Genomic DNA, 115,343 nt, shown 5'->3' with positions numbered 1-115,343 from the left:
TACACTGATTTTAGATACAGGGAATAATAATATTATGCTTATAGCTGGAGTGGATGAAGTAGGGCGAGGTCCTTTAGCTGGTGCGGTTGTAACCGCAGCCGTGATCTTAAGAGCACCTATAGAGGGTCTTGCAGATTCAAAAAAATTAAGTGCAAAAAAACGTGAATTGTTATCTATACAAATAAAGGAACAGGCTATTGCTTATGCTTATGGAAGGGCGGAAGTAGATGAAATCGATAGCCTGAATATTCATCATGCCACTTTGCTGGCCATGCAACGCGCAATTGATGCTTTGCCAATCAAACCGGATCAAGTTTTGGTAGATGGCATACATATACCCAAGTTAAGTATCCCTTGTAAGGCAATTGTGCAAGGAGACAATTTGATTCCCGAAATTAGTGCCGCATCAATTCTTGCTAAGGTGTTGCGAGATGCAGAGATGGTAGCGTTTGATGCGATCTATCCTGGGTATGGGTTTGCAGAGCATAAAGGGTACGCCACAGCTGCTCATCGAGAAGCATTAGATCGACTCGGCCCTTGTATGATCCATCGTCGAAGCTACGAACGAGTAGCCGCCTTGCTTTAATTTATATCGTTTTAGCGCATTAAGTTTTCTTTGACAACCACTGAACCCTGCGTGCTACGAATTGATCGTAACATCCAGGAAAAAGCGAGCTTAGTGCCTCAATACCACGATCCCACGGACAAGCTTCGGGAGGTGGGTACCAAGTCAAATAAAACTTAAGGTGAATTGGAAGGACTTCGTTGGGGTTGACTCAACTATCGGATCCAGCGGCTATTTACAATCACCTTAAACTATTAAATAAAATTTTATGTGAGCTGATAGACATTAATATCCCAAAGCTTGCTAAAAAGGTCACCATTGCGGTGCCTCCATAGCTGACTAAAGGCAAGGGAATGCCAACAACAGGAATAATCCCCATAACCATTCCTATATTTACAAAACCAGACATGAAGAACGACATTGCAAGACTTGCGGCTAAGAGGCGAGTATATGTAGTTTGCGCATTGGATGCGATATTCAAGCTTCTCAGTGAAACCAAAACGATGAGTGCGATAATGGCAAATCCTCCTGCAAAGCCGAATTCTTCGCTGGTTACTGCAAAGATGAAATCTGTAGCATGTTCAGGCAAGAAGTTAAGATGAGATTGGCTACCTTGTAACCAACCTTTACCAGCTAAACCACCAGAGCCAATGGCAATTTTGGACTGAATAATATGATAACCAGCTCCGAGTGGATCTTGTTCCGGATCAAGAAGCGTATACACTCGTTGCTTTTGATAATCATGCATTAGATGCCAGACAACTGGAATAGCAGACCCAACAAGGAGTATCAGCAACAGAATAACTTTAAATCGAATTCCAGCTAAAAATACTACACAAAGTCCTGCTGCAGCAACCATAATTGCAGTACCTAAATCAGGTTGCTTTGCAATAAGGAGCGCAGGGACGCAAATAATAAGTCCCGCTATAGCAAGAGATTTAAAACTACTAGGACGCGTTTGTCGATCAAAGTACCATGCAGCCATCATGGGGACAGCTAATTTCATGATTTCAGAAGGTTGAAAGCGAAATAAGCCCAATTCAAGCCAACGTTGAGCACCTTTTCCAATTTTTCCCATAAGCATCACGGCAATTAATAAAGTTAATCCAATGCTATATATCCATGGAGTCCATATTTTATATTTATGGGGAGGGATAAAACCGAGCACAACCATAATGAGTGATGCAAAAATAAGTCGCATTGATTGACGTAAAATCATCCCTGAGTTGGCATTCGATGCACTATACAAAATTAAAAGACCAAAGCAAATTAATAAAAGCAATAGTCCCAATAAGGGAAAATCCAAATGGAGTGATTTTGCGGTGAAGCGATAAACCGGTTTACTGTGTCGTCTGTTCATGAGTTTTCATCGGATAAAGTTGATAGTAAGTATCAAGTACTTTGCGTGCAACCATTGAAGCCGCGACATCATTCTCTACAACAACGGCAAGAGCAATTTCAGGCTCTTCAACCGGAGTAAATGCAATGAACAATGAGTTGTCGCGTAATGCTTCGGGAATATCTTCATATTTTGTTTTTTCATATTGTCTGCCGCTAAATACCTGTGCTGTCCCTGTTTTGCCAGCAACAGGGTACGGTGGATTTCGTCCAAATCGATAACCTGTACCTTCATTGCTGATCAAAACGTTGTGCATGGCATCAGCAACGATATCCCAATTTGCTTCATCTTTAAGGTAAATTGGATATTCTTCGACAGGTTTATATCGCTCTGTCTCACCACTGTCACTATTTACTGTTTTTGTTAATAAATGAGGTCTGAATCGTTGTCCATGTTGACTCAACGAAGCAGTTGCATTTGCCATTTGTAATGGTGTAGCGAGCATAAAGCCCTGGCCTATTGAAGTAATTAAGGTGTCTCCTGGATACCACGGAACGCCTTTGGTTTGTTTTTTCCATCGTAAGCTTGGAACGATACCTGAGGCTTCTTCATAGAGATCAATATGACTTAAATGGCCCAGACCAAATTTTACGAGCATATCCTCAATATTAGAAATACCCATTTTATTACCTAGCTGATAAAAGTAGGTATCACAAGAAACGGTGATCGCTCTTTTAAAATTAATCATCCCATGCCCTGTTTTTTTCCAATCTCTATAAATATGACTTGCAGTAGGAAGCTTATATTTACCAGGATCATAAATTGTTGTTGCAGTAGTAACAAATCCTTTATCCAGGCCTGCTAAACCAACAAATGGTTTAATTGTAGATGCAGGTGGATATACTCCCCGTACAGCTCTATTAAATAAAGGTCTTTGTAAGGTATTTGACAGTTTCTTATATTCTTTAGAACTTACGCCACCCACAAAAATATTCGGGTCAAAGCTTGGCGAGCTCGCCATGGCTAGAACTTCGCCATTTTTAGAATTAATCATGACCACAGCACCTCTTTTATCCTTGAGTGCTTCGTAAGCCGCTTGTTGGAGTCTGACATCAATACTCAAGTAGAGTTTTGATCCTGAATGAGGATTAATTTTATTGACAACTCTTAATGTGCGTCCACTTACGTCAGTTTCTACCATTTGGTATCCCACTTTACCGTGGAGTACATCTTCGTAATATTTTTCGACACCTGCTTTACCAATAAAGTTTGTAGCACGATAATTCGTTGGATCGACCGATCTTAATTCTTCAACGTTGATTCTACCGACATATCCCAATACATGGGCTGTAATTTCACCCAAGGGGTAGTGGCGCATCAGACGTGCTTTAATGCTAACTCCTGGAAAATGATATTGATTGATGGCAAAAATCGCGACTTCCTCTTGAGTTAATTTCAATTTAACAGGTATAGGGACAAAAGAACGGTTTTGTTTTCGTATTCGTTTGAAATTTTGTACGTCTTCTTCCGTGATCGAAGGAATCAGTTTTTGTAATTCGGCTAAGGTTTGCTCCATGTTCTTAACATGTTCAGGGATTATCTCAAGAACGTAAACGGGAATGTTTTCTGCGAGCAGGACCCCATTTCTATCAAGGATTACGCCTCTTGGTGGAGCAATAGGGATAATGCTCATTTGATTTTTTAGAGATAAGGTTTGATATTTTTTGAATTCAGAAATTTGTAAAAACGCCAGTCTTAGAACAAGAATTAAAGATAAAATAATAAGAAAAGCAACCAACAAATTAATTCTAAAAAGTTGATGCTGAGATTCCATCCTATAATTTTTAAAAGATTGATTTCGACTCATTGACGCACAGTCAGTTAAGCTGGACTTAAAGACCCGCATAGTAACTTAAAATTGAATTGTTTACTATAGGTTTCTGTCCCTTGTAGTCTAGATGAAATGCAGTAATGATTTGGTGTTGGTCCTTTGTTGTTACACTTGGTGGCAGTGAATACAATTGCCATAAAAGCTACTTATGATAAGGATGATTATTAATAATAGACCATGCTCTATATAGAGTTTCTAACAAAATAATACGTACTAAGGGATGGGGAAGGGTGAGTTTTGATAAAGACCAACGTTCATCACATAATCTAAGTATTTCCTGAGAGAGACCTTCTGGACCACCAATGATAAAACAAAGATGACTCGTTGTTTGTTGTAATTGAGATATCTTAAGTGCTAATTCTTCACTGCTAAATGTCTTGCCTTCAATTTCTAAGGCAATAATTCGTGCATTACTGGGTAATGCATCTTTAATAAGAGCAGATTCTTTCTCTAATATTCGTGATAAGTCTGATGATTTACTGCGGCGAATTAAAGGTATTTCAATTATTTTGAGTTGAACACCATCATTTAGTCGTTTGGCATACTCATTTGAACCTTGGGTAACCCAATTTGGCATTTTATTGCCTAAAGTAATGATGGTGATTTTTAACATAACGGTTTAAAAAATATTAATTCTCGGGGTGTTCTTCCCAAAGACCTTCTAGATTATAGTATTGTCGGTATTCAGGTTGCATGACATGGATAATAAAGTCACCAAAGTCGATAAGAACCCAATCACCGGTTTCTAGACCAGTACAATTTATCGCTGGAGTCCCGGAAGTTTTCATATCCTCCATGACTTTTTGTGCAATGGCTTTGACATGCCGAGAGGCGCGCCCTGAAGCAATAATCATATAGTCTGTAATGGTTGTTTGTTTTTTAACATCAATTACTTTTACATCGATGGCCTGATTATCATCAAGCAGGTGCAATAGTTTCGTTAATATTGGGTTTTTATCTAACATATATAAGCTAACAATTATAAAAGGCGCTGAATCATAACAGTATTTTGCCTATATAAAAAGAGCTATAGCAAATACACTCAATTCATTTAAAGACAAAATATCAGGTTAATAAAAAATACAAATTACTTTTCATCGATTTGCATGCGGAGCATAGGCTCTACCATTGAATCTGAATAATCATTTACACAAACATTAGTTAATAAAAATTTAATTACTGCATATAAAACCAGACAGCATAAAGCCGCGATAAATAATATTCCTAATTGTTGAGTAAATGCCACAGCATATAGATTTTTTAATACAACAATATTGGTTTCACCGGATGGAATCGCTGTTAATGAAGCCAGCTTGCCTGATAAAAATCCACCTATTCCCAGAGATACAAAAAAGATACCCATTAAGGTACTTACTTTGTTTTTATCTGCAAGAAGGGTGATCGCAGATAATCCAACTGGAGATAAAAGGAGTTCTGCTAAGGAAAACATTAAATAAGCCGGAATAATTAAAAGTGGCGTGAGCAAAGTACTTTTATCAGTGAAATTACTGACAAAAGCAATAACAGCATAAGCTGCAGTGGTAATAAATATTGCGAGTAGAAATTTTTTCCCAATACTTAATCCGCGTTCGACTATGTTAAGTTTTGGATTTTTCTTTGCTAAGAAAAATCCGATAATTAACATTCCCACGCTTTGAATCGTTACATAATAAGGGGCTGGAAATTGAATGCCGCAAAATGTTGGTTCAACAACGCGTGAAATAAATAGGGTAAGGGACATAAACATTTGGAAGTAAAAAGACCAAAACACTACTGAAATGATACACAACAAGCCAATTACTAGAGTTTGTCGTGATTGATTGGCATTTTCTCGACTGACAGAGTATAAAATATATCCAGCTGAAAATAACACAACAAGCCCAAATATAATATTAGCTAATTCAGGAGAATTTAAAATATAGAACGATAAGGACCATAGAAATATCATTAAGAAAAGAGCTGCAACAATCTTTTTATATTGAAAAACAAATGGATTATAGTCTTTAATATTGTATTTCCTGATGCCATATAAAAAGACGCTAAAGGCGACAATCATACCCATTGCAGCGCTTGTGAATGAGGAAACCCAGCCCAAGTACTCATTCAAAATACTTGGTAGTGTGGTCCCTAAAATAATACCTGTGGTAATTCCCATATAAAAAATGGTAAAGCCACTCTCGCGACGCGCGGAACCCATAAGGTATTCATTCCCTAATAGAGATGAGATATTTGGCTTTAATAATCCTGTTCCCACGGCAATTGCCGCAAGAGATGCGGTAAGAACAGTTGTGTTATCTACTAATGATAGAACACAGTAGCTTGCAAAGAGTACAACTGCACCGAGCAAAACAGCTCGTTTTTGTCCTATTAATTTATCCGCAATCCATCCTCCTACTACAGGGGAAAGATAAGTCAATGCAGTAAATGATCCAACCAAAGCATAAACTTGTTTGTCTGGCCATTTGAAATGCAAGGCTAAATAGAGTGCTAAAAGTGACTGTACTACATAAAAACCATATCGTTCCCACATCTCAGTTGCGAAAAAAATACGGAGTGACTTTGGGTGTTTTTCAGATTTAGTGTGCACTTTATTTAGATCGATAGGTTAACATGGGCCAATTATAACATAGTAATGTTATCCAGCATAGACAGAGTGCCTGCTTATTGGGCATGTTGATTTAAATTTGATGTTTTCGAAAGTAAACTGTGCGGATATTATAAAATATCATAATGAATTAAAGAACTTATCTCATTTAGTTATTAAAATTGATATCTATGCTCTGAAATAGCTCTAGTGTATTATGCTTTTATTTTAGTTCGCTATGGAGCACTGTTAATGGAAGAATTTAAAACAAACCGTGTCATTAGAGCAAATCAAGGCAGCGAAAAACAAGCTAAAAGTTGGCTTACAGAAGCAGCACTTCGTATGTTATGTAATAATCTTGACCCCAATGTAGCAGAAGATCCAGATGCTCTGATCGTTTATGGTGGCTTGGGTAAGGCCGCTCGTAATTGGGAATGTTTCAATAAAATTGTAGAAGTGCTAAAGACATTAAATGATCAGCAAACACTATTAATTCAATCAGGAAAACCTGTAGGTGTTTTTACTACTCATGAGGATGCTCCTCGTGTGCTTATTGCCAATTCCAATCTAGTTCCACGCTGGGCGACTTGGGAACATTTTAATGAGTTAGATAAAAAAGGTTTGATGATGTATGGTCAGATGACTGCAGGAAGCTGGATTTATATTGGCTCGCAAGGCATTGTACAAGGGACTTATGAAACTTTTGTTGCTGCAGCTCAGAAACACTACGCTGGGAGTTTGGAGGGGCGTTGGATATTAACAGGTGGCTTAGGAGGAATGGGGGGAGCGCAAACTTTAGCGGGTACAATGGCAGGAGCAAGTGTTTTAGCGGTTGAATGTGATATTTCAAGGATAGAAAAACGCATTAAAACCAAGTACTTAGATCGTTATACACCAGATTTAGATGAAGCTTTAGCCTGGATAAATGAATCTTGTCAAAAGAAAATCCCTCTATCAGTTGCCGTTTTAGGAAATGCCGCTGAAATTTTTCCACAGTTGATTCAACGAGGAGCTTCTCCTGCGTTAGTTACTGACCAAACCAGTGCTCATGATCCGTTAAATGGTTATCTACCTGCTGGATGGACATTAGAACAAGCGTCAAAAATGCGTAAAACTGCCCCTGAAGAGGTAGTTGTTGCAGCGAAAAAATCTATGGCGCTACAGGTTCATGCAATGCTTGAATTTCAAAAAAGAGGAATCCCCGTTTTTGATTATGGGAATAATATAAGACAAATGGCATTTGAAGCAGGAGAAAAAGACGCTTTTAAATTTGAAGGTTTTGTTCCTGCGTACATTAGACCTTTATTTTGTGAAGGAATTGGACCGTTCAGGTGGGTTGCTTTATCAGGAGATCCTGAAGATATTTATGCTACTGATGAAATGGTTAAAAAATTAATCCCGGACAATAAGCATCTGCATAATTGGTTGGATATGGCGAAGAAGAAAATTGCATTCCAGGGGTTACCTGCACGAATATGTTGGGTTGGATTAAAAGATCGAGCACGTTTAGCATTGGCCTTTAATGAAATGGTTCGTAATGGTGATGTTAAAGCTCCTATTGTAATAGGTCGTGATCATTTAGATTCTGGCTCAGTAGCAAGTCCAAATCGCGAAACAGAAGGTATGATTGATGGTAGTGATGCTGTATCGGACTGGCCATTACTTAATGCGTTATTAAATTGTGCTAGCGGTGCCACTTGGGTTAGCATCCACCATGGTGGTGGGGTAGGCATGGGATTTTCACAACACGCGGGTGTTGTGATTGTCGCTGATGGAACAGAAAAAGCGGCACAACGTCTGGCAAGAGTACTCCATAATGATCCCGCAACTGGAGTTATGCGGCATGCTGATGCAGGGTATGACCTTGCAAAGAAATGCGCTAAGGAAAACTCACTTTGGTTGCCTATGGAAACCTAAAATAGATTTTGTAGTTTGGGTTTTACCCAATAAAAGATCTTAATTCGAGTTTGATCTCAGGTTGGGTCAAAGACCCAACCTATTTTTAAGGAGGTAAATTAATGCAAGAGTCTTTTATTCTTCAACCAGGTGAGTTGAACTTGCATTCAATCAAAGAGATTTTAGCAAAACAATTAACTTGCGTTCTTGCTAAAGAGGCATTTGAGCGGATTCATGCATCACATCAAACAGTTAAAAAAGTAATTCTAAACAAAAAAACAGTATATGGTATCAATACTGGTTTTGGATCTTTAGCAAATCAGACCATTTCCGAGGAAAATCTGAAACAATTACAACGAAATATCGTACTTTCTCATGCGTGTGGTACAGGCGAACTACTATCTGATGAAATTGTTGCTTTAATTTTATTGCTTAAAATAAATAATCTAGCTCAAGGATATTCCGGCGTTCGTTTAGAGCTAATTGAGGCATTAATCTCTTTATTTAACCATAAAGTATATCCTTGTATTCCAGCGAAAGGATCCGTAGGTGCTTCTGGAGATTTGGCTCCTTTAGCCCATTTGTCTTTACCTTTACTGGGTGTTGGGGATGTTAGGCATCAAGGAAAAGTAATCAGTGCCCTTGAGGGATTGAATATTGCGGGTTTAAAACCAATTGAATTAGAGGCTAAAGAGGGTCTTGCTTTACTCAATGGACTGCAGACTTCTACTGCAATTGCTTTAAATGCTTTATTTACTACAGAAAAACTATTTGAAACAGCCCTTATTGCTGGAGCTTTATCTGTTGATGCGGCTAATGGGAGTGATGTGCCATTCGATGATCGAATTCAAAAAGTACGAGGACATGAGGCGCAGAGGAATGTAGCAGCATACTATAGGGAGCTGTTAGCTGGAAGTGAGATTCGCGAGGCTCATCGACATTGTTCTCGAGTTCAAGATCCTTATTCTTTAAGATGCCAACCTCAAATTATGGGCGCCATACTGCATCAAATACGATTTGTAAGAGAAACGTTACATATTGAGGTTAATGCGATTTCAGATAACCCACTTGTGTTCAGCGAGCAAGAGCAAATTATTTCAGGAGGTAATTTCCATGGAGAAATAGTTGCCATGGCGGCTGATAATCTTGCTTTGGCTATAGCTGAGATAGGAGCGAGCTCTGAACGACGCATTGCTTTGTTAATTGATAAAAATTTCAGTGGATTGCCTGCTTTTTTAATTAAAGAAAGTGGTTTAAATTCCGGATTTATGATTGCCCATGTTACGGCCGCTGCCTGTGCAAGTGAGAATAAGGCTTTAGCTCACCCGCACTCAGTAGATAGTCTTCCGACCTCCGCGAATCAAGAAGATCATGTTTCCATGGCAACCAGTGCTGCGCGACGTTTACATGAAATGAATGATAACACAGCAACAATTTTAGCTATTGAGTTATTAGCAGCGGGGCAGGGACTCGAATTTCGTAAGCCATTAAAATCATCTACCTTATTAGAGAAAATTTATCAGCTGATTCGTTCTGATGTTGCAGCTTATGATACCGATCGGTATTTTGCACCTGACATTGCGATAATCAAGCAAAAGATTTTAAATGAGGAATTTGTTACTCCATTTTTCCATTTATGGGATAAAGATTAGGAATTAAAGTGACTATTGAAATTTATACCGATGGCGCATGTAAAGGAAACCCAGGTCCTGGTGGTTGGGGTGTTTTGCTTCGTTATAAAGGACAAGAAAAGACCTTATATGGTGGGGAAGCGCATACTACGAATAATCGTATGGAGCTTATGGCCGCAATTAAAGGCTTGGAAGCTTTAAAGCGTCCTTGTTCCGTTGATTTGTATACTGATTCGCAATACCTTAGGCAAGGAATGACCGAGTGGCTATCTAACTGGAAAATAAAAGGTTGGCGTAACTCTAAAAAGGAGCCTGTTAAAAACGCAGATCTTTGGCAAATATTAGATGTATTGGCTTCTCGTCATCAAATAAAATGGCATTGGGTAAAAGGGCATTCTGGTCATGTAGAAAATGATTTGGTAGATGCCTTGGCAAATCAGGCGATTGAAGAATTAAGTGAGTAAATGATGCGTCAGATTATTTTAGATACAGAAACTACAGGTATAGGACCGGAGCAAGGACATCGGGTCATTGAAATAGGCTGTGTGGAATTAGTAGAAAGAAAATTAACTGGGAAACATTTTCATGTTTATCTCAATCCTCAACGCCAGGTTGATGAGGGGGCTTTTCGTGTTCATGGAATAAGTGATGAGTTTTTGCAAGACAAACCACTATTTGAAGAAAAAGCGGAGGAATTTTGGCAGTTTATAGTTGGGGCTGAATTAATAATTCATAATGCTCCTTTCGATGTTGGATTTTTAAATTCCGAGCTAAAGTTAATTAAATGGAGCAAAAAGCTTGAAGATTATTGCAATATTGTTGATACGTTAGTTTTGGCGCGTGAAAAATATCCAGGACAGCGAAATAGTTTAGATGCTTTATGCAAACGATTTGGCATAGATCACTTTAACCGTGAACTTCATGGCGCTTTACTCGATGCTGAGATCTTAGCATACGTATATCTGGCAATGACTGGGGGACAAACCAGCTTGTTTGCAGAAGTTGAAGAAACATCCATTCATGCCAAGGTCAAAACCCAAGAAATTGCTGCCCTTCAATTAGCAAACCCTATTGTATTACCTGCAGCGCATGAGGAACTTGATTTACATCAGGCTTTTGTTGAGTTTCTGAGTAAGAAGTCAGGAATTAATCATTGGGAAGAAAATTGATATCCTGAGAACGTCTTTTTTTGATTTCTTATAGTAAAAACTGATGGATGAGGTCCAATTAGGACCTGGTATCCATCGTCATTCATTAATTTTAACTTCTATGGGCTTTTGGGAATTAGGAATTTTATCGCAAAATCTTTACCAATACATTCTCCAAGCGCTTTTCCCCAGATACCTGCGTTATCACTGTTGATTTTATCAGGAATACTGCCATAAAGTTCTTGCTGACATTTACTGACGCTATCTGGAATCTTAGCAGCGCACTGATCGTAAGTCATTTTAATTTCATCAAGTCGCTTTTTTAGCTGAGGATCATTTTCAAATCCTTTGCATATGAGATCAGGCAATAAGGGGGTAACTGATTTAAGCCAACTGTCTTTAGTTATATCAACTGGGTTATTAGAAGTAGCATTAGAAGAGGCATTATTAGTAGAAGAAGTGCCACCAGCACTGCTGGATGTATCTTCAGCATTTATTGAGAATGAAATAAATGTACAACCTAACAAAATGTACAACCTTGTAAGCAAATGTTTAGTCATGATTGAGTACCTTTTAATATCCTTCCATTAAATAGTAGGACAAATATTTCTATTTTGCGTAAAAACAATTTGTGTTGGTCAAAAAATATACTAATATTAAGGTGAAGATGGATAAATCATTAGGAAATATTATGGAAAAACAAAGTTCTATTTTATTATCATTAAATTATTTTTTATTTATTCCTCTATTCTTTTTTCTTTTTTCTTCCTCCACAGCGTTAGCAAACACCTTTGTCTTCAATCCAAATTCCTTGACATGGAAGGCTATTGATTCAAATGGCAAAGTTGTGCGAATAGGGAAAGGATCGGGCGGCAAAAAATATTGCCCCGATATCCATAGAGGATGTAAAACACCAAGTGGTGTTTTTACTATATGGAGTAAGGGGGGGCCTGGATGTGTATCCAGTCGTTATCCTGTAGGACGTGGCGGATCACCTATGCCATATTGCATGTTTTTTTCAAAGTATTATGCGATACACGGTTCTTATGATGTCCCAAATTATAATGCGAGCCATGGTTGTATTAGAGTACATCCGGGTGATGCGAAATGGTTAAGCAAAAATTTTATTAGGATAGGGACTAAGGTTATTGTTAAACCATATTAATTCTGCAAGATCGGGAGTAACGAAGCAAAATAAATTGCTTCGTTACACTAAAATCATATTGAGTATTAATACTCATCCTCATCATCAATGCTAAATGACGAGCCACATCCGCAAGTAGTTTTGGCGTTTGGATTACGAATGACAAATTGTTCGCCTTGTATCCCTTGGACATAATCAATTTCAGCATCATGTAAGTACTGATAACTCATTGAGTCAACAAGAAGTTTTACTGAAGAGACACCATCTGAACATTGCTGAACGACTACAGTATCATCTTCATTGATTTCTTCATCAAAACTAAATCCATACTGAAATCCAGAACAACCGCCACCTGTAATGGAGACACGGAGATTCAAGTTTAAATTATCTTCTTCTTTTATTAGCTCTGCCACTTTATCTGCTGCACTGACAGAAAAGTGGATGTCGCTGGTAGTAGGGGATATATCAATAGCAGCCATGTTAACTCCCGTTGTATCATATAAATTATAACGCAATTATCGAATAATTTGTTCAATAGTAGCACCGCCTAGACATTGGTTTTTATCATAAAAAACTACATATTGTCCTGGGGTAACTGCTCTTTGTAGATTAGAAAACATCACATAATGCTGATTCTCATTCTGAGGTGAAATGATGCAGCCTTGTTCCGCTTGCCGGTATCGTGTTTTGGCGTAACAGGTAAGAGGTAAATTCTCCTTACAATCAGCTAACCAATGAATTGGACCACAAATTAGTCCTTGTGCATAGAGCATAGGATGTTGACTGCCTTGAGCTACATATAAAGTGTTAGTAGATACTTCTTTATCGACAACATACCAAGGATCATCGGTTGAATTTTGTAAACCACCAATGCCCAAACCCTGCCGTTGGCCTAAAGTGTAAAACATTAATCCATCATGCCTTCCTAGAACATTACCATCAGTGCTTTTTATTTCACCAGGTCGGGCTAGAATGAATTCTTGTAGAAAAGATTTAAAACGTTTTTCACCAATAAAACAAATACCCGTCGAATCTTTTTTTGCTTGAGTAACCAAACCCAATTTCTTAGCGAACTCTCTAATTTCTGGTTTTGTATAATCGCCAATTGGAAAAAGGGTTTTTGCTAGAGCTTTAGGCTCGACTGCATGTAAAAAATAGGTTTGATCTTTATCCCGATCTTTTGCTTTGTATAAGAGTCCAACGTCTCCTGCTATTTTATTTTTAGCATAATGTCCTGTTGCAATATAATCTGCTCCAAGTGTTAATGCATGATTTAAAAAAGCATTAAATTTGATTTCTTTATTGCACAACACGTCAGGATTAGGTGTTCTTCCTTTTTCATATTCACTTAAAAAATGCGTGAATACTCTTTGCCAATATTCTTCAGAAAAATTAACAGTATGCAGCGGAATATGTAATTGATTACATACGGCCTGAGCATCAGCAAGATCTTGGGCTGCGGGACAGAATCCGTCTTTATCGTCTTGTTCCCAGTTTTTCATGAACAGGCCTTCAACTTGATAACCTGCTTCTTGTAGTAACCACGCTGCAACTGATGAGTCAACTCCACCAGACATTCCAACTATAACTTTAGCTTTCATAAAATTAAGATACCGCTTAATATCCTATGTTTTTAGAACCGTAGCTTGAGAAGATAAAAATAGATCACAAACTGCTGTTCTATAATAGTATTGTTCAAAAATATAACCCTTTAGGATACGACAATAATGCTGCACTTACAAGAAATGGTTAAACAAGGCCAACAAACTAAAAAGGTGACACTCAGTGAGCGTTTACCTAATTTCATTACTTCACCCTGTCAGTTGGATATTACTTATCATGTTGAAGCTAAAGAAGATTTTTATTTAATGCATCTTCATGTTAAAGGTGATTTACCCATTCAATGTCAGCGTTGTCTGGACGAATTTCCTTTTCCATATGATAATATGACTGTAATTGCTGTATGTCGAAATGATGAAAGGGCAGAACAGATATTAGAACATTACGAATGTATTGTTTCCGAAAATTTGCAGGTGAGCTTGGAAGATGTACTAATTGATGAGTTACATCTCTATGCGCCACAATTTCATCCAAAAATTGAAGATTGCAGCAGTGAAATAAATCAAATTTTAATGGGAAAAAATGAATTTTATTGAAATTTTATCGAATTAACACTAATATTCCCGCTTTATGAATGCAATTTGTTTAGGAGTAATACAATGGCTGTACAACAAAATAAAAAGTCACGCTCACGTCGTGACATGCGTCGTTCGCATGATGCTTTGACCAAGCCAACACTGTCTGTCGATGAAACTACTGGTGAAACTCATCTTCGTCATCATATGACTCCCGATGGTTATTATCGTGGTAAAAAAATTATTGACACTGATACAGTTTACGAACAAGAGTAATTTTCTTGAAAAATATCACCATTGCAATTGATGCGATGGGTGGGGATCATGGTTTAAATGTTGTGATTCCTGCCTGTATTCGTGCAGCAAAGAATGATCCTGATTTGAAACTTATTCTTGTCGGCGTTCACGACAAGATTAATGCTGCTCTAAAAAAACAGGGTGTAGCGTCTTCAAATCAATTTTCCATAGTTCATGCTTCTGAAGTAGTGGCTATGGATGAATTGCCTTCACATGCTTTGCGAAATAAAAAAGATTCTTCCATGCGAGTAGCCATTAATTTGGTGAAAGAAGGTATGGCCCAGGCTTGTGTTAGTGCTGGGAATACTGGTGCTTTAATGGCTACAGCACGTTATGTTTTAAAAACATTACCAGGAATTGATAGGCCCGCAATTGTTTCTGAGCTACCCACAATGAAAGGTAGAACATGGGTCATTGATTTGGGTGCTAATGTGGATTCCTGTGCAGAGCATTTATTTCAGTTCGCAGTTATGGGCTCTGCATTAGTACAAGCGGTAGCGAATAAGCCTAAACCTAAAATCGCCTTATTGAACATTGGCGTGGAAGAAATGAAGGGAAATGATCAAGTGAAACGCACAGCTCATATGCTTGCTGAATGCGAGATTATGAACTATGTAGGCTATGTAGAAGGTGATCATTTTTATTCCGGAGAGGTAGATCTGGTAGTTTGTGATGGTTTTGTGGGTAATGTAGCTTTAAAAGCGAGTGAAGGACTTGCAAAGTTATTTGTGAGTTTACTCATGGAGGCATTCAACAGAAACTGGTATACCAAACTTTCTGCTTTAATTGCCCGGCCGGCATTAAGGCATCTTAAGAAGCGCTTTGATCCTTCTCGTTATAATGGCGCAAGTATGCTTGGTTTGAATGGTATTGTAGTTAAAAGCCATGGTGGTGCTAATGAACTAGGGTTTCAACATGCTATTGAGCAAGCAGTTCTTGAGGTTAAAAATAACGTAGTAGATTTAGTACGTGTCCAAATAAATGATTTTATAAATCAGGGATTGCTGTTATGAAAAATGCTGTAATACGTGGTACTGGAAGTTATATTCCTGAAAAACAACTTACTAATCTTGAACTTGAGTCAATGTTAGACACTACTGATGAGTGGATTGTTACCAGAACCGGCATTAGTAGCCGCAGTGTCGCGCAACCTTACGAAACAACCTCGTATATGGCTTCCAAAGCTGCCGAGCAAGCGTTGATTGCCTCAGATTTGAATGCGGATGAAATCGATTTGATACTGGTTGCTACGTGTACTCCTGACCATTTTTTTCCAGGCGTGGCTTGCTATGTTCAACATGCGTTAAAAATTAAACGACCTATACCTGCTTTTGATGTCGGGGCTGCATGTAGTGGTTTTGTTTACGTAATGGATATTGCAAAACAGTATATTTCATCCGGTGCAGCAAAAAATGTGCTCGTCATTGGTAGTGAAAGCATGTCCCGAGCAGTAGATTGGACTGACCGCTCAACTTGCGTTTTATTTGGTGATGGTGCCGGAGCAGTGGTTTTAAGTGCGAGTGATAAACAAGGTATTATGGGAAGTGTGTTACATGCTTCTTATGATGCTGAAAAATTATTGAATCTTAGTAATGCAACATTTGATAATCAACGTGCTACGATTAGTATGCGTGGTAATGAAGTTTTTAAAATTGCCGTCAAAATTATGGGCGATGTTGTTGATGAAGTTCTAGAGGTGAGCCATCTGAAAAAATCTGATATTCAATGGTTAATTCCTCATCAAGCAAATATGCGTATCATTCAGGCCATTGCTAAAAAACTTGACCTGCCTATGTCACAAGTGATTGTTACCATCGGTAGCCAGGGTAATACTTCGGCTGCATCTATTCCCTTGGCTCTGGATCATTCTATTCGGACCAATCAGATTAAAAGAGATGAGTTGTTATTGATTGAGTCTTTCGGTGGTGGAATGACTTGGGGAGCAATGGTAATTCGTTATTAATAATTTATTTGAGTCAACTTTTTGAATTAAATTTTTAGTTCGGAGCTATTTTTAAATGGTAAAAACAGCATTTGTATTTCCTGGGCAAGGTTCACAATCAGTAGGTATGTTGGCTGATTTTGAGTTGCAGTATCCTATTGTTGTAAAAACTTTTGCGGAGGCATCAGAAGCAGTAGGTTATGATTTATGGAAACTTGTGCAACATGGACCGGAAGAAAAACTAAATCAAACAGAACATACACAAGTCGCAATGCTTACTGCTGATGTGGCTGTATATAGAGTATTGATGCAACATGGTATTGCTCAGCCCATGATAATGGCTGGCCACAGTCTTGGTGAATATGCTGCATTGGTTTGTGCTGATGCACTGTCATTATTTGATGCGGCATGTTTAGTTGCCCGTCGGGGACAGGTTATGCAAAATGCAGTGCCTTTGGGTTTAGGTGCTATGGCTGCGATTGTTGGCTTAACTGATGAGCAAGTAAAAACTTTATGTGAGCAAGCGAGTCAAGGGCATGAGGTTGTGACACCAGCCAATTATAACGCAATCGGACAAGTTGTTGTTGCGGGACATACCCCTGCTGTGATGCGAATATTAGGATTAGCTGAAGAAGCTGGTGCTCGTTTGGCTAAAGTAATTCCAGTAAGCGTCCCATGTCATTGTCCTTTATTGTCTGAAGCGGCGGCATCCTTTGCTGAATATCTGGCTAAAATTGAATTTAAAAACACGAAGACAGATGTAGTAAGTAACGTTGATTTAAGCATTTATCATTCTGTACAACACATACGTGAAAAGCTAAAAGAGCAATTATATAGTCCAGTTCGTTGGGTTGAAACAATCCAGCTCTTTAAAAATAATGGCATAGAACTTATTTTAGAATGTGGCCCAGGAAAAGTGTTGAGCGGATTAACTAAAAGAATAGACAGAAGCTTAAATACTATTAGTGTTTACGATACTATTAGTCTGGATCAGGTTGAAGAGCAATTTGCATAATTTGTCCAAAGGTACAACCTAAAAAATAAACATTTTCTATTGAGGAATACATGATGAGTCTAGAGGGAAAAATTGCCTTAGTTACTGGGGCAAGCCGAGGAATAGGTCAGGCTATAGCCCTTAAATTAGCGCAGCAAGGTGCTTTTGTATTTGGTACAGCGACTACAGAACAAGGTGCTCAATCGATTAATGCCTATTTTGAAAAAGAAAAACTATCTGGAAAAGGATTGGTTCTGGATGTTACCAATTCGGAACAAATAGAGCACGTAATTGGCGAACTGACTCATGAGAATCAATCTCCTTCAATATTAGTGAACAATGCAGGAATAACATCAGATAATTTATTACTGCGTATGGATGATGATGAGTGGTATAAGGTAATTGAAACGAATTTGAATTCAATATACAAAGTGTCTAAAATTTGTATTAAACCTATGTTTAGAGCACGATGGGGACGTATTATTTCTATTGGATCAGTAGTTGGTTCAAGCGGAAACTCAGGGCAGGTAAACTATACCGCAGCAAAAGCGGGTATTGTTGGTTTCAGTAAATCCTTAGCACAAGAAGTTGGTAGCCGAGGAATCACTGTTAATGTTGTTGCACCTGGTTTTATTGATACAGACATGACAGCTGCTTTACCTGATATGGTAAAGGAAGAAATGTTAAAGAGAATTCCTATGCGCAAGCTAGGAGAGCCTAAGGATATAGCTGAAGCAGTAGCATTTTTGGCATCAGATAGTGCGAAATATATCACAGGTGAAACAATTCATGTCAATGGCGGCATGTATATGGACTAAATGCACTTGCGTTATCTGTATAAATGAATAAACTATACCACTTCCATTTAACTTTGGTTGTTTGGGATTACTTAATATAAGTAATTGATTAAGTTACAAATGTATTTTGGTTCATTGACCAAGCAAGCAAAGTTAAGTGGAAGTAGTATGGTAATAACCCGAAATTTTTTTAAATTTCTATCAACCGAAAGAGGAAAATCAAGTTATGAGTACAGTTGAAGAGCGTGTTCGCAAAATTGTTGTTGAACAACTAGGCGTTAAAGAAGAAGAGCTAAAGAATGATGCATCATTTGTTGATGACTTAGGTGCTGATTCTTTAGATACTGTGGAATTGGTTATGGCTCTTGAAGAAGAATTTGAAACAGAAATTCCTGATGAGAAAGCTGAAAAAATTACCACGATTCAAGAAGCGATTGATTATATTGAATCTAATTTAAATAAAGAAGAAGCATAATATTTGCTTTTATCTCTTCCTCTCCTTCATCTGGGAGAGGAACGGGTATGTTTTACGAGGAGCTTTCATTGAATAAGCGGCGTATAGTGATTACTGGTATGGGTATGGTTACCCCTGTCGGTCTTAATGTAGAAGAAACTTGGCAAAATATATTAGCGGGTGTAAGTGGTGTTGTTTTGGCAGATGAATTTGATGTCAACGAATACAGCACACGCATATGGGCTAAAGTTAAGAATTTTAATATTGAGAACTATGTCCCACTTAAAGATGCGCGTAAAATGGATGCATTTACCCAATATGGTATTGCTGCGGCTGATGAAGCAATGCGTGATTCGGGCTTGAAGATTGACGCAGATTTATCAAATCGTATTGGTGTTGCTGTGGGTGCAGGTATTGGTGGCATCCAAACAATTACCAATAATCAGGATAAACTAATGGCGGGTGGTCCCCGAAAAGTTTCTCCTTTTTTTATTCCGGCAGGTATCATAAATATGGTTGCTGGACAGATTTCAATTAGACATCAGCTTAAAGGTCCCAATATTGCTGTTGTTACTGCATGCACTACTGGAACACATAATATTGGCCTTGCTGCGCGAATGATTGCTTATGGCGATGCTGATGTTATGGTATGCGGTGGGGCTGAAATGACCTTAACTCCACTGTGCTTGGCAGGATTTTCTGCAGTGCGATCTCTATCTAAACGTAATGATGAGCCTGAAAAAGCATCAAGACCTTTTGATAAAGATAGGGATGGTTTTGTTATGGGCGAAGGGGCAGGTATTCTTGTATTAGAAGAATATGAACATGCAAAAGCACGTGGTGCAAAAATTTATGCTGAACTTGTAGGGTTTGGTATGTCTGGAGATGCTTTCCATATCACTGCTCCTGACGATGATGCTGATGGTGCTGCTCGCGCAATGGAAGCTGCCATACATGATGCAGGTATCGATCCTGAGCAAGTTGATTATATTAACGCACATGGTACCTCAACGTATCTTAATGATTTAAATGAAACAAAAGCGATTAAACGTGTATTTAAACAACACGCTTATGAGTTAGCTGTGAGTTCTACAAAGTCAATGACAGGTCATTTACTTGGTGCGGCAGGGGCTGTTGAAGCTATATTTAGTATTTTAGCAATTAGAGATCAAATCGCTCCACCAACTATTAATTTGGATAATCCAGATGAGGGCTGTGATTTGAATTATGTGCCCTATACAGCTCAAAAACGAGCTATTAATTATGTTCTGAGTAACTCACTTGGTTTTGGCGGAACAAATGGTAGCTTACTATTTAAGCGTGTATAAATGACGTTTCCAAGACATAAAAAACTGACACTCCTTGTTGTACTGTTTTTTATGTCTTTTTTTATGTTCTTTTTGATTACTTATATTCAAATTACTAAACCTATTGTTCCTAAGCAGAGTTCTCCGGTTGTTATTACCCTTGATCGAACCGCTACTGCCTCACAATTTGTAAAAATATTAAAAGATAAAAATTTAATACGTTCCAGTTCAATGCTTCTAATGATAATTCGTTTTTCAGGCGTGTCTTCTCAGCTCAAAGCTGGTGTATATCAAGTAAAACCAGGCGAAACTGCAATGCAGTTACTGCATCGAGTGGTAGCGGGAGATGTCTTAACGCAAAATTTTACAATTATTGCAGGGACAACCCAGCAAAAAATTTCTCAAGATTTACTAAAAGCGGCTTATTTGAATTATCATCCAGAGGATTGGAGTTCCATCAAAGAGAATCATCCTAATGCTGAAGGATTATTGCTTGCTGACACCTATCAATATCTCGGTGGAAGTACTGGTAAAAGTTTGTTAGAGCATGCACATCGTAATTTAATTAATTATTTGACTACAAGTTGGGTCAATAGAGCACCAAATTTGCCCTATAAAAATCCATATGAATTACTAATAGCGGCCTCAATTATTGAAAAAGAAACAGCTGTTCCACAAGAGCGTAAGCTGATTTCTGGTGTCATGCTCAACCGCTTAAATAAGAACATGCCTTTACAGATGGACCCGACTGTTATTTACGGTTTAGGGGCGGCCTATACAGGAAAACTCTCGCATAATGATTTACTAATCGATTCGCCTTATAACTCATACCATTATCGAGGATTGCCTCCAACACCTATTGCCATGGTAGGTAAAGAGTCATTAGATGCTGCGGCCCACCCTCAATTATCCAATTATTTATATTTTGTTGCTAAAGGTGATGGAACACACCAGTTCTCAGAAACTTATCAGCAACAAAAGCAAGCAATTAATCAATATAAACGCAAGGATTTCTAATGGCGTCTTCAACCGGGAAGTTAATTGTTATTGAAGGATTGGAGGGGGCAGGTAAGTCCACTGCAATAAATACAGTTATAGAACTGTTAGCAAAAAGACATATCAAAACTATAACAACTCGAGAGCCTGGTGGCACAGTGATAGGTGAGATTCTGCGTGATCTGATTAAAAATCCAGAATACAGGGATATTTTGGATGATCGAAGCGAATTGTTATTACTTTATACAGCGAGAATTCAACTTCTTGAAGAGGTTATTAAGCCTTCATTACGCCAGGGAATATGGGTTATTGCGGATCGATTTGAACTATCAACTATGGCTTACCAAGGCGGTGGAAGGGGATTAGATCAAACGATGGTTAATCAATTATCTTCTTTTGCACTGAAAGGATTTAAACCGGATTTGACTTTATATTTGGATATTAGCCCTGAAGAAGGAATGATACGCGTTAAATCAAGAGGTGAAGTTGATAGGATTGAGCAACAATCAATTGATTTTTTCCATAGAGTCCATGAGAGCTATATTCATTATGTTGAGAGGTGTGCTAATACAGTAACCATTGATGCGCGACGACCATTATACGAAGTCCAACAATCCATTCAAAATGTAATGAATGAGTTTATAGAGCTGCAGCAATGAGTCACATCAATGAGTCGCAGAACCGTTCTTCCCTGGATGATAAGAAACGATATCAATCACAGTGGAATCAAATTCAATCTGCATGGATAAATAATCGTATACCTCAATCGATGCTATGTGTGGGAGCATTCGATTATGCCTTTAATGATTTTGTCAGAAACTTAACTCAATTGTTTTTCTGTAAAAGGAAAGGAAGTGAACCTTGTTTTGAATGCGCGGATTGTCAAATGGTTGCTCGTGGTGAACATCCTGATGTGAAATGGGTTAAGCCAGAAAAAAGTGGCGGACCAATTAAAATTGATCAGATCAGGGAACTACAAAGCTATGCCTATTTAACTCCTCAGCGGGCTAAGCATCGCTTGATTGTAATTGAATCGGCCGAACGAATGAACATTGCTGCTGCAAATTCATTACTAAAGATTTTAGAAGAGCCGGCGTCGCAGACCATATTTTTACTTTTGGCTCAACAATTAAGCACTTTATTGCCTACAGTTTTAAGTAGATGCCAGATAGTACGTTTTGCATCGCCTGAGGGTTTGTTACAGAATAATTTTTTACGATTGGCTGAGTATTTTCCCGAAGAATCCGAACATGCGATGATTATCAAACAAGCTGAATTTATTTTAAATGGGGTAATTGCTGTAATGGAGCAAAAGGAACATCCAAGTAAGGTTGCAGCTCAATGGAGTCAGTTTGAATTTGGTGTGTTACTGTGGTTTCTGTATTTAGCATATGCGCAAATACAAATAATGCAAATTAATGGTGCAGCAGCTAGTGGTCCCGCTATACACCAATTAAACCATCTAATGTCTCAAATAGACTCCATGACGATTTTTTGTCAAATCGACAAAATAAATACATTACAACGAAAATTAAGCCATAATATGAATGTAAATCAAACTTTGGCATTAGAGGATTTATTGATAGGACTGCATAGTGAATCTAAGATTTTCCCATAAAAAAGAATGCATACATGATTTGATTTGATAGGAAATCCGGATGTTTAAAGGAGATCTATGATGGATACTATAGAACAGATTAATTGCTCGTTTCTTAATGAATCAACACTTTATATGGCTTATATGCCTTTTGTGAAAGGAGGCGGTTTATTTATCCGTACTAACACGAATTATTTATTCGGTTCCATAGTTAAGCTCTTGATTAAATTAATGGATGAAGATGAGCTTTATGTCGTTGAGGGTAAAGTTATTTGGATTACCCCTAAAGGAGCACAGGGAAACAAAGTGCCCGGAGTCGGCGTGCAATTTATTGGAGAAAATAGCCGCTATGTGTGTAATAAAATAGAGACCTATCTAGCAGGCATGTTAAAATCTTCGCAGTTAACCGATACCATGTAGATTAATTCAATCTGAGAAAAAGATTTTTATCTTATACTGAATTGATCAAAATTTTATGAGGTCATTCCATGTTAGTTGATTCGCATTGTCATTTAAATTTTCTTGATCTAGCTGATTTTAATAATGATATGGCTAATGTCTTGGTACAAGCAAAAGCAAATGACGTGCAGCATTTTTTATGTGTGTGTGTTGAACTTAATGATTATCCCCAATTAGAACAACTTGCCGCAGAATATCCTAATATCAGTATTTCAGTGGGAGTCCATCCAAATACGGAGATGGAATATCCTGTGACATCACAAATGTTATGTGACTTAGCAGAGAATCCAGCTTGTATTGCGATAGGTGAAACAGGCTTGGACTATTATCGCACCCATACTGAAGAAGCGCGAGAGGTGCAGCGTAATCTCTTTAGAGAGCATATTAAAGCTTCTTTAAAAGTTTCGAAGCCCTTAATTATTCATACTCGGCAAGCGGCAGAAGATACCATAGCCTTAATGGCAGAGGAAAATGCACAACAAATTGGTGGCGTAATGCATTGCTTTGCTGAAAGTCTTGACATAGCGCATAAAGCCATTGATTTAAATTTTTATATTTCATTTTCAGGAATTGTTACATTTAAAAATGCAACTGTACTTCAAGAAGTAGCACGAAAAGTGCCGTTGGATCGGATATTGATTGAGACGGATTCACCTTATTTAGCACCAGTACCTTATCGTGGCAAACAAAATCATCCTGCGCTTGTTAAGTACGTGGCTGAAGCGATAGCAGAGCTTCGTAACATGTCCTACGCTGAGATAGCTGAAATTACCACAAATAACTTTTATACTTGTTTTAAATTGTAGTTTTTTTCGTAGCTTGGATGAGGCGTACCAGGGAAATGCCTTATAACGAAACTCGGTTTCGATTCACTTCGTCTAGGTTATAATCTATCCTACAATCTTTATGTGTTTAATATAATTTAGTGATGAAGTGAGGATCAATCAATGACTTTGTATATAGGTTTGATGTCTGGGACAAGTATGGATGGTATTGATGCCGCGCTTGTTGATGTATCAAAAAATATACTACTTTGTGGAGTCACTAAAAAATACAGTAAAGAAGTTAAAACACATATAGATAAACTGCTGTCTGGTGCCGATTTAAGTCTAGCTTCTATTTGCCAACTGAACACATTAATTGGAAGAGAATTTGCGAATACAGTTAATGAATTATTGCAGAAAGTAAAATTATCAGCCAGTGATATTTCTGCAATAGGAAGTCATGGGCAAACAGTATGTCATAATACCAGTGGCACTATTCCATATACCTTACAATTAGGCTGTGCCCATACTATTTCAGAATTAACTGGAATCACTGTCGTTGCGGATTTTAGGACTCGAGATTTGGTGCTGGGGGGACAAGGAGCACCTTTTGCTCCTCTTTATCATCAGCAATTATTTAACGATGTAAATGACCATATTGCTGTAGTAAATATTGGTGGCATTTCCAATGTTACATTTATTAATGCAAATGAACCAATTAAAGGCTGGGACATAGGACCTGGAAATTGTTTAATGGATGCTTGGATTATGAAACACCAAGGAGCATCATATGATGCAGAGGGGGCATGGGCTCAACAAGGAGAAGTGATTGAACCGCTTCTTGAAACATTAATGTCTGATTCGTTCATTATTGCTTTCGCTCCCAAAAGTATCGGTAAAGAATATTTTTCATTATCATGGCTAGAGCACTATTTAAAGGAAGGGTATCGACCTGTAGACATACAAAAGACTCTGCTTGCCTTTACTGCTAAAACAATTGCGGATACAGTATTAAATGAACGAGAGCATATCAAAAAAATGTACTTGTGTGGTGGAGGTGCCCACAATCTAGCTTTATTGCAAATGCTTGCTCAATTATTACCTCAAACTAGTGTTATGAGTATTGCTAAAGTAGGTATTAGTCCCGACTATGTGGAGGCGATGATGTTTGCTTGGTTGGCTGCTCAAACGATCAATCGTATTCCAGTGGATTTAAGTACTATTACTGGCTCACGACACCCTGCAATTTTGGGGGCAATTTATCCAGTAACCAAATAATTTTAAAGCAAAATTTGGGTGCGATGCAGCAAAACATGGGTTAAACATAAAAACTTGCCCAATATTATCTTCTATATGTCTTTTATATACTAAGAACGTATTGACAAAATAAATACGTATAGGCTTAAATGTGGAATTTCAAACGGAGTGATCTTAAATTGAGCGCACATTATACAGATAAAACAAATCAAGGAGCGAGCACGAGTCTTGCAACCGCTTATTTTATATTCTTCCTTGCCGCATCTTTTTATTTATATGAATTTATTTTGCAAGTAGCTCCTAGCGTTATGGCTGAATCCATGATGAAAACTTTTGGGGTTACCGGTCAAGGGTTTGGGGTTATATCTGCCTTTTATTTTTATGCCTATGCGCCCACGCAATTACCTGCGGGTGTATTATATGACCGTTATGGTCCGCGTAAACTAATGACCTTCGCTATCATCCTATGTGCATTAGGCTCTGCTTTTTTTGCATCAACAGACAGTGTGCTCACAGCATGTATTGGAAGGTTTCTTATTGGAATTGGCTCTGCGTTTTCATTTATCGGTGTTCTGGTTCTATTATCACGTTGGTTTCCTCCTTATTATTTTGCTATTTTGGCTGGAGTTGCTCAACTGATGAGTTCAGTAGGGGCTATCTTTGGTGAAATGCCTCTTGCTTATTTAATTCAAGCAGTTGGATGGCGTAATGCAAGTTTTATTCTTTCCATTATTGGGTTTATTTTAGCAGCATTTTTTTGGCTGTATATACGAGATTATCCACACCAGAAGAGTCAATCAGTTCCTGAACATTACTTGCGTGACGAATGGAAGCGACTTCTTGCCGTATGCAAACATAGTTATACCTGGATAATAGGATCATATGCGTTCACAATTTGGGCCCCCATCGCAGTCTTTGCCGCACTTTGGGGTGTTCCATATTTACAAGAAAAATTTCAAATAAGTGTGGTTGCTGCTTCAGGATTATGCAGTATGATTTGGATTGGAATAGGTGTAGGGAGTCCTCTTTTAGGATGGTTTAGTGATAAGATTGAAAGTCGACGTATCGCTCTAATTCTTAGTTCAATTTTAGGGCTATTTGCAACACTGATCCTCTTGTATTTTCCTGGATTATCTTATGGATGGACGCCTTTTATACTCTTTGTGTTGGGTTTAGGAGCGGGTGGACAAACGGTAAGTTTTGCAGTAGTTAAAGAAAATAATGCACCTGATCTGGTAGGTACAGCTTCAGGTTTTAATAACCTTTCCGTAGTGATAGGTGGTGCAATATTCCAGCCTTTGGTAGGTTACATATTACAGCATACTAACTTATGGCATGTAGTGAATGGGGCGCATGTATATAGTGTTGCAAGTTATCAAATTGCCCTAATGGTAATGCCGATATGCTTTTTAGCCAGTTTGCTTATTGCAAGCTGCTTACTCAAAGAGTCTCATCCAGCGCATCAGAAGCATTAATTCTTATTTAACCAACTCATTTTTTATTGTAAGAATGAGTTGGTTTGTTCTCAAGAACCTAACTGAAGGTTACAGAGTGGATTCAATAGACTTGAGGCAGATGTGTCTTGCTTATCTTTCGGTGTAAACCATAATAAACCACATTTTTCTTTATAAAAAATATAACTTGCTTCATTTAATCTACTTAAATATTTTTGCTTAGCATAGGCATTATAGCAATGCTCATCCTGGGCAATCCGATTAAATTTTTCGTCAAAAGCTTTTAACTTTGCTGCTAAGAATTTAGCATCATCTGAACCGTGCCAGGAACTGGATAAGACCGTAGTTATATTATTAGGGTAAGTAAAAATATGATCCTCAAAAGAGTCAAACAGAATGTCCCATAAACTTAATGATTCAAAAGAACCTTTAATTTGTGAGATTGTTTGTACAAATTTGCACACCGTTGGAGAATGCAACTGCAAAATACCTTCCTTACGTGCTTCTTCTAAAAGAAAAAACTGAATGGAGTGAGCCCACTTGCCATGCTTGGGACCTGCGCCCGCATCAGCAGATAAATAACCATTTTTTAGTAGAATGTTATTAAATAAGTCTGCTGTTAGTTCACCATACAAAACAGGTGTATGCTTGGGGTATTGGAATTGGGGGCTGGTTTTAAACTCTTTACTAATCTCAAAACATTCCGGCTGATTAAAATGATTATTACTGCCCCATTCATCGAAAAATTGGCGTAAAGATTTTTTGCCTTGTTTGGTAAATGCGAAATAGTCTGTAACAAATTTTCCCAAACCATTGTATACCAGTTCTTGATTGCAAAAAAATTTCCAGATGGCAATAACATCTTCTTTAAGATGTTTGTCTAAGTTGGTATAACCTAACTCTCGTAAACTTTGCTCGTAATCATTTGTATCTTCTTCTCCTTTTTGTATGAGTTCAACAGTCATGATTTTTATTCCCTTTAAAATATATCCCTAATAGCACTTGGTTTTTTGATACTTAAATTACATAAGGAGTGGAAGCAAAATGATTCTTCTTGTTAATTAAAATTCAATACTAATCATTTATTATTATTCGTGTCAAATGATTGATCTTGTGGTGTTTTTTGTGCCCGTCAATGCAATGAATATACTGTTTGATGCTTAATTATAAGCAGTAAATTTTAAGCCAGCACAATAGCGCGTAATGTTCCAGCGAGAGCAGGTTGTAGATTGTTGTCTTGTCCTGGGGTAGGTATGTATGAAAGTGCCGGTTCGAGATAGACATTAGTTATTAATTTTGCTTGGTAATAAATTTGATACATTAACTCTGAGGAGCGATTGGATATTCTGTGATTAAGCCAAGCAAGAGAAAATCCAGCGCCTAATGAGTCGCCTTCACGATTTGCAATAAGGCCGAATAGAGTAAAGCCGGCACCAATAGAACGATTCATGGGTAAAACACTGGAATTATTGATACTTAATTGATAAAACGCAGAAACACCACTGATGTCATATCCAGGATGGCGATACCATAAACGTTGAGAACCAAATAAGTAAGCACCAGTTGCTCCCATTTCGGATAGATTGTGTTGACGAATCAAACCAGTCTGATGCCAAACTCCTATTCCTGCCGTACCAGGTCGATGATTTTTACCTATAGTCCAGGCGCCACCCGTTTCACTTACCTGGAAATAGTTTCCATTGAATGTGGGCCCACTTAAACCTGTTTGTTTACCACTGGCTAAATTACCATCATATATGCCGTAGGAAAGATACCATTGATCAATTGGAGCCAAAGTCGCAGTAATGCCATAGGCAGTATTCGTGTAGCCAGGCATGACTCCATCTACGGCTGGGTTAATAAAAATCGGAGTATAAATTAAGCTTGTTACTGCAGGAATATTGGGCTCATCAGAGCGAAGAGGGGCGGGCTTGATTACATTATTAAAATCAAGAGTAGTAATTGTTTTTCCAATTCGAACAAACATTTTTTTATCAAAAAGTTCTTGCCTATACCAAAGAGCATAAAGTTCAGATCGATTAAAAGGATAAACATCGGGTAATGAGTTATACCCTTGAATAAGCCCTGCTTGAGCATTAGTATTCTGTGCATTTTGTTGCAGAAACTGAGCGCTAAATAACCCTCCATTCCATCCATTAAATTGTTCGGTGTCTACTGTCAGATCTAATAAAAAGACACTGTTTGATGTGACACGGTCAGCATCAGGTATTCCTCCTGAAAACAATTTATTGGTGTCACCAATCCAGGCTCCTTGAACCATAATTCCATGATTATTTTCAATACCTAGTTTTTTCTCTATATAGCGTTGAATTGCACCCGAGCCTGTAGTCACATTGACTGCAGCGGGGTTTGAGCTGATACTCGAGCTGTCGGTTACATACTTAGGTTTAGATGATGTTGTTGGAATAGTTTCAGAAGTTTTTGCATTCACAATATCAATGCAATTTATAAGAATAAATAAGATAAAAAATAGTGATCGGATCATAATTTTTCTTTTAAAAGCATTAATATGTATCTGTTTTATAACATCTTTTACCATATACTTTTCTAAAGATAGATTCAATATTTTCTATCCTAAATTGAATACAAATACTCCAGTATTAAGTAACAGTTTTAAAGCAACTGTGTAAAATGGTACTGTATCGATTACTTAAAAAAGCAGATGAGGAAAGAAGAAACATTTTGCTTGGAAGAAATTTTTAAGCTTGTGCACTATTTAGTGCTACAAGCTTAAAAGATTATTGAAAGACTAACAGCCAGCTCCAGACACCAGTATTGCTGATGCAAGTTGGTCTTGGTTTAGAGTATAGGTCTTATTAGGGATAACATCGACCCAGTTTGTCAGTAAATCAGGTTCCTTTTTGTCAGTTGACCATACGAGCACTCTAAAGTAATGAGCATGATTAGGTAGAGTAAGTTGGATTTGCCCTTTTTGAGAGAGCGTTATTAGGGAACTTAAATCCAATTTTGCACCATTGACGATGGTTTTATTGCTCTCCTGAATGGCCTCAGCTGATTCTCCCCATTGTACTGCAATTTTGCTTAGATTATTTTTTGCAGGGTAATTGGTTTTATTATCAAGCATAATTTGCGTAGCAAAGGCAGTTGAAGCCATGAAGTATAAACATAAATAAACCAAAATTTTTTTCATTATTCCACCTAAAGATTATTCAACAATTTTTCCCTCTTGGGGCTCACAGGTTGCCTGCTCATTACTCTTAGGTGATGTTAAGGGAAACTTGCCTCCAGAGCTAAGCGTGGTTGTCTTCCCATTGTGTATGAAGGCTTCTTTAGGAATATGAACAGCTACGTTTTTAATAACATTTACTGCTTCTGGAATATTGAAATCACCTACCATGCTTAAAAATTGATAACTTTCTTGTGGTGAAAATCCTTGAGTACGCACTAAAAAGTCAATGGCATTCTTTGAGGCAAGTTGCATCGCTTCAAACAAGTTTTCATGTAAACCCATTATTATCCATTCATCAGCATTTTCTACGATAGGCCAGGTGAATAAGTTACTCCCATTTCGTTTGGTTTTATCAAATACTCCTTCTGCTTTTAAATCTTTTCGTACAATAAATTGCAGGGTGATTCCTTCATAAGAGGTCTCAAGTGCTGTGACATCAATCTCTCCATTGCTCTGCATCGCATGGGAATCACCAGTCCAAACTAAAGCACCTTTTTGAAAAACGGGCAAATAAAGAATGGATCCTGCTTGCAGGCTTGGTTGATCCAAATTACCTCCAAAAGGACCGGGAGGAACTGAGTTGAATTGTCCTGGAACGGGTTGGCCCATATGAGTTTCTAAATTCACAGGCCAGCCATCAGGCCAATCTGTAGGTGGGGCTACCGCGATAACCCCCGGAAAGGGTTTCAAGCGTAAGCAAATTCCTTTGGCAAACTCGGTGGTGTTCTTTTCTTTATTATATTTGAAGTACATGATTCTTGGCTTGGTAAACTCTGATAAAATCCCTTGTGTAGGGCTCAAAAAGTTGTATCCAAAATCATTCAACTTGATATCTAAGACTCGAATTTCGAGGACATCTCCTGGCTCTGCTTCTTCAATATAAACAGGACCGGTTAAGCTGTGCATACCCCGTCTTTTTTGAATGTCATATTTTGTATAGAATTTTGCAATTTCAGCGGGCGTTGTTTTATTAAAGACCATTTCATGCAAGCAACTGTTCCACGTTTCTAAAGATACTGAATCTCCAGAGTGAACTTTAACAGCAGGTTTCTTATCCAGTGAAAAAAGACCAAGAGTAACGGTGTCTTTTGTGGCGGGAACTCTGTATGTTTCTGCCGAAACAAAAGGGAAATATGCGGTTGCTATTAATAAAGAGAATATTTGGATTTTCTTTAGCATTTCTTATCCTTAAGAATGAGTATTGGCAATATCGTGCATCGGATAACTTAATAGATTTAATATGAATTTAATAAAAATTCAAGTCAGTTTAAAGTTTATCTTAAGGATTTGTCATTTTAAAAACAGGGGGTTGCTATGTTAAATAATGTTACTCATATCTGCTTTGATTCATCGGCAATCGGATTTTTAGATAAAAAGGTTAATCCTATGAAAATCAGGAAGATCAGCTCGATTACATTACAGTAAAGCCCAAAATGAAGATTATTATGATGCTTATAGAAGAAGTTAGCTCCTTCTGTTCCTATTGCGCCTACAACCATCACACATAAGCTAACCAATGCAGAGGCGGTTCCCTTGCTTACTGGGGTTACAAAGAGGCAGTATCTGTTTAAAGGTGCATTAATTACACTTAGTGCAAAAAAATAAATAATCGTTCCTGGAAGTAAATAATAATATGCATTACCAAACAGGTAAGGAAGCAAAGAAGTTAAAACTGTTCCAATAACCAGAATAATACAACCTAGAAAAACGATTTGTTTAATTTTGTATTTATAAGTTAATTTGTGCAAAAACCAATTGCCTAAAATGGTCGCGCCAAATACCGGAAGTTGCCAAAGCCCATATTGGATTACTGTAAGTTTCGCCTCAACAATAAAAATAATAGGTGCTAATGCAATCCAAGCAATACAGGGGATACCAACTGTACCTGCTGCTAAAGTTCCAAAACAAAATGCTCTATTAGTAAATAAGTCTTTATAGTTCTGAAGAACTTTGTTTGCTGAGAATTTAGTTTTTGGGGTTAGTTCTCCATTTCTCTTTATTTGACCTATCGGTTCAGGCATATATCGCCATAACCCCCATAATACAACAAGGGCCCCTAGCGCTATGCCAACAAAGATATATCGCCAGGACGTATAATGAATGATGATGGCGCCAATAAGTGGCCCAAGTAATGGGGCGAGAATTGCAACATTGGCCATAATGGCTATTAAGCGAATCGCATCCATTTCTTCAAAAATTTCTTGAATGGTCGCATAGCCTATTACCCCAATAAAGCATAAGCCCATACCTTGAAAAAAACGTGCGACCAAAAATTGACTCATCGAATTGGAGCAAGCAATAAATATTGTAAAAACAAAAAATAGAAATGCTCCAAGGAGCATCATCGGTCTGCGCCCATAACTATCAGAAATTGGACCTAAGAAGATCTGTAAACTTGCGCCTCCGAGAATATAAACACTTAAAGAAGTAGCTACGGCCGATTCTGGCGCATTAAAGGAACGAACAACTTGAACCATACCGGGCATGATCATGTCGTTTGCAATATAAGTTAGAAACTCATACATGACAAAAAAGCAGGCAAATATTAACGCGTGTTTTTTAGTTATAGGAATAAGGGGTTCAGTCATAACAAGAGCCCGGTTGATTAATTTTTTCTTTAAGTGTGCTATCTTGTAATTCTGTGTCTAAATTTTATATACTCTTTTGATGTTCAATTTTGCGAATCAATTCTTATGAAATGGCATTTTTTTGGTGATGATAGTGGCAAACCCAGAATTAATGAACATTTAATGATTTACATCCTTAGTCTACTTGATCCAACCTCGCAGTTCAAGGCGTCATTGGTTAATCATAAATGGAAAAAAATGGTGGATTTAACTCAAAAATACACGAATTTATTGACAACGACTCAACAAATTCCATTGTTATCTAAAGTGGGGCTCGATGTATTAAGATTAAAATTAATGTCAGGTGGAATGACAAATGTTGTTTATAGAATACAAACAGAACAAGACTATTCTAAATTCCTCTCAAAAATTCCCGGGATCGATCCTGACCTTATTGAAAGTAAAAAACCGGCACGATGGGTATTACGAATTCCAGGAGATGTATCATTATTTTCAGTATCGCGGAAGGATGAAGCGAAAAACGCACGTAAGGCATCCATATTAGGACTTAACGTCCCTATAGAGCATGATGGACCGAAGGGATTACAACTCACTAAATACATCGAGGGTGCTCAGAATTTAGATAAGGAAACATTGCAACGAATTGATATATTAAAAATCTTAGCTGAGATGGCAAAAAAACTACATACCTCAGAACGATTTGACAATGACACTGCCGTATTTGAACGTAATGAACAATTGGTGGAACAATTAAAAATTAAAAATTTTACTTTTTCTGCGGAAGTCGATTTTGTAATAGAGCAAATGTCTTATTTAAAGAAATTATTCTCTTCTTATAAAATTGAAATGTCCCCATGCCATAATGATTCGACACCTTTAAACTATTTGAGGGTACCTGGGGGAACAAAAAAACAAGAAAAAATCTATCAAATTGATTGGGAATATTCAAGCAACAACGATTTTATTTGGGACCTTGTTTATTTTGCTATAGAGGCTAAGCTCAGCAAGGAGCAAGAATTAGCATATTTAACAGCATATTTCGGAAAAGAAGAACTTTCAGATTCAATATTGGCATGGTATACCGCTTATAAACCTGTTGTGGAGTGGTGGATTACCCTGTGGTCCTGGACTCAATTAGCAAATGAAGCAAAATCTGTAAGTATAGATGAGTATAAAAACTTAGGGATAGCGCGTTTTGCAAAAACTTTGGAGCATTTGCAGAGTAAAGAATATCAGGATGCACTCAAGATTATTGAGGCCGATCGTTTAGTGTCTTCTTTTACTGGTCATCGACCTTTTTAAATCAATGTAGCCAGAGTGAAGTGCGCGGAGCCTGGGATATAAGCGGTCCTGTATTCTTGGGTTCCGCTTTGCATCGCCCAGACTACAACAGCGAAGGATAGATCATCCTGAACGTAGTGAGGGATCTCCAGAAGATGGGTATGAGTCAATCAGGGATCCGTCGTCGTAGACTCCTGTTTTTAAAAGCAAGTACCCTTCGAATGAAAACTTAGCTTTCTTTTAAAGACAGTATCTACAAATTATGCCATGTTATTTAAAAACTCTTGTAGGTGTGTTTTCTCGCGTTCGGATTTCAAATATGTTTTGAGTAATTCGAGTGCATGGCTATACTCATCATTTTGAATCACACCGCGCATTAGTTCAAATCGTAAAAAAACACAGTATGTATTGAGTACATCTGTTTCACAATAATCACGAATACTTTTTAGTTGACCTAATGAATATTGTTCCCATACTTTAGAACCACTCATGCCCATTTTTCCAGGGAATCCAAGCATGCTGGAAATTTCATCCAGGGGAGCAAACGCTTTATTTTGATATCCTGCAATCACATCCATGAGATCAAGATGTCGGTAATGAAATCGACTCAAGTAATTATTCCAACGAAAATTTTGTTGATTATCACCGTTTTCCCAATAGGTGGGTGCGGGAATTCCGTGCAACAAGGCGCGGTAGTGTAATACAGGCAAATCAAAGCCACTGCCATTCCAGCTGACTAAAGTTGGAGTATGTTTGTCAATTCCAGAAAAAAATCGGGTTATTAGTTCTTTTTCATCAGAAGATTCATCGCCTAAAGACCAAACTTTTATTTGTGAGCCATGACTCATCACTAAAGAAATAGCGCAAACCTTTTGTAAATAATGAGGTAAAAAATCATTTCCTACTTTCGCTCGACGCAAGGCAAACATTGCTTCTGCTGTATCTTTATCAGAGAGCCCATCTAAGTCATATAAAGTACGGCCTGCCTCAACATCAGGAATTGTTTCTATATCGAATACAAGAATGGTCATGGTTCAGCTTAGCTAATTTTGAATGAACTATATCTTAACATGTGGTAAAGCAGGGAAGTAGTAGTTTATTTTTTAGAAACAATAGTATAACTTGGGTTCATCAGGATATAATGCAAGCGTAGATTGTAGTTAGTAAATTTGTTAAAATGATCTTTTTATTGTTTGGTTGCTCATGGACGCATTATTACAAATTTTTAACAAGATACGCATCGTTTTTTTGTTGATTACTTTTTTTCTTACTGCATGTGTTAGCCATCCCCCTGCAGATATAAACAACGTATGTAGTATATTTAGACAGCATCCAAAGTGGTATAAAGACGCTAAGGATGTTGAGCGTCGATGGCGGGTTCCTATTCCTGTACAAATGGCTATTATTCACCAAGAATCAAAATTCAATGCTCGAGCTAAGCCACCACGCAAGAAACTCTTTTGTATCATTCCCTGGAAAAGACCTTCATCAGCTTATGGATACACCCAAGCATTAAATGGAACTTGGAGTCATTACAAACAAAATTGTGGTGGATGGTTCTCTTCACGTGATAATTTTGCTGACGGTGTTGACTTTATTGGTTGGTATGCGAATGAAGCTTATAAAAAAGCAAGAATTCCTCGCACAGATGCTTATGCGCTTTATTTAGCCTATCATGAAGGTATAGGTGGTTATCAACGTAGAACTTATTTGAGAAAATCATGGTTATTACCTGTTGCACGTAAAGTAAAAGCACGTTCACAACTTTACGCAATGCAACTTAATTCGTGTAAAAGATCATTAAAATCACGATTTTGGTTTTAGAATTTTAAAGGTGGCAACTTTGGATTGATGAAATAGAATCAGGGTTGCATTTGAATTTATATAAGTTAATAAGTAATAATATATTCAGTAATTAAAACTGATATAGATCACTAAGGAGTTTTTAATGCGATTAATGCTTTTGGGTGGGCCGGGTGCAGGAAAAGGAACCCAGGCTTTGCGTTTGATTGAACGTTATCAAATTCCGCAAATCTCCACTGGTGACATGCTGCGTGCGGCTATTGCACAGGGATCGCCCTTAGGACTAAGTGCTAAAAAAATTATGGAAACAGGTGGTCTCGTATCCGATGAGATTATTCTTGGATTAGTTAAAGAACGTTTAAAAAAGAGTGATTGTGCTAATGGGTTTCTTTTTGATGGGTTCCCCAGAACAATTGTGCAGGCAGATGCTCTAAAGCAAGCGGGAATTTATTTAGATCACGTTATTGAAATTGCTGTGGATGATGAGGAAATTATCAAACGAATCAGTGGACGAAGGATCCATCAACCTTCAGGGCGTGTGTATCATATTGAAAACCATCCCCCCAAACGCGAGGGAATAGATGATGTTACTGGAGATGCTTTAATCCAACGTGAAGATGATAAAGAAGAAACGGTAAGAAAACGTCTAGAAGTTTATCGCAGTCAAACCGCACCTCTAGTTCACTACTATAAGTCATGGGCTGAGAGTGGTGATCATAGTGCTCCTGAGTTTCATAGTATTTGTGGTACTGGTGATGTAGATGACGTTTTTCAAAAGATTGTTAATTCCATCGAAGTTAAGGAAGCAATATGACCAGTATCAATGTATCCAGTGCAGAATTCCAATCATTAATTGAAGAAAATAGCATTGTATTCATTGATTTTTGGGCTGACTGGTGCGCCCCATGTAAACAATTTTCTAAAGTTTATGAGCAAGTAGCGGAGCATTTTCCAAATATCAAATTTGCGAAGGTTAACATTGAAGCCGAGCAACAATTGTCTGATTTCTTTGAAATACGCTCGATTCCTCATCTGATGGTATTCAAGGAAGGAATTGTCATTTATTCAAATGCTGGCAGTATGCCAGCTTCCACCTTAAAAGAGTTGGTTGAACAAGCAGTAGCTGTTGATGTTAGTGCAATAAAAGAGGAACTTCAACAGAAGGAAAAGAAGTAACTCGTGATAAATAATTTGCGAGTTCTTTCTTGCCTTTTTCATCAATGATTAAATCGAGTTTGGTCCTTCGTCTTAGTATATCATCACAATTTTGTGCCCACTCTTCTAAAATCAAATAATCAACTTCAACTTGATAGAGGTAAGTACAGTATTTTTTTCCTAAGGATTCTTGATTGTCACAAGTCGCAAGAAATAGTTCCATGCGACTTCCATAAGTATATAAATAATGGTTAAGTAGGTTTGGATCCATCCATCCGTATTTCTTTTTAGCATAATCCACATACTGATCAAAGTTCATTCCTTCAAAAATGGCTCCGGGTAAGGGCGTTAATGCTGTTAGTGAGGAACTAATCTGTGGAAAGGTTTGATGAAGCTGGTTTATGACTTCTTCTGCTAATTGACGGTAAGTAGTAATTTTACCCCCATAAATTGTAACGATTGGTGCGGGAGTATGGTGAATTTCATATGAATAATCCCGGCTTAAGGCTCTGGCTTCCTTATTGTCCTCAGCAAGTAAAGCACGTACACCACTCCAAGTGTAGAGAATATCCCTTTCTGATATCTTGGATTTGAAATATGAATTAACTAAATCTATTAAATAATGAGTTTCTTGATTACTAATGCTCGCCTCACAGGGATTATCCGTTAAGGGGATATCAGTTGTGCCGATCATACTAAATCCATGATAAGGAATGACAAAGATAATACGTTTGTCTTGATGTTGTAATAAATAGGCCTGATTCCCTTCATAAATTTGGGGTACGATAATATGACTTCCCTTAATTAAACTAACTTGTTTCCGATCTGGAATTTTAGTGAGCTCTTCTACTGACTTAACCCATGGGCCTGCTGCATTAATTACTGATTTAGCATAGAGTGTATAATTTGGACCCGTTTTAGGCTGTATTGTTAATTGCCATAAGTTATTGACAACTTCAGTATGAATTACTTTTGAGTGAGTTCGTATGCTTGCTCCATGATTTTTGGCCTGGATTGCATTAACAATAGTTAAACGAGCATCATCGGTAACTGCGTCATAAAAGAGAAACCCCATATTCAGCTCATCTATTAGGGAGGAAAAATAATCCTTTTTACTTTTCCTATAAATCATTTTGCATTTAGGTAGACGATTTTTGCCACTTAAATGATCATAAATGAATAGCCCCAAACGTAAAAACCAAGCAGATCGCATATGTTTTTCATAGGGAAGAACCAGAGCTTGGGGATGTACTAGATGTGGTGCCAGGTCTAAAAGTCTTTGTCGTTCAATAATTGCTTTTTTAACCATACTAAATTCATAGTTTTCTAAATATCTTAATCCGCCATGTATAAGCTTGGTACTGCTGGAGGATGTTTTTGAGGCCAGATCGTCTTGTTCTAAGAGCACCACAGATAATCCTCTTAATGCTGCATCTGCAGCACAACCACAGCCATTGATGCCGCCGCCAATAATTGCAACATCAAAAACCGAATTCATATTTTGGTCTCCAGAAAAAAAGTATACACTATCAATATACACTAATAGTTGGGACAAGGAACGCTGCAACAATGAATTATTTACTTGCAATTGATCAAGGAACGAGTAGTACCCGAGCCATGATATATGATGTTTATGGTGAGTTAGTTGCTAGTAGTCAATATCCGCTTACTCAACATTATCCTCAAACAGGGTGGGTTGAGCATGATCCAGAAGAAATATGGCAAAAAACCTTAATTGCTATGCGTGATGTTGTAGCTAAAGTTTCAGCCGATCAAATAGTTTGTTGTGGTTTAACAAACCAAAGGGAAACTACAGTAATTTGGGATAAAAAGACAGGCAAATGTCTTGCTCCTGCAATTGTATGGCAAGATCGGAGAACGGCCAAATACTGCGATACGTTAGCAATTGATGCATCGATGATACAAGAAAAAACCGGTTTAATTCCGGATCCTTATTTTTCTGCAACTAAATTAAAATGGTTTTTAGAGAACAATCAAGAAGCAAAAGAGCTTGCAGGTAAAGGCGACTTAGCTTTCGGTACCATTGACAGTTTTCTAATATGGCGTTTAACTACGGAGCATTTGCATTTAACCGATGTGACCAATGCATCGAGGACGATGCTGTTTAACATTAAAAAAGAACAATGGGATTTAGATTTACTTGATTATTTCAAAATACCCGAGTCTGTTTTACCTAAGGTTTGTGCAAGTGATAGCCACTTTGGGATGATGGATAAGCAATGGATTGGTATTGAATTACCAATTACGGGAGTTGCTGGTGATCAGCAAGCTGCTTTAATTGGTCAAGGGTGTTTTAAAATAGGGATGGTAAAAGCAACCTTTGGTACGGGTGCATTCCTATTGCTAAATACGGGTAATAAACCAGTATTATCACAGCATAAACTCCTAACCACAATTGCTTATAAGATTCAAGGAAAAACTGTATATGGGTTAGAAGGGAGTATTTATCATGCAGGTACAACTGTAAAATGGCTACGCGATTCAATGAAGTTAATAACAAGTTCTGATGAAACTGAGGCCCTGGCAAGCTCCTTGAATGGAAATGATGGAGTTTATTTAGTTTCAGCATTCACAGGGTTAGGTGCACCACATTGGTTATCTGCCCCTGGAGCATCCATGTTCGGTTTGAGTTTATCCACTAATAGAGCTCATTTTGCTCGCGCAGCATTAGAAGGGGTTTGTTATCAAACTCGTGAAGTATGTTTTTGTATGAGAGAGGACAGCCAATTGGATTTATCCTTATTGCGAGTTGATGGTGGGATGGCAGTTAATCGGTGGTTTTTGCAATTTTTAGCAGATCAATGTCAATTAGAGATAGAAAAACCTAAAGATATTGAAACAACTGCAAAGGGTGCGGCTATATTAGCGGCTTTGGGGTGCGGAATTTTTAATTCTTTGGATGAGCTGCACGCAATTTGGGATGTAGAGCAATCACTTAAACCGCAAAGGGCTTTGGAGCAAGTTGAGCAGGACTATCGTGGCTGGAGGAAGGCTTTGCAAAAAATAAAAGGGTAAACATTCTTTAGAATGGGTTCCCGCCTTCGCGGGAACGACAATTCTTTACTTAACGACTGTAAGAACCTGAATCCAAGCTTAAGGAACATTTCTTGTTTTTTCACCAGTATAAAGCTGGCGTGGTCTACCAATTCTTGATTTAGTGGCAACCATTTCCATCCAATGGCTCATCCAACCAACAGTACGGGCTAAAGCAAAGACTACTGTAAACATATTTGTTGGAATTCCTATAGCACTTAAAGTCAGACCGGAATAGAAGTCAACATTAGGATAAAGTTTTTTCTCAATAAAATAATCATCTTCAAGAGCAATCCGTTCAAGTTCCATAGCAAGCTTGAATAACGGAGCATCTTTTGCACCAACTGCTTCCAATACATCATAGCAGGTTTGGCGCATTACTTTTGCTCTGGGGTCATAGCTCTTGTAAACACGGTGACCAAATCCCATTAATCGGAATGGATCATCTTTATCTTTTGCGCGCTTGATGTAATGTTGAATGCGATCAACGCTTCCAATTTCTTTGAGCATATTCAGGCAAGCCTCATTCGCACCACCATGAGCGGGTCCCCATAGGGCACCGATTCCTGCAGAGATACATGCAAAAGGATTTGCTCCTGTTGAACCAGCTAGACGAACAGTGGAGGTAGATGCATTTTGCTCATGATCCGCATGTAAAATAAAGATAGTATCCATAGCGCGTACCAGAACAGGATCAGGCGTTGATTCTTCAGTAGGAACGCTAAACATCATATGTAAGAAGTTTTCCGCATAAGACATTTTATTTTGTGGATATATATAGGGTAATCCTATTGAATATTTATAACTCATTGCCGCAAAAGTAGGCATTTTAGCAACCATGCGTATTGCAGAAATAAATCGGTCTTCCGCATTATTCAAATCCATGGTGTCATGATAAAAGGCAGATAAAGCTCCAACCATTCCGACCATAATTGCCATTGGATGTGCGTCACGTCGGAAACCATTCAAGAATTGATACATTTGTTGATGTACCATAGTGTGGTTGTTAATTAAATTAACAAATTTTTTCTTTTCATCGGCACTAGGTAGCTCGCCATTGAGTAAAAGATAACTTACATCCAGAAAATCTTTTTTCTCAGCTAATTGCTCGATTGGATAGCCTCGATAGAGTAATATCCCTTTATCACCATCTATATAAGTGATTTTAGATTCACAGGAGGCAGTCGATAAAAAACCTTGATCAAAAGTAAAAACGCCACGCGCACCCAGTTGTGTGATATCAATTACATCATTTCCTAACGTAGGTGTATATACCGGTAATTCAAGTGGCTCTTGGCCTTCAAGGCTAAGTTTCGCTGTTTTTTTTGTCATTGCTTCTCCTGATAAAGGATTCATTTGTTTGTGCGTGGCACTATATACAAAATGAGCACTTACAGTCAATTTTATTATGGTTTAGAATTTCAAAGAATGACAGTAAAAAAGTAACAAATTTATCTCTGTTGTGATGAGAATCAAAATTTAGGGCATATTTTATCATTTAGACTAGGAAAATACTGAGGGCAATGCAGTACTTAGGGTACATTTTAGTGTAGATGATTTAATTAAATCCGTCTGTATGGTATCCTTTATCATTAAAATTTATCGTCAAGGATACGTCCAAACTATGGTTTATCTAGCTAAAGAAATCTTGCCAGTTAATATCGAAGATGAATTAAAACAATCCTACCTAGACTATGCGATGAGTGTTATCGTAGGCAGGGCTTTGCCTGATGTTCGTGATGGGCTGAAACCGGTTCATCGACGCGTACTTTTCGCAATGAGTGAATTAGGCAATGACTGGAATAAACCCTATAAAAAATCGGCACGTGTCGTAGGGGATGTAATCGGTAAATACCACCCACATGGCGATACAGCAGTTTATGACACCATTGTTCGTATGGCACAACCTTTTTCAATGCGTTATCTTTTGGTTGATGGTCAGGGTAACTTCGGTTCCGTAGATGGCGATGCGCCTGCGGCAATGCGGTATACCGAAGTAAGAATGTCTAAGGTAGCTCATGCTTTATTAGCGGATCTTGAGAAAGAGACGGTAGATTTTAGCCCGAACTATGATGAAACAGAATTTGCTCCTGTAGTTTTGCCTTCACGTATACCCAACTTATTGGTTAATGGTTCTTCTGGTATTGCGGTAGGTATGGCGACGAATATTCCACCCCATAACCTTACTGAAGTGATTAATGCATGTATTGCTCTGGTTGATGATCCTGAGCTTAGTTTAGACGACATTATGGAAATCATTCCTGGTCCAGACTTCCCAACAGCCGCAATTATCAATGGCCGAGCTGGAATTATACAAGGCTATCGTACAGGAAAAGGGCGCGCAATTATTCGGGCCCGAACTGAAATTGAAACGGATGAAGATTCAGGGCGACAATCCATTATTATCACGGAGCTCCCGTATCAAGTAAATAAGGCGCGTTTGGTTGAACGTATTGCTGAGTTGGTGCGAGATAAAAAGATTGAAGGAATTTCAGGACTTAGGGATGAGTCTGATAAACAAGGTATGCGAGTTGTAATCGAGCTAAAACGTAATGAAGTGGCTGATGTCATCTTAAATAATTTGTACGCCCATACCCAAATGCAAAATGTGTTTGGAATTAATATGGTTGCCTTGGTTGATGGCCAACCGCGTACCTTGAACTTGAAACAAATTCTTGAATATTTCATTAAACACCGACGAGAAGTTGTAACTAGAAGAACCCTTTTTGATCTGAAAAAAGCACGTGCTCGCGCTCATTTATTAGAAGGCTTGGGAATAGCTTTAGCAAATATTGATGAAATGATTGATTTGATTAAAAAATCACCAACCCCTCAGGACGCTAAAGAAGCATTGCTTGCTAAGCTATGGCAACCAGGCATGGTTAAAACGATGTTGGAAAGAGCAGGCTCTGATGCCTCTCGGCCTGATGATTTGGCCGCTGAATTTGGATTAGGGGCTAATGGTTATAAATTATCAGAGGCTCAGGCTCAAGCTATTCTTGAATTAAGACTTCATCGCTTAACCGCTTTAGAACAAGATAAAATTTTAGGTGAGTTCGAAGAATTATTGCAATTAATTCGTGAGCTATTGGAAATATTGGCCTCTCCAGAGCGACTCATGCAAGTAATACGTGATGAGCTCCTTGATATAAAAACTCAGTTTGGTGACGAACGTCGTTCTGAAATCACTGCATCACAAGAAGATTTAACAATCGAAGACTTAATTACTGAAGAAAATGTAGTAGTAACTCTATCGCATCAAGGCTATGTAAAATACCAACCTCTTAGTGCATACCAAGCTCAACGTCGAGGTGGTAAGGGTAAATCCGCAACAAATGTTAAAGATGAGGATTTTGTTTCTCGTTTAGTTATTGCAAGTACGCATGACACATTGCTTTGCTTCTCTAACCTCGGAAAACTTTATTGGTTAAAAGCATATCAGCTTCCTTTGGCCAGTCGTATCTCTAGGGGTCGTCCGATTATTAACATATTACCACTTGCTGAAGGCGAAGAAATTAACGCCATGCTACCCGTCAGAGAGTACCAAGAAGGTTTCTATGTCTTTATGGCTACGAAAAAAGGAACGGTTAAAAAAGTACCTTTAAATGCATTTAGCAGACCAAGATCTAATGGAATTATTGCTGTGGATCTTGATGAAGATGACAGTTTGGTTGGAGTTGATATTACGGATGGTAGTAAGGATATCATGCTATTTACTGATGCGGGTAAAGTAGTACGCTTTGATGAAAGTAAAGTCCGACCTATGGGCCGTACTGCCCGTGGGGTACGAGGAATTCGCATCGAAGAGGGACAAGCAGTAATATCCTTAGTTGTCGCTCATCCAGATGGAACCATATTGACTGCAACAGAAAATGGATATGGAAAACGTACCTCCATCGAAGAGTATCGAGTTTCTGGACGTGGTGGACAAGGTGTTATTTCCATTCAGGTAAGTGAGCGTAATGGTAAAGTTGTCCGTTCAGTGCAGGTTACTGATGCAGATGAAGCAATGTTGATTACCGATAAAGGCACGCTGGTACGATTTAAGATCGATGAGTTGTCTGTGATTGGTCGAAATACACAAGGTGTTCGCTTAATTAATGTTAGCCCCGGGGAAAAAGTAGTGGGTATGCAAAAGATTGAAGATTTAGGCGAGGATTCTAATGAGTCCGATGACATAACTGAAATTGAAGAAAATGGCGATGACAACTAGAGTCTATAATTTTGGTGCTGGCCCTTCAATGCTTCCTGAGGCTATTCTTAAGGAAGCACAAGAAGAGTTTCTAGATTGGCAAAATCTTGGCGTTTCTGTTCTTGAGGTTGGGCATCGGAGCCCGGAGTTTACAACTCTCTTATCGCGCGCGGAACAGTCCTTAAGAGAATTACTCTTTATCCCTTCAAATTATCATGTCTTATTTTTGGGCGGGGCTGCCCGTACTCAGTTTGCTATGATTCCAATGAATCTATTGGGTCCAGAAGATCAAGCAGGCTATCTGGTCACCGGTATATGGTCACAGATGGCTTTTTCTGAAGCACAACTTTTAAAAAAAGCATATTGTATAGCCAGTGATGAACAAAATGGTTATAAAACAATCCCTGATGTACGAAGCTGGGACATAAAAGAAAATACATCCTATGTTTATTACACTCCCAATGAAACTGTGAATGGGGTGCGATTTCCTTCTGTTCCCAAAACTAAAAATATTACTTTAATCGCTGATATGACGTCTGCTTTGCTTAGTGAACCTATCGATGTCAAAAATTATGGTTTAATTTTTGCGGGAGCACAGAAAAATATAGCAAACGCCGGGCTAACAATAGTAATTATTAGGGATGATTTATTAGAAAAAATGCCGATTCCCCAAGTGCCAACAATGTTAAATTATAAAATTCAAGTCGAGCATCATTCGCTTTTTGCAACCTCACCAGTATTTAATTGTTATTTAGCGGATAAAATGTTTGATTGGATAAAAACGCAAGGTGGAATTGAAGAAATATACCGTCTCAATTGTCAAAAGGCAGCTAAATTATATCAATATTTGGATAACAGCGATTTTTATACAACTCATGTAGATCCTGAGGTTCGTTCTATAGTTAATGTCTGTTTCTCACTTAAGAATGATACATTAGAGAATGAATTTCTACATTTGGCACAGCTACGTGGTTTATATGCTTTGAAGGGGCATCGATTCGTTGGTGGAATTCGCGCGAGTCTATATAATGCAATGCCCATTACCGGCGTTGATGCGCTTATAGAGTTCATGTCTGAGTTTGCAAAGGAAAATAGTTAGTGAGAATACATAATTTTATCAGTAAACCTGTTCGGTCAATCAATGGTGAGATCACTGTACCTGGTGATAAATCTATTTCACATCGCTCCATTATTTTTGGTTCTTTAGCTAAGGGAACAACGATCATTAATGGATTTCTTGATGGTGATGATTGCATGGCAACCCTAAAAGCTTTCCAAGCAATGGGAGTAACCATAGAAGGTCCTGATGAACAACAAGTGGTAATCTATGGGGTTGGCAAGCATGGATTGAAAAAGCCTGATAAGGTTATTGATTGTGGAAACTCTGGAACCAGTATGCGACTGCTTGCAGGATTATTAGCTGCCCAATCTTTTGATAGTCAACTAACAGGGGATGAGAGCTTATTAAAAAGACCGATGATGCGGGTTAGTAAACCATTAACACAAATGGGTGCCGATATTACTACTGTAGATGGAAAACCTCCGCTCACAATTAGAGGCGGCAAAAAACTTAAAGGGATTCATTATGTTATGCCCGAAGCGAGTGCCCAGGTTAAATCATGCATTTTATTGGCTGGTCTCTATGCTGAAGGGGAGACCCAAATCACAGAAGCAGGTGTGAGCCGTGATCATACAGAACTAATGCTCAAAAACTTTTCTTATCCTGTTCATCGTTCAGGTAATACTTTAATTGTTAACTCAGAGAGTGAATGCATTGGCACTGAGATAGATATTCCTGGAGATATTTCATCTGCGGCATTTTTCATTGTTGCAGCCACTATTATTCCTGACTCTGATATTCTCATTCGAAATGTAGGTATTAATCCAACGCGTACTGGAATACTGCATATTTTATTGGAGATGGGGGCTAATATTACTCTTTTAGACCAACGACAACTTGGAGAAGAATGGGTTGCTGATTTGAGAGTTCAATATGCACCATTGAAAGGAATTAACATAGATTCAAATATGGTACCTCTTGCAATTGATGAGTTCCCTGTAATTTTTATTGCCGCAGCTTGTGCACAAGGACAAACTACGCTGCACGGCGCAAGTGAATTACGCCTTAAAGAAAGTGATCGGATTGCTGCTATGGTTGATGGTCTAAAAGAATTAGGTATTCATGCAAATGCATTAGACGATGGAGTACTGATCGAAGGAGGAACCTTAAACGGAGGTACTGTTGAAAGCAGAGGTGATCATCGTATCGCCATGTCTTTTGCAATCGCTGGGGCTGTAGCTAAAGAACCTGTTACTATTAAAAATTGTGTCAATGTAGCTACCTCATTTCCTTTGTTTGTGGAAACAGCAAAGGAGCTTCAATTACAAATAGAGGAAACTGTTAATAATGTACAATGACACAGTACCTGTTATAACCTTAGATGGACCAAGTGGCACTGGTAAGGGCACTTTATGCCAATTACTTGCGAAACATCTTAAATGGAATATGCTTGATAGTGGTGCTATTTATCGTGTTCTCGCTTATGCTGCTAGGAAAAATAAAATTGACTTTCACGATGTAGATAAATTGACTGCATTAGCGCGTTCACTAAATTTACGCTTTGAATCTTCTGATGATTATGGGGCACAAGCCATTTTGGATGAGATGAATATCAGTTCTGAAATTCGAAGTGAGCAATGTGGCCAAGACGCATCTCAAATTGCTGCGATTCAAGAAGTTAGACATGCTTTACTCGAGCGGCAACGTAATTTTGCACAATCTCCAGGACTCGTTACTGATGGTCGAGATATGGGTACCGTAGTCTTCCCTGATGCTGTTTTAAAGATATTTTTATATGCTAATGAAGAAGAAAGAGCAAATAGACGTTATTTACAGTTGAAAGAAAAGGGAATTAATGTTAGCCTCGCGCAGGTTGTAGAAGAATTGGCTAAGCGTGATGTAAGGGATACTGCTCGTACGCATGCGCCATTGAAGCCTGCAGATGATGCAGTGCAAATTGATACAACCAGATTATCCATTGTACAAGTGTTTAATATTGTATTAAAATTAATTAATGAACGTTTGTACTGTGCTTAATTATTTGTTGGGGGAAAGATGAGTGGAACTCAATCTTTCATTTTTTTACTAAAGAGTTTATTAACATGTCTGAAAGTTTCAAAGAATTGTTTGAGCAAAGTATTGCCGGTGCTCAATTTTATCCTGGTGCCATTATTAATGCTAAAGTTATCGGAATCGATAGTGACTATGTCATTTTAAATGCGGGTCTAAAATCTGAAGGTATTGTACCTAAAGAAGAATTTTATGACAAAGATGGTGCATTGGAAGTTAGCTTGGGTGATACTGTTGAAGTAGCACTGGACTCTGTAGAAGATGGCTACGGCGAAACGCTCCTTTCAAGAGAAAAAGCAAAACGTCAGGAAGCTTGGCGTAAATTATCTAAATCACATGAAAACAATGAAACAGTTACTGGTCTTATCTCCGGAAAAGTTAAAGGCGGATTTACTGTTGAAATTGGTACCATACGCGCTTTCTTACCTGGTTCATTAGTAGACGTCAGACCTGTAAGAGATCCTTCTTATTTAGAAGGCAAAGAGCTTGAATTCAAAGTTATTAAAATGGATTTAAAGCGCAACAACATCGTTGTATCACGTCGTGCAGTTGTTGAAGAAGAAAGTAGTGCTGATAGACAAGCATTGCTTGAGTCCTTACATGAGGGTCAAGAACTTCATGGTATTGTTAAAAACCTTACCGATTATGGTGCATTCATTGACCTGGGTGGCATAGATGGCTTGTTGCATATCACTGATATTTCATGGAAGCGTGTAAAACATCCAAGTGAAGTATTATCCGTTGGCCAAGACGTAAAAGTAAAAGTATTGAGTTTTGATAGCGAAAGAAACCGTGTTTCTTTAGGCATGAAACAATTAGGTAACGATCCTTGGGTTGATCTAGTAGAACGTTATCCAATAGGCAGAAAATTACAAGGTAAAGTAACTAATATCACTGATTATGGTTGCTTTGTTGAAATCGAAGAAGGTGTTGAAGGCTTAGTCCATATGTCTGAAATGGATTGGACCAATAAAAACGTACATCCAAGTAAAGTAGTTTCTCTGGGTGATGTAGTTGATGTTATGGTTCTTGAAATTGATGAAGAAAGACGCCGTATTTCTTTAGGCATGAAACAATGTGTTGGTAATCCATGGCAACAATTTGCTGCCGCACACAATAAAGGCCAAAAAGTAAGTGGTAAGATTCGTTCAATCACCGACTTCGGAATATTTATTGGCTTGGATGGAGATATTGACGGTTTGGTTCATTTGTCTGATATTTCCTGGACAGTTGCTGGCGAAGAAGCAGTAAAACAGTTTAAGAAAGGACAAGAGTTGGAAGCTGTTATTCTTGCTATAGATCCTGAGCGTGAGCGTATTTCTTTGGGTATAAAACAACTTGAAGGCGATAACTTCGCGAGTTTTGTTGATGAGTATACTAAAGGCGCCATAGTTAAAGGCACTGTTGTCGCTGTAGATGCTAAAACAGTTACTGTAGCTTTAGCCGATGATATTACTGGTACTATTCGTGCAAGTGAATTGTCCGATGAGCGTGTTGATGATGCGACTACTCTTGTCAAAGAAGGTGATGAGATTGAAGCAAAAATCATAAATGTTGATCGTAAAAATCGTTCAATTACTCTTTCAGTAAAAGCGAAAGATGCTCAAGATGAAGCAGATGCGATTAAGAAATACTCTAGAACCGAAGGTACTTCAACAACAACCTTAGGTGATTTGCTGAAAGAAAAAATGGCAAGTAAAGAGAGTGATTAATTTCTTTATTGTCAATTAGTTAAAAAAGCGTAGATTTCTCTACGCTTTTTTGTTTGTATATTTTAATAACCTGTGTGAACCGAAGTGGAGCTCAGGTTTAAATTACAGTATCATCCTGGAAGATCCCGGGTTCCGCTTCGAATTGCCCTGGAAACAAAAAAGGAAGAATTTTATGCGCATATTAATGCTAGTTATTTATATACTTCTTATCATTATTGGCGTTAGTTTTGCTGCTCTAAATGCAACTTCAGTGGATGTTAATTTATATTTTAAAACAATAACAATGCCTATCTCTGTTCTTATGACAATCATGTTAGGTATTGGGATTTTAGTAGGTTTTATACTTTTTATTGGAAGATATTGGCGTTTAAAAGCTGAATGCCACAAAATTAAAAACCAATTAAAATTAACTGAAAAAGAAATTAAAAACTTACGATCAATTCCATTGCAAGATCAACACTAATTTTTTTGTTATTATGAAGTCTAACATGCAGAGGGGAGGGTAATAATGATTGATTTATGGCCATTACTATTGCCTGCTGCTGCGTGGTCTGGTTGGTGGTTGGCAAATCGTAGTAAATCCAAGAGCGACCCCACTCTTTATAACCGTTTATCCCGTGAATATGTTGTAGGACTTAATTATCTTTTAAACGAGCAACCTGATAAAGCTGTTGATGTTTTTATTAAATTACTAGAGGTTGACAGTGATACGGTAGAAACACATCTTGCGTTAGGGAGTTTGTTTAGGCGCCGTGGTGAAGTTGATAGAGCGATACGTATTCATCAAAATTTAATTGCGAGACCTCAATTAAGTATTTTACAAAGAAAAGAATCATTAATGGCCTTAGGCCAGGATTATATGAGTGCTGGTTTATTCGATCGTGCAGAGCGAATTTTTTTGGAGGTTGTAGAATTAGGGGGATCTAAAGAAACCAGTAGCTTGCATGGTTTGTTAGCCATTTATCAACAAGAAAAAGCTTGGGAAAAAGCTTTGGATGTAATTAAAAAGCTTGAAATTTCAACAGGGACTAGTTTTCATAATCAAGCGGCTCATTATTATTGTGAAATGGCCAATCAGGCATTAAAAAGCAATGCAATTGATAAAGCTACATATTGTATTAAGCAAGCTATAAGCGTTGATAATGAATCAGTTAGAGCCAGCTTAATGAATGCAAGCCTCGAAATGAAAGAAGGGCGTTACAAACAAGCAATTCGCTCATTAAAACGTGTTCCTCAGCAAGATGCTGATTTTTTAACAGAAATTATCGAACCTCTAGTTGTATGCCATAAAGAATTAAATACAATGGATGAGTGTGTCAAGTATCTTGAAGAGACCTTAGAGGATAATCCTAGAGCTTCAGTAATTTTTGTAATAGCGGAATATTTAAGACAACAAAAAAATATGGATGCTGCGATAGATTTCGTTGCGGATAACTTGAGTAAACATCCATCCATACGAGGTTTAAATCAATTAACCTATTGGCATCTTGAGTCTGCTCACGGAAAGGTACGTGATAAGTTACAAATGCTTTATGATATAACAAGTAAATTTTTAGACAATAAGCCAGTTTATCGATGCGTTCATTGTGGTTTTGGTGGCAAACATCTTCATTGGCATTGTCCCAGCTGTAAAAACTGGGGAAGAATGAAACCTGTCCATGGATTGGAAGGATATTAACTAATTTTTTAAGAGATTATGATGCAATTTATCGATTTAAAAAAACAATATTCAATAATAGAAAACGAAATTTTAGCCAGTATTAAAAACGTTTTGGATCATGGTCAATATATTATGGGGCCTGAAATTGCTCAACTTGAAAGGCAATTAGCTGATTTTATAGGAGTTAAACATGCTATTGTCAATTCAAGTGGAACAGACGCGTTATTAATGGCTTTAATGGCTTTGGAAATACAGCCTGGAGATGAAGTAATTACTACTCCTTTTAGTTTTTTCGCTACTGCTGAGGTGATTAGTCTTTGTCAAGCTAAGCCTGTTTTTGTAGATATTGATCCACTTACTTATAACATGGACCCTAATAAGCTTGAAGCTGCAATTACCAGTAAAACTAAGGCGATAATGCCAGTGGGATTATATGGTCAATGTGCTGATCATGATGAAATTAATGCTATCGCAGCTCATTACGGTATACCAGTGATTGAAGATGCAGCACAAAGTTTTGGTGCAACTTATAAAGGTAAATATTCATGTGCTTTATCAACGATTGGATGTACTAGTTTCTTTCCATCAAAACCTTTAGGTGGATATGGAGATTCAGGTGCCTGTTTTACCAATGATGATGTTTTAGCTCAAAAACTTATTGAAATAAGAATTCATGGTCAAAATGCGCGTTATTGCCATAACCGCATAGGAATAAATGGGCGAATGGATACGATTCAGGCTGCTGTTTTAATTGAGAAATTGAAATTGTTCCCAGATGAAATTATTATGCGCCAAAGAGTTGCTAAAGCATACGATCAGATTCTTTCACCTTTAGTAAAAACGCCCTTCGTTCATAGCTACAATACAAGTGTTTATGCACAATATACTATTGAAGTAAGTAATCGAGATGCGTTCCAGAAGGCAATGCAAGAATCCGGAATTCCAACTGCTGTGCACTATCCTGTACCCCTGCATCAACAAACTGCCATGGCATATCTTGGTTATAAAATGGGTGATTTTCCTCATGCAGAATATGCAAGTAGTCGGGTTATTAGTTTACCTATGCATCCTTATTTGCAAGAAGCAGAGCAAATAAAAATAGTTACAGCTGTAAAAAGTGCTCTAGAAGTTCATGAAGAAGAGGCTATGGTATAAATGATGCCTAAATTAATTGTTGCACTGGATTTTGATAATGAGCATGATGCGTTAAATTTAGTTGAAAAGCTTGATCCTAACAGTTGTGCTGTAAAAGTAGGAAGCGAACTTTTTACACTCCTTGGTACAAGTTTTGTGAAGCAATTGATCAAAAGAAAATTTAAAGTTTTTTTAGACTTAAAATTTCATGATATTCCTAATACAGTTGCAAAAGCGTGTACGGCAGGGGCTGAGCTCGGGGTGTGGATGATGAATGTCCATGCTTCTGGTGGAATGAGTATGATGCAAGCAGCAAGGAATGCTATTGATTCTTATGGCGCGAGTAGACCCATCTTAATTGCAGTGACTGTATTGACCAGTTTTAATCAAAATGAATTAATTTCAGTTGGGATTAATACCCCTGTAATAGACCATGTTAAAAAATTAGCTATTTTGACAAAGGACGCAGGTTTGGATGGAGTGGTTTGTTCCGCTCAAGAAGTAAAGGTAATAAAGGGTTCCTGTGGTAATCAATTTATCACGGTAACTCCAGGCATCAGATTGCCAAATAACGTCAGTGATGATCAATCGCGAGTAATGACACCCAAACAGGCCATTGAAGAAGGTAGTGATTATTTGGTAGTAGGACGTCCAATCACACAAGCAATAAATCCTGAACTGGTTGTCGCTGAAATTTTAAAGAATATTCAAAATTAATCCTATATATAGCCTAGGTACATTTCAAAATGTGGCCTAGGTACCATTAAAGCCATCTCTGGCTTAATACTATAAGTATGTCCATTTCGAATAATTTAGTCTATTTAATTTCTGATAAATTTGTGTTAATTATATTTGTGATGGTTAAAAATAATAAAACAAAAAGGAATCGTAATCGTATCGTTTGAACAAAAGGTGATGGAAACAGCAAGACTCGAGTTAAGTATAGCAAGATCAATTTAGCAATAAATCAATTGGAAGCATGGAGTGCTTCGACTATTGCTGAATGGTTAATGGATTATCATAACTTAAGGATAAGTGATGACACCACAACACGTAATAAGTCAGCTGCTTGAATCTGACGCACACCCATATGCTCAAAATCTTGATTTATTAAAAAAAATTATTATGACAGCCTATTTAGGCCGTTTAGAAATTAATGGTTCCCCCGCCGATAATAAAATTGCTTTTGGTAATTATCTATTTGATAACGAACAAATAATGTTCGATTTTACACGGGTAAGTGATGAGAAAAGAGTATTATTTAAACAATGGCTTTTGGAGCCTCATCAAAAAGAGAAAACTAAAGCATTTTTAAGTGGTGTAACAGTAAATGAGTATCGTGGTTTCACAGCTGAAGTTGCTTTAACCTGGTGGGGAAGAATAGTAAGCTGGTTTCAGGGACAATATTTAGAGCATTGGAAAATAAGTGATTTAGATTTATCACTAAAAAATATATCTCATTATCAATTGACTGGTATTCAAATGTGTCATGGTCATCATGGGACATTAATAGGTTTTAACCAATTTTTAGTCCCAGGGACTGGAACAAAATATAAAGATCCTGATGACTCCCAGCAAGAACCTTTAGGAAATACAAAACGAGTTTTTATTACCGATAAATTAGTCGATCAGCTTATCTCACTTAATATAAAAAATATTAATTTTGAATCAATATGTAAAAGCCCTCATCCGCAATCGATAGAAGTGTCTGATCCTCAAGAACGCCTAGATAAAATGCATGATTATCGAAAGATGCAGCGATATATGTCTTTAAAACCATGGTATGTTCGCATTTGGACTTGGTTGTTTCCCTGGATAAACGACGAAAAAGTTAAAAGTAAATCAATTAAAGAAAAACACGTAGTACCACTATATCAAACAAAAAAAGTAGAAGTATTTCGGTTTTTAAAATCACATGAAATTTTAGTAAGGGAAAGAAAACCCAATATTGAAAATATAGTTCTTTGCGGTGGTGGCGCAAAAATTTTTGCTCATATTGGTGTTTGGAAAGCACTAAACGAGGCAAAAATATATCCTGAAAAATTCGCCGGTAGCTCCGCAGGAGCTATTATGGCCTTAATGTGTTATTTAGGATATACAGCTGAGGAAATTGAAGCATTATTTAAACATTTCAAACATGAGCATTTAGTGCATTTTGATATAAATATCAATGGGATTTCCGAAGCTCATTCACTAAAGACTGCTCTAGATTATGCGATTGCCTATAAACTGGATCAAATTGTTTCTAAATATCAAATTCCATATCCCCAAGGCAAAATCACATTTGCAACCTTAGAAGAAATTCGGCAAAAATGCCCAGGGTGTGGAATTGGAAAAGAGTTGGTAGTTACAGCAACAAATAAACCCCAGGGAAAAACGCGTTATTTCTCTTATTTTCGCTCGCCAAATTTTGAGGTGAGTGAAGCGGTTAAAACATCCGCCAGTTTTCCTATAGTTTATAGATCAACGCTTATTGATGGTGAGGAACATAATGATGGCGGTATATTAAATAATTTTCCTACTGAGGCTTTTTTTGATGATCACTCCACATTTCTCGAATCAGAATATGGTAATAACTTAAAAGTATTAGCTGTTAAATTTGATGACGGCCCAGAAAGAAAGGCCATTGATCGTGTGATGGATAGAGTTTATAGAGAAAATGTGGTCTTAAATTGGATTTATAGATTATTAACTGGTGTTAGTGATCCAGCTAGTGGTTGGGAAAAAGATCGCTTGAAATTGAGAAAATACGCATGTCAATCCATTGTAATTAATGTTGATAATGTATCCACCTCATCATTTACCGTGGGGGAAGAAACCAGAAAACAAATGATTGATTCCGGTTATCAAGAGACAAATAACTATTTGAATATGCGTTATCATAAAAATGAGGATAACGAATATGAAAATGAAGAGTTTATGTACACAACATTTAGTTCTCTGGGTGAATTACTTTCCTATTGTTGTTATCGAGGTGATAGGCACTGGTTTGAAGTAGTGTACCGACTAATTGAAGAATCTAGTGCGCCTAATCAAAGTGAGTTAATGCAACAAGCGCAGGAATTGCGGAGACTTTATTTTAGTGCCACAACTTCTTCCCCAAAAACGCCTAAGCAAGATGATACTCAACTAACTTTTTTTGGTAATGAAATACCCCATGCCTCCTCATCGTCAAGTAGAAAAGACCATCACAAGATCCTCCTTGCGATATATCCTATTTTTTTAAAATTATCACAAGATTTAGTTAAGGACAGCTCTGATAAAAAGATTTTTGATTATGCACGTCATGCTTTTTCGTTAAAAGCTCCGTTTGAGTGTTTGAGTCATTTTGCAAAAATTCGTAATGAAACGCATGTCATTTTTCATATTGCAATCAATTTATTAAAAGAGCTTAAAAAAAATCCTAGTGAGAAAATATATGAAGCGATGAGTCGATTGTTAGATTTGCTTAATAGCAATAAAAATTTATATAAAGAGGAGTATTTTTCACGTTGGGATTTATCTTTCTCTCAATGTTCACGCATACTCGATTTATTGAGTAAGAATTCTGAAGTTAATCCACGAATGCTTCGTTCATTGAGCAGAAAATATGAGCCGATGCAAACAGTGATATCGGGTGTTTATTACGAGGATGATTATGGCGATTTAGAGTCTGATGAAACATTTTCCTTTAGTATGTAATATGTTTATTGAACTGTGGTATTTTATAAGGTAACTCGCAAATCAAAAAATAAAATGGAATAATTTTTTATTTATGAAAATACCAGGTCTTACGCTGCTGGAGTTACTAATAACGATGTCAGTGTTCATAGGTTTATCAATAATAGGGATTGGTTCATATACTTATTTTTTTAAAAAAAATGAACAGAAAACAATAATTGAGGAACTTCGAACGGCAATACAATATGCCAAGATGCAAGCGATTATTCTTGGTAATCCTGTACATCTTTCTCCGCTCGATGTGTCATCTAATTGGTCGAATGGCCTTGTTTTAAATTTTTTAAATAAAAAAACGAATCAAATGGAAGTGATTTATCAATGGCAATGGAACCATCCTCGCTGGGACTTGCATTGGGATGGAGCAAGTTCGACAAAGAGGATCAGCTTTTCAACTTATCCCGGACAAGCGATTAGCAATGGACGTTTTATTTTAATGAATCTAGATACCCATGAACAGGTGGTTATTGTTTTAAATCGACTGGGAAGAATAAGAGTTAGCAATAACTTGTCGCAGATGCGTTAATTTTGTAAGATCATGCCGAACTATATTTTGTAATAAGTAGCTAAAATACATGTCTATTAATACCCATTCTATTTTCAAAATAAATGCACAAAGTTCGGAGCAACTTACAGAGTGGCTTAATTATAACGCGTCCTTAACTGATAAACTGCAGCAAATTAAGGGTGAAGCACAGATTGAGCTTATTTCTCAATGTTGGACTAATACGGATTGGTGGGATAGAAACCTTTTACAAATTCAAGATAATTTGATCTTTCAGCGTGAAATCATGATGAAAAGTCATGATGTTGTTTATTGGTATGCACGTAGTATTATTCCTAAAAAATGTTATGAGCTTGATCCTAATTTTTTTAGACGTTTAGAAAATGAATCCATAAAAAACTTAATTTTTAATGAAGTTCGAGTGCATCGTGTTCAATGGACAAGCTATCCGGTGGATCAACAATGCTTGGAATATTATTGGGTTAAAAGGAATCTGCATTCAATTAATGGAATGCTTTGGGTTCGGCTAACCGAATTTTCTTTTCAACAGAAAGAATCATTTTATTTGGCTGAAATTATGTTACCTGAGCTTGAGAACATTAATTCATGAAGTGGAATGCATATTGGCGATTAATGCGTTTCGATAAGCCTGTGGGAATCCTGTTGCTTTGGTATCCGACAGCATGGGCTCTATGGTTGGCGAATAAAGGAATACCATCACTTAAACTGTTAATCTTTTTTTTATGTGGTACCGTACTTATGCGTGCAGCAGGCTGCGTGATCAATGATATTGCTGATCGAAATATCGATAAGCATGTTGCCCGCACGAAATTAAGACCGTTAACTGCTGGTGAAGTTAGTTTGCCTGAGTCTTTCCTTTTATTAATAATATTACTTTTAGTGGCATTATTTATATTAATTCAGCTTCCTCGAAATTGTTTTTATCTTGGATTGATTGCGTTATTTATTTCTCTATTATATCCCTTCTGTAAGCGCTTTCTCGACGCCCCCCAACTAGTCCTTGGTTTGGCATTTTCTATGGGGATACCTATGGCATATGTGGCATCCGATGGATATTTGAATAGTGAATGTTTCTTATTGTTTTTAATTAATTTTTCGTGGATTCTGACTTATGACACTATGTATGCCATGGCTGATAAAGCGGATGATTTACGAATTGGTGTGAAGTCTACGGCGATTTATTTTGCTAGCTATGATCGTATGATTATTGGTTTGTTACAAGGTTTATTTCATAGTTTGTGGTTATATTGGGCATTTATGAATCAAATCAATTTATTCTTTTATATTTTTTGGTTGATAGCGGGTGTTATCTTGATTTACCAACAAAAACTAATTAATAAAAGAGTTCCTCAAGATTGCTTCAAAGCCTTTATTGTGAGTACCTATTATGGGGCATTAATGTGGTTGGCTGTTGGCATTGGTTACTGAAATAGGGTTGGTTTTTCCCAACTGTCTTCCGTGCACAGCGAGGGAGCTCCAGTGATTATGCTAAAGAAGGGAGATCCTTCGTCGTAAGTTCCTCATTATAACGGGTCGAACTTAGGGATGACAATTAGGATTTAGGGTGACGAATTGTTATTTGAATAGCTTAATCCTAATGATGCTTATTTTCATCTGAGGTGTAATGCTATTTTGAGTTACCTGCGTTTATGTGAAATAAAGCGCAGGTCATTCATTTTAGATTTTAATAAATATCGCTTCCATTATCTGCAACAACTCGAGTATTTTTTCCATAAATTACAAGTATTTTTTGCTTGGTTTTCAGTTTGAGATCTTCTGCTTGTACCACAGAAATAATTCCCCCTGAATTTAATTTAATCACATATTCAACACCATGTGATTGGTTATAGCCATTGTCCTCAAAACTATTGCTTTTAGTTACATTGCTCGTATTTCGATGTAAATTCACAGGTCGTTTAGATATAATTGTACCCGGAATTACTTTTTTAATCTTGCCTACCTCATTTGAATCATATTCACCAGGAGGTAATGCTTTATTACAGCTAGCTAAAATAAGTCCAAAGACAAGTACTAAAATAGGTTTAAATAAGTTTTTTCGATTCATAGATACTTAAACTCCAGTAAGGAACACGATAAAGATAAGAGCCCCATACGAAATGCAACTTCGCGTGCTTATCTCTAAGCAAATAGGGATTATCGATGTCACGTACTAATTAATTTTGCGACCGTATGAAGTATAACTGAGAATTAATTTATTTTTAACAGTTCTTCTAATAAACTGCTGGCGCCTATGCGAAACCAGCTTTTATTAATATGTTTGCCCATCATTAACTCTGCGAGTGTTGCATAATTATGTGCTTGCTGTGGTGTCCTTATGCCACCCGAAATCTTAATACCGCAGGATTTCCCGCCATCTCGAATCGCACTTAACATGGCAAATGCTGCAGATAAGGATGCACCTGCGGATATTTTCCCTGTTGATGTTTTAAGATAATCGCAGCCCGACTCGACTAACTCTTTACTCACATGGTAAATAGTTGTGATGTCAGGAAAGGCGCCCGTTTCTAAAATAATTTTTAGCATAAGCTTATGTTGCTTACAAAATTGGGCAATAAAATTGCATTGATTTAACGCGAGTTGTTTTTGCCCTTGAAGATACATGTGGTAAGGAAATACATAGTCAATTTCTGTAGCTCCTAACTCCATTGCCTTTGCTATAGATTCAAGTGAACTGGTTAGTTCTTCACTTCCATGAGGAAAGTTAATCACTGTAGCTAAATCAATCACATTTTGTGAAGAAAATTGATCAAGATGCTGTATGTAAACGCAGAGCGCAGCAACTTGATTGTGATTTGCGTTGTGTTTTAATTGTAATAATGTTTCAGAATGTGCATGTTCATCCAATAAAGTAAGATCAATGGAGTGAATAAGTTGCTTGCCAGGGATGATTCTTTTAGAATTACTACCAAGCAACGTCTCCATGACCTCATTAAAATGGGTCTCTAAAGTCACTTTATACTCGCAATATATTGTTTCAGAATTAAATTCAATTTTTCCGCAGCACTTTCTGCCATTGCAACTACAGATTCATGACTGTGTGCTGTTTTTGAAAGGCCAGTTGCGTAGTTAGTAATCATAGCAATAACTGCTACGTGCATCCCACAGTGATTTGCAACTAAGACTTCTGGTACTGTAGACATGCCTACAGCATCAGCCCCCCAAACTTTAAATGCTCTGATTTCGGCAGCTGTTTCGTAATGAGGGCCTAAAACCGAAATGTAAACTCCTTCGGTAAGCTTAATTGAGTTTTTTGCTCCAGTAGATAATAAGTCAAAACGCATTTGTTTGTCATAAGCATTATCTAATGGATAAAATCTTGGGCCAAACTCATCATCGTTAGGGCCAATCAAAGGATTGCTGGGTTGTAAATTGATATGATCCGAGATAAGCATTAATTCTCCGGGCCCAACATCTTCTCTTAATGAGCCTGAAGCATTTGTGGCAATGAAATAATCGCATCCTAATAGTTTTAAAGTACGAATATAGGTTTTAACTGCTTCATAATTCTCGGAACCTTCGTACGTATGAGCGCGACCTTGTAAGCAAACAACACCCACATTATTCAAATATCCAAAAATTAAATTACCACCATGTCCTTGTACGGTAATCTTAGGAAATCCTGGTAATTCTTCATAACTGATTCGTACAGAATCGTGTAACTCATCAGCAAATTTCCCTAATCCTGATCCTAAAACCACACCAATTCTTGGTTTAAATGAAGGATATAGTTTTTTGATATAGTTTGCTGCTAAATGGGCATAGCTCTGCTTTTGTGCAGTATCTGTCATACAAATTTTCCTATTAATTAAGGGTTAACATCAAAATTAAAAGCCAATGGTAGGAGTTCATTTATCTTTAAGCTACGTAATATTGAATCTTTATTACATAGATGGATCAGAGTATCTGCTGTGGAGAATTCATGGATCCTTTGCCTGCATGCACCACAAGGTGAACACAATAAATTTGTTCCCGCAAGGATGACCATACTTTTAATATGTTGTTCCCCTGCAGAAACCATTGCAGAAATTGCTGATGTTTCAGCACATACAGCTAAGCTATAAGAGCCGTTCTCGACATTGACGCCGGTATATAAATTATCTTTATCGGTGCATATACAACAAGCCACGCTAAACTTGGAATAGGGCGAGTACGAATGAGCGAGCGCCTTATGTGCATTTGAAATCATTTTCGTAATTATCTGATCCATTATAAATCTCAATTAAAACTGGCAGTCTATAAGTATAAAAGAGTATTGTCTTTAAGACTATCTTCTTCTTTATGTTCTTGGACCTTAACAGTTGATTTAGTTGGTTCAGGGGATTTTTGCTTGGGATTAGAGAAAAAGCCGCTGAAGCAACTGGGTTCTGGTTCGGGTGACTTAGAGTTAGAGTGTTCCTCGGAAACTGAGGGGCCTAATGTTTCAGTCATTTCATAATAACTATTAGCATGGTCTGGTTCATGTTGTCCGAAATTGCAATTTAACCAGAATTCAAATGCTAATGCACCCAGTCCCACACAAATGAGCAGTGAAAAAATAGTAATAGGTATTGCTGCCGGCGGAAATAAAAATATGAAAGTAGCTGCAGTCGCAGCTACTAAGCTTATGACTGTTGATGTTTTAGCGTATGATAAATAAGCGCTTTGTCGTGTCGAAGAAAAATTTTCATCGGGAGGGGGATTTTTTAATTTATGATACTCACCAATTGACCATAATATATTACCAAGAAGAAATAGCCATGCTGCAGGAGGAAATAAGGCCGGTACAAAAATAGCAGCGACACTTATTATTGTTGCTGTGAACCCTATAATTGAAGAATAAAGGAATTGCTCTTTAATTTGTGCAAAACCATACCATTTGCGATAGTGTTCTGGGTGATCTGGATGAAGATGGCACGCTGTAAACCAACACAGATAGGCTAATGAATAAATGCCCAGTGAAAGAAATCGAAATATTGCTGCTGCGAGTGGAAAAGGGATATACTGGAGTTTTGAAAGCAAAAAGCCAGCAAAGAAAAAGATGCCACTTGCTCTATCTAATTTCTGGGCTATGGTCATATAAAAGTAATCCTGGAGATTTTTTTAACCCTGCAAATTGTACCTTAATTAAACAGAAAAAAATAGTTTATTTCATCTGTTTAAGAATATAAAAGTTAATAAAAAAGAAGTATCAATCAATTATTTACTTTCATATCATATGCTTATGTATTATCCATAACTAAATTTGGTTCAGATAGTTCGGCATTGATCTCCGGAGTTGAATGAAGAATAACCCGCACAAGCAGTCCTCCATCAGGGTTATTTAGAGCCATAATTTCACCATGATGTAATTGAATGGCACGAGCGGCGATGGCTAATCCTAATCCATATCCACCTGTTTTTTTTGTTCTTGACGTATCAACACGATAAAATGGACTAAATATCCTACCTAGCTGATCTTTAGGTACACCAGGACCTTTATCTTTAATATCAATATAGATATGTTCTTTAGTTTCATCATGTTTTAATGAAACAATCACTTGTTCTGTGGCTGGCGAATAATGGAGTGCATTTCGAACTACATTTTCTATTGCTCTATGAATTAATCGTTCATCAATGAGCAAGAAACATGGTTCAATTACACCCGCGTTGACTCGAGGTGTTTCTTCACCAACTTCATAATTGGCATCTCTAATGATATTGAATAAAAGAGTTGAAAGCTCAACATTAGTTAAATTGAGATCAGTTGTTGATTTCTCCAAACGAGCAAAATCCAGTACCTCAGTGATTAAAGCATTTAACCTAGAACATTCGAGTTCCATACGATTAAACTCTGTATCTGCTAGACCGTGTGTTTTATTACGTCCTAATTCTATTGCAATTTGCAGTCGAGCAAGAGGTGAGCGTAACTCATGTGAAATATCTTGTAACAATCGCTCTTTGGAGTTGATTAGGGTTTCTAGCTGTTCTGCCATACGATCAAACTCATGGCTCAATTGAGCTATTTCATCATTATAATGCCCTCTTAGATGTCCAACACGCGTATTTAATTTCCCAGTAGCAATTGATTTAGCGGCCATTCCCAACGATCGTAATGGCTGGGTTAAGTAGCGGGATAATAAATAACAAATAAGACCACTGATAAATATTGCCAAAATGAGACGAATGGCAAGACCAGCCCATGGAACATCAACAAAATGAGAGATTGGCTTTTCACTTACAGCTGCAAGTCGGTAAAATTTTCCTGAAGTGGATAAAATTTCATGACTTACGATAAGTTTGCCTGATTTTAAAATACCTTCACTTAGTTGATCTTGTAGTAAGTTTTCTGCAACTTCTTTTACGTTTTCTGGCGCTGCTTGCGTGCCAATAATTTCACCGGTGCTGGATAATAAATAAATTGACATATGGCGTGAAATACCAATTTTATTTAACCATTTTAATAATGCAGTTTGTCGACCTGATTCGTAGGTTGCAACGGCCGCATTTGCATAGCTATCCATAAATAGCTGTTCTTGGGCAGGTAATGATGATTTTTGTACGATGTGACTGATAACCCAGGCTGTGGTAAAAATAATAAGTATTGTGGCGAGCCAAAATGAAATAAAAATTTTCCAATACAAACTACGCATTAAACATGTATCCAAATCCACGAACAGTTTTAACTATAGGTTCACCTTGAGGGTTATCTCCTAACTTGTTTCTTAGATTACTGATATGAACATCGATACTACGATCATATGCAGTGTATTTTCTGCCTAGAGCATATTCAGTAAGCTCTTCCTTAGAAAATGCTTGTCCTGGTGATTTTATAAGCATTTCTAAAATATTGAATTCAGCATTAGTCAGTTCAAGATAGTTTCCGCCCATAGTTACATGACGTTTGGAGCAGTCAACAACTATATCATGTTGCTCAATGATAGGTCTTGATGTGGGTATCTTTTGAGTACGCCTCAAAATAGCACGTAAACGAGCTACTAATTCGCGAGGATTGCATGGTTTAGGCAGATAATCATCGGCACCGATCTCAAGACCCACGATCCTATCGATATCATCTCCACGAGCAGTTAGCATGAGGACAGGTGTTTCCAAATGTTCACGAATCGCTTTTAATACCTCAAAACCATTCAGTTTTGGTAACATGACATCAAGAATAATTGCATCGAAAGTCTGATTTAAGGCTTTTTTTACTCCACTTTCACCGTCATGGACACAGACAGCATTGAATCCCTCGGGGTCCAAATATTGGGCTAATAAATCAGTTAGCTCTATATCGTCATCAATTATGAGAATATTACCATTCATACTTCATTATGCCTTGCGTTTATCAATACATTCCATTAATTTGATCCTTCGAGCATCTGCGTTAATAATTTTAAACTCAAAAGAATCAATCGTAATCGTTTCCCCTCGTGAAGGTAAATGACCAAAACTATTCATTACAATCCCGCCTATTGTATCATAAATTTCATCACTAAAATCTGCTTTAAGTTGTTCATTAAATTCATCAATAGGCATATGGGCCTTAACAATATAGTGTCCATCTTCATGCGCCTTGAGGTAGGCATCTTCATCGATATCGAACTCGTCTTCAATATCTCCAATTATCTGTTCGATAATATCTTCAATAGTCACAAAACCAGAAACTTCACCATATTCATCCACTACTATCGCCATATGATTTTTGTTGCTGCGAAATTCACTGAGTAAGCTATCTAAACGTCTACTTTCAGGAACAAACGTCGTCTGACGACAAATATCAAGTAAGTCAAATGAGTCGAGATTAGCAGATTGATAGCGTAATAAATCTTTTGCGTGTAATACCCCAATGATTTCATCTGAATCGGCAGTAATCACTGGAAATCTTGAATGCCCAGTTTGGGTGACTGTTTGTATAATGTCGCAAAATTGCTCATCTTGTTTAATACAAACCATCTGATTTTTGGGCAGCATAATATCTCGTACACGCATTTTGGAGAATGAAATAGCTCCCTCTATCATTGCCAACGTTTCAGCACTAATTAGAGAGCGAATTTGTGCGTCTCTTAATAAACTAACAAGTTCCTCTTGATTTTGTGGTTCTCCTTGTAAAAACTGCTTAAAACGAGCAAACCACGTACTGTTATCTTCCTCTTTATTCAAGTTCATTACCCTCTGCGTCGTAAGGATTTGGAAACCCAAGCTCAGCTAATAATTTAATTTCAATAGCTTGCATTACGGCTGCGTCATCATCCTTAATATGATCATAGCCTAATAAATGCAATATTCCATGAATCAAAATCAATGCCCAATGGGATTCTAAAGTTTTTTTAAGTTGCTGACTTTCTTCTAATAAAACTGTCGGGCAAATTATGACATCACCTAATAAGGGGCATTCCAATTGTATTTCCACAGGTAACGAACTGGGAAATGCCAATACATTGGTGGTTTTATTTTGCTTTCTGTATGTATTATTTAAATGAATCATCTCTTCTGGAGTAACCAGGCGAACAGTGAGCTCAGCTTCTTTTTGATAATCTCTTAAAGCCAGTGATGCCAAGTGGATTATTTCATCCTCGCTCACAGGTAGTGATTCATCAGTTGCGTTTTGGATATCGATATAATAAGTCATTTATTTTTTCCTGTTGATGCATGATCATAGCAGTCAACAATTTTAGATACTAACGGATGTCGTACCACTTCACGACTTGTGAACGTATGAATACTAATTTCCGGTATTTTTTTGAATAATCCTACTGCATGCGCAAGTCCGGAATCAATACCTTTTGGTAAATCAACTTGTGTCATATCTCCAGTTACGACAGCTTTTGAACCGAAACCAATACGTGTTAAGAACATTTTCATTTGCATAATTGTTGTATTTTGTGCCTCATCAAGGATGATAAATGATTCGTTTAAAGTTCTACCGCGCATGAATGCTAAAGGTAAAACCTCGATAATATCGGTTTGAATCAGTTTTTGTGTTTCTTTAAAACCTATCATTTCATATAGAGCGTCATAAATAGGTCTTAGATAAGGTAGTACTTTTTCTACTAAATCTCCTGGAAGAAATCCTAATTTTTCGCCTGCTTCGACTGCTGGTCTTACAAAAATCAATCTTTGTACTTCACCTTTTTCAAAACATTGTATGGCTTTAGAAACCGCTAAATAAGTTTTCCCAGTTCCCGCAGGGCCAACAGCAAAGGTTATATCAAAGCGGTCAAGTGCATCGAGAAAGTCAGCTTGTTTATTATTTCGGGCGGCAATTGATTTTCTGCATAATTTAACATGATGAACATTATGGATCATTATCTTTTGGTTTTCCTTAAAAGTAATATACTATGAGTATAGTATTTATTATATTTTTTAGCTGTGTAATGTTTAGGCTCACAAGAATAGTTCAGAACGCTCATCTTCTGCAAGATTTATGCTACAATCATTCTTTTTTGATATAACATTCATTCATGATTGATCTTCACTGTCATAGCATTTTTTCTGATGGAAGCTTAAGTCCAAAAGAAATAATACAAAGAGCGCAAAGTAAACAGATTCAGTGTTTATCACTAACAGATCATGATACAGTCGCAGGTTACCCTGAATTATTGCAAGCGGCTTCTAACACCTCGATTAAAATAATAAATGGTATAGAGTTTAGTGTCCGATGGAAAAAACATGAATTACATATTCTAGGTTATCAAATTAATCATACCGCAGATTTCCTTGAGCTGATTCAACGACAAAATCAAAATAGAATAGAGCGTGCACAACAAATTGGAACAGCATTAGGTTTGCTTGGTATTTCGGACGCTTATTCAAAGGCTTGTGAGTTGGCGGGCCATCAGAGAGTGGGCAGACCTCATTTTGCACAACTTCTTGTAAATGAAGGAAAAGTTCAAGACCCAGCTACTGCATTTAAGCGTTTTTTGGGGAGAGGTAAGGGAGCCTATGTTCCTACCCCTTGGATTAGCATCCATGAGGCTGTCGAGGGCATTAATGCTGCTGGTGGTCAGGCAGTAATTGCTCATCCACTTAAATACGGATTGACGCGTTCTAAATTGCATGAGTTAATTAATGAATTTAAAGAAGCTGGTGGCGTAGGAATAGAAGTGGTTTCAGGCGAGATGACTGTAACTGAAGTAAATGAAATGGCGGCGATATGTCTTCGGTTTCATTTATTAGCTTCTTCTGGTTCAGATTATCATAGTGATATTGCTTCGCGAGTAAAGCTTGGTGGTCAGAAGCAACTACCAGTAAACTGTACACCTATTTGGCATGAATGGAACATTTAACAGGGGACTTTATGAGTCAGTTTTTTGCATTACATCCTGATAATCCACAGGCTCGCTTATTGAGAAAGGCGGTGAATATTATTGAGGAAGGTGGATTAATTGTTTATCCTACTGACTCAGGCTACGCATTGGGTTGTAGTTTAGGAAATAAGGCGGCACTTGAACGCATTAGAAAACTACGCCAATTGGATAAAAATCATAACATGACTTTAGTATGTCGTGATTTATCTCAGCTTGGTACTTATGCCCGTGTATCCAATCCCATATTCAGATTATTGAAGGCGTTTACGCCAGGCTCCTACACTTTTATTCTTAATGCAACACATGAGGTTCCTCGTTTAATGTTGCATCCAAAAAGAAAAACTCTGGGATTACGTGTTCCTGATAATATGATTACACTTGCACTATTGGAGTGTCTGGAAGCCCCATTAATGAGTACTACATTAATTCTTCCGGGTGCAAAAGCCCCATTGAGTGAACCTGAAGCGATTTACGATCTGTTAGGACATCAGATCGATTTAGTTATTGATGGTGGCAATTGTGGACAAGAACCAACAACGGTAGTTGATTTGACTGGTGATTATCCAGTGATAATTAGGGAGGGTAAGGGTGATCCCGAACCTTTTAAGTAATAATTAATATTTATAAAGAGGATATTGATGTCAGCATTATTTAGTTCCAATAAACGAGTTGTTTCTGGAATGCGTGTCAGTGGAAGATTACATCTTGGACACTATCATGGTGTAATAAAAAATTGGATTAAATTACAACATCAATATGATTGCTTCTTTTTTGCAGCCGATTGGCATGGCTTAACCACACAATATGATGAGCCAGGTTTTATAGAGAGACATTTGTGGGATATGATTGTGGATTGGCTGGCTTGTGGAGTAAATCCTGGGTTATCCCGAATATTTATTCAATCATGGGTTCCAGAGCATGCGGAATTGCACTTACTTTTATCTATGATTACTCCGTTGGGGTGGTTGGAACGAGTACCGAGTTTTAAAGATCAGCAAGAAAAATTAAAGGAAAAAGACCTATCAACATATGGGTTTCTAGGTTATCCCTTATTACAAAGTGCTGATGTTCTCATCTATCATGCTGATTATGTTCCTGTTGGCGAAGATCAGGTGTCACATATTGAACTTACAAGAGAAATTGCGCGTCGGTTTAATCATATTTATGGTAAAGAACCTAATTTTGAAGAGTTAGCTGCCGAAGCAATTAAAAAAATGGGAAAAAAGAACGGTAAGTTTTACAGTGAGTTGCGTCGGCAATTTCAGGAACATGGAAATCATGAGGCAATTAAAACAGCGCAAGCACTGTTAGAAGATCAATCTAGTTTGTCTATTGGTGATAAAGAGCGTCTCCTAGGTTACTTAGAAGGTAGTGGTAAAATTATTCTACCAGAACCTCATCCACTACTTACTGAAACTGCCAAAATGCCTGGCATTGATGGGCAAAAAATGTCTAAATCTTATCATAATACAATTATGCTAAGAGAGCCTCCTGAACAAGTTGAGAAAAAGATATTAACTATGCCAACAGATCCCGCACGTATCAAACGAACAGATCCTGGTGAGCCAGAAAAATGTCCCGTTTGGCAGTTTCATAAAATTTACTCAAACAATGAAGTTAAAGATTGGGTTCAAAAAGGCTGTCGTTCAGCTGGGATTGGTTGTGTTGAATGCAAGCGGCCGGTTGTTGATGCAATTAATAAAGAATTACAACCCATCCAGGAAGCAATTACTGAATATGAATCTGATTTGAGTTCAGTAAAGCGAATTGTTTCTGAAGGAAGTGAGGCAGCGCGGGAAGTAGCTTGTAAAAATTTGAGTACTGTACGAGAAGTTATGGGACTCGATTATTGATGCTTCGACGTTATATAGGTACTTTTGAAAAAATCCTGGACGAATATATTGGCGTTCAGGTTTCACTTTACTCCACCCACTTTAAAATTACAGATTTATGTCGATCTTTGAAGGTGTCTGTGAGGAGCCTAATAAACAATGAGTTATTAGCATGGATATTGAATTAGAAAGCAAACCAGAAGTAAAAGCAATTATTGATGGTAAGGAGCTTACGGAGCTCCCAGATGATTTGTTTATTCCTCCTGATGCACTTGAGGTTCTGTTAGATTCTTTTAGTGGACCTCTAGACTTGCTTTTATATCTTATTCGCAAACAAAATATCGATATATTGGATATTCCGATTGTTAGTATCACGAAGCAATATTTGCATTACATTCAATTGATGGAATGCAGACGATTGGAATTAGCTGCTGATTATTTATTGATGGCTGCAATGCTTGCAGAAATTAAGTCACGGCTATTACTTCCTGCTCCTCCTGCTAGTGGCGAAGAGGAGGAAGAAGATCCTCGCATGAGTTTAGTACGAAAACTACAAGCCTATGAACAAATAAAAATTGCTGCGGAATTGCTTGATGCTCTTCCGCGACAAGAGCGAGATCATTTACCAATTCAAATAGTTCCTTCTGAGCTTGAGCGAATAATAGTTCATCCAGAGGTACAGTTGGTCGATTTAATTGAGGCAATGAAATCGTTATTGCAAAGAGAAGAGCAGACAAGTCATCATCAAGTCTCACGTGAAGCGCTATCCGTTCGTGAGCGAATGAGCCACGTATTGTCACTGCTCCAAGAACACAATGTTTTGGAGTTTAGTCAATTGTTCTCAATCGAGGAGGGACGAATTGGTTTGGTTGTTTCTCTGCTTGCTATTTTAGAGTTAGCAAGACAATCACTCATTGTGATTACGCAAAATGAAGCATTTTCTCCAATACATTTACAGGCAGCATAAAATGGATGAAAAGGAATTAAAAAAAGTAGTTGAAGCCTTACTTTTAAGTTCAAGCGAACCACTCTCTATAGATAGATTGTTAGAAGTTTTCGATGAATGGCAAAGACCAACTAAAGAACATTTAAGTGTTATTATTAATGACTTAAAGGAAGACTATACATCACGAGCTATTGAACTTGTTGAAGTTGCGACAGGCTTTATTATCCAAACTAGAAAAGAATATAGTAACTGGGTTGCACGCATGCAAATTGAAAAACCTAGTAAATATTCTCGTGCTTTGCTTGAAACTTTAGCTATTATTGCTTATAAGCAACCGGTTACCCGAGCTGATATTGAAGAGCTTCGTGGTGTCGCAGTTAGTAGTCAAATAATGAAAACATTATTGGAAAGAGAATGGATTCGTGTTTCTGGTTATAAAAATGTGGCGGGTAAGCCCGCTGTATATACGACTACAAGAGAATTTTTAAATTATTTTAATTTAAAATATTTAAATGAACTTCCAACCTTACCTGAGGTTATGGAAGCATTAACTTTACATAATCCTAATGAAGAGTATATTACTGAATGAGCAGCGAAAGGTTACAAAAAATACTAAGTCAGGCTGGCCTTGGATCTCGACGAGAAATGGAACGTTGGATAGAAAATGGCTGGGTCCAAGTTAATGGCAAACCAGTAAAACTAGGTGACTCTGCAAGTGCCGAAGATAAAATCACTGTAAAAGGAAAATTAATTCCTAATCCCCTTAAAGTGAGACAAAACACCCGTATTCTGCTTTATCATAAACCTGTAGGCGAAATATCAAGTCGTCACGATCCTAAATTTGAGAAAACCGTTTTTGATCATCTACCTCATTTGCGACAAGGACGTTGGGTTCAGGTCGGTCGCTTGGATTTAAATACTTCTGGTTTACTTATATTTACCAATAACGGTGATTTAGCGAATCAATTAATGCATCCTAAATATGGATTAGAAAGAGAGTATGCAGTTAGAGTTCATGGTCAAGTTAGTCCTGAGGCTTTAAATATTCTTCAAAAAGGTGTTGAACTAGACGATGGAATAGCTAAATTTACTCGCTTGGAATTTCGTGGCGGAGAAGGCTCGAATTCTTGGTATCATGTGACCTTAAATGAAGGGCGTAATAGGGAAGTACGACGTTTATGGGAATCACAAGGTGTGGAAGTAAGTCGATTGATACGCATTCGCTATGGTGTATTAACAATGCCAAGATTTTTATCACGTGGACAATGTTATGAATTAACACCTAAAGAGGTCACTGAGTTTTTAGCTTCTTTGCCTAAAGAATAATGGTTGTTTTATAGTTGGAGTTAGTGCACCGCAATCTAGGGATTTTCCTCATCATCCCGAGCATGGCTCGGGATGAGGTAAGTAGCCATTGGATTGTACTGTGTTAATCCCAGCTACAAAGTAACGACGCTAAGCCGTATATGTCTTTTTCTCTTTACTAAAAGGTTTTAATGATTCTGCAATTTGTTTATATAATTCAGGAAGCCATCTTGGTTGTGCAAAGGTAGTGGTAGAGGGCTTGCTCTTACGTAAATCGTTGGGTGCGATAATTACCTGAATATTGCTTAGTCCTACACGACGTGCCAAAATAAAAAGCTGATCTATAGCGAGATCGCCAACAGCCAAACAGCCCACAGATAAGTTTTTGCCATGTATAAAAATATTATTACCTAAATTTCTTCTCCCATCTTGATAACCTTTTTGTTTATCAAAATTATTGGGGTAATTAATCATCATTGATAAATGCATGCTACTGAACGGGTTAAAATTAACTAACTTATAAACCCCCTCAGGAATTTGTTTATCATTTTCACGTAATTTAGGTCCTAGCCGACCACTGAATCCCGTTAAAGGGTAATCATGAATATGTTTCCATGATTGATCAGAGTTTTTAGCCCAGAGTTCGACCTTTCTTTCAGATTTAAAAGCAAGTAAAGCAATATCACTCGGAGGATAACTTACTTTAGCTTTGGAGAAGTAAGATTTCAATTGCGGTTCAACACGTAAGCCATATCGTTTTATTGCGCGATCTACTGCTTGATCCCAATTAAGTTTAGGAGCCATAGCATAGCAATTAAGGCTAAATATCATTATGACAAATGCAAATAACCGTTTCATAGAAATACTTGAGTGATGGATTGTTGGCATGTTATCAAATCTTAATACAAAGAACAATTTAACCTCCCAGACTTCTCGTATAAATATAGTTATGTAATGCTTTATTTTATTGATTCTCTTCTCAGAACATATCAATACATTTAACTTTTATTTTTTTGTTTTAGCAGCATTTGTTTTTTTATTGGTAATGACATTTGAGTTGTAATGAAATCGGGAGTCGTTGCTAAATGTCCTATAGAGGGTAATAAACCATAATGGTTCGGACAAAGGTACGCGACAGAACTGTCACGATCAATTTTATAAAATACATACCTACTATCACAATACGTAGGTTTTTCAAAAAGGGCCACTTGCATTATAGGCGTTCCCTCCATCTTATTCTCTATGAAGAAGGCATTAATCCACAAGTTGCTAATAAGAATAAATGCTCCTACAACTAAAAGTGCGTTAATAAATGTATATGTATATCTAAAAGTAGGGGCCTTTATACTTAAATGCGATATGACTTGTATTAAGGCAAGGAGCAAGATAAGTAAATTAAACGAATAAATTCCCGCATTAAGATAGTTAAAATAGGTTCCAAAAATTTCATTTCCAGAGAATTGAAAATGAATGAGTAGCGCAATAAGGCTAAGCCAAAGAGCGGAAATAATGTAATAAATAGCGTTTCTTTTAATTCCAATAATAAAGAGTACAAGAGCAATTAATGGAAAAAGACTTTGGATTAATTTTCCCAGTGTATACATTTGAGCCATACTCTCAAAATTAAGTGATATTTACTTTAAAACTATATAGTTATAACAGTATTTTTTGTATATGTATAGATTATGGTGATCTTGAGTTTAGGAGTAATAATCTATAATTATGCAGAGCATACTGTCGTTTGACTCGTACAATCATGAGAAGAATCAATGCTGATTAATATTCGGCCAAAGGAAAAATTATTAATTGGTATTTTCGCTGTTTTTTTCTTTAATAAGCGTTAAGTAAGGTTGTGTTGGATATATTGTTGTTTTAATCATTGTTTCGGGTAATTTGATTTGTTTGACTTCAAACGGACTTTCAGTTTTAAACATATAATCTAATGGATTTATTAAATTTGGAAAATATCCCAGATTGTTCATTTTCTTCTTGATACGGTTAGATGGATGTACACTACCTATCCATAATGGCTGGTTTGACTCTAATATATTATAACTTGACTCCCAAACTCTTAACTCCAACGTTAACTTAGTTTGTTGATCGGTATAGGTCATGATCAGCATAGGCGCTTTATTTTCATATAACTGAGTAAATAATGGCAATTTAACGGTGTTTGGCTTTTGACTCATTCGCAGAAGTAAGTTTGTAAAAAATGAATCTTGATGTGATTTCCATCCATTTTTTTCCAGACTATTTTGGAGTGTATCTAAGTTACCTGAGAATTGTAGGTTTAATAAACTAATTCGTTTACCTATTCTACTGAATTGGTAAATTGGCAAAGTAGGCTTTTCCTGTCCCCACCACGTTTTTTCGCTCAGACTAAATTTTTTATGATAGGGAGTATGGTTATAAGATAAAGTTTTAAAATTCAGGTAGGTGGAGCCAAATGTAGGTAAAAGAATGCCGATAAAAAGCAAAGAAATCAATAGTAATGACGGTGTTGTTTTTTGGTATGGAATATTGGATTTTCTATAAATCAAACAGTGAATTAAGCAAACTGTTGTACCAGCAAAGTATGATGCTAAAATGTCTGTGAGCCAATAATCTCCTAAATAAAGAGCACCTAAACCACTAAAGCCAAGAATTGTAAAAATAATAGACTTCGACATGTTCGTGAACATGTCATAGGTACTATTAAGGTAAAATAGAATAAATCCGTACATTGCCGTAGCAATTAAAAGATTGACCGCCGGAAAAGAAGATCCTGACATAACAATCAGTAATCCAGAGGGTCTAGGACTATGAATAAAATAAAGAAGTGATAAGGCTAAAAAACTACTAAAAACAATAAGGCTACATAAATAAACAACTGCTGTTCTATTTTTCTGGTAAATAAACCAGCAACAACAAATAATAAAGAGACTGATTATAGTTGTTGTTGCGGTTAATTGACTACAAAGGATAAAAAATACTTTTAAAGTTGGTGTATTAAAACTTTGTAAAAATAAATAGGTTGGGTAATTAACCGAAGCCAGATATTGTGTTGCAACAGTTAGTCCTAAAAGTACAAGGAAAAAAAGCAGACAAAACATGGTTATCAATACAAGTGCAGCAGTATGGTAGTGATTTGATTCACCATACGGTGTAAGTGCATGGTACACCTGAATAAATAAAGTGTTATTTTTAAGTTTTAGCCAAAAAGTATGTAAGTGTAATTTTAAAATAGAGCTTAATACTCCAACTATGCGTTTGATGAACAAACTAATAAACCAAAGTCCAGCAAGCAAAATAAGTATTAATATAAATAAGCGTGTTGCGCTTTCGGTAGATAGTTCGTGGCTTGCAGCACCTATTGCAACACCAGGCATTATGTATAAAAGCGACCAGCCAATAGCTGATAAAACATTTGCTACAAAAAAACGCCACTGCTTCATATGCAGTATTCCTGCAATGACGGGAATAATAGAGCGTAGAGGCCCTACAAATCGACCAATTAATACACTTTTACCACCATGGGTTTCAAAAAAATCTTTACCATATTGTATCCATTGGGGGTATTTACTAAACGGCCAAATTTCAGTCAACCGCTCACTATAATAATAACCCAGGATATAGCTCAGACTATCACCAGCGACCGCCCCTAAAATCGCTGCTAATAAAGTAAGATCAATACGCATAATTCCCGAGCCAGCGAGGATTCCTATGGCAGTCATCGTAACACTGCCAGGTACAATACTACCTATAATCGCCAGAGACTCAGTTAGGGAAATTAGAAATGTAATAAATAAAGACCAGTGAGGGTTTTGTTGCAACCAGACAGTCAGTGGCTGTACATAATCTACGAACAAGTTCATATTTTTCAGGGATAAAATTGTTGTAGAAAATATTGTACGAAATGTTGATTAACTTCATCTATTTGCACAGCAGGAACAAACTGACTTATTTGAGTCATTTCCATTTTTGCAAATCCACATGGATTTATCCCTGAAAAAGGTTTTAAGTCCATATCAACATTAAGTGCAATTCCGTGATAAGTACAACCATTTTTTACTCTTAACCCAATTGAGGCGATTTTTTGCTCCCTGACATATACTCCTGGGGCACCACAACGAATAGAACCTTCAATTTGATATTGTGCAAGAACAGAAATTAAAATCTGCTCTAATTTCCCAACCAACGATCTTATTCCTAAATTTTTTCTACCAATATCCATTAGAACATATGCAACAAGCTGGCCTGGTCCATGGTAGGTCACTTGTCCTCCCCGATCTGATTGCACTATAGGTATGGATGCAGGATTTAGTATGTGCTCAGATTTTCCTGCTTGTCCTTGAGTATAGACAGGGGAATGTTCTAAAAGCCAAAGCTCATCTTGTGTATTTACGTCACGATTTTGCGTAAATTCCTTCATTTGCAGCCAAACATCATTGTAGTTTTGAATACCTAGCTGTCGTATTTTCATTATAGAACCATTTTCACATCAGGATGCTGGGTAATGGCTCTATAAAATGCATCAAGCATGTCTTGATTTTCAGCATAAACAGTAACAGTTATTGCTAAGTAATTGGAATCCTTACTCATTTTATGAGTCAGCGCATCTTCCGTAATATTAGGAAAGTGTGTGACGGTAATTTCTCTGATCTCTTCAAGAAAAACAGTCGAATTATTCCCTATTACCTTTATAGGAAAGTAACAGGGAAATTCAATTATCGTTGTTTTTTCCATCCTTAAACCCTATTAATCTTAGGAGCCAAACCAGCGTTTAAATGCCAGACGTATTGAATCTTTTGTTCGAGTGTAAAAACCACCTGATTCAACATCTTGCAAAGCATAAAGTGGTCGAGTTGATACAACGTTATTATCAAATTGGACTACCAAATCACCTATTTTATCGCCTTTCTTAATGGGGGCTTCGAGGTAAGAAGGAACTTTAGTAGAAATAGTAAGACGTTGATACTGACCAGTAGGAATAGTGATGTACTGATCTTCATTTAGACCTACAGTTATTTTATCAACACTTCCTTTATAAAGTGAAAGCTCAGAAATCGATTGACCAGACTTGTAAAGCTGATGCGTTTCAAAGAACCTGAAACCATAGTTTAGTAATTTTTCGCTATCATCGGCACGAGAAGAATCACTTGGTTCGCCAAGAACAACAGCAAGTAATCGCATATTGTCGCGTTTTGCTGATGATACAAGACAAAAACCTGCTTCATTCGTATGACCTGTCTTTATACCATCCACCTGATTATCACGCCATAACAAGCGATTTCTATTGGGTTGACGAATACCATTATAGGTAAACCATTTTTGTTTATACCAGTCATAATATTGGGGGAAGTCAATAATTAATGCCCTACCAAGGATTGCTAGATCTTTTGCGGTAGTATAAAGATTAGCGTCAGGCAAGCCAGTACTATCCGTAAAATGGCTGTTTTTCATTCCAAGGTTTTGAGCTTGCTGATTCATAAGGTCAGTAAATGAATTTTCAGTGCCACCAATATGTTCTGCCATTGCAACACATGCATCATTGCCTGAGTCAACAATAATCCCTTTGAGCAGGTCTTCAACTGGAACTTGTTGGCCTTCTTTGATAAACATGCGAGAGCCACCTATTTTCCAAGCTTCACGACTTACTCGTACGTTATCGGTGAGGTGAATTTGTTCGTGACGCAGCGCATTCGATACTACATATAAAGTCATCATTTTAGTTAAGCTGGCAGGAGGCAAACGTTCCTCACTGTTTTTCTCAGCAATAATTTTGCCACTGTTTACATCGATCAGAATGTACGCTTTCGCATTAAGCATCGGGGCTGCAGGAGTGACTAAAGGTTTATTATTCACTGTTGGGGATGGTCTTTCCAAGTCCGCGGTAGGTTTTGTAGGTAACGATCCTTCATCGGCCATAGAGTTAGTTGACTGTACAAATAATGTAATAATAAACAAAGTAGTTAATAAAATAGACGTTGTTCTTGTCATGTTGTTATCGAGTCCAATTGCAAAAATGTGGATATAGTACCACAGCCTTTTGCAGGCAACAAAATAGCAGATGAAAAATAATGAATTTTTTTTCGGAAATAAAATAAATCTTCGAAATTACGTGATATTTCTGTATATTAGCCAGAAAACAATAATTAAAAATGGATAATATGCGAAAGATACTTATTGCCGTGACGATTATATTAGCAGGTTGTCAAACTACAAATCAGTCTCTTGATTCTGCATCATCAGGAACCAAGCAGTCTACACGACAAGTAACTCAGAATAAGAAAAATACAAATAATTCCATATATAACCGTTATAAAAATAAAACAAATCGATATACTCAACGCCAAGATGGGGCCCCGACCAAATCTAGAAACATTAGCTTTAAAGAGCCTGTACCGTCCAAAGAACCTTTAAGTCGATATGGTAATATATCAGAATATTCTGTTGATGGACGCTCATATCAAGTGCTGAGAAGCTCAACAGGATATAAAGCAAGAGGCACTGCTTCCTGGTATGGAACAAAATTCCACAAACAAAGAACTTCAAGCGGCGAGCCCTATGATATGTATGTAATGTCCGCTGCACATAAGACTTTACCTTTACCTACTTATGTAAAGGTTAAAAATTTAAGCAATGGAAAGGTTGCAATTGTTAAAGTTAATGATCGAGGCCCATTTCATTCAGATAGGATTATCGATTTATCCTATGCTGCGGCTTTAAAACTCGGTGTCTTTCCGAAAGGAACTGCCCCTGTTGAAATTGAAACATTAATGGGACCAGCAGGTAAGGCACATTATTATCTTCAGGCAGGTGCTTTTACAACGGAAGTTTTAGCAAAGCGTTTAAAAGATAAATTAACTCATATTACTCCATCTCCAGTTTATATCGAACATTATAAGCAACATTATATTGTGAGGGTTGGCCCATTTGGCTCAAAAAATATGGCCGACAGCTTAAAGCGTCAATTATCACTTAATGGAGTGACAGGGTCTTTTTCTGTTTTGATTTAATTCTTAATGAATAATGATAGCTAATTAATGGATTAATGGATAAAATTATTGCGTCAAATATTCAGAACATTAGAATTACTATAGTAATAAAATTGTAGCTCTTGTTAAAAGTGCAGCATACACTCATTTTTGTATTCAACTTCTTGTTTAATTGCACTTTGTCAAGTTTACAGTTTTCTTAATTAAGGTTGGTTTCATTTTAATATCGAGGTGCTTAATCAATGCATGATGGCTCTGTGTTTTATACAATATTTTTAATTTTCGCAGGCGCAGCATTTCTATCAACCTTGGTTCTTTATACCAAACAATCTTTGCTGGTTGCGTATATTCTTTTGGGTGCAGTATTTGGACCATGGGGTTTAAAGCTTGTATCTGATGTGAGTATTGTCAAACAAATTGGAGATGTTGGAATAGTTTTCTTATTATTCCTGCTTGGATTGCATTTGCAGCCACAAAATCTCGTACATATGCTCAAGAAAGTTACCTGGATTGCTTTAATTAGTTCTGTTCTTTTTGCAGTAACTGCATATGGGATAGGTAGGCTCTTTGGATTGGGTGTGGCTGAATCATGGATTTTGGGTGGCTCAATGATGTTTTCAAGTACCATCATTGGATTGAAATTATTACCGACAACGATTCTCCATCATCAACATACTGGTGAGGTGATGATAAGCGTATTGCTTATGCAGGATGTGATTGCAATTATTGTATTGATTCTAATTAATGGCGCCCAACAAACGGGTGGTTTTTCCATTGATGATATCATTTTAGTAGGTATTAATTTGCCTGCATTGTGTCTTTTTGCTTTTGCTATTGAGAAATATGTTTTAATCCGGTTGCTAGCTCGTTTTGATAGAACTCAGGAGTATGTATTTTTATTATCAATTGGCTGGTGCTTGGGGTTGTCAGTTCTTGCACAAAAGATGGGGCTTTCAGAGGATATTGGTGCTTTTATTGCTGGAGTTGCCCTTGCAGCAAGCCCGATTTCTCTTTTTATTGCAGAGAGTCTAAAACCTTTAAGAGATTTTTTCTTGGTCATGTTTTTCTTTTCTATCGGAGCGACTTTTAACTTTGGTTTGGCACAACAAGTTGTAATTCCTGCGCTTATTTTATCTGTCTTAGTGCTCCTGTTCAAACCTGTTTTATTTTATTTACTTCTTGAAAAATCTGGTGAAAAAAAACATGTTGCAAAAGAGGTGGGTATTCGATTGGGACAAGCGAGTGAGTTCTCATTGCTTGTTGCCAGTATTGCCTTGAGCACCGAACTTATTTCGGATAAAGCCTCTAATTTAATTCAAGCAACTACTATTTTAACTTTTATTGTTTCATCGTATTTCGTTGTATTGAAATACCCAACACCCATAGCATTCTCTGATAAAATGCGTAAGGATTAAATAATGAAATTATTAGTAATATTGTTGTGTTTATTAAGTGAACGTTTCTTGATTCACTCCGTCTCCTATCAGCGATTTTATTGGTTTCCAGATTATTGTCAAAAGATCAAAAGTCTGGGGGATAAACATAGTTCCCTTAATAATCCATGGGTTCTATTGGCTTTAATCATAGTGCCTATTTTAATTCTTGTGTCACTTATTTATCTATTGTTGCATCCTTTAGTATTTGGTTTGATGGGATTTCTTTTAAGTATCGTAATTTTCTTTTATTGCCTTGGCCCTCAAAATGTTTTTTATCCAATAGTACAATCGGATACAAAGAGTAACCAAGAGATTGTCGGAGACTATTTTATCTTGGTTAATAGACAATTATTTTCTCTTGTATTTTGGTTTATCATCGCGGGACCAATTGGCGCTTTGACATACCGTTTAATTACTTTATGTCGGGATATCCATTTCGTAGGTGAGCAAGCAAATGAAGTTACCGATTTGTTTGAGTGGATTCCTGCTCGCTTAACTGTATTACTCTTTTTACTTGTAGGAAATTTCCAACGAGGCTTTTCTTTATTTACTAGTTACTTTATTGCTAAACCTGACATGAATGGTGAGATGTTACGTGAGTGTGGATTACTGGCAGTTAAAACAAATGAAACAGAAGAAATTCCTATGCCAGTAGCAGAAGGCTTGGTTGAACATGCAATTATTGTTATGTTGGTTTTTATTGCTTTATTTACGTTAATTACTTGGTTGTAATGAGTTAAGAGTAGTTATGAGCTGAGGCGTTTAACCTGCGTAATCATTTTTGTGGATATTATCACTATGAATTCTTTTTTGTGGCTAGTATGTTGCACTATAATATTAATGCTTGGAGGTTGTCAGGGGTTACAACAAAATGCATTTAAAGGCCAAGCATTAGAACAATGTAATAGGACTTGTGTGCAACACTTTGAGTTTTGTAGACAAAACTGTGTTAACAATTGCGCGACATGTACCTATGTATCTCAAAGAGAGGCGGAAAAAAATTTTGCGAAATACGTACATGAGCGAAATGTTCAAGGTAAAAAGGTGATGCGTGAGTTGAATTCTTATCGCGATCCACTACAATGCCGCAAAGTAACATGTGATTGCTCATCAGATTTCACAATTTGTAAGAAAGGTTGCACTGGTGTAATTCCAAAAAAATTACAAGCTGTACCTTATTGAGTTTAATAGATTTCGGGGAACACTTTCATGGCAAATGAAAATAATTTAGATTTGGATCCTATAGAAACACGTGAATGGCTGGATGCCCTGCAAGCTGTATTAATCAATGATGGTCCCCAACGAGGAGCGTTTCTTTTAAAGCAGCTCCTTAATAAAGCGAATGCAGAAGGGGTCAACTTAACCAGTTCCATTAATACACCCTACAGAAATACCATTAATCTGCATGAAGAAGAGCAAATACCACCGGATGAGGGTATTGGTAAACGTATTAGCGCATTGATTCGTTGGAATGCTGTGGCAATGGTACTGCGTGCAGGAAAATATGCTCCTGAACTGGGCGGCCATATTGCCTCTTATGCTTCGTCTTCTACTTTGTATGAAACAGGTTTTAATTACTTTTTCAAAGGACCAAATGGTAAGCATGGCGGTGATTTACTATATATCCAAGGCCATTCTTCCCCTGGTATTTACGCACGTGCTTTCCTTGAGGGACGACTCACAGAGGAACAATTAGGTAAATTCAGACAAGAGGTGGAGGTTGACGGTTTATCTTCATACCCACATCCTTGGTTGATGAGCGAATTTTGGCAGTTTCCTACTGTATCTATGGGATTAGGTCCTTTACAAGCTATTTATCAAGCACGATTTTTAAAATATTTAGAAAACCGAGGATTAATTAATACCGATGATAGGAAGGTATGGGCATTTCTTGGTGATGGAGAAATGGATGAGCCTGAGTCAGTCGGAGCTTTGAGTATTGCTGCACGAGAAAAGCTTGATAATCTTATTTTTGTTGTGAATTGTAATTTACAACGACTCGATGGACCTGTACGTGGTAATGGTAAAATTATTCAAGAGCTAGAAGGTTTATTCCGTGGTGCCGGTTGGAATGTAATTAAAGTCATTTGGGGCGGGCGCTGGGATCCATTGCTTGCTCGTGATAAGGATGGTTGGTTACAAAAACGTATGGAAGAATGTGTAGACGGTGACTATCAAGCCTACAAGGCAAATAATGGTGCTTATGTACGACAACATTTCTTTAATGAATATCCAGAGTTAAAGAAAATGGTTGAAAATTATACCGACGAGGAAATCTGGAGATTGAATCGTGGTGGCCATGATCCTCAAAAAGTTTATGCTGCCTATGCTAAAGCAGTCGAACATAAAGGTACGCCAACTGTTATTTTAGCAAAAACAATTAAAGGCTATGGAATGGGAGCAGCTGGTGAAGGACAAAATATTACCCACCAGCAAAAGAAAATGACTGTGGATCAGCTGAAGGCATTTAGAGATCGATTTAGTATTCCTATCAGTGATGACCAAATTGCAGAAATCCCATTTTATAAACCTGCAGATGATAGTCCTGAAATTAAATATATTAAAAAACAAAGAGAAATGCTGGGTGGGTATTTACCATCGCGATCTACAAAAGTTGAACCTCTAAAGGCTCCTGATTTAGCTGAATTTTCATCAGTTACTAAGGGGTTAGGGGACCGTGAAATTTCTACAACGATGGCATTTGTACGTATTCTTTCAACATTATTGAGAAGTAAAGAGATTGGTTCACGTATCGTTCCAATTGTTCCTGATGAATGTAGAACTTTTGGAATGGAAGGTTTATTCAGACAAATTGGTATTTATTCTCCAGTTGGTCAGCTTTATACACCGGTAGATCATGAACAAGTAATGTTTTATCGTGAAGCGAAAGATGGACAAATTCTTGAGGAAGGAATTAATGAAGCAGGTGCTTTTTGTTCTTGGATTGCAGCAGCGACTTCCTACAGCTCTAACAAATTAGCAATGATCCCATTTTATATTTACTATTCTATGTTTGGATTCCAACGTATTGGCGATTTGGCATGGGCTGCCGGGGATATGCAAGCTAGAGGATTTCTATTGGGCGGAACTGCTGGACGTACGACACTCGCAGGCGAAGGATTGCAACATCAAGATGGACATAGCCATTTATACGCTTCAACAATTCCAAATTGTGTCTCATATGATCCTACTTTTGCTTATGAGCTTGCTGTAATTATTCAAAACGGTTTGTATCGTATGTTTGAAAAGCAGGAAAATATTTTTTATTACATTTCTGTAATGAATGAAAATTATATTCATCCAGATATGCCAAAAGGCGTTGAAGAGGGAATCATTAAAGGGATGTATGTACTGCAAGAAACTAAAAAGAAATCCAAACAACATGTACAGTTAATGGGAAGTGGAACCATACTTCGTGAAGTAATTAAAGCAGCACAAATGTTAAAAGATGATTATGCCGTGACTGCAGATATTTGGAGTGTTACAAGCTTTAATGAATTAAGAAGGGATGGATTAGCTGCGGAACGTTATAATGCAATGCATCCTAAGGAAAAGGCACAAAAAAGTTATGTTACAACTCAATTAGAAGGTAGACCAGGACCAGTAATTGCTGCAACAGATTATTTACGAATTTATGCAGATCAAATTAGACCATTTGTACCTAATCACTATGTAACTTTAGGTACAGATGGTTATGGAAGAAGTGATACGCGAGAACGTTTACGTCATTTCTTTGAAGTGGATGCTAAATTTATTGTTCTAGCGGCATTGAATGCTTTAGTTGCTGAGGGAAGTATTGATAAATCCAAAGTTGTGGATGCCATAAAGCGCTATAACATTAATCCTGATAAATTGAATCCGGTTAATCATTAGAATTAAAAGTATATAGTAGGCTTGGTAATTCAGTTGTGATGATAATGAAAACATGCAGTAATCACTTACTTATGTTTTCCATTACATCATGGCTTGAAAACACTGAGTAACCTTTTGAGGAAAGACATGTCAAACGAAATAGAAGTTAAGATTCCTGATATTGGTGGAGCGACTCAGGTTGATGTGATTGAAATAATGGTTCAAGTAGGAGATCAAATCGAAGTTGATACCCCTCTCATTACTTTGGAATCAGATAAAGCCAGCATGGAGATTCCTTCTCCAGTTGCGGGGAAAGTCACAAAACTGAATATTAAAGTAGGCGATAAAGTATCTGAAGGCGATATGATTCTTTTGGCCACCGTTGAAAAAGAATCGAATACTGAAAAAGAATCGAATACTGAAAAAGAATCGAATACTGAAAAAGAATCGAATACTGAAAAAGAATCGAATACTGAAAAAGAATCGAATACTGAAAAAGAAATTGAAACCCAAGCTTCTAAAAAAGAACCAGTCAATACAGAGACAAAAGAGCCTAAAGTTGCACAGGAAAAGAAATCAGAGCAAGTAAAAGAAGTTAAAGTTCCAGATATTGGCGGGGCAAGTCAAGTAGACGTGATTGAAGTAATGGTTCAAGTTGGAGACCAAATTGAACTGGATACTCCGCTTATTACATTGGAATCAGATAAAGCCAGTATGGAGATCCCCTCTCCAGTTGCAGGAAAAGTCACAAAACTGAATATTAAAGTAGGTGATAAGGTATCTGAAGGTGATTTGATTCTTTTAGCTGCTACAGAAGATGGTTCGGTAACTGAAGAAAAAGTAACCGCTATCGCTGAGCAGAAACCATCAAGTGCTCCTGAACCACAAAGCGCAATAGAGTCTAAAAAAAGTGAAGCAGTTGCCACACAACCTGTTCTTACTGAGCAAGCAGAATCTTCAAAATTAATTGCTGCAGGTCCAGCTGTAAGACGCATAGCTCGAGAATTTGGTGTAAATCTGGCTGAAGTTAAAGGTACTGGTCGTAAGGAACGTATTACTAAAGAAGATGTACAAGCCTATGTGAAAGGGCGTCTCAGTGAACAACCAAGTCAAGGAGCTTTTGGTATTCCACCTAATCCAGTAATTGACTTTACTCAATTTGGTGAGATTGAAACCAAACCACTTAATAAAATTAAAAGGCTTACTGGAGTTAATGTACATCGATCTTGGATAACAATTCCTCATGTCACACAATTTGATGCAGCAGATATTACTGATGTTGAGGCATTTAGGAAGTCGGAAACAGAACGTGCTAAAGAAAAAGGATATAAGTTAACATTGCTGGCATTCGTTTGTGCAGTAGTGAGTAAAGCACTAAAAGCATTTCCTCAATTTAATGCATCTTTAGATGCTACCGGCACCAACCTTATTTATAAAAAATATTGCAATATAGGTATTGCAGTAGAAACGCCTAATGGTTTGGTTGTTCCTGTAATTAGAAATGTTGATAAGTTAACTGTTGCTGAAATTGCAATTGAAATGACCCGTTTAAGTACTAAGGCTCGAGATAAAGGTTTGATGCTCACTGATATGTCAGGAGGGTGTTTTACTATTTCCAGCCTAGGTGGAATTGGTGGCACATCATTCACACCTATAGTGAATAGCCCCGAAGTAGCTATTCTTGGATTATCTCGCTCGGAGATAAAACCTGTTTATGAAAATGGTACATTTCAACCAAGGTTAATGTTGCCTTTGTCTCTCTCATATGATCACCGAGTTATAGATGGGGCTGAAGCGGCACGGTTTACTCGTTTTATTTGCGATAGCTTAAGTGATATAAGACGAATTTTACTCTAATTTTTAAATATCTAATTAAAGAGGCTTGTAATGGCTAATAAAATAAAAACAGATGTCGTTGTATTAGGAAGTGGCCCTGGTGGATACACAGCGGCATTTAGAGCAGCAGATTTAGGAAAAAAAGTAGTATTGGTTGAACGTTATGATTCATTAGGTGGTGTTTGTTTAAATGTGGGTTGTATCCCGTCTAAGGCATTATTGCATATTGCTAAGGTTGTTGATGAAGCCCATGAAATGTCAGAGCAAGGTGTCAGCTTTGGTAAACCCAAGCTGGATAGTAAAAAAATCGTTGCATGGAAGAACTCAGTAGTTTCGAAACTCACAGGTGGTTTGAAGGCCCTATCAAAACAGCGTAAAGTCGAAGTCGTTACAGGTGTAGGTAAGTTTTCAGGCACGCATCAAGTAACTGTCGCTACTAAAGATGGTGCGGTAGAAGTTGAGTTCGAAAATGCAATCATTGCAGTGGGCTCTGAATCCATTAATTTACCTTTTATTCCGGAAGATAAACGTATTTTTAGTTCTACAGGAGCTTTAGAGCTGGCTGATATCAAAGGTAATTTATTGGTATTAGGTGGGGGAATTATTGGTCTGGAAATGGCCACAGTTTATGCATCTTTAGGTGTTGAGGTAACTGTTGTTGAGTTTATGGATCAGCTGATTCCTGGCGCTGATTTTGATTTGGTTAATGTTTTGCAAAAACGCATGCTGAAAAAAGGTGTTAAATTCCTTTTGAAAACTAAAGTAACTGCCGTTGAAGCCAAAAAAGATGGTATTTATGTCTCTATGGAAGGTGAACATGCAACAGACAAGCCACTTTGTTTCCAACAGGTTCTTGTTTCTGTTGGTAGAAAACCTAATGGTGGTGCAATTGATGCAGAAAAAGCGGGCATAAAAGTCGATGAGCGTGGATTCATTAAGGTTGATAACCAACAAAGGACCAATGTATCACATATTTTTGCTATTGGTGACGTTGTTGGACAGCCAATGCTCGCACATAAAGCAATTCCTGAAGGTAAAGTCGCAGCAGAAGTTATTGCGGGTAAAAAACATTACTTTGATCCTAAATGTATTGCTAGCGTTGCCTATACAGACCCAGAGATTGCTTGGGCAGGCCTAACTGAAAAAGAAGCCAAAGAAAAAAATATCCGTTACGAAAAAGCTACTTTCCCTTGGGCTGCCAGTGGTCGTGCTCTTAGTATGGGCCGAGAAGAAGGTATGACTAAATTATTGTTCTGCCCAGATACGAATCGTATATTAGGCGCAGGAATTGTGGGGATTAATGCAGGTGATTTAATTGTTGAAGCTGCATTAGCAATTGAAATGTGTTGTGATGTTGAAGATATCGCGTTAACAATACATCCTCATCCAACACTTTCTGAAACTATTGCTCAAGCAGCAGAGGCATTTGAAGGAACAATTACTGACCTATACTTGCCAAAAAAGAAAAAAACTAATGAATAGTAGGTAGTACGCAATATGGGGCAGTGGGGTGTCGCTTCCATTAAGTAAAGTGATTTATATTAATCTTTGTCATCTCCGCGAAGGCGGAGGTCCATTTTAGAGTGACTTAGCGCTTCATGTAGAAATAGATTCCCGCGTTCGCGGGAATGACAAAAGTCTTGAACTTAATAGCAGCACAGCGCAATATGGGGAGTTGATGGAATCACCTGGATTCCAATTCGCTGCATCCAAGCTATGATTATTTGTTTAGGAGCGACAAGGATGACACTTAACATTCGACGCATGACTGAATCAGATATTGATAATGTGTATGCAATTGAAAAAGATGTTCATATTGCTCCATGGGATCGGGACATTTTAAGGGATTGTGTACGTGTAGGATATGATTGTCGTGTATTCGAAATAGATGATAAAAATAGTCTAATTATTGGTGGCTATATCATTTGTAGGCACAGTAATAAGTGTTGCCATATTTTAAATTTCTGTATTGCTAAATCCTTTCAATCCAAAGGTTTCGGACGCCAATTCTTACAAAGAGTACTGCATTCATTAACAGAATCACGGAATATTGATCATGTGGTCCTTGAGGTGCGACCTAGTAATGAAGCAGCATTACATCTTTATAAAAGCGTGGGATTTGAGCAGGTTGAAATTAAACCAGCTTATTACGTAGAAGATAACCATGTTGAAGATGCAATTGTGCTAAAGAAAATATTACCCATTTAAATTGAAATTCAATTTAATTTTTTTTATAAAAATACTCTGTCAAGGCTGTTTTTTAGTTTTTTCTTTGTTATCATATACGACCAATTTTATAAACCCTTTTAATTTCCATTCCTGTGGATAACTTTTCTCGTAAGATTCTATTTCTTTTGTTCCTTCTCCTAAAAAATTAATATACTCCTTATACAGAGCCAAACTATCTTTTTATCACTGATGTTGTGAAAATAAGTTTTATCCACAAAAACTGTGGATAAGATTGTGAATAGGATTATAAATTACTTGATAAATAAGCGCATTTTGAGGTGCCTCAAAATTAACCAATGAAAAGGGGGCTTTGTTACAGAAAAATGCAACAAAGCGGGTTATAAACATGTTATTTTACTGTATGCGGCGCTATAATGATGAGGTTAATTTGTACACCGTGGGTTTTGTCATTTCAAATTACCATGACAAATATAAATTGCGTGTGGTACTCTCTAACATCTTGAAAATGCAATTTTTTTACTAATTGCAACTGTTAATTCAGATTGATTTAAAGATTTATTTGTTGAGAACATGTCATGAGAAGAGCAAAATCCAAACTTAATCCTGCCCCGCAAACTGCTCAAATTGATAATTTAAGCCATGATGGAAAAGGTATTGCACGTATTAATGGTAAAGCAACGTTTATTCAAGGTGCTTTGCCGGGTGAATTTGTTGAGTTTCAATATACCAGAATAAAAAAGGATTTTGATGAAGGATTCTTGCTTAAGGTTCTTGAACCATCTTCTTTACGTGTTGAGCCCAAATGCCCTCATTATTCGATGTGTGGTGGTTGCTCAGTTCAGCATATGAGTGAAGAAGAACAAATTCATTTTAAACAAGATCAATTACTCGATTTATTGGCACGATATGGCCATACCCAGCCACAAATTATACTTCCACCTTTAGTTGCTGGATATTGGAACTACCGGAATAAAGCCCGACTTAGCGTTCGTTATGTAGAGAAAAAACAAACATCAATGGTTGGATTTAGAGAGCGCAGTAATCCTCGCTATATTACTGAGATTACTCAATGTCCTGTTTTAAATGCAAAGCTTGATGCCGATATTATTCCATTAAGACTATTGATTAACTCGATGCAAGACAAGCATTGTATTGCACAAATTGAAGTTGCAGCAGGGGACGAGGAGGTTGCTCTTATTTTCAGAAACTTAACTCCATTAAGTGCTGAGGATGAGTTGAATATTCAAAAATTCGCTGAAGAGTATCAATATAAAATTTTCCTCCAGCCAGGCGGCCCAGATAGCGTATATTGTTTTTATCCACCTAACGCAAGTGAATATCTCAAATATACATTGCCAGATTATCAGATTATTTTTGCATTTCATCCTACAGATTTTACCCAAGTTAATTCGGCATTAAATCGTTCTATGGTGCCCCAAGCAATACAACTAATGGACTTAAAAAGTACTGATATCGTGCTAGACTTATTTTGTGGGCTTGGGAATTTTTCACTCCCAATGGCTAAGTTTTGTGCCAAAGTGCTCGGTGTTGAAGGCAGTAAAAATATGGTTGAAAGAGCATATATGAATGCAAAACTGAATCATATTCAGAATGTAGACTTTTATGCAGCAAACTTGGATGATGTAAGTGAAGTAAAAAAACTGGTGCAACAACCTTGCAACAAAGTGTTAATTGACCCTCCTCGATCGGGTGCACTTGAAATTGTGAAACAAATTGATTCACTTAACCCAGAGCGTATTGTATATGTCTCATGTAATCCCGTAACATTAGCTCGGGATACAGATATATTAGTCAATCAAAAAGGCTATACGCTGATAAAAGCAGGGGTAATGGATATGTTCCCCCATACTGCTCATGTTGAATCAATCGCATTGTTTAAAAAGGATAAAACTGATGGTTAGAGTAAAAGATACAGTCCCATTGTGCGAAGATGGAAGCATCGATGTAGATTTGTGGCTTCATCAGTTAGGTGCAAAGGGTTATTTGGATAATCTTGAACTCATTCGCAGTGCATGTACATTAAGTCAACTTGCAGGGCAAGAACATGCTACAGAAACAGGACAATCTTGCTTACAACAAGGATTGTCTATGGCCGATTTGCTTGCAGATCTTGAGGTGGATCAAGAAACACTTGCAGCAGCAATTATTTTTGAAAACGTGCACTATGCTGATTTATCCATTGATGATGTGGTGGAGCAATTGGGTCCGAATATTGCTAAATTGGTGACAGGCATAGAGCGCATGAGCGCCATGCATAGTTTTCAAGGATTAAACAAATACCCGCAAAATAAACAACAAATTGATAACATTCGTAAAATGTTATTAGCGATGGTAGATGATGTTCGTGTGGTATTAATTAAGCTTGCTGAACGCTTGTGTGTTTTAAGAACAGCCGGGCATTTATCTGAAGAGTTACGAAAGCAATTAGCTACCGAAGCGATGGAGATTTATGCTCCTTTGGCCAACAGGTTGGGAATTGGGGCAATTAAATGGGAAATGGAGGATATGGCTTTTCGCTATTTACATCCTGAAGATTATAAAGCGATTGCCAAAGGCCTCAAAGCAAAACGATTGGAACGAGATAGTTTCGTTGACGCTATTGTTGCTCAATTAAATGAACAAATTAAAGCAAATGGAATAGAACATTTTGCTGTCTATGGACGTTCAAAACATATCCATAGTATTTATAAAAAAATGACGCGCAAGAATGTCTCACTTGATGAAATTTATGATGCTACTGCTGTGCGTGTTCTTGTTGATACCAAGCCTCATTGTTATGAAGTCTTAGGTATGGTGCATACGCTTTGGAAACAAATCCCCGCTGAATTTGATGATTATATTATTAATCCTAAAGCTAATGGTTATCAATCGTTGCATACAGCGGTTAAAAGCCCCGAGGGTAGAGTTTTTGAAGTGCAAATAAGAACATTTCTTATGCATGATTTGGCGGAAATGGGAGTTGCAGCACATTGGAAGTATAAAGAAGGCGGCTTCAAACAGAAACAAAGCCATGAGCGTAAAATTGAATGGCTACGTGATGTATTAGCGTGGCATCGTGAAATGGCAAGTAATAAGGGTGTTCCTGAAAGTACCACCACCGAGTTTCTTGAAGATAGGGTATATGTTTTTACTCCCGACGGAGATGTTCTTGATTTACCTCAAGGTGTTACATCTTTGGATTTTGCCTATCACGTTCATAGTGATTTAGGGCACCGCTGTCGGGGTGCACGTATAAATGGGCATATTGTACCTTTGACTTATCAACTAAAAACAGGTGATAAGGTAGAAGTTTTGACTGGGAAAGAAAGCAAACCTTCTCGTGACTGGATCAACCCTCACTTAAATTATCTCAAGACATCACGAGCTAAAGCTAAAGTTTTGCATTGGTTTAAAATGCAAGATTATGATAGAAACATTCAAGAGGGGCGTGAGTTACTTGACAAAGAATTAAAATCTTTAGGGATAAAATCTGATAAACTTAATGAGGTTGCTACAGCACTTCATTTCAAAAAACTTGATGACCTTTATGCAAATCTAGGGCGTGGTGATATTAAAATAGGGCAAATTGTTAGCAAACTTGCTCCACCTGTTACTTCAGAGCTCAATCTTGAACGATTTGTTAAACCCCAGTCAAAGCCAGAAATTACTGGGAGTGATCTGCGTATCGAAGGTGTGGGTAATTTGTTAACTTTTATGGCGCGATGTTGCCAACCTGTACCAGGTGATTCAGTGATTGGTTATATCACTATAGGTCGAGGCGTATCAGTACATAGGCAGGATTGCCCTAATATTATTCATGCTAGTGAGCGACAAAAGCAGCGCTTCTTGCAGGTTAGTTGGGGTAGTGCGACACGTGAAAACTATGTGGTTGATATATTGATCAAAGCGTTTGATCGCTCTGAGCTTTTAAAAGACGTCACATCGCTTCTTGCTAATGAAAAAGCGCACGTTTATGCATTGCAAACCCATAGCAATAAACAAGAAAACATGGCTTATATCACTTTAACGGTCGATGTTGACGGGCTCAGTAGCCTATCTCGACTACTAACAAAGCTAGAGCAAATTCCTAATGTGCTCGAAGCGAGAAGACAAATCTAATCGTGTCCCCGGGTATCGCAAAGCGAAACCCGGCACATCCTTAGTTAAAAAATAAATCCTGCAACAACAGCACGATGCTCGCTCAATAGAACATTATAGGTACGACACGCTGCACCTATAGACATGCATTCTATACCTATTCGTTGATCTGCAAACTGCTTCATAATTGACAGAGGCAGGAGTTTTCCGGTATGTTCATGACCAATGATGATGATTTCCGGTTTAAATTGCGTTAATAAATTCATATAGTGTTCATCAATTTCCTGAATGTCTTTAATTGGCAGATCACTAATGATTTCTGTTTTAGAAACAATTAAACTGCGTTCATAAACAATGGAATTAATCTGAATTTTGTTATCACTATAAGCTTGCACCGCATGTAATTCTGCGGATTCTAAATTGATCTTCATAGTTTAGAATGGTTCAATGAGTTATATATGGCTGTAAGTATACTACAGAGGTCAATATTATGAGTCAATTTCCGCGTATAAATCGTTTGCCACCTTATGTTTTTAATACATTAACCCAATTAAAAACTGAAGCGCGAGCACGTGGAGAGGATATTATTGATTTTGGTATGGGAAATCCCGATCAGCCAACACCACCACATATTGTAAACAAACTCATCGAAGTGGTGCAAAGACCCGATACTCATCGCTATTCTATGTCTAAAGGCATTCCAAGACTAAGACGTTCTATGGCTTCCTGGTATCAACGTAATTATGATGTACACCTAAATAGTGAAACACAAATATTAGCGACCATTGGTTCGAAAGAAGGACTAGCACATCTGGCATTAGCGATAAGTGGACCTGGGGATACAATTTTAGTTCCTGATCCAGCATATCCTATTCATACTTATGGATTTATTATTGCTGGTGCTAACGTAAAACAGATTCCTCTTATTAATGAAACTCAATTTTTAGCTTCAATAGAAGATACAATTAATCGTAGTTTGCCTAAGCCTAAAGCATTGGTAATTAATTTCCCGGCAAATCCAAGTACGCATTGTGTCGATTATGCGTTTTTCGAGCAAATCATCGATTTGGCAAAAAAACATGAAATTTGGGTGATTCATGATCTAGCGTATGCTGACATTGTTTTTGATGGGTATAAAGCACCTTCGATACTTCAAGTTCCAGGTGCTACAGATGTAGCAATTGAAACTTATTCGATGTCTAAATCCTACAATATGCCGGGTTGGCGCGTTGGGTTTGCTTGTGGAAATGAAGAGTTAGTCGCAGCACTTACTCGGATTAAATCTTATTTAGATTACGGCACATTTACACCCATCCAAGTTGCAGCGATTGCTGCATTAGATGGCCCCGACGAGTGTGTACATGAAATTAGAGAATTATATGAAAAGCGACGTAATATTCTTTGCGATGGGTTGAATGAAATTGGTTGGGAAGTTACTCGTCCCAAGGCAACTATGTTCGTTTGGGCACCTATTCCCTCCCATTATCAACATATGGGTTCGCTTGAGTTCAGTAAATATTTATTAAAAGAAGCTCATGTAGCCGTATCGCCAGGAATTGGTTTTGGGCAACAGGGTGATAGTCATGTTCGTTTCGGTCTAATAGAAAATAAAGATCGGATGCGTCAGGCATTAAGAAATTTAAAAGCATTGTTTCGCAGAGATGGATTGATTAAGGCGGAACAAATATGCATGTTGTGATTAACTCGGAATGTAATTCGATCCCTGAGCATGCCAAGCCACTAAATTCGGAAGGGAATGTATTACTCAATTTTTTGCTGTGTCTTGGCTATGATCCTACTAATCCACCTTATGCCGATTTATTAAGGCAATATCATGATTTAGAAGGTGAGTGGTTTGTATTGACCCCGGTTTATTGGGAGGCAACGCACAATGATGCGATGATTGTTGCTTTGGGTAGTGAACTGCAACTTGAAGAATACGAAGCGAAGTCATGGTTTAATTTATTCTCCGAGTATCTGGCAGAAGAAGGTATCGCTCTTCATTATCATAATTCAGAAACATGGTTGCTTAATAATAAAAAATCCTCATTGAATGCCAAGCCACCGCATCATTTATTAAATCAATCATTAATGCCCCAATTAGCCCTATTGGATAATACGATGTACTGGCAAAAGTTTATTACAGAAAGCCAAATGCTTTTTGCCTCCAGGCCTAATCAATCCTTGGCTAATGGATTATGGACTTGGAGTAGTGCAAAACTTGAGAGTAAAATGCCGATTCGTATTTGTGTTGATGAGCATTTCGATTCATTAGCACAACTATGTAGTTCTCAAGTTTCTTTATATAGGCCATCAATAGCACTTAAGGATTATCAGATTTTATTGCTTACTGAGTATTCTATTCTCAGTGAACCACATCAAAAAGAATTGAACGAGATGCCGACTCATTGGTATTGGAACAATGTGGCTTACTCTATAAGTGCTAATCGTTGGTATGTTCGTTTATGGAGAAAACTAATTCATGCTTATTAAACAACGCACCAGAACTTCTCAACCCTTGGATTTACCCAATATACCAGACGTACTAAAACGAATATTCGCAAACAGAGGGATTACTGAGCTCTCTCAATTGGATAAACAACTCCAAGCTTTATTGCCTTTTGATAGCTTAATGGGAATAGATAAAGCGTGCCTGCGTTTGGAAAAAGCATTACGTGAACAACATAGAATTCTAGTTATTGGTGATTTTGATGCCGATGGTGCGACCTCAACAGCACTCGCTATGACTGCATTACGTTCTATGGGCGCTCAGTTTGTAGAGTATTTAGTGCCTAACCGTTTTGAGTTTGGTTATGGTTTAACTCCGCAAATAGTTGAAGTTGCCAGCAAATGGAATCCCGGGTTGATTATCACCGTGGATAACGGCATTGCTAGTATTGATGGTGTAGAAAGGGCAAATCAACTAGGGATCGATGTTTTAATTACGGATCATCATTTGCCTGCTGAAACTCTTCCAAATGCTTGTGCTATCGTAAATCCCAACCAACGGGATTGTAAGTTTCCTAGTAAATCGATTGCAGGGGTGGGGGTTATCTTTTATGTCATGCTGGCTTTAAGAAGACATCTGGTGAATACCAATTGGTTTCGTGAAATGAATATTACCGAACCCAATATGGCGAGCTTTTTGGATTTAGTTGCTTTAGGAACTGTAGCCGATGTTGTAGGGCTGGATCAAAATAATCGCATTATGGTGAATCAGGGCCTAGCAAGAATACGTCAAGGTCTTTGTCGTGCTGGAATTAAAGCATTAATTGAGGTCTCTGGACGTGAGTGCGCACGACTTAGAGAATCCGATTTGGGGTTTGCTATTGCGCCAAGACTCAATGCTGCTGGGCGATTGGACGATATGGCTTTGGGTATTGAATGTTTAATTACTTCAGATCAGCAACAAGCTAGAAATTATTGCCAGCAACTTGATGAATTAAATGAAGAAAGAAAGCAAATTGAAACAGAAATGAAAGAGCAGGCGATGGTCGCATTGGAAAAACTTGCTCTAAGTACTGATTACAACAGTACGCACTTACCTATAGCACTGTGTCTTTTTGATAAAACCTGGCATCAAGGAGTAATTGGAATTTTAGCAGGACGCATGAAAGAACGTTATCATCGTCCTGTTATTGCCTTTGCAGAAGTAAGTGAAGATGAGTTGAAAGGATCGGCACGTTCGGTTCCGGATTTAAATATTCGAGATGTATTGGCGGCAATAGATAAGGACCATCCTGGACTTATTAATAAATTTGGTGGCCATGCTATGGCCGCGGGTTTGAGTATTCACCCGCGTTCTCTTAAAGCATTTCGAGAAGCCTTGGTTTCTGAAGTGAGTAGGCACATTGATTTGTCGCAATGTGAAGGAGAGTTACTTACTGATGGACCCTTACAGCCTGAAGAGTTTAGTCTTGAAATTGCTCAATTAATTCAGCAGGCTGGTCCATGGGGACAGCAATTTGCTGAGCCGGTTTTTGATAATGTTTTTGAAGTGTTGGATCAACGACTGGTGGGGAAAAATCATTTAAAAATGACCTTAGTGACAACAAAAGGTGATCAACAAGTGGATGCGATCGCGTTTAATGTCGACTTAAAATCCTGGCCAAACCATAGAGTTAAATATGTCCATGCAGCTTATAAGCTGGATATCAATTTTTATCAAGGTCGAACCCGGTTACAATTACTTATTCAAGCAATGAATGCTGTAAATCCAGAGTAATCGTGGACAGCCTCGGGTGCCGCGCATCGAAACCCCGGTTGGAACGATTGATTCCCATTTTGTTCCCCGGGTTTCGCTGCGTGGCACTCGGGGTACTACTTCAGTCATATTTTTGTACAAATTTTTTTTGTTCAGGTTATAATTGGTTCTTTTTTAATTGAATAATAACAGTGTCAAACATTTTGCTATCACCTTTATCTATTGCCCCAATGATTGATTGGACTTACAGTCATTTTCGAGTTTTTATGCGTTTGTTGGCTCCGCATGCGCTTTTGTATACAGAAATGCAAACTACTGGAGCGATACAAAATAATCCTGTGCGCTCTCTGCTATTTAATGTAAAAGAACATCCTATAGCTGTGCAGCTTGGTGGTTCGGAGCCCGATGCTTTAGCGCAAAGTGCTCAACGTGCCGAACAAGAAGGATATGATGAAGTGAATATCAATCTTGGTTGTCCTAGTGATAAAGTTCAAGCAGGGCGTTTTGGTGCCTGCTTGATGAAGGAACCAAAGCGGGTTGCTGATTGCATTCGCGCTATGCGGCAAACAGTTTCTATTCCTGTGACAGCCAAAACCCGAATAGGTATCGATCATCAAGACAGCTATGAATTTTTTAGTGATTTTGTGCATCAATTAGTTGAGGCAGGAGCACAAAAAATTATTGTTCATGCGCGTAAAGCTTGGTTAAACGGTTTAAATCCCAAACAAAATCGGACAATTCCACCGGTTAACTACGAGTATGTTTATCGTCTTAAAAAAGAAATTCCTGAGATTCCGGTGACGATCAATGGTAATATATTGAATATAAATGAAATTAAGGAGCACCTTCAACATGTTGAAGGGGTTATGCTCGGGCGTTTAGCATGTGACAATCCTTTTCAAATAGCAACAATACACCACTCGCTTTATCCAAAGAATCAAAAAAGCACTCGGAGCCAAGTGTTTCATGACTATTTGGATTATTTGCTTGAAGAATACAGCAAAGGCGTTTCCCTTAGTTTGCTAGTAAAACCTATATTCAATCTTGCTTTTGGTTTACCTGGCGCCAGTCAATGGAAAAAAAGGCTGATGCTGATTTTGCAAGATAAAAATCTTTCTATATTTCAAGAATTAAGTGAATATTTACAGAATATTGAATATCATGCAGAGAGTTCATAAAGATCAGGCTATTCTGTCAGATTGTAACCCGGGGTGACTGTGATAGAAACCCGGGTTACGCTTCGCTGCACCCAGGCTACAATGCTAAATAAGTGGCTGGGCTTCGCAAGCCCGGCTCACACTTTCCGGAGATCCCGTACTGCGTTTGGGATTACTGTTTAATAAACGCTGGGAGCAAAATTTTCTTCTGCATCTTCTCGTAACAGTGTTTGTGCTTTGTCATAGAAAATTTGCGATGTTTCTCCTCGTTTATTGAAAAACCAGTGATCTTTCTTTTTAGCTGAAGCATCAATCATTCCAGACACTTTTTCTACAGTTTTTGAGAAATTGACCAAGCCTGTTTCTGCTTTCTCGATTTCTTGCAGGACAGCGTACATTCCTTTAGGAATGAGATTCTCCTCACCGGTAGTTTTTTTAACTTTTTCACCACCAAAATAACCAATATCCCATTGTGTGTCTATAATGAGGTATTTAATTACTTCTAATAAAGCCTTATTTGCAGCTTCTTTAGGAGAGTCTGGAGTAAAAATTGACTCTCTATGAATCTTGATGTCATCAACTAATCCATTTGCTTTTCTTGCTTCCAGTTGCCATTCCGAAACTTGAGGTAAATGTTCTAATTGAAACGTTAAAAAAGCCTTTTTATAGTTATTTTTTTCAACTTTATCTAAATTAGATTTTTGCAAGTCAGCATAAATAGTATGGATAAGCGTCGTACGCAGTCGTGTTTCATATTCAATAAAGTTAGAGGAGCTCGAGGAACGTTCTTCAGTAACAATCGAACTATGGCCTGCAGCTTTTATGCATTCTTGCATCTTTGTAAGTTGTTCTAAAGCTGATTTAGATTTGACATCACCTAACTGAGCTAAAAATGCTTTAGCTTGTCCTCTAATTTGTAACTGAAAAAGTAAATCGGCGAAACGATCTTTCTGCTGTTTGCCAGCATCTTTATACCAAGTAAAAACTTGTTCAACGATTTGTGCTAATTCATTGATATCGATAACGCTGTATTGCCTTGATCGCGTTAATTGGAACTCATATAAATTAGCATATAACTTCAACATTGGGCTTAGGCATTCAGTAATTTTAGCCTTGTCTGTTGGATCCGTTTTCGCATATTCAGCGCCAGTAGTTGCTGTTAAGAAAAGTTTGGGTCCATACATGACCATCACTGCCGGAGTTTCTCCGGTGCCTGTGTTATTGAGATACGATACTAATTTTTGTCTTTGTCCTCTTGGTAATTGGTGGAACGCACTATCAATACTTTCTACAAATAAGCGAGTCCTTGCTTCATATTTTCCTGCTTCATTGATTGTAATATAGTTGCTGTCAAAATATTGTATTGTTTTAAATAAATGACAACGCAGCATCTGTGCGATACGTGTTACGGCTAAATCGTGCGATGAGGGATCTGAGCTCAGAATATCTGGGATCGCTTTTGCTAATATTTTGCGATACAGAGTATAGGCTTCCTCAGCAGCCTCCTTATCTAATTCTGGCTTTTGAGCTACAGCACATAATGTGTTGTAAAGTAAATTGATTTTTAAATGGATTTCAGGTGTGCTTCCTGCCGCACTGATCATTGAATCAGAAGGTTTTGCACCAAAAATATCAAAGCAATGATGAACGAATACGAGTTCGGCGAGGTAAGGGTATTTTTTGTAGGCGGCAAAAAATAAATCTAATCCTTTTTTAATTCCTGAAAACGGAATTTCACCTTGAATAATTTGAGCAATGTTCATTTCATTGCATAAATTGAATAATTCATCACATAAAATGAATGCTTTTTTATTTTGTTCTTTTTCTGCAGGAGCAGGTCCTTCCCATAATAAATATTCCGTAGCGGTACAATTTTTTTCTTGCGAACCGACGAAACCATAAAGCTCTAAAGCAATATCATGATCAACATATTCTTTTGCTCGTGCAAATTGATTAACATCGGTCGGAGAAGTTTCTTTTGCTTCAGTGCATTTAATATAGTTTCCAGATGGAAGTCGAATTAAATAATTCCCTTCGATATCCCTATGTACTGCATTTTTAATGCGATCCCCTTTCCCTGCATCATGGAGTGCTAAATGCAAATAAAATGCTTCTTTATTTATTCTACAATGTTTTTCTAAACTCAGCAGAGTTGCATATTCGTATGACATGCCTAAAATACCATTCGAAAACGCGGTGCCATAATTGTATTGAGCAGCTAATTTATAATAGAGAAGGCTATTAGCTGTTCGTTTAAATTCAACTCCTAATTTGCCATCTTGTTGTAGTAAGGCACATGCACTTTCGGTCGGCATTAATCTTGACCTTAGCATGATAACAAAGAGGCCTGTTAGGGCCGTGTATTTTTTCTCTGTAGTCGGTTGTTGCAATGCTTTATTGATATCCTGAATCATTGATTCTGGTAAATCATCGTCCCCAGTAAGTTGTACGAATGCTTCGATCTCTCTAGCCCATTGCAATAGATTTTCACGTAATGCATTTTTATTCTCGGCTTCTGATGTTTCGGCACCAAGAAAATCTTTCATTGCTGCATCCAGGTTCTCCTGGGCTTGTAGTTTGAGTTGTTGTTGCAGTTCCAACAATGTTGCTTTTATCCAAAGTGAATTAACTTTTTTCTCTTTTTCTGGATCAGTTTTTCCTTGTTGCTTTAAGTTATATAATTCAGCTTTTAATTTAATGATATTTTTATAACAATTAAATAGGCTCGATTGTCCTTTGACACAACCTGCTGCAGTGAGATGTAATAAAGAAGTAAAGAATATGGGATCTATTTCTTTACCATAAATAAAGTTTTCATCACTTTCTATTGCGATATCGTCTTTCTCTACTGGAAGAGAAGAATCAATTAAAACCCCGGTGTTATTCACCATACGTAAACGGAGACCGTCCGCAGGTACTTGAATAGTATCCCTAAACATCATTTCTTTGATAACTTCAGTGCCAATGAAGTGTTTCCACTTGATTATTCCTATTAATGCCATAAGAGATGCAACAACATCATGAGGCCAAAATCCCTTATATTTAGAACTTTTTATAAACTCCACCACTCCAGTGAGTAGCGCAGGGGAATACTGTCCAGTTAATACTGGATAGGCCCGAGATATAACGTCTTTAGCATCTTTTATTGATTTTACTTCACTGTACAGGGGTAGAGTTCGAGTTGTTTTCGAAACTACATGGAATGCATTGTTATAGGTTAAAGCAGATACTGCAAAAGCTGCCTTGCTCGCATCAGTGCTACGTGAATTGTAGGGGAGTTTATTAGGGTCTTCTACATTACTTTGATAATCATCTTTTTCATAAGGTTTATTATAACCCATGTTAATAAGACTATACTTCTTCTTTTCTTCTGGGGGTATTTGTGCCAGAAAATCACTAACTGCGTTAAACGACGCGATATTAATTATAGTTGTATCTTCAGGACCTGTAAGTTTAATTTTTTCTAACCAATCATTGGGTTGGTTCTCGGGACTTAAAAGACAACTTGAATGTGCATGTACATCAGATTGTTGGTAATACTCAATTAGTTCTTTTGACGGATAGAAGGCATCACTTTGTGATGGCTCATGGTGGTATTTTTGAAGTTGTTCATTATACCTGTAATAACTTGTCACTGGACCTGCAATTACTTCAGGTAAATAACCTTTGGGTAGGTTAAATTGTTTCTGCAATTTTTCAATGTACATTTTTAAATATAAAGCACGCAGACCGTATTTTCCGTCAGGCCGTTGAACCCCATATTCATCGCAAGGAATTTCATCGCTTGTTAGTAATGTAATCTGGGTTAAAGGATTTATAAATCCTGAAGCCTTTGCTTGGATCATGAGATGGATTGTTGCTAGTAAATCATCTCCATCTTTTCCTGGGTCGGTAAAAAACACTATTTGTACCATATTATTATCTCCTAATAGATTTGAAAGCAGTTCTTTTATCATGGTTTTATAATAAAAATAAATAGTTATCTTTATTTACAGGAAGGGGGAGTTATGATTTTTTGGGTTTATCAATTGTATAGTTTGTACAAAGCATTTCATGTTTAACTAATTTAAGATAATGTGACTTTGTTATAAGAGATATATTGCGATACGAACATCACTTGGCTACTAAAATATTGTATACTATGAGAGAAAATTGCGGAAAATAATATTTTAGTTGTCTGTTTTGTCAGAAACTTTTCCTTTCACTAAGTTAAACCATGAAGATTCACTTAAATTAGAAGGTATTCATAGTATTTTCCCCCAAATTTTAGTACATTAACGAATTTGTTATTTGAAATCTCCAGAGGATTATTTAGGCCATGCTGAATACGTTGATTAAGAAAATGTTTGGAAGCCGAAATGAGCGTACATTGCGGCGTATGGAAAAGGCAGTAATGGCAATCAATGCATTTGAACCGCAAATGAAAGCATTGACGGATGCTGAGTTGGCTGCAAAAACCCAGCATTTTAGAGCACGTTTTGCAGAAGGTGAAAGCCTTGATGAAATGTTGGCGGAGGCTTTTGCCACAGTAAGAGAAGCTTCTATACGGACTTTAGGTCTGCGCCATTTTGATGTGCAATTGATTGGTGGAATGGTACTGCATGAAGGTAATATTGCTGAAATGCGTACTGGGGAAGGTAAAACACTGGTAGCAACTTTGCCTGCATATTTGAATGCAATTAGTGGACGTGGTGTACATGTTGTTACTGTGAATGATTATCTCGCTAAACGCGACAGTCAATGGATGAAACCTATATTTGAGTTTTTGGGATTAACTGTTGGTGTGATTTATCCCGATATGTCTCATTCAGCAAAGCAAGAAGCTTATCGTTGCGATATCGTTTATGGAACGAACAATGAATACGGTTTTGATTACTTACGTGATAATATGGCATTTAGTCTTGAAGACAAGGTACAACGCGAGTTGAATTTTGCCATCGTGGATGAAGTAGACTCTATTCTAATCGATGAGGCACGTACACCTCTCATTATTTCGGGTGCTGCTGAAGATAGTTCTGAACTTTATATTAAAATTAATTCATTGATTCCTCATTTGAAGAAACAAGAAGAAGAGGGTGGTGAAGGAGATTATACTGTTGATGAGAAGCAAAAGCAGGCACATCTTACAGATGTAGGTCATCAACATATCGAAGAATTGCTGGTTAAAGCTAAGCTTCTGGACCAGGGTGAAAGTTTATATCACGCTAGCAACATTATGTTGATGCATCATGTTAATGCAGCATTAAAAGCTCATGCTATGTTCCATCGCGATGTGGATTATATTGTTAAGGATGGACAGGTTATTATTGTTGACGAGCACACTGGTCGTACAATGCCTGGTCGACGATGGTCTGAAGGCTTGCATCAAGCGGTTGAAGCTAAAGAAGGTGCTTCCATTCAAAATGAAAATCAAACTCTTGCTTCAATTACATTCCAGAATTTTTTCCGTATGTATAATAAGTTGTCGGGGATGACTGGAACCGCGGATACTGAAGCGTATGAATTACAGCAGATTTATAATCTTGATGTGGTTGTAATTCCAACCAATAAACCAATGGTACGAAAAGATGAATCGGATCTGGTTTATTTAACACAGCAAGATAAATTTCAAGCTGTTATCGCAGACATCCGTGAGTGTATTGCTCGAAAACAACCTGTTCTTGTAGGTACTGTTTCTATTGAGGCATCTGAATTTTTAAGTCAATTTCTTAAAAAAGAACATATCAAGCATCAAGTGCTTAATGCGAAATTCCATGAAAAAGAAGCACAGATTATTGCTGAAGCAGGGCGTCCAGGTTCTGTGACTATTGCTACTAATATGGCGGGCCGAGGAACAGATATTGTTCTAGGCGGAAGCTTGTCTGCTGATCTTGCCCAACTACCTGAAAATGCAAGTGCAGAAGAAATCGATGCTGTAAAACAAGTATGGCAGAAGCGTCATGACGAAGTAATTGCTGCTGGTGGATTAAGAATTATAGGTTCTGAGCGCCATGAATCCCGTCGAATTGACAATCAGTTACGGGGTCGTTCAGGTCGTCAGGGTGATGTGGGAAGCAGTCGTTTCTACTTATCACTTGAAGATAATTTAATGCGCATATTTGCTTCTGATCGTGTTGCATCGATGATGCGCCGTTTAGGAATGAAGCCTGGGGAGCCAATCGAGCACAGTTTAGTAACCAAAGCGATTGAGAATGCCCAACGGAAACTTGAGGGGCATCATTTTGATGTTAGGAAACAGTTGTTGGATTATGACAATGTGGCTAATGATCAAAGACAGGTTATTTATACACAGCGTGCCTCAATCATGGATATGACCGATACGGAAGAAATGGTCAATATAATGAGAGAGGAAGTCATATCGAATCTTGTTGATACGTACATTCCTCCACAAAGTTTGGAAGATCAGTGGGATCCAAAATCTTTAAGTGATGTACTTGCTGATGAGTTCAAACTTAAGGCTCCTGTGCTTGAATGGATCGAAGAAGATCATCATATTCAACCAGAGCAAATCAAAGATAAGATTCTTGATATTGCAGCAAAAAAATACGATGAAAAAGTAAAGCAAGCGGGTAGAGCTACATTGTCTCAGTTCGAAAAATCAGTGATTTTGCAAACTTTAGATAATCAATGGCGTGAACACTTAGCGGTAATGGATCAATTACGCCAAGGAATTCATTTACGTGGCTATGCACAAAAAGATCCAAAACAAGAGTATAAAAAAGAAGCGTTTGCCTTGTTTACAACGATGCTTGATACTTTGAAATATGATGTAACTCGTTTAATTTCTTCAGTGGAAATTCAAACTGAAGAAGATGTAAATGCCGTTGAGGAGCAGCGACGAGCTGAGCAAGTGAGTAAAATGAGCTTACAACACGGTAATTATGTTGATGAAAATGAGGAAGAGGCATCTCAAACACAAACCTACAGAAGACACGAGAAAAAAATTGGTCGAAACGATCCTTGTCCATGTGGTTCGGGTAAAAAATATAAAGCATGCCATGGAAGTTTGGCGTGAAGATAGAAGTTGCTGTTGCAGTTATTGTAGATGAACAGCAGCGTATCTTGATTACCCAGCGTCCTTTCCATGTTCCGCATGGAGGATGTTGGGAGTTTCCTGGCGGAAAGTTGGAGCCTGATGAGCCTTCGGGAGCTGCTTTGATTCGAGAAATCAAGGAAGAGATTGGCTTAGATGTCTTGCATTACAAATTATTGGGTGAAATTAATCACAAATATTCTGATAAAGAAGTAAAATTAATTATTTTTCTTGTTAATCAATTTGCTGGAGCCCCTTCATGCCAGGAAGGTCAGTTGGCTATGAAATGGGTTTATCAGCATGAACTAAATCCCAAACAATTTCCTGAAGCAAATCATAAAGTAATTGCAATGGTACAGAGTTATTTATGCTGTAGAGATTCTTTATGAAAGGCAGATAAATTTTTCCTAAAGATGCATCAACTCAAAGAGTAAGCTCAGGAGATCCTTCGTCAAACACTCTCAGGATGATGTGCTTCTGGAGGCGGGGCGTCAGCTTAATTAATATTCATTAGTTAAAATCAATATATAGTGGAGCATGATCCGAGACCTCATCGTTCAATACAGAAAATTCATGAATGATAATATCTGGCGAAGTCAGAACATAATCTGCAAACTTTTCTTCTTTTTTGTAATAACGAGTTCTTGTTGAACTGACGTTGTTAATTTTTATTAAATTATTCATGCCTTGTTCAAGGATATGCATGCTTTTTGTGTCAGGTCTTAAGTTAAAGTCACCACATAATATCTTAGGAGTATTAATAGTATCCATAAAATGACGAATGCGTTGTGATTGATTGATTCGCTCCGGTGTATCACTTTTACCTTGTCCATTCCAGAGTCCATGAACATTCAGTATGGAGTAAATTTTTTTATCTACTTCACATTCGACCCACTGCAAATTTCTCGGATGATTCAATCCTATTCCTGGGTAATGTTGTTTTTGATGAATATTTATATCTCCTTCTCCTAAAATATCGATATTGTTTTTCAATAACATTGCAATTCCATAAATATTTTCGACAGCGGGTTTGAAAATAGCAAAATGATTAGGAAGGAGCTGCTGCAGGTCTGTAAAAATATTCAGACTAAGTTCCCTATCTTCTTCAGTTACAGTACGATGAGCGTTGTAATATACTTCTTGAAAGCAAAATACATCAATATCATGATGTTGATTGATAAAATCTAATAAAGGGTTCCGTAGGTGTCCTCCCCACAAATTTAAAGTAATTAATTTCATTGATTATTGAATTCCTTTTTTCCTTAGTCGTGCGATTTGACAGAAAAATAAGTGCTTTCTTTCAGCGAGTACAGAGATAATTAGCTGTTACATATTATTTTTTGACTTCCGTAGATATGTATTATGTAAATCATTTACTTCTTTAGTTAATGCGTCAATATCCATATGATTATCAATTACATCATCAGCACTTTCGAGACGAATATGAAGAGCTGGTTGAGCCGATAAAATTGCCTGGGCTTGTTTGGTACTGCATTTATCCCGCTGCATCAAACGTGCTATTTGTATATCTTTTGGTGCGCGGACAAGCAAAATTCGATTGATATAAGGGTAAGCTTGTTTTGTAATGAGTAAAGGTATTTCTACAATACAATAAGGTGTCGTGCAGGTATCAACTTGTTTTTTTATTTCTTGGCGGATAAGAGGATGTAAGAGATTCTCAAGCCAGTCTCGTTCTTTATGATTAGAAAATATTATTTCTCTTAGTTTGCTACGATCCAACTCTCCATCTTGTTTTAGAACTATATGGCCGTAATGATCTACGATTTTTTTATAGGCGAGCTCATGCCTTTGAGTCAGCTCTCTTGATATTATGTCAGCATAAATCACCTTGATACCTAGTTTCGAAAAAAGCTCAGCAACCGTGGTTTTTCCACTCGCTATATCACCTGTTAGTCCAACACAATAAACCATATTCTTTAAGTCTCATTTCTATTCATACATGTTACTACATTAATATAACAAGTATAAGGGACGGGGCTTTTGTGTTTGCAATATGCAAGAGCAGCTAATGCAGCATCTTCTCGAGTTGGATAAAGATTACTGTGCCATCTTAAGGCCTCTCTATCCAAAGCAGTACATCGCCACATGGGCGTTACATCGGCACCATGAATAAATCTGGCGCAACTTGCTTTGGATGTTTTACACGTAGCAGGGACGGTGCTGTTTTTTTTGCATTCAGAGTACGAAAGATTTAAAGCTATTTTTTGATAAGCGCTTTGGGTCGTCCATTTTGTTTGGGTTGCATCGAGAGTGGAGCATTGCCAATAATTTCCTGCAGTGTTTATTGGTTCAGCAAAGCTTGACACTGGGATGCATAGAACAAGAAAAAAACAACATCTTATGCACTTATTCATTTTTTTCTCCTTGAAGCAGTTCGATTAACTCTTCTATATGTAACGCCTTAGAAAAATACCAGCCCTGTATAAGTCCAACCTCGTTTTGTAATAAATAATTTAATTGTTCTTTAGTTTCTACCCCTTCTGCAATAATAGTTAAATTAATTTTTTTTGCTAAGTGAATAATTGCATCATTTAATGTTTCTGCGATTGCTTTTGTACCGATAGCATGAATAAATAATTTGTCGATTTTAAGGTAATTGAAAGGATAGTATTGCAAGTAGCTGATACTTGAATGTCCTGTTCCATAATCGTCTATAGCTAATGAATATCCAATGTTTCTAAGCTCTTGTAGTCTGTTGAGATAAATTTCATTATTCATATCAAGTAAATAACGTTCTGTTATTTCTAATAATATTTGTTTGGGTGAAATGGAATAGTGGTCTATCAGCTTATAAAATTGAGCGAAAAATTGACTATCGGTAAAATGGAGCGCACAAATATTAAATGCTAGATGAAAATTAGGTTGTATATCCAAGATATTTTTAGCTTCTTTAAATGCTATTTCGATAATTTGTAGGGTAATAGGGACGATTAAGCCCGTGTCTTCAGCTTCCTCGATAAACAAATCAGGCATTATAATTTCATTACCATGATCTTGCCATCTTAATAAAACCTCTGCCCCAGAATAGGCATTGCATTGGGTGTCAAATAATGGCTGATAAACAGGGTAAAATTGTCCGCTCTTAATAGCCTGTTTTATTGCACCGTGTAATGAGTAATATTTATTAAACTTATTTTTAATCAAAAAATATAAGAAAATTGAGAATATTAAAATATCAAGCGTCAGTAGGATTTGGTTATATAAGAGGTTGTTAATAAAAGTTTGATCGGGGCCTTCAACAGTAAGTACGATACCATTAAGGCTCTTTAATTTAGCACTAACAAGTTGTTTTTTTACAACAATGGGTAATTGATCTGTCCATGAGTTATTAGCATGTTTTCCAATCTGGATAATTTCTTTTTTCTGATTCACTGCGTATAACGTAGTCGTATGTATTCCATTTTCTGGAATATTTAATTCCTCTTGGAGTACTGGAGATAAGACGATCATTTCTACTTGATAGATACCTATTTTTTTTTGGATTAAATAAATGGGGTTAATAAACATAGGGAGTTTTAACGGACCTATAATGGAGCTACTAATATCGTGATTTAAATTAATAGTTTTATTTTGCGGTAATGTGGAGCATGTAATCTGATGCTTTTGGTCATGAATTACCAATCCAGAAACCTTCGGATGATTCATAACAATCTGTTGTAAATAAGGATCAAAATCATCCTTACAATTTAGGTTGTTCTTTTGATACCTAGGTATTTTGTCTATTTCATGAAAAACATCATTGATAAAACGGTCGATTTCCTTAACTCGTATATTGGTAATTTCAGTAATAAAATTAAAAGAATTCGTAACACTGTTATGCCAATTAATATAAGAAAAAGCTAAAAGTAAAAAGATGGTGAACAATATCCAGAATAGCCTCAATCGCTGGTAGACAATAAATGCCATGTTTCTGAGTATTTTTCGCATGATTTACGGCGCTGCATAGGCTCCCTTTATAGAGTGTAGTGTTATTTCCGCTAATTTCCCAATTACTTCATGATTTGTATTTAATGGAGGCAGCCAGTAAAGGGTTTTACCTATAGGTCTTATTAAAGCGCCACGGTTTAGTGCTTCCTGATACACCTTATTGCCAATGCGGTGAAGTTCTGTGTCCTCTAGATCTGCTGCGACAACGGATCCAATTCCTCGGACATTACTTAATTTACCAGAGAGTTGTGCTACTTCACTTAAAGAGGCAAACATGTACTCACCTAGCTTTTGAGCTTGCTCGATGATTTTTTCTTCATGCATAACGCGAATGGTTGCTAATGCAGCGCTGACAGCGAGTGGATTTCCACTATATGTATGGGAATGTAAGAAGGATTTTCCGCTCCCATAATCTGCATAAAAAAGATCAAAAATTGAGCTATCGATCATCACGCAGCTTAGAGGGATCGAGCCAGAAGTTAATCCTTTGGATAAACAAATAAGGTCTGGCTCAACATCGGCATGATGGGACGCTAGCCATTTACCCGTGCGACCCATTCCAGTCATTATTTCATCAGCGATAAGATAAATATTTTTGCTTTTAGCCCAGGCTGATAATTTTTTAAGGAAATCGGGGCTATAACACAACATTCCACCCGCGCCTTGAACTAAGGGCTCTACTACGATAGCACAGACTTTGTTGCTAATTGCTTCTAATTCTTTTTCAACAACTGGCCAATAGGTGTCGCAATTATCCCACAAAGAATCTTTTTGGCCCGAAATGTAGGGAATATTTTCAATGTAATGACAGGTAAGACCGAATGAGTCGTATGGAGCTTTATAAAGACCTAGATCACTGATACTCATTGTGCCTAGTGTTTCCCCATGATATCCATTTTTAAGCGCAACAAACTGATTCCTATCTTCATAGCCTTTAATTTGATTGGCATGTATTGCTAGTTTCATGGCGATTTCAACAGCGCTGGCTCCATCACTTGCAAAAAAAACATGTTGTTTTTTAGTAATTTGGGATAACTCTTCTGCTAACTCAACAAGTTGCGGGTGTGTCGTATTTGCGGTAATAACATGTTCAAAGCGATTCATTTGATCCTTTATCGCTGCAATCACGGCAGGATGGCCGTGCCCCAAGGATTTACACCACCAGCTGGAGATCGCATCAATTAGAGGACCTTTATTGGTATAGAGATAACTACCATCAGCCTTTTCAATAAACAAAGGAGGGCATGTCTCAAAATCTTTCATTTGGGTACAAGGATGCCAAAAATGTTTTAAATCTCTGCTAATTAATTGATTGACGTTGACCATTTTAAAAATTTTGGTTGACAAGATGGGACGGAACTTTATCATGTCCCTTACCTAAATAAAATGAAAACAATACAAAAATGCAGCGAAGTTAGGTGCTTTCGCTTCACTTAATATCGTTGATTAGGAGGAAACTGTTGTGACTCAAGTTAAGAAGCACTGGTCTGTTTCTGAAATTACCGCACTTTATGAACAACCATTTAATGATTTGTTACATCAAGCACATGCTGTACATAGAGAATATCATCAACCAAATTCATTACAATTTGCTACATTATTAAGTATTAAAACTGGAGCTTGTCCTGAGGATTGTGGCTACTGTTCTCAAAGTGGACATCATAAAACTCATGTTGAAAAAGAAAAATTAATGTCGGTTACTGATGTATTAAAAGCCGCTCAGGAAGCAAAAGAAGGTGGAGCTAAACGTTTTTGTATGGGGGCTGCCTGGCGTTGTCCGCCTGATAAGGCAATGGGTGAATTACAGGAAATGATTAAAGGAGTTAAGTCATTAGGTCTTGAAACCTGCATGACTTTGGGCATGTTAAATCAAGAGCAGGCTGCCAGTTTAAAGGACGCTGGTCTGGATTATTATAATCATAATATTGATACTTCACCTTCTTACTATGAAAAAGTAGTTACAACACGCAAATTTAGTGAGCGACTGGATACATTAAATAATGTTCGATCCGCCGGAATTAATGTGTGTTGTGGTGGCATTTTGGGCTTGGGCGAAACACGTGAAGACCGAATTGAGTTTTTATTAACTTTAGCAAATATGGAAACACCTCCTGAAAGTGTTCCAATTAATCGTTTAATACCAGTAGAGGGGACACCTCTTGCTAAAGCTCAGCCAGTAGAAGGAATTGAGTTAGTACGTACAATTGCAACCGCCAGAATACTGATGCCTCAAAGCGCAATTCGACTAACGGCCGGAAGGACTGAAATGAGTGATGAATTACAGGCCCTTTGTTTCTTTGCAGGTGCAAACTCAGTATTCCTTGGTGATAAGCTATTAACTGAAGAGAACCCCCAACGTGCCAAAGACAAAGCTCTTTTCGGTAAACTCGGTTTAACTGAGATGGTTTAAATGCCTTTAAGTCATAAAATTAAGGATTATACCAATCAGCTGGCACATCAAGGTTTATTGAGAAATAGATTAGTGACAGCTGGGAATTCATCATTAATTCATTTTGACAGCAATGACTATTTATCATTAACAAAAGATAAACGCATTTCTGAAGGGTACCAACGCGGATATACTCTCTATCCTAGTGGTAGTGGGGCTTCTATGTTGCTGAGTGGTTATCATCCCAATCACCGCGCTGTTGAAGAAGCATTTGCCAATTTATTGGCTGTTGACGACTGTATTTTATTTTCATCGGGATATGCAGCAAATCTTGCAGTTACAGCCTTATTGGGACGGTTAAACGTTCATTGTTTTATTGATAAAGAAATTCATGCTTCAATCTATGATGGTTTAGCTTTATCGCAAGTAAACTATACGCGTTATTTGCATAATAATTTAGAGGATTTAAGTCGTAAACTAACCTTAGATTTTAGGAATTCAGCTTTAATCACTGAGGGTATTTTTAGTATGAGTGGCCAATTGGCTCCTTTGGTAAAACTCTCCTCTTTTTGTAATGCGAATAAAAGTGCGCTGTTAGTTGATGAGGCGCATTCTTTTGGGATTTTAGGAAGTAAGGGAAGAGGAGCGACAGCCTATCATGGGTTAACTCAAAATGAAGTTCCATTACGAATTATTCCTTTAGGAAAAGCATATGCGGCGCAAGGTGCCCTAGTTGCAGGTAAAGCTGACTGGATCTATGCGTTGTTACAAGCAGGGCGCTCCGTTATTTATTCAACTGCAGTAAGTCCAGCATTAAGTTATGGCTTATTAAATACATTGGAATTTGTGGTCAACGCAGAAGAGAGACGTTCGAAATTATCGGAGCTTATAATTTTATTTAGATCCTACGTGAAGCAATCTCCATTAGATTGGGCTGATTCCATTAGTCCGATTCAACAACTTAAACTAGGATGCCCACACTTAGCTTTGCATTATGCTCGAGAGTTAAAGGAACGGGGGATAAGTTGCTGTGCGATAAGAGCGCCTACTGTAAGTGTCAAAGCCTCAGGATTACGTATTATTTTGAACTATAATCATACTCCGGAGCAGATTCGTGAGTTATTTAATCAGTTAAGTGTGATTTATGAACATAAACATCCATAGTTACGGAAAAGGATATCCCCTTGTTTTTTTTCATGGATGGGGATTTGACAGTCAGATCTGGTCACCATTAATACCTAAACTTCTCATGGATTACCAATTGATACTCGTTGATTTGCCAGGATTTGGCCATAGCTCAATCATGGACTGGGATTTATTTAAAACACTCTTGCTGAACCAGTTACCGGAGACATTTGCATTAATCGGCTGGTCTATGGGAGGATTATATGCAATGCGTTTGGCAACAGAAGAACCTGATAGAGTCGATTATCTTATTAATGTCACTTCATCACCGCGATTTTTAAATGGCGAGCAATGGTCAGGTGTGTCTCCAGAGATTTTTAAAAAATTCTATGAAAGATTATCAAAAGAACCACATGGCACATTAAAAGAATTTTTAGAGCTCAATGGATTAACATCTGATGGTGAGTCGCAGCATTTACCTAATAAATTGCCCTCTCAAGAAGGATTGGAATCAGGTCTTAAAAGTTTAGAAACTTGGGATTTGCGTGAACAATTAAAGCAATTTAGCAAACCCACTTGTTTTATATTTGGTCGACTTGATCCTATTGTACCGATTAAAACAATGAGTTCGATGCAATTGATCTATCCTGATGGTCATTTTGTGCTATTTAAGAAAGCTGCTCACATGCCATTTTTAACCCATGCAGATTTATTTATTGACGAAGTACGAGGATTTATTAGATGAACCGTTTTTTTATCACAGGCACTGACACAGATTGTGGTAAAACCTATGTTACAGCCCGTTTGGCAAACTATTTCCCTGCATCAGCCGCAATTAAACCTGTAGCAAGCGGATGCATGGAGCTAGATGAGCAGCTGGTGAGTAGTGATGCGCAATATTTACAAAAAAATAGTATCAGTTTGGATGTAATAAATCCTTGGCGTTTTAAGTGGGCTGTATCACCACATATTGCCGCACAGAGCGAGGGAGTTCGCTTATGTGTTAACGAAATTGCAGATTATTGTCTCAATGTGCAAATCGATGGTATTGAAAACTTATTCATTGAAGGTGCTGGGGGATTAATGGTTCCATTAAATGATCATGAAACTTGGATTGATTTTTTAAAGAGTACCGGAATCCCTGTTATTTTTGTTGTTGGCATGAAATTGGGTTGTATTAATCATGCTTTGTTAACAGAAGCGGTGTTGCGTACAAATAATATTCAATGTATGGGATGGATTGCTAATTGCATTGATCCAAACATGCAAGCGTTATCCGCTAATATCGATACATTAAGCCAGAAACTTACTTCTCCTCTTTTGGCTAAAGTGCCTTTTGCTGGTGAACTGACTCTGATTGATTCATTTATTAATACCTATTAACTACATAAGTCGTTTTTTTGTTGCCTACTTGTTGTTTCAATAACACTATTGTATGTTAATGAAGAATTCATTTCATGAAAGGGAAAACTATGTTTACACGAGATAAATTAATACAATCAGTAATGACTGCCTTTTTTGTTCTTGTTGCAACTGGAAGCTCGGCTGCAGATAACAATGACGCGAATACTGCTGCAACAGAAAAATGCTACGGAATTGCAAAAAAAGGAATGAATGATTGTGCTACTGCAACTGCTTCATGCGCTTCTTCTGCAACAAAAGACAAACAAAAAGATGCCTTTATTTTACTACCTAAAGGACTTTGTGAACGAATTGTTGGCGGAAGTCTCAAATCTGAGTAATAATTGAATATAAAAATGATGTAAAATTTACATTGTAAATAAGGATATTGATTATGAAGCATACTCTAGGAAGCTGGTTTTCATCATTGCTTATGGCAATTACATTTTCTACTCCATTATATGCTGCACCTGAAACATATACTTTAGATAAAAATCACACTTATGTGTTGTGGAGTGCTGATCACTTGGGTTTTACAACTCAATATGGTAAATGGTATGCAACTGGACAGTTGGTTCTTGATAAAGACAATCCAAGTCAAAGTAAAGTCAATGTGACAATTGATGTTATGGACATGATTACAGGTCTACCTGAGCTGGATAAACACTTAAAAAGTAATTTGTTTTTTGATGCCGAGCATTATCCTGAAGCAACCTTTGTTAGCAATAAAGTAACCCCACAGGGTGATAATAAAGCAACAGTGGAGGGCACTTTAACACTACGCGGCGTCAGTAAACCAGTGGTATTGCAGGTTACCTTAAATAAAATAGGAATGAATCTGATTAGTAATAAAATGTCAGTTGGGTTTACAGCTACAGGCTCTATAAATCGTTCGGATTTTGGAATCAATGCATTCTTGCCTTCAGTAAGCGATAAAGTAAACCTTTTTATTGGAGCTGAAGGGTATCTGGCACAGGATAAAAAAACAGATCAAGATAAAGACCAGGCCCAAGGTAAAAAATAGGACATTTTATGCAATTCAAAAACAGCTCAACACATTTTGGTATCATTACCATAGTATTTCATTGGGTGATCGCTTTATTAATTATAGGGTTATTGATACTTGGTTTGTATATGGTTTCCATGCCCTGGAATGCCCAAAGACTAAAATACTATGGCTGGCATAAAGAGTATGGTTTGTTAGTACTGTTTTTAGCGATATTAAGGATCATGTGGCGATTAGCAAATGAAAATCCTGAGCTAGCTTTACCTTGGCTGGAAAAAATTGCCGCACGCAGTATGCACTGGGCCTTTTATGTGTTTATGTTTGCCATGCCCATTACTGGTTGGCTAATTACTTCAGCTGCGGGATTGCCGGCTTCATTTTTTGGTTTATTTACCTTGCCTAATCTTATAGCACCTGATGAAAGCAAAAGGATTTTATTTGAATGGATTCATGAATGGTTAGGTTATGCGCTTATTGCGGCAATTTGTCTGCATACCGCAGCGGCTTTAAAACATCATTTTATTAATAAGGATGATATATTACGGAGAATGTTCCCATGAAAATGATTAAGTATTTTCTCGTTCTATTTTTTTTGAATAGTATCAATGCCAATGCGGATGCATTACCTGAATGGACCATAGTCCCTAATGAAAGCAGTATAAGCTTTACTGCAACACAAAATAACGCACCGGTTACGGGCACCTTTAAAGAATTTACGGCAAAAATAGTTGCAGACCCGAAAAATTATCAAAATAGCAGTGTGGAGGTGGTAGTGAATATGAACTCACTTACTACTTCATATGCAGAAATATCCTCAATATTACTCAGCTCAGACTGGTTTAATGCTAAAGAGTTTCCAAAGGCTGAATTTAAGTCGACTAAATTCACAAAAAAGGATGATAAAAATTATGAAGCTACAGGGACTTTAACCATAAAAAATAAGTCATTACCAGTAACACTCACTTTTACAGCGATAGAATCTCCAAAAGACCATCTGCTTGTTGAAGGGCATACTAACCTAAAACGATTAGACTTTGGTATTGGACAAGGTGATTGGTCGAGTACTAGTGAAATAAAAGATGAAGTAACGGTAAATTTCAAAGCAGTTGCTACACGAAAACAATAATTAATTTCAATATCAAATTGAACTGCAACTAAAGTTTGGTGCCATGCTCCAGACTTTAGTAATTTTTTCAAATTATAAACATCTGAGAAGAGCACTCCTCGCCAAAGTAATAATAGACGCTGTTAATTTTCCTACATGTACCAACATTTCTAATCTTGGTTTTTACAAAAAAAATAAAAAATGCTTATACTAAATTGTATATAACCTATGCTAATTGACTATTAATTTGGATTGGTTGTTTGATGTTATTTTACGCATCGTATATAGGAGGTAACTATGGAGTCCAAATCAGAAAAAACAGTAGTTATTTTTTCATCTACAACTAATGCTACAAACGCTTGTACAAGACTCGCGGCAGAAGGAGCTCCATTTAAAGCCGATAAAGCGGTATGGCTCTTGCGGGAAAGTTCTGTCCCTGGGCTATTAACCATTAGCCATTATAGTCATGGATATAAGGATTATGTGCATCAGAGGCTTGGTTTTGTGGGAGGAGAATGGAAGTTCGGACCTAAGGAGTATCATCTAGCTCAGGAATTTTCAAAACGTGCTGAAGCTGCATTTAGCAAAGCGCTACCTGAAAATTCTCACGATAGTTTAGTTAAATTATTAACTGATTGTGGTTATGATGCGCGAAATCAAGTGATTCCTAAACCAAATGAATCTTCTAAAAATGCCATGTTAATAGGCTATACTGAAGATGCATTTACAGAAGCATCATCTACTAAAAATAGATATTCCACTGATTTTTAATTGATACTAGACCATCCATCGTTACCTACGTCGCGTGACTTGTTCGGGGGCTCCAGCAATGAAGCTGTATTCTTTTGTTTTCGCGAATAAGGCGCGGACGTAGGCCCGGAAATGAGCTTAACTTAATAGCATTGATGTATGTTGCGCGTGCTTAGAAAGTGTTCATGCATGCGCTTCAAATCCAACCATTCGAGTAAACATTAGCATGGATAACCTAAGCTATTACAACTAATCATTGCTCCAAAAACCACTTCTTCTTTAATTCAAGAAACTTGGCTTTTTGATTGTCATTTAAAAGTGCAAACATTTTATGTTGCATCATTATCTTACTTCTCAACATAGAGGCTCTTATTATATTTACTTTCTCTATTAAAGCATCAAGTTTTGCCTCATCAATTTTATCAGTTTGAACCAAAGAGTTTATTTGACTACGTAATAGTCGGAGTTGAGCATAGTTTTCTTTGAAGTTGGCTTTGGCATTTTCTTTATATGCTTTTAGTTTGGCTTTTTGATCTGCTGTAAGATTAAGTTCTTGTGCTAACTTATCAAATCGATGAGGAGAATTACAATTTTTGGAATCCCCAATACATGCAAAACTTGGCTGCCCTAAGATTAATACCAATGCGATTGTT

At 37.4% G+C, this 115,343-nt stretch carries 109 protein-coding genes (1 of these 109 cut by a window edge); 69 read left to right on the top strand and 40 right to left on the bottom strand.

What is annotated here, in order from left to right; translation table 11 throughout:
- Positions 1 to 34: 34 nt before the first annotated feature.
- A complete protein-coding gene (rnhB, locus tag ACWTEW_RS06665; protein ID WP_454781277.1) occupies positions 35 to 586 on the top strand; it encodes a ribonuclease HII in 552 nt (183 codons plus the stop codon).
- 220 nt (positions 587 to 806) lie between these two features.
- Here rnhB and rodA read toward each other — a convergent pair whose 3' ends face one another.
- The 5 genes from rodA to ACWTEW_RS06640 form a co-directional block, all read right to left on the bottom strand.
- Positions 807 to 1,925, bottom strand: a complete 1,119-nt coding sequence (gene rodA / locus ACWTEW_RS06660) for a rod shape-determining protein RodA (RefSeq protein WP_454780929.1) — start codon at positions 1,923 to 1,925, stop codon at positions 807 to 809.
- Positions 1,906 to 3,771, bottom strand: coding sequence for a penicillin-binding protein 2 (mrdA, locus tag ACWTEW_RS06655; RefSeq protein WP_454780928.1), 1,866 nt, complete (start codon positions 3,769 to 3,771; stop codon positions 1,906 to 1,908). The genes rodA and mrdA overlap by 20 nt, the downstream gene beginning before the upstream one ends.
- Before the next feature lie 166 nt (positions 3,772 to 3,937).
- A complete protein-coding gene (rlmH, locus tag ACWTEW_RS06650) occupies positions 3,938 to 4,408 on the bottom strand; it encodes a 23S rRNA (pseudouridine(1915)-N(3))-methyltransferase RlmH (protein ID WP_454780927.1) in 471 nt (156 codons plus the stop codon).
- Positions 4,409 to 4,424: 16 nt separating this feature from the next.
- Positions 4,425 to 4,760: a ribosome silencing factor gene (gene rsfS, locus ACWTEW_RS06645; RefSeq protein WP_454780926.1), complete on the bottom strand. Its 336-nt coding sequence runs from the start codon at positions 4,758 to 4,760 to the stop codon at positions 4,425 to 4,427.
- A gap of 122 nt (positions 4,761 to 4,882) precedes the next feature.
- Positions 4,883 to 6,382 carry a peptide MFS transporter gene (locus ACWTEW_RS06640; RefSeq protein ID WP_454780925.1) on the bottom strand — a complete coding sequence of 500 codons (1,500 nt, stop codon included), beginning with the start codon at positions 6,380 to 6,382 and terminating at the stop codon, positions 4,883 to 4,885.
- Positions 6,383 to 6,631: 249 nt separating this feature from the next.
- On the opposite strand from ACWTEW_RS06640, the gene hutU reads away from it, so the two are divergent.
- From hutU to dnaQ, 4 genes are all read left to right on the top strand, one after another.
- Entirely contained in the window at positions 6,632 to 8,296 is a 1,665-nt protein-coding gene (gene hutU / locus ACWTEW_RS06635) for a urocanate hydratase (RefSeq protein WP_454780924.1), read from the top strand.
- A 101-nt stretch (positions 8,297 to 8,397) separates the two neighbouring features.
- Complete coding sequence (hutH, locus tag ACWTEW_RS06630; RefSeq protein WP_454780923.1) at positions 8,398 to 9,927, top strand: histidine ammonia-lyase; 1,530 nt, start codon at positions 8,398 to 8,400, stop codon at positions 9,925 to 9,927.
- Positions 9,928 to 9,935: 8 nt separating this feature from the next.
- On the top strand, positions 9,936 to 10,370 hold the full coding sequence (gene rnhA, locus ACWTEW_RS06625) for a ribonuclease HI (protein WP_454780922.1): 435 nt from the start codon (positions 9,936 to 9,938) through the stop codon (positions 10,368 to 10,370).
- A 3-nt stretch (positions 10,371 to 10,373) separates the two neighbouring features.
- Positions 10,374 to 11,075 carry a DNA polymerase III subunit epsilon gene (dnaQ, locus tag ACWTEW_RS06620; RefSeq protein ID WP_454781276.1) on the top strand — a complete coding sequence of 234 codons (702 nt, stop codon included), beginning with the start codon at positions 10,374 to 10,376 and terminating at the stop codon, positions 11,073 to 11,075.
- A 98-nt stretch (positions 11,076 to 11,173) separates the two neighbouring features.
- Here dnaQ and ACWTEW_RS06615 read toward each other — a convergent pair whose 3' ends face one another.
- A complete protein-coding gene (locus tag ACWTEW_RS06615; protein ID WP_454780921.1) occupies positions 11,174 to 11,614 on the bottom strand; it encodes a hypothetical protein in 441 nt (146 codons plus the stop codon).
- 131 nt (positions 11,615 to 11,745) lie between these two features.
- On the opposite strand from ACWTEW_RS06615, the gene ACWTEW_RS06610 reads away from it, so the two are divergent.
- Complete coding sequence (locus ACWTEW_RS06610) at positions 11,746 to 12,219, top strand: L,D-transpeptidase (protein ID WP_454780920.1); 474 nt, start codon at positions 11,746 to 11,748, stop codon at positions 12,217 to 12,219.
- 65 nt (positions 12,220 to 12,284) lie between these two features.
- Here the strand turns inward: ACWTEW_RS06610 and erpA are convergent, their stop codons facing one another.
- Together erpA and mnmA are read right to left on the bottom strand one after the other, a co-directional pair.
- Complete coding sequence (gene erpA / locus ACWTEW_RS06605; protein ID WP_454780919.1) at positions 12,285 to 12,677, bottom strand: iron-sulfur cluster insertion protein ErpA; 393 nt, start codon at positions 12,675 to 12,677, stop codon at positions 12,285 to 12,287.
- Positions 12,678 to 12,713: 36 nt separating this feature from the next.
- Complete coding sequence (gene mnmA / locus ACWTEW_RS06600; protein WP_454780918.1) at positions 12,714 to 13,799, bottom strand: tRNA 2-thiouridine(34) synthase MnmA; 1,086 nt, start codon at positions 13,797 to 13,799, stop codon at positions 12,714 to 12,716.
- A 126-nt stretch (positions 13,800 to 13,925) separates the two neighbouring features.
- Between mnmA and ACWTEW_RS06595 the strand changes: the two genes are divergently transcribed.
- The 15 genes from ACWTEW_RS06595 to ACWTEW_RS06525 all read left to right on the top strand — a co-directional run bounded on the left by ACWTEW_RS06595 (position 13,926) and on the right by ACWTEW_RS06525 (position 26,672).
- Positions 13,926 to 14,354, top strand: a complete 429-nt coding sequence (locus tag ACWTEW_RS06595) for a YceD family protein (protein WP_454780917.1) — start codon at positions 13,926 to 13,928, stop codon at positions 14,352 to 14,354.
- 63 nt (positions 14,355 to 14,417) lie between these two features.
- Positions 14,418 to 14,609, top strand: coding sequence for a 50S ribosomal protein L32 (rpmF, locus tag ACWTEW_RS06590; RefSeq protein ID WP_058469054.1), 192 nt, complete (start codon positions 14,418 to 14,420; stop codon positions 14,607 to 14,609).
- 5 nt (positions 14,610 to 14,614) lie between these two features.
- On the top strand, positions 14,615 to 15,643 hold the full coding sequence (gene plsX / locus ACWTEW_RS06585) for a phosphate acyltransferase PlsX (protein WP_454780916.1): 1,029 nt from the start codon (positions 14,615 to 14,617) through the stop codon (positions 15,641 to 15,643).
- Positions 15,640 to 16,593, top strand: a complete 954-nt coding sequence (locus tag ACWTEW_RS06580) for a beta-ketoacyl-ACP synthase III (RefSeq protein WP_454780915.1) — start codon at positions 15,640 to 15,642, stop codon at positions 16,591 to 16,593. The genes plsX and ACWTEW_RS06580 overlap by 4 nt, the downstream gene beginning before the upstream one ends.
- A gap of 55 nt (positions 16,594 to 16,648) precedes the next feature.
- Positions 16,649 to 17,587 (top strand): ACP S-malonyltransferase, encoded by a 939-nt coding sequence (fabD, locus tag ACWTEW_RS06575; RefSeq protein ID WP_454780914.1) that lies wholly within the window; start codon positions 16,649 to 16,651, stop codon positions 17,585 to 17,587.
- 50 nt (positions 17,588 to 17,637) lie between these two features.
- On the top strand, positions 17,638 to 18,384 hold the full coding sequence (fabG, locus tag ACWTEW_RS06570; protein ID WP_454780913.1) for a 3-oxoacyl-ACP reductase FabG: 747 nt from the start codon (positions 17,638 to 17,640) through the stop codon (positions 18,382 to 18,384).
- A gap of 205 nt (positions 18,385 to 18,589) precedes the next feature.
- Complete coding sequence (gene acpP / locus ACWTEW_RS06565) at positions 18,590 to 18,838, top strand: acyl carrier protein (RefSeq protein WP_003631752.1); 249 nt, start codon at positions 18,590 to 18,592, stop codon at positions 18,836 to 18,838.
- Positions 18,839 to 18,906: 68 nt separating this feature from the next.
- Positions 18,907 to 20,145, top strand: a complete 1,239-nt coding sequence (gene fabF, locus ACWTEW_RS06560) for a beta-ketoacyl-ACP synthase II (protein ID WP_454781275.1) — start codon at positions 18,907 to 18,909, stop codon at positions 20,143 to 20,145.
- Positions 20,146 to 21,141, top strand: coding sequence for an endolytic transglycosylase MltG (mltG, locus tag ACWTEW_RS06555; RefSeq protein ID WP_454780912.1), 996 nt, complete (start codon positions 20,146 to 20,148; stop codon positions 21,139 to 21,141).
- Entirely contained in the window at positions 21,141 to 21,779 is a 639-nt protein-coding gene (gene tmk / locus ACWTEW_RS06550) for a dTMP kinase (protein ID WP_454780911.1), read from the top strand. Before mltG ends, tmk begins: the two co-directional genes overlap by 1 nt.
- Positions 21,776 to 22,738, top strand: coding sequence for a DNA polymerase III subunit delta' C-terminal domain-containing protein (locus tag ACWTEW_RS06545; protein WP_454780910.1), 963 nt, complete (start codon positions 21,776 to 21,778; stop codon positions 22,736 to 22,738). The genes tmk and ACWTEW_RS06545 overlap by 4 nt, the downstream gene beginning before the upstream one ends.
- 60 nt (positions 22,739 to 22,798) lie before the next feature.
- The gene (locus tag ACWTEW_RS06540; RefSeq protein ID WP_454781274.1) at positions 22,799 to 23,137 is read left to right on the top strand and encodes a PilZ domain-containing protein; all 339 of its coding nucleotides are present in this window, start codon (positions 22,799 to 22,801) and stop codon (positions 23,135 to 23,137) included.
- Between the two features lie 68 nt (positions 23,138 to 23,205).
- Positions 23,206 to 23,982, top strand: coding sequence for a TatD family hydrolase (locus ACWTEW_RS06535; RefSeq protein WP_454780909.1), 777 nt, complete (start codon positions 23,206 to 23,208; stop codon positions 23,980 to 23,982).
- 141 nt (positions 23,983 to 24,123) lie between these two features.
- Positions 24,124 to 25,218, top strand: coding sequence for an anhydro-N-acetylmuramic acid kinase (locus tag ACWTEW_RS06530; RefSeq protein ID WP_454780908.1), 1,095 nt, complete (start codon positions 24,124 to 24,126; stop codon positions 25,216 to 25,218).
- 158 nt (positions 25,219 to 25,376) lie between these two features.
- Positions 25,377 to 26,672, top strand: coding sequence for an MFS transporter (locus tag ACWTEW_RS06525; protein WP_454780907.1), 1,296 nt, complete (start codon positions 25,377 to 25,379; stop codon positions 26,670 to 26,672).
- Positions 26,673 to 26,722: 50 nt separating this feature from the next.
- On the opposite strand, the gene ACWTEW_RS06520 is transcribed toward ACWTEW_RS06525, so the two are convergent.
- From ACWTEW_RS06520 to ACWTEW_RS06500, 5 genes are all read right to left on the bottom strand, one after another.
- Complete coding sequence (locus tag ACWTEW_RS06520) at positions 26,723 to 27,616, bottom strand: LirA/MavJ family T4SS effector (protein WP_454780906.1); 894 nt, start codon at positions 27,614 to 27,616, stop codon at positions 26,723 to 26,725.
- 215 nt (positions 27,617 to 27,831) lie between these two features.
- The gene (locus ACWTEW_RS06515; protein WP_454780905.1) at positions 27,832 to 29,157 is read right to left on the bottom strand and encodes a carbohydrate porin; all 1,326 of its coding nucleotides are present in this window, start codon (positions 29,155 to 29,157) and stop codon (positions 27,832 to 27,834) included.
- A gap of 264 nt (positions 29,158 to 29,421) precedes the next feature.
- The gene (locus ACWTEW_RS06510; RefSeq protein ID WP_454780904.1) at positions 29,422 to 29,823 is read right to left on the bottom strand and encodes a hypothetical protein; all 402 of its coding nucleotides are present in this window, start codon (positions 29,821 to 29,823) and stop codon (positions 29,422 to 29,424) included.
- Between the two features lie 15 nt (positions 29,824 to 29,838).
- On the bottom strand, positions 29,839 to 31,041 hold the full coding sequence (locus tag ACWTEW_RS06505) for an acetamidase/formamidase family protein (RefSeq protein ID WP_454780903.1): 1,203 nt from the start codon (positions 31,039 to 31,041) through the stop codon (positions 29,839 to 29,841).
- Positions 31,042 to 31,193: 152 nt separating this feature from the next.
- Positions 31,194 to 32,450, bottom strand: coding sequence for an MFS transporter (locus ACWTEW_RS06500; protein ID WP_454780902.1), 1,257 nt, complete (start codon positions 32,448 to 32,450; stop codon positions 31,194 to 31,196).
- A gap of 105 nt (positions 32,451 to 32,555) precedes the next feature.
- Here ACWTEW_RS06500 and ACWTEW_RS06495 point away from each other — a divergent pair, with 105 nt between their 5' ends.
- A complete protein-coding gene (locus ACWTEW_RS06495) occupies positions 32,556 to 33,752 on the top strand; it encodes an F-box protein (RefSeq protein WP_454780901.1) in 1,197 nt (398 codons plus the stop codon).
- A gap of 239 nt (positions 33,753 to 33,991) precedes the next feature.
- On the opposite strand, the gene ACWTEW_RS06490 is transcribed toward ACWTEW_RS06495, so the two are convergent.
- A complete protein-coding gene (locus ACWTEW_RS06490; RefSeq protein WP_454780900.1) occupies positions 33,992 to 34,762 on the bottom strand; it encodes a 3'-5' exonuclease in 771 nt (256 codons plus the stop codon).
- Positions 34,763 to 34,934: 172 nt separating this feature from the next.
- On the opposite strand from ACWTEW_RS06490, the gene ACWTEW_RS06485 reads away from it, so the two are divergent.
- The 3 genes from ACWTEW_RS06485 to ACWTEW_RS06475 all read left to right on the top strand — a co-directional run bounded on the left by ACWTEW_RS06485 (position 34,935) and on the right by ACWTEW_RS06475 (position 36,710).
- A complete protein-coding gene (locus tag ACWTEW_RS06485) occupies positions 34,935 to 35,555 on the top strand; it encodes a transglycosylase SLT domain-containing protein (RefSeq protein ID WP_454780899.1) in 621 nt (206 codons plus the stop codon).
- Positions 35,556 to 35,679: 124 nt separating this feature from the next.
- Positions 35,680 to 36,348, top strand: a complete 669-nt coding sequence (gene adk, locus ACWTEW_RS06480) for an adenylate kinase (protein WP_454780898.1) — start codon at positions 35,680 to 35,682, stop codon at positions 36,346 to 36,348.
- A complete protein-coding gene (locus ACWTEW_RS06475) occupies positions 36,345 to 36,710 on the top strand; it encodes a thioredoxin family protein (protein ID WP_454780897.1) in 366 nt (121 codons plus the stop codon). Before adk ends, ACWTEW_RS06475 begins: the two co-directional genes overlap by 4 nt.
- Here ACWTEW_RS06475 and glpD read toward each other — a convergent pair.
- A complete protein-coding gene (glpD, locus tag ACWTEW_RS06470; RefSeq protein ID WP_454780896.1) occupies positions 36,667 to 38,187 on the bottom strand; it encodes a glycerol-3-phosphate dehydrogenase in 1,521 nt (506 codons plus the stop codon). The genes ACWTEW_RS06475 and glpD overlap by 44 nt on opposite strands.
- Before the next feature lie 71 nt (positions 38,188 to 38,258).
- On the opposite strand from glpD, the gene glpK reads away from it, so the two are divergent.
- Positions 38,259 to 39,725, top strand: coding sequence for a glycerol kinase GlpK (glpK, locus tag ACWTEW_RS06465; protein ID WP_454780895.1), 1,467 nt, complete (start codon positions 38,259 to 38,261; stop codon positions 39,723 to 39,725).
- 78 nt (positions 39,726 to 39,803) lie between these two features.
- Here the strand turns inward: glpK and gltA are convergent, their stop codons facing one another.
- Complete coding sequence (gene gltA / locus ACWTEW_RS06460; RefSeq protein WP_454780894.1) at positions 39,804 to 41,075, bottom strand: citrate synthase; 1,272 nt, start codon at positions 41,073 to 41,075, stop codon at positions 39,804 to 39,806.
- A gap of 292 nt (positions 41,076 to 41,367) precedes the next feature.
- On the opposite strand from gltA, the gene gyrA reads away from it, so the two are divergent.
- The 13 genes from gyrA to ubiA all read left to right on the top strand — a co-directional run bounded on the left by gyrA (position 41,368) and on the right by ubiA (position 57,242).
- Entirely contained in the window at positions 41,368 to 43,956 is a 2,589-nt protein-coding gene (gene gyrA / locus ACWTEW_RS06455) for a DNA gyrase subunit A (protein WP_454780893.1), read from the top strand.
- A complete protein-coding gene (gene serC / locus ACWTEW_RS06450) occupies positions 43,946 to 45,034 on the top strand; it encodes a 3-phosphoserine/phosphohydroxythreonine transaminase (RefSeq protein ID WP_454780892.1) in 1,089 nt (362 codons plus the stop codon). The genes gyrA and serC overlap by 11 nt, the downstream gene beginning before the upstream one ends.
- Entirely contained in the window at positions 45,034 to 46,353 is a 1,320-nt protein-coding gene (gene aroA / locus ACWTEW_RS06445) for a 3-phosphoshikimate 1-carboxyvinyltransferase (RefSeq protein ID WP_454780891.1), read from the top strand. Before serC ends, aroA begins: the two co-directional genes overlap by 1 nt.
- Complete coding sequence (gene cmk, locus ACWTEW_RS06440) at positions 46,343 to 47,032, top strand: (d)CMP kinase (RefSeq protein WP_454780890.1); 690 nt, start codon at positions 46,343 to 46,345, stop codon at positions 47,030 to 47,032. The genes aroA and cmk overlap by 11 nt, the downstream gene beginning before the upstream one ends.
- A gap of 65 nt (positions 47,033 to 47,097) precedes the next feature.
- Positions 47,098 to 48,777, top strand: coding sequence for a 30S ribosomal protein S1 (rpsA, locus tag ACWTEW_RS06435; RefSeq protein ID WP_454780889.1), 1,680 nt, complete (start codon positions 47,098 to 47,100; stop codon positions 48,775 to 48,777).
- A gap of 172 nt (positions 48,778 to 48,949) precedes the next feature.
- Complete coding sequence (locus ACWTEW_RS06430; protein WP_454780888.1) at positions 48,950 to 49,240, top strand: LapA family protein; 291 nt, start codon at positions 48,950 to 48,952, stop codon at positions 49,238 to 49,240.
- A 45-nt stretch (positions 49,241 to 49,285) separates the two neighbouring features.
- On the top strand, positions 49,286 to 50,455 hold the full coding sequence (lapB, locus tag ACWTEW_RS06425; protein WP_454780887.1) for a lipopolysaccharide assembly protein LapB: 1,170 nt from the start codon (positions 49,286 to 49,288) through the stop codon (positions 50,453 to 50,455).
- A gap of 21 nt (positions 50,456 to 50,476) precedes the next feature.
- The gene (locus ACWTEW_RS06420) at positions 50,477 to 51,592 is read left to right on the top strand and encodes a DegT/DnrJ/EryC1/StrS family aminotransferase (RefSeq protein WP_454781273.1); all 1,116 of its coding nucleotides are present in this window, start codon (positions 50,477 to 50,479) and stop codon (positions 51,590 to 51,592) included.
- A complete protein-coding gene (pyrF, locus tag ACWTEW_RS06415; RefSeq protein ID WP_454780886.1) occupies positions 51,593 to 52,288 on the top strand; it encodes an orotidine-5'-phosphate decarboxylase in 696 nt (231 codons plus the stop codon).
- Between the two features lie 321 nt (positions 52,289 to 52,609).
- Positions 52,610 to 55,252 (top strand): Dot/Icm T4SS effector VpdC, encoded by a 2,643-nt coding sequence (gene vpdC / locus ACWTEW_RS06410; protein ID WP_454780885.1) that lies wholly within the window; start codon positions 52,610 to 52,612, stop codon positions 55,250 to 55,252.
- A gap of 73 nt (positions 55,253 to 55,325) precedes the next feature.
- Complete coding sequence (locus tag ACWTEW_RS06405; protein ID WP_454780884.1) at positions 55,326 to 55,814, top strand: GspH/FimT family pseudopilin; 489 nt, start codon at positions 55,326 to 55,328, stop codon at positions 55,812 to 55,814.
- A gap of 49 nt (positions 55,815 to 55,863) precedes the next feature.
- On the top strand, positions 55,864 to 56,403 hold the full coding sequence (locus ACWTEW_RS06400) for a chorismate--pyruvate lyase family protein (RefSeq protein ID WP_454780883.1): 540 nt from the start codon (positions 55,864 to 55,866) through the stop codon (positions 56,401 to 56,403).
- Positions 56,400 to 57,242, top strand: a complete 843-nt coding sequence (gene ubiA / locus ACWTEW_RS06395) for a 4-hydroxybenzoate octaprenyltransferase (protein ID WP_454780882.1) — start codon at positions 56,400 to 56,402, stop codon at positions 57,240 to 57,242. Before ACWTEW_RS06400 ends, ubiA begins: the two co-directional genes overlap by 4 nt.
- A gap of 256 nt (positions 57,243 to 57,498) precedes the next feature.
- Here the strand turns inward: ubiA and ACWTEW_RS06390 are convergent, their stop codons facing one another.
- From ACWTEW_RS06390 to ACWTEW_RS06345, 10 genes are all read right to left on the bottom strand, one after another.
- The gene (locus tag ACWTEW_RS06390) at positions 57,499 to 57,879 is read right to left on the bottom strand and encodes a hypothetical protein (RefSeq protein ID WP_454780881.1); all 381 of its coding nucleotides are present in this window, start codon (positions 57,877 to 57,879) and stop codon (positions 57,499 to 57,501) included.
- Between the two features lie 143 nt (positions 57,880 to 58,022).
- Entirely contained in the window at positions 58,023 to 58,787 is a 765-nt protein-coding gene (gene deoC / locus ACWTEW_RS06385) for a deoxyribose-phosphate aldolase (RefSeq protein WP_454780880.1), read from the bottom strand.
- Entirely contained in the window at positions 58,784 to 59,623 is an 840-nt protein-coding gene (locus ACWTEW_RS06380) for a purine-nucleoside phosphorylase (RefSeq protein WP_454780879.1), read from the bottom strand. The genes deoC and ACWTEW_RS06380 overlap by 4 nt, the downstream gene beginning before the upstream one ends.
- 17 nt (positions 59,624 to 59,640) lie before the next feature.
- Complete coding sequence (gene cdd, locus ACWTEW_RS06375) at positions 59,641 to 60,042, bottom strand: cytidine deaminase (protein ID WP_454780878.1); 402 nt, start codon at positions 60,040 to 60,042, stop codon at positions 59,641 to 59,643.
- 26 nt (positions 60,043 to 60,068) lie between these two features.
- Complete coding sequence (locus tag ACWTEW_RS06370) at positions 60,069 to 60,890, bottom strand: hypothetical protein (protein ID WP_454780877.1); 822 nt, start codon at positions 60,888 to 60,890, stop codon at positions 60,069 to 60,071.
- 143 nt (positions 60,891 to 61,033) lie between these two features.
- Entirely contained in the window at positions 61,034 to 62,443 is a 1,410-nt protein-coding gene (gene cpxA, locus ACWTEW_RS06365; protein ID WP_454780876.1) for a two-component system sensor histidine kinase CpxA, read from the bottom strand.
- Entirely contained in the window at positions 62,436 to 63,116 is a 681-nt protein-coding gene (gene cpxR, locus ACWTEW_RS06360) for a two-component system response regulator CpxR (RefSeq protein WP_454780875.1), read from the bottom strand. Before cpxR ends, cpxA begins: the two co-directional genes overlap by 8 nt.
- A gap of 6 nt (positions 63,117 to 63,122) precedes the next feature.
- On the bottom strand, positions 63,123 to 63,959 hold the full coding sequence (locus ACWTEW_RS06355) for an HlyC/CorC family transporter (protein ID WP_454780874.1): 837 nt from the start codon (positions 63,957 to 63,959) through the stop codon (positions 63,123 to 63,125).
- Positions 63,946 to 64,422, bottom strand: coding sequence for an rRNA maturation RNase YbeY (ybeY, locus tag ACWTEW_RS06350; protein WP_454780873.1), 477 nt, complete (start codon positions 64,420 to 64,422; stop codon positions 63,946 to 63,948). Before ybeY ends, ACWTEW_RS06355 begins: the two co-directional genes overlap by 14 nt.
- Complete coding sequence (locus ACWTEW_RS06345; RefSeq protein ID WP_454780872.1) at positions 64,419 to 65,099, bottom strand: PhoH family protein; 681 nt, start codon at positions 65,097 to 65,099, stop codon at positions 64,419 to 64,421. Before ACWTEW_RS06345 ends, ybeY begins: the two co-directional genes overlap by 4 nt.
- Positions 65,100 to 65,254: 155 nt before the next feature.
- Between ACWTEW_RS06345 and ACWTEW_RS06340 the strand changes: the two genes are divergently transcribed.
- The 6 genes from ACWTEW_RS06340 to rluB all read left to right on the top strand — a co-directional run bounded on the left by ACWTEW_RS06340 (position 65,255) and on the right by rluB (position 70,204).
- A complete protein-coding gene (locus ACWTEW_RS06340) occupies positions 65,255 to 66,079 on the top strand; it encodes a PHP domain-containing protein (RefSeq protein ID WP_454780871.1) in 825 nt (274 codons plus the stop codon).
- Positions 66,080 to 66,090: 11 nt separating this feature from the next.
- Positions 66,091 to 66,711, top strand: coding sequence for an L-threonylcarbamoyladenylate synthase (locus ACWTEW_RS06335; RefSeq protein ID WP_454780870.1), 621 nt, complete (start codon positions 66,091 to 66,093; stop codon positions 66,709 to 66,711).
- 27 nt (positions 66,712 to 66,738) lie between these two features.
- Positions 66,739 to 67,953, top strand: coding sequence for a tryptophan--tRNA ligase (locus ACWTEW_RS06330; protein WP_454780869.1), 1,215 nt, complete (start codon positions 66,739 to 66,741; stop codon positions 67,951 to 67,953).
- Between the two features lie 151 nt (positions 67,954 to 68,104).
- Entirely contained in the window at positions 68,105 to 68,899 is a 795-nt protein-coding gene (locus ACWTEW_RS06325; protein ID WP_454780868.1) for a segregation and condensation protein A, read from the top strand.
- Between the two features lies 1 nt (position 68,900).
- A complete protein-coding gene (gene scpB, locus ACWTEW_RS06320; RefSeq protein ID WP_454780867.1) occupies positions 68,901 to 69,467 on the top strand; it encodes an SMC-Scp complex subunit ScpB in 567 nt (188 codons plus the stop codon).
- Entirely contained in the window at positions 69,464 to 70,204 is a 741-nt protein-coding gene (gene rluB / locus ACWTEW_RS06315) for a 23S rRNA pseudouridine(2605) synthase RluB (protein WP_454780866.1), read from the top strand. The genes scpB and rluB overlap by 4 nt, the downstream gene beginning before the upstream one ends.
- Before the next feature lie 129 nt (positions 70,205 to 70,333).
- Here the strand turns inward: rluB and ACWTEW_RS06310 are convergent, their stop codons facing one another.
- The 6 genes from ACWTEW_RS06310 to ACWTEW_RS06285 form a co-directional block, all read right to left on the bottom strand.
- Positions 70,334 to 71,041 (bottom strand): L,D-transpeptidase family protein, encoded by a 708-nt coding sequence (locus tag ACWTEW_RS06310; RefSeq protein WP_454780865.1) that lies wholly within the window; start codon positions 71,039 to 71,041, stop codon positions 70,334 to 70,336.
- Between the two features lie 140 nt (positions 71,042 to 71,181).
- Positions 71,182 to 71,787 carry a type I secretion system protein LssZ gene (locus ACWTEW_RS06305; RefSeq protein WP_454780864.1) on the bottom strand — a complete coding sequence of 202 codons (606 nt, stop codon included), beginning with the start codon at positions 71,785 to 71,787 and terminating at the stop codon, positions 71,182 to 71,184.
- 198 nt (positions 71,788 to 71,985) lie between these two features.
- Positions 71,986 to 74,037: a VTT domain-containing protein gene (locus ACWTEW_RS06300; RefSeq protein WP_454780863.1), complete on the bottom strand. Its 2,052-nt coding sequence runs from the start codon at positions 74,035 to 74,037 to the stop codon at positions 71,986 to 71,988.
- A 5-nt stretch (positions 74,038 to 74,042) separates the two neighbouring features.
- Positions 74,043 to 74,645, bottom strand: coding sequence for a lipoyl(octanoyl) transferase LipB (gene lipB / locus ACWTEW_RS06295; protein WP_454780862.1), 603 nt, complete (start codon positions 74,643 to 74,645; stop codon positions 74,043 to 74,045).
- Positions 74,645 to 74,908 (bottom strand): HP0495 family protein, encoded by a 264-nt coding sequence (locus tag ACWTEW_RS06290; RefSeq protein ID WP_454780861.1) that lies wholly within the window; start codon positions 74,906 to 74,908, stop codon positions 74,645 to 74,647. The genes lipB and ACWTEW_RS06290 overlap by 1 nt, the downstream gene beginning before the upstream one ends.
- Before the next feature lie 18 nt (positions 74,909 to 74,926).
- Positions 74,927 to 76,162: a D-alanyl-D-alanine carboxypeptidase family protein gene (locus ACWTEW_RS06285; RefSeq protein ID WP_454780860.1), complete on the bottom strand. Its 1,236-nt coding sequence runs from the start codon at positions 76,160 to 76,162 to the stop codon at positions 74,927 to 74,929.
- Positions 76,163 to 76,332: 170 nt separating this feature from the next.
- On the opposite strand from ACWTEW_RS06285, the gene ACWTEW_RS06280 reads away from it, so the two are divergent.
- From ACWTEW_RS06280 to relA, 9 genes are all read left to right on the top strand, one after another.
- The gene (locus ACWTEW_RS06280) at positions 76,333 to 77,181 is read left to right on the top strand and encodes a septal ring lytic transglycosylase RlpA family protein (RefSeq protein ID WP_454780859.1); all 849 of its coding nucleotides are present in this window, start codon (positions 76,333 to 76,335) and stop codon (positions 77,179 to 77,181) included.
- Between the two features lie 221 nt (positions 77,182 to 77,402).
- Positions 77,403 to 78,575: a cation:proton antiporter gene (locus tag ACWTEW_RS06275; RefSeq protein ID WP_454780858.1), complete on the top strand. Its 1,173-nt coding sequence runs from the start codon at positions 77,403 to 77,405 to the stop codon at positions 78,573 to 78,575.
- A gap of 3 nt (positions 78,576 to 78,578) precedes the next feature.
- Positions 78,579 to 79,328 carry a hypothetical protein gene (locus tag ACWTEW_RS06270; protein WP_454780857.1) on the top strand — a complete coding sequence of 250 codons (750 nt, stop codon included), beginning with the start codon at positions 78,579 to 78,581 and terminating at the stop codon, positions 79,326 to 79,328.
- Between the two features lie 477 nt (positions 79,329 to 79,805).
- Positions 79,806 to 82,469, top strand: coding sequence for a pyruvate dehydrogenase (acetyl-transferring), homodimeric type (aceE, locus tag ACWTEW_RS06265; protein ID WP_454780856.1), 2,664 nt, complete (start codon positions 79,806 to 79,808; stop codon positions 82,467 to 82,469).
- A 126-nt stretch (positions 82,470 to 82,595) separates the two neighbouring features.
- Positions 82,596 to 84,305, top strand: a complete 1,710-nt coding sequence (aceF, locus tag ACWTEW_RS06260) for a dihydrolipoyllysine-residue acetyltransferase (protein ID WP_454780855.1) — start codon at positions 82,596 to 82,598, stop codon at positions 84,303 to 84,305.
- A 30-nt stretch (positions 84,306 to 84,335) separates the two neighbouring features.
- Positions 84,336 to 85,766 (top strand): dihydrolipoyl dehydrogenase, encoded by a 1,431-nt coding sequence (lpdA, locus tag ACWTEW_RS06255; protein WP_454780854.1) that lies wholly within the window; start codon positions 84,336 to 84,338, stop codon positions 85,764 to 85,766.
- Between the two features lie 261 nt (positions 85,767 to 86,027).
- Complete coding sequence (gene rimI / locus ACWTEW_RS06250) at positions 86,028 to 86,492, top strand: ribosomal protein S18-alanine N-acetyltransferase (RefSeq protein WP_454780853.1); 465 nt, start codon at positions 86,028 to 86,030, stop codon at positions 86,490 to 86,492.
- Between the two features lie 557 nt (positions 86,493 to 87,049).
- Positions 87,050 to 88,396, top strand: coding sequence for a 23S rRNA (uracil(1939)-C(5))-methyltransferase RlmD (gene rlmD / locus ACWTEW_RS06245; protein WP_454780852.1), 1,347 nt, complete (start codon positions 87,050 to 87,052; stop codon positions 88,394 to 88,396).
- Positions 88,389 to 90,593, top strand: a complete 2,205-nt coding sequence (gene relA, locus ACWTEW_RS06240) for a GTP diphosphokinase (protein ID WP_454780851.1) — start codon at positions 88,389 to 88,391, stop codon at positions 90,591 to 90,593. The genes rlmD and relA overlap by 8 nt, the downstream gene beginning before the upstream one ends.
- Positions 90,594 to 90,637: 44 nt before the next feature.
- Here the strand turns inward: relA and ACWTEW_RS06235 are convergent, their stop codons facing one another.
- A complete protein-coding gene (locus tag ACWTEW_RS06235) occupies positions 90,638 to 91,003 on the bottom strand; it encodes an Mth938-like domain-containing protein (RefSeq protein ID WP_454780850.1) in 366 nt (121 codons plus the stop codon).
- A 59-nt stretch (positions 91,004 to 91,062) separates the two neighbouring features.
- On the opposite strand from ACWTEW_RS06235, the gene alaC reads away from it, so the two are divergent.
- The 4 genes from alaC (at position 91,063) to dusA (ending at position 95,954) form a co-directional block, all read left to right on the top strand.
- Positions 91,063 to 92,271: an alanine transaminase gene (gene alaC, locus ACWTEW_RS06230; protein WP_454780849.1), complete on the top strand. Its 1,209-nt coding sequence runs from the start codon at positions 91,063 to 91,065 to the stop codon at positions 92,269 to 92,271.
- Positions 92,259 to 93,065, top strand: a complete 807-nt coding sequence (locus ACWTEW_RS06225) for a hypothetical protein (RefSeq protein ID WP_454780848.1) — start codon at positions 92,259 to 92,261, stop codon at positions 93,063 to 93,065. Before alaC ends, ACWTEW_RS06225 begins: the two co-directional genes overlap by 13 nt.
- A complete protein-coding gene (recJ, locus tag ACWTEW_RS06220) occupies positions 93,055 to 94,797 on the top strand; it encodes a single-stranded-DNA-specific exonuclease RecJ (RefSeq protein ID WP_454780847.1) in 1,743 nt (580 codons plus the stop codon). The genes ACWTEW_RS06225 and recJ overlap by 11 nt, the downstream gene beginning before the upstream one ends.
- Before the next feature lie 170 nt (positions 94,798 to 94,967).
- The gene (gene dusA / locus ACWTEW_RS06215; protein WP_454780846.1) at positions 94,968 to 95,954 is read left to right on the top strand and encodes a tRNA dihydrouridine(20/20a) synthase DusA; all 987 of its coding nucleotides are present in this window, start codon (positions 94,968 to 94,970) and stop codon (positions 95,952 to 95,954) included.
- Between the two features lie 158 nt (positions 95,955 to 96,112).
- Here dusA and ACWTEW_RS06210 read toward each other — a convergent pair whose 3' ends face one another.
- Positions 96,113 to 99,847: a hypothetical protein gene (locus ACWTEW_RS06210; protein ID WP_454780845.1), complete on the bottom strand. Its 3,735-nt coding sequence runs from the start codon at positions 99,845 to 99,847 to the stop codon at positions 96,113 to 96,115.
- 404 nt (positions 99,848 to 100,251) lie between these two features.
- On the opposite strand from ACWTEW_RS06210, the gene secA reads away from it, so the two are divergent.
- Positions 100,252 to 102,948, top strand: coding sequence for a preprotein translocase subunit SecA (gene secA / locus ACWTEW_RS06205; protein ID WP_454780844.1), 2,697 nt, complete (start codon positions 100,252 to 100,254; stop codon positions 102,946 to 102,948).
- Positions 102,945 to 103,355 (top strand): 8-oxo-dGTP diphosphatase MutT, encoded by a 411-nt coding sequence (mutT, locus tag ACWTEW_RS06200; protein ID WP_454780843.1) that lies wholly within the window; start codon positions 102,945 to 102,947, stop codon positions 103,353 to 103,355. The genes secA and mutT overlap by 4 nt, the downstream gene beginning before the upstream one ends.
- Positions 103,356 to 103,476: 121 nt before the next feature.
- Here mutT and ACWTEW_RS06195 read toward each other — a convergent pair whose 3' ends face one another.
- The 5 genes from ACWTEW_RS06195 to bioA form a co-directional block, all read right to left on the bottom strand.
- Positions 103,477 to 104,205, bottom strand: coding sequence for an endonuclease/exonuclease/phosphatase family protein (locus ACWTEW_RS06195; protein WP_454780842.1), 729 nt, complete (start codon positions 104,203 to 104,205; stop codon positions 103,477 to 103,479).
- 87 nt (positions 104,206 to 104,292) lie between these two features.
- Positions 104,293 to 104,898, bottom strand: a complete 606-nt coding sequence (coaE, locus tag ACWTEW_RS06190; protein WP_454780841.1) for a dephospho-CoA kinase — start codon at positions 104,896 to 104,898, stop codon at positions 104,293 to 104,295.
- A gap of 5 nt (positions 104,899 to 104,903) precedes the next feature.
- Positions 104,904 to 105,341: a hypothetical protein gene (locus ACWTEW_RS06185; RefSeq protein ID WP_454780840.1), complete on the bottom strand. Its 438-nt coding sequence runs from the start codon at positions 105,339 to 105,341 to the stop codon at positions 104,904 to 104,906.
- A complete protein-coding gene (locus ACWTEW_RS06180; protein WP_454780839.1) occupies positions 105,334 to 106,914 on the bottom strand; it encodes an EAL domain-containing protein in 1,581 nt (526 codons plus the stop codon). The genes ACWTEW_RS06185 and ACWTEW_RS06180 overlap by 8 nt, the downstream gene beginning before the upstream one ends.
- Positions 106,915 to 106,917: 3 nt before the next feature.
- The gene (gene bioA, locus ACWTEW_RS06175) at positions 106,918 to 108,240 is read right to left on the bottom strand and encodes an adenosylmethionine--8-amino-7-oxononanoate transaminase (RefSeq protein WP_483099565.1); all 1,323 of its coding nucleotides are present in this window, start codon (positions 108,238 to 108,240) and stop codon (positions 106,918 to 106,920) included.
- 136 nt (positions 108,241 to 108,376) lie between these two features.
- On the opposite strand from bioA, the gene bioB reads away from it, so the two are divergent.
- The 9 genes from bioB to ACWTEW_RS06130 all read left to right on the top strand — a co-directional run bounded on the left by bioB (position 108,377) and on the right by ACWTEW_RS06130 (position 114,711).
- Positions 108,377 to 109,324, top strand: coding sequence for a biotin synthase BioB (gene bioB / locus ACWTEW_RS06170; protein WP_454780837.1), 948 nt, complete (start codon positions 108,377 to 108,379; stop codon positions 109,322 to 109,324).
- The gene (locus tag ACWTEW_RS06165; RefSeq protein WP_454780836.1) at positions 109,325 to 110,467 is read left to right on the top strand and encodes an aminotransferase class I/II-fold pyridoxal phosphate-dependent enzyme; all 1,143 of its coding nucleotides are present in this window, start codon (positions 109,325 to 109,327) and stop codon (positions 110,465 to 110,467) included.
- Entirely contained in the window at positions 110,448 to 111,173 is a 726-nt protein-coding gene (locus ACWTEW_RS06160) for an alpha/beta fold hydrolase (RefSeq protein ID WP_454780835.1), read from the top strand. The genes ACWTEW_RS06165 and ACWTEW_RS06160 overlap by 20 nt, the downstream gene beginning before the upstream one ends.
- On the top strand, positions 111,170 to 111,811 hold the full coding sequence (gene bioD / locus ACWTEW_RS06155) for a dethiobiotin synthase (protein ID WP_454780834.1): 642 nt from the start codon (positions 111,170 to 111,172) through the stop codon (positions 111,809 to 111,811). The genes ACWTEW_RS06160 and bioD overlap by 4 nt, the downstream gene beginning before the upstream one ends.
- A gap of 89 nt (positions 111,812 to 111,900) precedes the next feature.
- Positions 111,901 to 112,170, top strand: coding sequence for a BufA1 family periplasmic bufferin-type metallophore (locus ACWTEW_RS06150; protein ID WP_454780833.1), 270 nt, complete (start codon positions 111,901 to 111,903; stop codon positions 112,168 to 112,170).
- 53 nt (positions 112,171 to 112,223) lie between these two features.
- The gene (locus ACWTEW_RS06145) at positions 112,224 to 112,853 is read left to right on the top strand and encodes a YceI family protein (protein ID WP_454780832.1); all 630 of its coding nucleotides are present in this window, start codon (positions 112,224 to 112,226) and stop codon (positions 112,851 to 112,853) included.
- 8 nt (positions 112,854 to 112,861) lie between these two features.
- Positions 112,862 to 113,395 (top strand): cytochrome b, encoded by a 534-nt coding sequence (locus ACWTEW_RS06140; RefSeq protein ID WP_454780831.1) that lies wholly within the window; start codon positions 112,862 to 112,864, stop codon positions 113,393 to 113,395.
- Positions 113,392 to 113,961 carry a YceI family protein gene (locus ACWTEW_RS06135; protein WP_454780830.1) on the top strand — a complete coding sequence of 190 codons (570 nt, stop codon included), beginning with the start codon at positions 113,392 to 113,394 and terminating at the stop codon, positions 113,959 to 113,961. Before ACWTEW_RS06140 ends, ACWTEW_RS06135 begins: the two co-directional genes overlap by 4 nt.
- A gap of 276 nt (positions 113,962 to 114,237) precedes the next feature.
- On the top strand, positions 114,238 to 114,711 hold the full coding sequence (locus tag ACWTEW_RS06130) for a hypothetical protein (protein WP_454780829.1): 474 nt from the start codon (positions 114,238 to 114,240) through the stop codon (positions 114,709 to 114,711).
- 232 nt (positions 114,712 to 114,943) lie between these two features.
- Here ACWTEW_RS06130 and ACWTEW_RS06125 read toward each other — a convergent pair whose 3' ends face one another.
- Positions 114,944 to 115,343: the 3' portion of a Spy/CpxP family protein refolding chaperone gene (locus tag ACWTEW_RS06125; protein WP_454780828.1), read on the bottom strand. Its footprint extends 23 nt past the window's final position; the window shows 400 of its 423 coding nt (coding positions 24–423); its start codon lies off the right edge, out of view; it ends in the stop codon at positions 114,944 to 114,946.

Source organism: Legionella stuttgartensis (genome assembly GCF_977063405.2).
The sequence above is the reverse complement of the archived record's forward strand: the minus strand, read 5'-3'. Positions and strand labels throughout refer to the sequence as shown.

Coding starts and splice junctions, on each gene's coding strand:
- ACWTEW_RS06345 (WP_454780872.1), bottom strand. CDS start 65,099: ATGATCCATAATGTTCATCATGTTAAATTATGCAGAAAATCAATTGCC.
- ACWTEW_RS06495 (WP_454780901.1), top strand. CDS start 32,556: ATGAAATGGCATTTTTTTGGTGATGATAGTGGCAAACCCAGAATTAAT.
- ACWTEW_RS06285 (WP_454780860.1), bottom strand. CDS start 76,162: ATGACAAGAACAACGTCTATTTTATTAACTACTTTGTTTATTATTACA.
- ACWTEW_RS06330 (WP_454780869.1), top strand. CDS start 66,739: ATGTCAGCATTATTTAGTTCCAATAAACGAGTTGTTTCTGGAATGCGT.
- glpK (WP_454780895.1), top strand. CDS start 38,259: ATGAATTATTTACTTGCAATTGATCAAGGAACGAGTAGTACCCGAGCC.
- rodA (WP_454780929.1), bottom strand. CDS start 1,925: ATGAACAGACGACACAGTAAACCGGTTTATCGCTTCACCGCAAAATCA.
- ACWTEW_RS06490 (WP_454780900.1), bottom strand. CDS start 34,762: ATGACCATTCTTGTATTCGATATAGAAACAATTCCTGATGTTGAGGCA.
- ACWTEW_RS06310 (WP_454780865.1), bottom strand. CDS start 71,041: ATGAAACGGTTATTTGCATTTGTCATAATGATATTTAGCCTTAATTGC.
- ACWTEW_RS06390 (WP_454780881.1), bottom strand. CDS start 57,879: ATGAATCGAAAAAACTTATTTAAACCTATTTTAGTACTTGTCTTTGGA.
- ACWTEW_RS06145 (WP_454780832.1), top strand. CDS start 112,224: ATGAAGCATACTCTAGGAAGCTGGTTTTCATCATTGCTTATGGCAATT.
- ACWTEW_RS06235 (WP_454780850.1), bottom strand. CDS start 91,003: ATGAAGATCAATTTAGAATCCGCAGAATTACATGCGGTGCAAGCTTAT.
- coaE (WP_454780841.1), bottom strand. CDS start 104,898: ATGGTTTATTGTGTTGGACTAACAGGTGATATAGCGAGTGGAAAAACC.
- rluB (WP_454780866.1), top strand. CDS start 69,464: ATGAGCAGCGAAAGGTTACAAAAAATACTAAGTCAGGCTGGCCTTGGA.
- aceF (WP_454780855.1), top strand. CDS start 82,596: ATGTCAAACGAAATAGAAGTTAAGATTCCTGATATTGGTGGAGCGACT.
- mnmA (WP_454780918.1), bottom strand. CDS start 13,799: ATGAAAGCTAAAGTTATAGTTGGAATGTCTGGTGGAGTTGACTCATCA.
- cmk (WP_454780890.1), top strand. CDS start 46,343: ATGTACAATGACACAGTACCTGTTATAACCTTAGATGGACCAAGTGGC.
- alaC (WP_454780849.1), top strand. CDS start 91,063: ATGAGTCAATTTCCGCGTATAAATCGTTTGCCACCTTATGTTTTTAAT.
- acpP (WP_003631752.1), top strand. CDS start 18,590: ATGAGTACAGTTGAAGAGCGTGTTCGCAAAATTGTTGTTGAACAACTA.
- ACWTEW_RS06405 (WP_454780884.1), top strand. CDS start 55,326: ATGAAAATACCAGGTCTTACGCTGCTGGAGTTACTAATAACGATGTCA.
- ACWTEW_RS06150 (WP_454780833.1), top strand. CDS start 111,901: ATGTTTACACGAGATAAATTAATACAATCAGTAATGACTGCCTTTTTT.
- gltA (WP_454780894.1), bottom strand. CDS start 41,075: ATGACAAAAAAAACAGCGAAACTTAGCCTTGAAGGCCAAGAGCCACTT.
- ACWTEW_RS06430 (WP_454780888.1), top strand. CDS start 48,950: ATGCGCATATTAATGCTAGTTATTTATATACTTCTTATCATTATTGGC.
- ACWTEW_RS06530 (WP_454780908.1), top strand. CDS start 24,124: ATGACTTTGTATATAGGTTTGATGTCTGGGACAAGTATGGATGGTATT.
- ACWTEW_RS06355 (WP_454780874.1), bottom strand. CDS start 63,959: ATGAACTTGAATAAAGAGGAAGATAACAGTACGTGGTTTGCTCGTTTT.
- ACWTEW_RS06305 (WP_454780864.1), bottom strand. CDS start 71,787: ATGTATACACTGGGAAAATTAATCCAAAGTCTTTTTCCATTAATTGCT.
- ACWTEW_RS06195 (WP_454780842.1), bottom strand. CDS start 104,205: ATGAAATTAATTACTTTAAATTTGTGGGGAGGACACCTACGGAACCCT.
- rlmD (WP_454780852.1), top strand. CDS start 87,050: ATGAGAAGAGCAAAATCCAAACTTAATCCTGCCCCGCAAACTGCTCAA.
- ACWTEW_RS06475 (WP_454780897.1), top strand. CDS start 36,345: ATGACCAGTATCAATGTATCCAGTGCAGAATTCCAATCATTAATTGAA.
- mrdA (WP_454780928.1), bottom strand. CDS start 3,771: ATGAGTCGAAATCAATCTTTTAAAAATTATAGGATGGAATCTCAGCAT.
- dnaQ (WP_454781276.1), top strand. CDS start 10,374: ATGCGTCAGATTATTTTAGATACAGAAACTACAGGTATAGGACCGGAG.
- secA (WP_454780844.1), top strand. CDS start 100,252: ATGCTGAATACGTTGATTAAGAAAATGTTTGGAAGCCGAAATGAGCGT.
- rpmF (WP_058469054.1), top strand. CDS start 14,418: ATGGCTGTACAACAAAATAAAAAGTCACGCTCACGTCGTGACATGCGT.
- adk (WP_454780898.1), top strand. CDS start 35,680: ATGCGATTAATGCTTTTGGGTGGGCCGGGTGCAGGAAAAGGAACCCAG.
- ACWTEW_RS06325 (WP_454780868.1), top strand. CDS start 68,105: ATGGATATTGAATTAGAAAGCAAACCAGAAGTAAAAGCAATTATTGAT.
- ACWTEW_RS06370 (WP_454780877.1), bottom strand. CDS start 60,890: ATGACCATAGCCCAGAAATTAGATAGAGCAAGTGGCATCTTTTTCTTT.
- ACWTEW_RS06580 (WP_454780915.1), top strand. CDS start 15,640: ATGAAAAATGCTGTAATACGTGGTACTGGAAGTTATATTCCTGAAAAA.
- erpA (WP_454780919.1), bottom strand. CDS start 12,677: ATGGCTGCTATTGATATATCCCCTACTACCAGCGACATCCACTTTTCT.
- lpdA (WP_454780854.1), top strand. CDS start 84,336: ATGGCTAATAAAATAAAAACAGATGTCGTTGTATTAGGAAGTGGCCCT.
- ACWTEW_RS06140 (WP_454780831.1), top strand. CDS start 112,862: ATGCAATTCAAAAACAGCTCAACACATTTTGGTATCATTACCATAGTA.
- ACWTEW_RS06595 (WP_454780917.1), top strand. CDS start 13,926: ATGCTGCACTTACAAGAAATGGTTAAACAAGGCCAACAAACTAAAAAG.
- bioD (WP_454780834.1), top strand. CDS start 111,170: ATGAACCGTTTTTTTATCACAGGCACTGACACAGATTGTGGTAAAACC.
- rpsA (WP_454780889.1), top strand. CDS start 47,098: ATGTCTGAAAGTTTCAAAGAATTGTTTGAGCAAAGTATTGCCGGTGCT.
- ACWTEW_RS06515 (WP_454780905.1), bottom strand. CDS start 29,157: ATGATCCGATCACTATTTTTTATCTTATTTATTCTTATAAATTGCATT.
- fabG (WP_454780913.1), top strand. CDS start 17,638: ATGATGAGTCTAGAGGGAAAAATTGCCTTAGTTACTGGGGCAAGCCGA.
- rsfS (WP_454780926.1), bottom strand. CDS start 4,760: ATGTTAGATAAAAACCCAATATTAACGAAACTATTGCACCTGCTTGAT.
- bioA (WP_483099565.1), bottom strand. CDS start 108,240: ATGGTCAACGTCAATCAATTAATTAGCAGAGATTTAAAACATTTTTGG.
- cpxR (WP_454780875.1), bottom strand. CDS start 63,116: ATGAATGGTAATATTCTCATAATTGATGACGATATAGAGCTAACTGAT.
- ACWTEW_RS06400 (WP_454780883.1), top strand. CDS start 55,864: ATGTCTATTAATACCCATTCTATTTTCAAAATAAATGCACAAAGTTCG.
- cpxA (WP_454780876.1), bottom strand. CDS start 62,443: ATGCGTAGTTTGTATTGGAAAATTTTTATTTCATTTTGGCTCGCCACA.
- ACWTEW_RS06165 (WP_454780836.1), top strand. CDS start 109,325: ATGCCTTTAAGTCATAAAATTAAGGATTATACCAATCAGCTGGCACAT.
- ACWTEW_RS06160 (WP_454780835.1), top strand. CDS start 110,448: ATGAACATAAACATCCATAGTTACGGAAAAGGATATCCCCTTGTTTTT.
- ACWTEW_RS06135 (WP_454780830.1), top strand. CDS start 113,392: ATGAAAATGATTAAGTATTTTCTCGTTCTATTTTTTTTGAATAGTATC.
- serC (WP_454780892.1), top strand. CDS start 43,946: ATGACAACTAGAGTCTATAATTTTGGTGCTGGCCCTTCAATGCTTCCT.
- cdd (WP_454780878.1), bottom strand. CDS start 60,042: ATGGATCAGATAATTACGAAAATGATTTCAAATGCACATAAGGCGCTC.
- lipB (WP_454780862.1), bottom strand. CDS start 74,645: ATGAAAATACGACAGCTAGGTATTCAAAACTACAATGATGTTTGGCTG.
- gyrA (WP_454780893.1), top strand. CDS start 41,368: ATGGTTTATCTAGCTAAAGAAATCTTGCCAGTTAATATCGAAGATGAA.
- ACWTEW_RS06610 (WP_454780920.1), top strand. CDS start 11,746: ATGGAAAAACAAAGTTCTATTTTATTATCATTAAATTATTTTTTATTT.
- rlmH (WP_454780927.1), bottom strand. CDS start 4,408: ATGTTAAAAATCACCATCATTACTTTAGGCAATAAAATGCCAAATTGG.
- ACWTEW_RS06225 (WP_454780848.1), top strand. CDS start 92,259: ATGCATGTTGTGATTAACTCGGAATGTAATTCGATCCCTGAGCATGCC.
- ACWTEW_RS06540 (WP_454781274.1), top strand. CDS start 22,799: ATGGATACTATAGAACAGATTAATTGCTCGTTTCTTAATGAATCAACA.
- fabD (WP_454780914.1), top strand. CDS start 16,649: ATGGTAAAAACAGCATTTGTATTTCCTGGGCAAGGTTCACAATCAGTA.
- ACWTEW_RS06335 (WP_454780870.1), top strand. CDS start 66,091: ATGAGTCAGTTTTTTGCATTACATCCTGATAATCCACAGGCTCGCTTA.
- ACWTEW_RS06290 (WP_454780861.1), bottom strand. CDS start 74,908: ATGGAAAAAACAACGATAATTGAATTTCCCTGTTACTTTCCTATAAAG.
- ubiA (WP_454780882.1), top strand. CDS start 56,400: ATGAAGTGGAATGCATATTGGCGATTAATGCGTTTCGATAAGCCTGTG.
- ACWTEW_RS06615 (WP_454780921.1), bottom strand. CDS start 11,614: ATGACTAAACATTTGCTTACAAGGTTGTACATTTTGTTAGGTTGTACA.
- ACWTEW_RS06210 (WP_454780845.1), bottom strand. CDS start 99,847: ATGGTACAAATAGTGTTTTTTACCGACCCAGGAAAAGATGGAGATGAT.
- ACWTEW_RS06485 (WP_454780899.1), top strand. CDS start 34,935: ATGGACGCATTATTACAAATTTTTAACAAGATACGCATCGTTTTTTTG.
- pyrF (WP_454780886.1), top strand. CDS start 51,593: ATGATGCCTAAATTAATTGTTGCACTGGATTTTGATAATGAGCATGAT.
- vpdC (WP_454780885.1), top strand. CDS start 52,610: ATGACACCACAACACGTAATAAGTCAGCTGCTTGAATCTGACGCACAC.
- ACWTEW_RS06500 (WP_454780902.1), bottom strand. CDS start 32,450: ATGACTGAACCCCTTATTCCTATAACTAAAAAACACGCGTTAATATTT.
- ACWTEW_RS06180 (WP_454780839.1), bottom strand. CDS start 106,914: ATGCGAAAAATACTCAGAAACATGGCATTTATTGTCTACCAGCGATTG.
- ACWTEW_RS06130 (WP_454780829.1), top strand. CDS start 114,238: ATGGAGTCCAAATCAGAAAAAACAGTAGTTATTTTTTCATCTACAACT.
- recJ (WP_454780847.1), top strand. CDS start 93,055: ATGCTTATTAAACAACGCACCAGAACTTCTCAACCCTTGGATTTACCC.
- hutU (WP_454780924.1), top strand. CDS start 6,632: ATGGAAGAATTTAAAACAAACCGTGTCATTAGAGCAAATCAAGGCAGC.
- relA (WP_454780851.1), top strand. CDS start 88,389: ATGGTTAGAGTAAAAGATACAGTCCCATTGTGCGAAGATGGAAGCATC.
- glpD (WP_454780896.1), bottom strand. CDS start 38,187: ATGAATTCGGTTTTTGATGTTGCAATTATTGGCGGCGGCATCAATGGC.
- mltG (WP_454780912.1), top strand. CDS start 20,146: ATGACGTTTCCAAGACATAAAAAACTGACACTCCTTGTTGTACTGTTT.
- ACWTEW_RS06340 (WP_454780871.1), top strand. CDS start 65,255: ATGATTGATCTTCACTGTCATAGCATTTTTTCTGATGGAAGCTTAAGT.
- ACWTEW_RS06505 (WP_454780903.1), bottom strand. CDS start 31,041: ATGCTAAAGAAAATCCAAATATTCTCTTTATTAATAGCAACCGCATAT.
- aceE (WP_454780856.1), top strand. CDS start 79,806: ATGGCAAATGAAAATAATTTAGATTTGGATCCTATAGAAACACGTGAA.
- hutH (WP_454780923.1), top strand. CDS start 8,398: ATGCAAGAGTCTTTTATTCTTCAACCAGGTGAGTTGAACTTGCATTCA.
- ACWTEW_RS06535 (WP_454780909.1), top strand. CDS start 23,206: ATGTTAGTTGATTCGCATTGTCATTTAAATTTTCTTGATCTAGCTGAT.
- ACWTEW_RS06380 (WP_454780879.1), bottom strand. CDS start 59,623: ATGACAGATACTGCACAAAAGCAGAGCTATGCCCATTTAGCAGCAAAC.
- ACWTEW_RS06275 (WP_454780858.1), top strand. CDS start 77,403: ATGCATGATGGCTCTGTGTTTTATACAATATTTTTAATTTTCGCAGGC.
- ybeY (WP_454780873.1), bottom strand. CDS start 64,422: ATGACTTATTATATCGATATCCAAAACGCAACTGATGAATCACTACCT.
- ACWTEW_RS06185 (WP_454780840.1), bottom strand. CDS start 105,341: ATGAATAAGTGCATAAGATGTTGTTTTTTTCTTGTTCTATGCATCCCA.
- rnhB (WP_454781277.1), top strand. CDS start 35: ATGCTTATAGCTGGAGTGGATGAAGTAGGGCGAGGTCCTTTAGCTGGT.
- scpB (WP_454780867.1), top strand. CDS start 68,901: ATGGATGAAAAGGAATTAAAAAAAGTAGTTGAAGCCTTACTTTTAAGT.
- ACWTEW_RS06300 (WP_454780863.1), bottom strand. CDS start 74,037: ATGAACTTGTTCGTAGATTATGTACAGCCACTGACTGTCTGGTTGCAA.
- ACWTEW_RS06270 (WP_454780857.1), top strand. CDS start 78,579: ATGAAATTATTAGTAATATTGTTGTGTTTATTAAGTGAACGTTTCTTG.
- ACWTEW_RS06510 (WP_454780904.1), bottom strand. CDS start 29,823: ATGAAAAAAATTTTGGTTTATTTATGTTTATACTTCATGGCTTCAACT.
- tmk (WP_454780911.1), top strand. CDS start 21,141: ATGGCGTCTTCAACCGGGAAGTTAATTGTTATTGAAGGATTGGAGGGG.
- ACWTEW_RS06280 (WP_454780859.1), top strand. CDS start 76,333: ATGCGAAAGATACTTATTGCCGTGACGATTATATTAGCAGGTTGTCAA.
- lapB (WP_454780887.1), top strand. CDS start 49,286: ATGATTGATTTATGGCCATTACTATTGCCTGCTGCTGCGTGGTCTGGT.
- ACWTEW_RS06520 (WP_454780906.1), bottom strand. CDS start 27,616: ATGACTGTTGAACTCATACAAAAAGGAGAAGAAGATACAAATGATTAC.
- ACWTEW_RS06545 (WP_454780910.1), top strand. CDS start 21,776: ATGAGTCACATCAATGAGTCGCAGAACCGTTCTTCCCTGGATGATAAG.
- ACWTEW_RS06420 (WP_454781273.1), top strand. CDS start 50,477: ATGCAATTTATCGATTTAAAAAAACAATATTCAATAATAGAAAACGAA.
- rimI (WP_454780853.1), top strand. CDS start 86,028: ATGACACTTAACATTCGACGCATGACTGAATCAGATATTGATAATGTG.